The organism is Massilia sp. CMS3.1, assembly GCF_051262535.1.
Classification (GTDB): Bacteria; Pseudomonadota; Gammaproteobacteria; order Burkholderiales; family Burkholderiaceae_D; genus Telluria.
Genome location: NZ_JBIMES010000005.1, coordinates 1 through 113,664, shown reverse-complemented (window position 1 = coordinate 113,664; position 113,664 = coordinate 1). Strand labels below are relative to the sequence as shown.

At 63.8% G+C, this 113,664-nt stretch carries 97 protein-coding genes and 2 pseudogenes (1 of these 99 only partly in view); 51 read left to right on the top strand and 48 right to left on the bottom strand.

Features of this window, described 5'->3' with window-relative positions; all coding sequences use genetic code 11:
• The 3 genes in view from ACHAC9_RS10040 to ACHAC9_RS10030 are tightly spaced (at most 4 nt apart) and all read left to right on the top strand, a layout consistent with a single transcriptional unit that may run on beyond the window.
• On the top strand, positions 1-953 hold the 3' portion of the coding sequence (locus tag ACHAC9_RS10040) for a peptidoglycan DD-metalloendopeptidase family protein (protein WP_435759672.1). It extends 514 nt beyond the left edge of the window; 953 of the gene's 1,467 nt are visible here — the last part of the coding sequence; the start codon falls outside the window, past its left edge; it ends in the stop codon at positions 951-953.
• Positions 950-1,609 (top strand): acyltransferase family protein, encoded by a 660-nt coding sequence (locus ACHAC9_RS10035; RefSeq protein ID WP_435759670.1) that lies wholly within the window; start codon positions 950-952, stop codon positions 1,607-1,609. The genes ACHAC9_RS10040 and ACHAC9_RS10035 overlap by 4 nt, the downstream gene beginning before the upstream one ends.
• A gap of 4 nt (positions 1,610-1,613) precedes the next feature.
• A complete protein-coding gene (locus ACHAC9_RS10030) occupies positions 1,614-3,755 on the top strand; it encodes a TonB-dependent receptor plug domain-containing protein (RefSeq protein ID WP_435759668.1) in 2,142 nt (713 codons plus the stop codon).
• A 71-nt stretch (positions 3,756-3,826) separates the two neighbouring features.
• On the opposite strand, the gene ACHAC9_RS10025 is transcribed toward ACHAC9_RS10030, so the two are convergent.
• From ACHAC9_RS10025 to ACHAC9_RS10005, 5 genes are read right to left on the bottom strand one after another with little or no spacing between them, the layout of a single operon-like run.
• On the bottom strand, positions 3,827-4,717 hold the full coding sequence (locus ACHAC9_RS10025) for a hypothetical protein (RefSeq protein ID WP_435759666.1): 891 nt from the start codon (positions 4,715-4,717) through the stop codon (positions 3,827-3,829).
• Between the two features lie 18 nt (positions 4,718-4,735).
• Positions 4,736-5,638 carry an alpha/beta fold hydrolase gene (locus tag ACHAC9_RS10020; protein ID WP_435759664.1) on the bottom strand — a complete coding sequence of 301 codons (903 nt, stop codon included), beginning with the start codon at positions 5,636-5,638 and terminating at the stop codon, positions 4,736-4,738.
• 47 nt (positions 5,639-5,685) lie between these two features.
• Positions 5,686-6,909, bottom strand: a complete 1,224-nt coding sequence (locus tag ACHAC9_RS10015; protein WP_435759662.1) for an ABC transporter permease — start codon at positions 6,907-6,909, stop codon at positions 5,686-5,688.
• Complete coding sequence (locus ACHAC9_RS10010; RefSeq protein WP_435759660.1) at positions 6,906-7,655, bottom strand: ABC transporter ATP-binding protein; 750 nt, start codon at positions 7,653-7,655, stop codon at positions 6,906-6,908. Before ACHAC9_RS10010 ends, ACHAC9_RS10015 begins: the two co-directional genes overlap by 4 nt.
• A complete protein-coding gene (locus tag ACHAC9_RS10005) occupies positions 7,655-8,866 on the bottom strand; it encodes an efflux RND transporter periplasmic adaptor subunit (RefSeq protein WP_435759657.1) in 1,212 nt (403 codons plus the stop codon). Before ACHAC9_RS10005 ends, ACHAC9_RS10010 begins: the two co-directional genes overlap by 1 nt.
• 193 nt (positions 8,867-9,059) lie before the next feature.
• On the opposite strand from ACHAC9_RS10005, the gene rpiA reads away from it, so the two are divergent.
• Together rpiA and ACHAC9_RS09995 are read left to right on the top strand one after the other, a co-directional pair.
• Positions 9,060-9,737 carry a ribose-5-phosphate isomerase RpiA gene (gene rpiA, locus ACHAC9_RS10000; protein WP_435759655.1) on the top strand — a complete coding sequence of 226 codons (678 nt, stop codon included), beginning with the start codon at positions 9,060-9,062 and terminating at the stop codon, positions 9,735-9,737.
• A gap of 13 nt (positions 9,738-9,750) precedes the next feature.
• Positions 9,751-10,080, top strand: coding sequence for a hypothetical protein (locus ACHAC9_RS09995; RefSeq protein ID WP_435759653.1), 330 nt, complete (start codon positions 9,751-9,753; stop codon positions 10,078-10,080).
• Positions 10,081-10,089: 9 nt separating this feature from the next.
• Here the strand turns inward: ACHAC9_RS09995 and arfB are convergent, their stop codons facing one another.
• Entirely contained in the window at positions 10,090-10,485 is a 396-nt protein-coding gene (arfB, locus tag ACHAC9_RS09990; protein WP_435760056.1) for an alternative ribosome rescue aminoacyl-tRNA hydrolase ArfB, read from the bottom strand.
• Positions 10,486-10,659: 174 nt separating this feature from the next.
• Between arfB and ACHAC9_RS09985 the strand changes: the two genes are divergently transcribed.
• Positions 10,660-11,067 carry a hypothetical protein gene (locus tag ACHAC9_RS09985; RefSeq protein ID WP_435759651.1) on the top strand — a complete coding sequence of 136 codons (408 nt, stop codon included), beginning with the start codon at positions 10,660-10,662 and terminating at the stop codon, positions 11,065-11,067.
• A gap of 110 nt (positions 11,068-11,177) precedes the next feature.
• Here the strand turns inward: ACHAC9_RS09985 and ACHAC9_RS09980 are convergent, their stop codons facing one another.
• From ACHAC9_RS09980 to argA, 3 genes are all read right to left on the bottom strand, one after another.
• Positions 11,178-11,993: a DUF817 domain-containing protein gene (locus ACHAC9_RS09980; protein ID WP_435760054.1), complete on the bottom strand. Its 816-nt coding sequence runs from the start codon at positions 11,991-11,993 to the stop codon at positions 11,178-11,180.
• Positions 11,994-12,245: 252 nt separating this feature from the next.
• Positions 12,246-12,518: an oxidative damage protection protein gene (locus ACHAC9_RS09975; RefSeq protein WP_435759649.1), complete on the bottom strand. Its 273-nt coding sequence runs from the start codon at positions 12,516-12,518 to the stop codon at positions 12,246-12,248.
• A gap of 30 nt (positions 12,519-12,548) precedes the next feature.
• On the bottom strand, positions 12,549-13,862 hold the full coding sequence (gene argA, locus ACHAC9_RS09970; RefSeq protein ID WP_435759647.1) for an amino-acid N-acetyltransferase: 1,314 nt from the start codon (positions 13,860-13,862) through the stop codon (positions 12,549-12,551).
• 55 nt (positions 13,863-13,917) lie between these two features.
• On the opposite strand from argA, the gene hrpA reads away from it, so the two are divergent.
• Complete coding sequence (gene hrpA / locus ACHAC9_RS09965) at positions 13,918-18,075, top strand: ATP-dependent RNA helicase HrpA (RefSeq protein WP_435759645.1); 4,158 nt, start codon at positions 13,918-13,920, stop codon at positions 18,073-18,075.
• A gap of 71 nt (positions 18,076-18,146) precedes the next feature.
• On the opposite strand, the gene ACHAC9_RS09960 is transcribed toward hrpA, so the two are convergent.
• Positions 18,147-18,710: a PRC-barrel domain-containing protein gene (locus tag ACHAC9_RS09960; RefSeq protein WP_435759643.1), complete on the bottom strand. Its 564-nt coding sequence runs from the start codon at positions 18,708-18,710 to the stop codon at positions 18,147-18,149.
• 532 nt (positions 18,711-19,242) lie between these two features.
• Here ACHAC9_RS09960 and ACHAC9_RS09955 point away from each other — a divergent pair.
• Positions 19,243-21,381, top strand: coding sequence for an NHL repeat-containing protein (locus ACHAC9_RS09955; RefSeq protein WP_435759641.1), 2,139 nt, complete (start codon positions 19,243-19,245; stop codon positions 21,379-21,381).
• A 210-nt stretch (positions 21,382-21,591) separates the two neighbouring features.
• On the opposite strand, the gene ACHAC9_RS09950 is transcribed toward ACHAC9_RS09955, so the two are convergent.
• From ACHAC9_RS09950 to ACHAC9_RS09935, 4 genes are all read right to left on the bottom strand, one after another.
• A complete protein-coding gene (locus tag ACHAC9_RS09950) occupies positions 21,592-24,426 on the bottom strand; it encodes an Hsp70 family protein (protein WP_435759639.1) in 2,835 nt (944 codons plus the stop codon).
• Positions 24,423-26,261, bottom strand: coding sequence for an Hsp70 family protein (locus ACHAC9_RS09945; RefSeq protein WP_435759637.1), 1,839 nt, complete (start codon positions 26,259-26,261; stop codon positions 24,423-24,425). Before ACHAC9_RS09945 ends, ACHAC9_RS09950 begins: the two co-directional genes overlap by 4 nt.
• Positions 26,258-26,851, bottom strand: coding sequence for a DUF2760 domain-containing protein (locus tag ACHAC9_RS09940; RefSeq protein ID WP_435759635.1), 594 nt, complete (start codon positions 26,849-26,851; stop codon positions 26,258-26,260). Before ACHAC9_RS09940 ends, ACHAC9_RS09945 begins: the two co-directional genes overlap by 4 nt.
• A gap of 142 nt (positions 26,852-26,993) precedes the next feature.
• A complete protein-coding gene (locus ACHAC9_RS09935; RefSeq protein WP_435759633.1) occupies positions 26,994-27,398 on the bottom strand; it encodes a RidA family protein in 405 nt (134 codons plus the stop codon).
• A 131-nt stretch (positions 27,399-27,529) separates the two neighbouring features.
• Between ACHAC9_RS09935 and ACHAC9_RS09930 the strand changes: the two genes are divergently transcribed.
• The gene (locus tag ACHAC9_RS09930) at positions 27,530-28,462 is read left to right on the top strand and encodes a LysR substrate-binding domain-containing protein (protein ID WP_435759631.1); all 933 of its coding nucleotides are present in this window, start codon (positions 27,530-27,532) and stop codon (positions 28,460-28,462) included.
• An 87-nt stretch (positions 28,463-28,549) separates the two neighbouring features.
• On the opposite strand, the gene ACHAC9_RS09925 is transcribed toward ACHAC9_RS09930, so the two are convergent.
• The 7 genes and pseudogenes from ACHAC9_RS09925 to ACHAC9_RS09895 form a co-directional block, all read right to left on the bottom strand.
• Positions 28,550-29,029 (bottom strand): VOC family protein, encoded by a 480-nt coding sequence (locus ACHAC9_RS09925; RefSeq protein ID WP_435759629.1) that lies wholly within the window; start codon positions 29,027-29,029, stop codon positions 28,550-28,552.
• A 26-nt stretch (positions 29,030-29,055) separates the two neighbouring features.
• Positions 29,056-29,387: pseudogene (locus tag ACHAC9_RS09920) on the bottom strand (SRPBCC domain-containing protein).
• Positions 29,388-29,466: 79 nt separating this feature from the next.
• Positions 29,467-30,216 (bottom strand): phosphatase PAP2 family protein, encoded by a 750-nt coding sequence (locus tag ACHAC9_RS09915; protein WP_435759627.1) that lies wholly within the window; start codon positions 30,214-30,216, stop codon positions 29,467-29,469.
• Between the two features lie 31 nt (positions 30,217-30,247).
• Entirely contained in the window at positions 30,248-31,903 is a 1,656-nt protein-coding gene (locus tag ACHAC9_RS09910) for a phosphoethanolamine transferase (protein WP_435759625.1), read from the bottom strand.
• A gap of 74 nt (positions 31,904-31,977) precedes the next feature.
• The gene (locus ACHAC9_RS09905; RefSeq protein ID WP_435759623.1) at positions 31,978-33,216 is read right to left on the bottom strand and encodes a sensor histidine kinase; all 1,239 of its coding nucleotides are present in this window, start codon (positions 33,214-33,216) and stop codon (positions 31,978-31,980) included.
• Between the two features lie 15 nt (positions 33,217-33,231).
• Positions 33,232-33,942 (bottom strand): response regulator transcription factor, encoded by a 711-nt coding sequence (locus tag ACHAC9_RS09900; protein WP_435759621.1) that lies wholly within the window; start codon positions 33,940-33,942, stop codon positions 33,232-33,234.
• A 23-nt stretch (positions 33,943-33,965) separates the two neighbouring features.
• Positions 33,966-35,894: an LTA synthase family protein gene (locus ACHAC9_RS09895; protein ID WP_435759619.1), complete on the bottom strand. Its 1,929-nt coding sequence runs from the start codon at positions 35,892-35,894 to the stop codon at positions 33,966-33,968.
• A 334-nt stretch (positions 35,895-36,228) separates the two neighbouring features.
• On the opposite strand from ACHAC9_RS09895, the gene pepA reads away from it, so the two are divergent.
• On the top strand, positions 36,229-37,086 hold the full coding sequence (gene pepA / locus ACHAC9_RS09890) for a flocculation-associated PEP-CTERM protein PepA (protein ID WP_435759617.1): 858 nt from the start codon (positions 36,229-36,231) through the stop codon (positions 37,084-37,086).
• A gap of 73 nt (positions 37,087-37,159) precedes the next feature.
• Here the strand turns inward: pepA and ACHAC9_RS09885 are convergent, their stop codons facing one another.
• A complete protein-coding gene (locus ACHAC9_RS09885) occupies positions 37,160-37,480 on the bottom strand; it encodes a Dabb family protein (protein WP_435759615.1) in 321 nt (106 codons plus the stop codon).
• 132 nt (positions 37,481-37,612) lie between these two features.
• Between ACHAC9_RS09885 and ACHAC9_RS09880 the strand changes: the two genes are divergently transcribed.
• Complete coding sequence (locus ACHAC9_RS09880) at positions 37,613-38,497, top strand: RMD1 family protein (protein ID WP_435759613.1); 885 nt, start codon at positions 37,613-37,615, stop codon at positions 38,495-38,497.
• A gap of 81 nt (positions 38,498-38,578) precedes the next feature.
• Here the strand turns inward: ACHAC9_RS09880 and ACHAC9_RS09875 are convergent, their stop codons facing one another.
• Together ACHAC9_RS09875 and ACHAC9_RS09870 are read right to left on the bottom strand one after the other, a co-directional pair.
• Positions 38,579-39,091, bottom strand: coding sequence for a GNAT family N-acetyltransferase (locus tag ACHAC9_RS09875; protein WP_435759611.1), 513 nt, complete (start codon positions 39,089-39,091; stop codon positions 38,579-38,581).
• Between the two features lie 95 nt (positions 39,092-39,186).
• On the bottom strand, positions 39,187-40,218 hold the full coding sequence (locus ACHAC9_RS09870; protein ID WP_435759609.1) for a GGDEF domain-containing protein: 1,032 nt from the start codon (positions 40,216-40,218) through the stop codon (positions 39,187-39,189).
• A 39-nt stretch (positions 40,219-40,257) separates the two neighbouring features.
• Between ACHAC9_RS09870 and ACHAC9_RS09865 the strand changes: the two genes are divergently transcribed.
• Positions 40,258-40,500 (top strand): hypothetical protein, encoded by a 243-nt coding sequence (locus ACHAC9_RS09865; RefSeq protein WP_435759607.1) that lies wholly within the window; start codon positions 40,258-40,260, stop codon positions 40,498-40,500.
• 1 nt (position 40,501) lies between these two features.
• Here ACHAC9_RS09865 and ACHAC9_RS09860 read toward each other — a convergent pair whose 3' ends face one another.
• Positions 40,502-43,192, bottom strand: coding sequence for a PAS domain S-box protein (locus tag ACHAC9_RS09860; protein WP_435759605.1), 2,691 nt, complete (start codon positions 43,190-43,192; stop codon positions 40,502-40,504).
• 370 nt (positions 43,193-43,562) lie between these two features.
• On the opposite strand from ACHAC9_RS09860, the gene ACHAC9_RS09855 reads away from it, so the two are divergent.
• Together ACHAC9_RS09855 and ACHAC9_RS09850 are read left to right on the top strand one after the other, a co-directional pair.
• Complete coding sequence (locus tag ACHAC9_RS09855; RefSeq protein ID WP_435759603.1) at positions 43,563-43,754, top strand: hypothetical protein; 192 nt, start codon at positions 43,563-43,565, stop codon at positions 43,752-43,754.
• Between the two features lie 358 nt (positions 43,755-44,112).
• Positions 44,113-44,784 carry a glutathione S-transferase family protein gene (locus tag ACHAC9_RS09850; RefSeq protein WP_435759601.1) on the top strand — a complete coding sequence of 224 codons (672 nt, stop codon included), beginning with the start codon at positions 44,113-44,115 and terminating at the stop codon, positions 44,782-44,784.
• A gap of 70 nt (positions 44,785-44,854) precedes the next feature.
• Here the strand turns inward: ACHAC9_RS09850 and bchE are convergent, their stop codons facing one another.
• Genes bchE through ACHAC9_RS09835 form a run of 3 tightly spaced genes read right to left on the bottom strand, consistent with a single transcriptional unit; the run spans position 44,855 to position 48,152 of the window.
• Positions 44,855-46,450 carry a magnesium-protoporphyrin IX monomethyl ester anaerobic oxidative cyclase gene (gene bchE, locus ACHAC9_RS09845; protein WP_435759598.1) on the bottom strand — a complete coding sequence of 532 codons (1,596 nt, stop codon included), beginning with the start codon at positions 46,448-46,450 and terminating at the stop codon, positions 44,855-44,857.
• Positions 46,451-46,479: 29 nt separating this feature from the next.
• Positions 46,480-46,902 (bottom strand): type VII toxin-antitoxin system HepT family RNase toxin, encoded by a 423-nt coding sequence (gene hepT, locus ACHAC9_RS09840; protein WP_435759596.1) that lies wholly within the window; start codon positions 46,900-46,902, stop codon positions 46,480-46,482.
• A gap of 11 nt (positions 46,903-46,913) precedes the next feature.
• The gene (locus ACHAC9_RS09835) at positions 46,914-48,152 is read right to left on the bottom strand and encodes a putative Na+/H+ antiporter (RefSeq protein WP_435759594.1); all 1,239 of its coding nucleotides are present in this window, start codon (positions 48,150-48,152) and stop codon (positions 46,914-46,916) included.
• 238 nt (positions 48,153-48,390) lie between these two features.
• On the opposite strand from ACHAC9_RS09835, the gene imuA reads away from it, so the two are divergent.
• The 3 genes from imuA to ACHAC9_RS09820 all read left to right on the top strand — a co-directional run bounded on the left by imuA (position 48,391) and on the right by ACHAC9_RS09820 (position 51,340).
• Positions 48,391-49,098, top strand: a complete 708-nt coding sequence (gene imuA, locus ACHAC9_RS09830; protein ID WP_435759592.1) for a translesion DNA synthesis-associated protein ImuA — start codon at positions 48,391-48,393, stop codon at positions 49,096-49,098.
• A complete protein-coding gene (locus tag ACHAC9_RS09825; RefSeq protein ID WP_435759590.1) occupies positions 49,028-50,509 on the top strand; it encodes a Y-family DNA polymerase in 1,482 nt (493 codons plus the stop codon). Before imuA ends, ACHAC9_RS09825 begins: the two co-directional genes overlap by 71 nt.
• A 66-nt stretch (positions 50,510-50,575) precedes the next feature.
• Positions 50,576-51,340 carry an alpha/beta hydrolase family protein gene (locus tag ACHAC9_RS09820; protein WP_435759588.1) on the top strand — a complete coding sequence of 255 codons (765 nt, stop codon included), beginning with the start codon at positions 50,576-50,578 and terminating at the stop codon, positions 51,338-51,340.
• A gap of 59 nt (positions 51,341-51,399) precedes the next feature.
• Here ACHAC9_RS09820 and ACHAC9_RS09815 read toward each other — a convergent pair whose 3' ends face one another.
• Positions 51,400-51,750, bottom strand: a complete 351-nt coding sequence (locus ACHAC9_RS09815) for a hypothetical protein (RefSeq protein WP_435759586.1) — start codon at positions 51,748-51,750, stop codon at positions 51,400-51,402.
• 64 nt (positions 51,751-51,814) lie between these two features.
• On the bottom strand, positions 51,815-53,728 hold the full coding sequence (locus ACHAC9_RS09810) for a M61 family metallopeptidase (protein ID WP_435759584.1): 1,914 nt from the start codon (positions 53,726-53,728) through the stop codon (positions 51,815-51,817).
• A 216-nt stretch (positions 53,729-53,944) separates the two neighbouring features.
• On the opposite strand from ACHAC9_RS09810, the gene ACHAC9_RS09805 reads away from it, so the two are divergent.
• The 4 genes from ACHAC9_RS09805 to ACHAC9_RS09790 all read left to right on the top strand — a co-directional run bounded on the left by ACHAC9_RS09805 (position 53,945) and on the right by ACHAC9_RS09790 (position 58,186).
• Complete coding sequence (locus ACHAC9_RS09805; RefSeq protein WP_435759582.1) at positions 53,945-54,424, top strand: Hsp20 family protein; 480 nt, start codon at positions 53,945-53,947, stop codon at positions 54,422-54,424.
• A gap of 205 nt (positions 54,425-54,629) precedes the next feature.
• Positions 54,630-56,150 carry a Do family serine endopeptidase gene (locus tag ACHAC9_RS09800; protein WP_435759580.1) on the top strand — a complete coding sequence of 507 codons (1,521 nt, stop codon included), beginning with the start codon at positions 54,630-54,632 and terminating at the stop codon, positions 56,148-56,150.
• A 45-nt stretch (positions 56,151-56,195) separates the two neighbouring features.
• On the top strand, positions 56,196-56,858 hold the full coding sequence (locus ACHAC9_RS09795; RefSeq protein ID WP_435759578.1) for a response regulator: 663 nt from the start codon (positions 56,196-56,198) through the stop codon (positions 56,856-56,858).
• Positions 56,855-58,186 (top strand): ATP-binding protein, encoded by a 1,332-nt coding sequence (locus ACHAC9_RS09790; RefSeq protein WP_435759576.1) that lies wholly within the window; start codon positions 56,855-56,857, stop codon positions 58,184-58,186. The genes ACHAC9_RS09795 and ACHAC9_RS09790 overlap by 4 nt, the downstream gene beginning before the upstream one ends.
• Positions 58,187-58,249: 63 nt before the next feature.
• On the opposite strand, the gene ACHAC9_RS09785 is transcribed toward ACHAC9_RS09790, so the two are convergent.
• Positions 58,250-59,221, bottom strand: a complete 972-nt coding sequence (locus tag ACHAC9_RS09785) for a Bug family tripartite tricarboxylate transporter substrate binding protein (RefSeq protein WP_435759574.1) — start codon at positions 59,219-59,221, stop codon at positions 58,250-58,252.
• A 243-nt stretch (positions 59,222-59,464) separates the two neighbouring features.
• On the opposite strand from ACHAC9_RS09785, the gene ACHAC9_RS09780 reads away from it, so the two are divergent.
• Positions 59,465-60,943 carry an alanine/glycine:cation symporter family protein gene (locus ACHAC9_RS09780; RefSeq protein WP_435759572.1) on the top strand — a complete coding sequence of 493 codons (1,479 nt, stop codon included), beginning with the start codon at positions 59,465-59,467 and terminating at the stop codon, positions 60,941-60,943.
• Positions 60,944-61,100: 157 nt separating this feature from the next.
• Entirely contained in the window at positions 61,101-62,783 is a 1,683-nt protein-coding gene (locus tag ACHAC9_RS09775) for an alkaline phosphatase D family protein (RefSeq protein WP_435759570.1), read from the top strand.
• A gap of 794 nt (positions 62,784-63,577) precedes the next feature.
• Here ACHAC9_RS09775 and ACHAC9_RS09770 read toward each other — a convergent pair.
• The 3 genes from ACHAC9_RS09770 to metE all read right to left on the bottom strand — a co-directional run bounded on the left by ACHAC9_RS09770 (position 63,578) and on the right by metE (position 68,852).
• Positions 63,578-63,895, bottom strand: a complete 318-nt coding sequence (locus ACHAC9_RS09770) for an H-NS histone family protein (RefSeq protein WP_435759568.1) — start codon at positions 63,893-63,895, stop codon at positions 63,578-63,580.
• Positions 63,896-64,041: 146 nt separating this feature from the next.
• The gene (locus ACHAC9_RS09765) at positions 64,042-66,435 is read right to left on the bottom strand and encodes a TonB-dependent receptor plug domain-containing protein (RefSeq protein ID WP_435759566.1); all 2,394 of its coding nucleotides are present in this window, start codon (positions 66,433-66,435) and stop codon (positions 64,042-64,044) included.
• 107 nt (positions 66,436-66,542) lie between these two features.
• Positions 66,543-68,852 carry a 5-methyltetrahydropteroyltriglutamate--homocysteine S-methyltransferase gene (gene metE / locus ACHAC9_RS09760; RefSeq protein WP_435759564.1) on the bottom strand — a complete coding sequence of 770 codons (2,310 nt, stop codon included), beginning with the start codon at positions 68,850-68,852 and terminating at the stop codon, positions 66,543-66,545.
• A gap of 95 nt (positions 68,853-68,947) precedes the next feature.
• Here metE and ACHAC9_RS09755 point away from each other — a divergent pair, with 95 nt between their 5' ends.
• Positions 68,948-69,874, top strand: coding sequence for a LysR family transcriptional regulator (locus tag ACHAC9_RS09755; RefSeq protein ID WP_435759562.1), 927 nt, complete (start codon positions 68,948-68,950; stop codon positions 69,872-69,874).
• A 6-nt stretch (positions 69,875-69,880) separates the two neighbouring features.
• Here ACHAC9_RS09755 and ACHAC9_RS09750 read toward each other — a convergent pair whose 3' ends face one another.
• Positions 69,881-70,849 (bottom strand): Bug family tripartite tricarboxylate transporter substrate binding protein, encoded by a 969-nt coding sequence (locus ACHAC9_RS09750; RefSeq protein WP_435759560.1) that lies wholly within the window; start codon positions 70,847-70,849, stop codon positions 69,881-69,883.
• Between the two features lie 135 nt (positions 70,850-70,984).
• Between ACHAC9_RS09750 and ACHAC9_RS09745 the strand changes: the two genes are divergently transcribed.
• From ACHAC9_RS09745 to ACHAC9_RS09730, 4 genes are all read left to right on the top strand, one after another.
• Positions 70,985-71,323: a hypothetical protein gene (locus ACHAC9_RS09745; protein WP_435759558.1), complete on the top strand. Its 339-nt coding sequence runs from the start codon at positions 70,985-70,987 to the stop codon at positions 71,321-71,323.
• A gap of 162 nt (positions 71,324-71,485) precedes the next feature.
• The gene (locus tag ACHAC9_RS09740; RefSeq protein ID WP_435759556.1) at positions 71,486-73,078 is read left to right on the top strand and encodes a TerC family protein; all 1,593 of its coding nucleotides are present in this window, start codon (positions 71,486-71,488) and stop codon (positions 73,076-73,078) included.
• Complete coding sequence (locus ACHAC9_RS09735) at positions 73,078-73,695, top strand: exopolysaccharide biosynthesis protein (protein ID WP_435759554.1); 618 nt, start codon at positions 73,078-73,080, stop codon at positions 73,693-73,695. Before ACHAC9_RS09740 ends, ACHAC9_RS09735 begins: the two co-directional genes overlap by 1 nt.
• A 120-nt stretch (positions 73,696-73,815) precedes the next feature.
• A complete protein-coding gene (locus ACHAC9_RS09730) occupies positions 73,816-77,016 on the top strand; it encodes an error-prone DNA polymerase (RefSeq protein WP_435759552.1) in 3,201 nt (1,066 codons plus the stop codon).
• Positions 77,017-77,044: 28 nt separating this feature from the next.
• On the opposite strand, the gene ACHAC9_RS09725 is transcribed toward ACHAC9_RS09730, so the two are convergent.
• Positions 77,045-79,360 carry a putative bifunctional diguanylate cyclase/phosphodiesterase gene (locus ACHAC9_RS09725; RefSeq protein WP_435759550.1) on the bottom strand — a complete coding sequence of 772 codons (2,316 nt, stop codon included), beginning with the start codon at positions 79,358-79,360 and terminating at the stop codon, positions 77,045-77,047.
• 383 nt (positions 79,361-79,743) lie between these two features.
• Here ACHAC9_RS09725 and ACHAC9_RS09720 point away from each other — a divergent pair, with 383 nt between their 5' ends.
• Positions 79,744-82,401, top strand: a complete 2,658-nt coding sequence (locus tag ACHAC9_RS09720) for a bifunctional diguanylate cyclase/phosphodiesterase (RefSeq protein ID WP_435759547.1) — start codon at positions 79,744-79,746, stop codon at positions 82,399-82,401.
• On the opposite strand, the gene ACHAC9_RS09715 is transcribed toward ACHAC9_RS09720, so the two are convergent.
• Positions 82,402-83,910 carry a CHAD domain-containing protein gene (locus ACHAC9_RS09715; protein ID WP_435759545.1) on the bottom strand — a complete coding sequence of 503 codons (1,509 nt, stop codon included), beginning with the start codon at positions 83,908-83,910 and terminating at the stop codon, positions 82,402-82,404.
• A gap of 217 nt (positions 83,911-84,127) precedes the next feature.
• Here ACHAC9_RS09715 and ACHAC9_RS09710 point away from each other — a divergent pair, with 217 nt between their 5' ends.
• Complete coding sequence (locus ACHAC9_RS09710; protein ID WP_435759543.1) at positions 84,128-85,513, top strand: Ppx/GppA phosphatase family protein; 1,386 nt, start codon at positions 84,128-84,130, stop codon at positions 85,511-85,513.
• Positions 85,514-85,516: 3 nt separating this feature from the next.
• Here ACHAC9_RS09710 and ACHAC9_RS09705 read toward each other — a convergent pair whose 3' ends face one another.
• Positions 85,517-85,978, bottom strand: coding sequence for a SixA phosphatase family protein (locus tag ACHAC9_RS09705; protein ID WP_435759541.1), 462 nt, complete (start codon positions 85,976-85,978; stop codon positions 85,517-85,519).
• Positions 85,969-88,182 carry a polyphosphate kinase 1 gene (ppk1, locus tag ACHAC9_RS09700; protein ID WP_435760053.1) on the bottom strand — a complete coding sequence of 738 codons (2,214 nt, stop codon included), beginning with the start codon at positions 88,180-88,182 and terminating at the stop codon, positions 85,969-85,971. The genes ACHAC9_RS09705 and ppk1 overlap by 10 nt, the downstream gene beginning before the upstream one ends.
• Positions 88,183-88,504: 322 nt before the next feature.
• On the opposite strand from ppk1, the gene ACHAC9_RS09695 reads away from it, so the two are divergent.
• The 3 genes from ACHAC9_RS09695 to ACHAC9_RS09685 all read left to right on the top strand — a co-directional run bounded on the left by ACHAC9_RS09695 (position 88,505) and on the right by ACHAC9_RS09685 (position 90,395).
• Entirely contained in the window at positions 88,505-88,711 is a 207-nt protein-coding gene (locus tag ACHAC9_RS09695) for a hypothetical protein (RefSeq protein WP_435759539.1), read from the top strand.
• Between the two features lie 64 nt (positions 88,712-88,775).
• Positions 88,776-89,924 carry a DUF3616 domain-containing protein gene (locus ACHAC9_RS09690; protein WP_435759537.1) on the top strand — a complete coding sequence of 383 codons (1,149 nt, stop codon included), beginning with the start codon at positions 88,776-88,778 and terminating at the stop codon, positions 89,922-89,924.
• Positions 89,925-90,017: 93 nt separating this feature from the next.
• The gene (locus ACHAC9_RS09685; protein ID WP_435759535.1) at positions 90,018-90,395 is read left to right on the top strand and encodes a COG4315 family predicted lipoprotein; all 378 of its coding nucleotides are present in this window, start codon (positions 90,018-90,020) and stop codon (positions 90,393-90,395) included.
• A gap of 60 nt (positions 90,396-90,455) precedes the next feature.
• Here ACHAC9_RS09685 and ACHAC9_RS09680 read toward each other — a convergent pair.
• A pseudogene (locus tag ACHAC9_RS09680) lies at positions 90,456-90,593 on the bottom strand (hypothetical protein); the annotation flags it as partial.
• Positions 90,594-90,890: 297 nt separating this feature from the next.
• Here ACHAC9_RS09680 and ACHAC9_RS09675 point away from each other — a divergent pair.
• Positions 90,891-91,256 (top strand): PilZ domain-containing protein, encoded by a 366-nt coding sequence (locus tag ACHAC9_RS09675; RefSeq protein ID WP_435759533.1) that lies wholly within the window; start codon positions 90,891-90,893, stop codon positions 91,254-91,256.
• 7 nt (positions 91,257-91,263) lie between these two features.
• Here ACHAC9_RS09675 and ACHAC9_RS09670 read toward each other — a convergent pair whose 3' ends face one another.
• Positions 91,264-91,431 carry a hypothetical protein gene (locus ACHAC9_RS09670; protein WP_435759531.1) on the bottom strand — a complete coding sequence of 56 codons (168 nt, stop codon included), beginning with the start codon at positions 91,429-91,431 and terminating at the stop codon, positions 91,264-91,266.
• Positions 91,432-91,504: 73 nt separating this feature from the next.
• Here ACHAC9_RS09670 and ACHAC9_RS09665 point away from each other — a divergent pair, with 73 nt between their 5' ends.
• Positions 91,505-92,836 (top strand): amidohydrolase, encoded by a 1,332-nt coding sequence (locus ACHAC9_RS09665; protein WP_435759529.1) that lies wholly within the window; start codon positions 91,505-91,507, stop codon positions 92,834-92,836.
• 169 nt (positions 92,837-93,005) lie between these two features.
• Here the strand turns inward: ACHAC9_RS09665 and ACHAC9_RS09660 are convergent, their stop codons facing one another.
• Positions 93,006-94,736: a methyl-accepting chemotaxis protein gene (locus ACHAC9_RS09660; RefSeq protein WP_435759527.1), complete on the bottom strand. Its 1,731-nt coding sequence runs from the start codon at positions 94,734-94,736 to the stop codon at positions 93,006-93,008.
• Between the two features lie 265 nt (positions 94,737-95,001).
• On the opposite strand from ACHAC9_RS09660, the gene ACHAC9_RS09655 reads away from it, so the two are divergent.
• From ACHAC9_RS09655 to ACHAC9_RS09630, 6 genes are all read left to right on the top strand, one after another.
• On the top strand, positions 95,002-96,705 hold the full coding sequence (locus ACHAC9_RS09655; protein WP_435759525.1) for a CTP synthase: 1,704 nt from the start codon (positions 95,002-95,004) through the stop codon (positions 96,703-96,705).
• Entirely contained in the window at positions 96,702-97,559 is an 858-nt protein-coding gene (gene kdsA, locus ACHAC9_RS09650; protein WP_435759523.1) for a 3-deoxy-8-phosphooctulonate synthase, read from the top strand. The genes ACHAC9_RS09655 and kdsA overlap by 4 nt, the downstream gene beginning before the upstream one ends.
• Before the next feature lie 90 nt (positions 97,560-97,649).
• On the top strand, positions 97,650-98,933 hold the full coding sequence (gene eno / locus ACHAC9_RS09645; RefSeq protein ID WP_435759521.1) for a phosphopyruvate hydratase: 1,284 nt from the start codon (positions 97,650-97,652) through the stop codon (positions 98,931-98,933).
• A gap of 57 nt (positions 98,934-98,990) precedes the next feature.
• Positions 98,991-99,359, top strand: coding sequence for a cell division protein FtsB (gene ftsB, locus ACHAC9_RS09640; RefSeq protein WP_435759519.1), 369 nt, complete (start codon positions 98,991-98,993; stop codon positions 99,357-99,359).
• 4 nt (positions 99,360-99,363) lie between these two features.
• Positions 99,364-99,642, top strand: a complete 279-nt coding sequence (locus ACHAC9_RS09635) for a DNA-binding protein (RefSeq protein ID WP_435759517.1) — start codon at positions 99,364-99,366, stop codon at positions 99,640-99,642.
• A gap of 189 nt (positions 99,643-99,831) precedes the next feature.
• A complete protein-coding gene (locus ACHAC9_RS09630) occupies positions 99,832-100,236 on the top strand; it encodes a DUF3224 domain-containing protein (protein WP_435759515.1) in 405 nt (134 codons plus the stop codon).
• A 42-nt stretch (positions 100,237-100,278) separates the two neighbouring features.
• Here the strand turns inward: ACHAC9_RS09630 and ACHAC9_RS09625 are convergent, their stop codons facing one another.
• Positions 100,279-101,178 (bottom strand): MBL fold metallo-hydrolase, encoded by a 900-nt coding sequence (locus ACHAC9_RS09625; RefSeq protein WP_435759513.1) that lies wholly within the window; start codon positions 101,176-101,178, stop codon positions 100,279-100,281.
• Positions 101,179-101,291: 113 nt separating this feature from the next.
• On the opposite strand from ACHAC9_RS09625, the gene ACHAC9_RS09620 reads away from it, so the two are divergent.
• Together ACHAC9_RS09620 and ACHAC9_RS09615 are read left to right on the top strand one after the other, a co-directional pair.
• Complete coding sequence (locus tag ACHAC9_RS09620) at positions 101,292-102,284, top strand: GlxA family transcriptional regulator (RefSeq protein WP_435759511.1); 993 nt, start codon at positions 101,292-101,294, stop codon at positions 102,282-102,284.
• 46 nt (positions 102,285-102,330) lie between these two features.
• The gene (locus ACHAC9_RS09615) at positions 102,331-103,521 is read left to right on the top strand and encodes an ATP-binding protein (protein ID WP_435759509.1); all 1,191 of its coding nucleotides are present in this window, start codon (positions 102,331-102,333) and stop codon (positions 103,519-103,521) included.
• Positions 103,522-103,530: 9 nt separating this feature from the next.
• Here ACHAC9_RS09615 and ACHAC9_RS09610 read toward each other — a convergent pair whose 3' ends face one another.
• From ACHAC9_RS09610 to ACHAC9_RS09595, 4 genes are all read right to left on the bottom strand, one after another.
• Positions 103,531-103,953, bottom strand: coding sequence for an acyl-CoA thioesterase (locus tag ACHAC9_RS09610; protein ID WP_435759507.1), 423 nt, complete (start codon positions 103,951-103,953; stop codon positions 103,531-103,533).
• 28 nt (positions 103,954-103,981) lie between these two features.
• Positions 103,982-104,488 (bottom strand): Dps family protein, encoded by a 507-nt coding sequence (locus tag ACHAC9_RS09605; RefSeq protein WP_435759505.1) that lies wholly within the window; start codon positions 104,486-104,488, stop codon positions 103,982-103,984.
• A gap of 137 nt (positions 104,489-104,625) precedes the next feature.
• Positions 104,626-105,582, bottom strand: coding sequence for an Hsp33 family molecular chaperone HslO (hslO, locus tag ACHAC9_RS09600; protein ID WP_435759503.1), 957 nt, complete (start codon positions 105,580-105,582; stop codon positions 104,626-104,628).
• A 3-nt stretch (positions 105,583-105,585) separates the two neighbouring features.
• The gene (locus ACHAC9_RS09595) at positions 105,586-106,110 is read right to left on the bottom strand and encodes a gamma carbonic anhydrase family protein (RefSeq protein ID WP_435759501.1); all 525 of its coding nucleotides are present in this window, start codon (positions 106,108-106,110) and stop codon (positions 105,586-105,588) included.
• A gap of 149 nt (positions 106,111-106,259) precedes the next feature.
• Here ACHAC9_RS09595 and ACHAC9_RS09590 point away from each other — a divergent pair, with 149 nt between their 5' ends.
• The gene (locus ACHAC9_RS09590) at positions 106,260-107,138 is read left to right on the top strand and encodes an alpha/beta fold hydrolase (RefSeq protein ID WP_435759499.1); all 879 of its coding nucleotides are present in this window, start codon (positions 106,260-106,262) and stop codon (positions 107,136-107,138) included.
• A 70-nt stretch (positions 107,139-107,208) separates the two neighbouring features.
• Here the strand turns inward: ACHAC9_RS09590 and ACHAC9_RS09585 are convergent, their stop codons facing one another.
• Positions 107,209-107,604: a GFA family protein gene (locus tag ACHAC9_RS09585; RefSeq protein WP_435759497.1), complete on the bottom strand. Its 396-nt coding sequence runs from the start codon at positions 107,602-107,604 to the stop codon at positions 107,209-107,211.
• Positions 107,605-107,722: 118 nt separating this feature from the next.
• Between ACHAC9_RS09585 and ACHAC9_RS09580 the strand changes: the two genes are divergently transcribed.
• The 7 genes from ACHAC9_RS09580 to bamC all read left to right on the top strand — a co-directional run bounded on the left by ACHAC9_RS09580 (position 107,723) and on the right by bamC (position 113,632).
• The gene (locus ACHAC9_RS09580) at positions 107,723-108,556 is read left to right on the top strand and encodes a 3',5'-nucleoside bisphosphate phosphatase (RefSeq protein WP_435760052.1); all 834 of its coding nucleotides are present in this window, start codon (positions 107,723-107,725) and stop codon (positions 108,554-108,556) included.
• Positions 108,557-108,664: 108 nt separating this feature from the next.
• On the top strand, positions 108,665-109,552 hold the full coding sequence (htpX, locus tag ACHAC9_RS09575; protein ID WP_435759495.1) for a protease HtpX: 888 nt from the start codon (positions 108,665-108,667) through the stop codon (positions 109,550-109,552).
• Positions 109,549-110,172: an L-threonylcarbamoyladenylate synthase gene (locus tag ACHAC9_RS09570; RefSeq protein ID WP_435759493.1), complete on the top strand. Its 624-nt coding sequence runs from the start codon at positions 109,549-109,551 to the stop codon at positions 110,170-110,172. The genes htpX and ACHAC9_RS09570 overlap by 4 nt, the downstream gene beginning before the upstream one ends.
• A gap of 67 nt (positions 110,173-110,239) precedes the next feature.
• A complete protein-coding gene (locus ACHAC9_RS09565; protein ID WP_435759491.1) occupies positions 110,240-110,893 on the top strand; it encodes a site-2 protease family protein in 654 nt (217 codons plus the stop codon).
• On the top strand, positions 110,893-111,462 hold the full coding sequence (locus ACHAC9_RS09560; RefSeq protein WP_435759489.1) for a class I SAM-dependent methyltransferase: 570 nt from the start codon (positions 110,893-110,895) through the stop codon (positions 111,460-111,462). The genes ACHAC9_RS09565 and ACHAC9_RS09560 overlap by 1 nt, the downstream gene beginning before the upstream one ends.
• 60 nt (positions 111,463-111,522) lie before the next feature.
• A complete protein-coding gene (dapA, locus tag ACHAC9_RS09555; RefSeq protein WP_435759487.1) occupies positions 111,523-112,407 on the top strand; it encodes a 4-hydroxy-tetrahydrodipicolinate synthase in 885 nt (294 codons plus the stop codon).
• Between the two features lie 43 nt (positions 112,408-112,450).
• Entirely contained in the window at positions 112,451-113,632 is a 1,182-nt protein-coding gene (bamC, locus tag ACHAC9_RS09550; protein WP_435759485.1) for an outer membrane protein assembly factor BamC, read from the top strand.
• Positions 113,633-113,664: the final 32 nt, after the last annotated feature.

Here is a 113,664-nt window from a genome sequence, read left to right as displayed (position 1 = left end):
CGCCGGTCTCGCCGATGCTGGCCGGCTTGCTGCATCCTGTCCTGCTCCTGCCGCGCCATGTGCGCGATTTACCGCCGATGCAGCAGCAACTCATCGTGGCGCACGAGCTGATGCATCTGCGCCGCCGGGACCATCTGTGGCAGCATGCCGGCACCGTGTTGCAGGTGGTTCTGTGGTTTGTCCCGGCCATGCACAGCTTCCACGGGCGCCTGCAATGGGCCCTGGAGCTCGGCTGCGACCGTGCTGTGCTGGCGGGCCGCCCGCAGGGCGAACGCCGCAGCTATGCCGCCGCCTTGCTTGCGCAACTGGCCATGCAGGTGCGGGCGGGCAGTCCCGCCACGCCGGAGTTGGCGCCGGCCTCGCTGGCATTCGGTGTTCGCGGCGTACAGGCAGTAGCCGAGCGGATCCGCCTGATCCGTGACGCCCAGTCCATCGCGCATGTTCCGCTGGCGAGCAGCGCCGCCTTGCTGCTGTTGCCGGCCCTGTGCGGCGCCAGCGTGCTGCTGCAGCCGCAGTTCGCGTGGCAGGATGCCGGCCAGGGCGGGCTGGCCGCACCGGCATGGCAAGCCCCCCTGGAAAAGCTGCGCGTGACCAGCAGCTTCGGTTCCATCAACCGTCCCGGCGGCAAGCCGCACCAGGGCATGGATTTCGGCGCGCCGCGCGGAACGGCCGTGCTGGCGCCTGCCGATGGCAAGGTCGCCATCTCGACCGATCGCTACGACGGCGGCCTGCGTTACGGCAAGGTGGTCGTTATCGAGCATGCCAGCGGCACGCGTACCCTGTATGCCCACCTCGATCAACGCATGGTCGTGGCCGGCGAACGCGTGCGGGCCGGACAGCGAATCGCCTTGTCCGGCGCCACGGGCAAGGTCACGGGGCCCCATCTCCACTTCGAAGTGTCGCGCCAGGGCGCGCATATCGATCCGCAAGCCCTGCTGGGTGGCGCCCGATGACAGTGGCGCATCAGACGTCCCGCAATTTCGGTATCGACTGCATGCGCGGCCTGGCCATCCTGCTCGTGATCGTCCACCATCTCGCGCTGCCGTTTCGCTTGCCGCTGGGGCCCAGCCTGGCAGGCGACTGGCTGCCCGCACGCCTGCTCGACGCCATCAGCTTCAACGGCTACGAGGCCGTGTTCATCTTTTTCGTGATCTCGGGCTTTCTCATCACGACGCGCATCGCCGGGCAAGATGGCGACCTCAAGCGCGTCGACCTGCGCCGCTTCTATGCTGCCCGCGCGGCGCGCATCCTGCCGCTGCTTGGCCTGGTACTGGCGCTGTTGACGGCGCTCGCCCTGATGGGCGTGCCGGGATTCGCGCCTGAACCCGGACAGCAGAGCGTCGGCGGATTGCTCGGCGCCGCGCTGACGTTCACGTTCAACTGGTACGAGGGCCGCACCGGCTGGGCGCCCGCGGGCTGGGACGTGCTCTGGTCGCTCTCCATCGAAGAAGTCTTTTACCTCGGCTTCCCCTTGCTCTGCCTGGCGCTGCCGCGCCGGCTCCTGGTCGGCTCGCTGCTGGTGCTGGGCTGGCGCGCCGGGCACACGCGCATCGATGCCGAACAATCCGCCTTGCGCGCCGCGCAAGAGAACGCAACCACCAACCAATAACACCATGCGAACCATCCGAACCGGCAGCGCCAGTGCGCTGCTGCTGGCGGCGCACGCCTGCGCCTGCGCCCAGCCGACCGAGCCACCCATGCAGCAAGTCCTTGTCACGACCGGCGCCAACAACGGGCGCGCGCAATCGACGACAACCGCCATCGTCGTCGGACGCGACGAGATCCTGCGCCAGGGCGACGCCAGCCTGGCCGAGGTCCTGAAACGCCAGCCGGGCATCACGCTCGACGCCAGCCCGGGCAGGGCGCCCACGATCCGCATGCGCGGCATGGGCGGTGGCTACGTGGCGATTCTGCTCAACGGCCTGCCGGCCCCCAGCGGCTTCTCGCTCGAATCGATCAGTCCCGACCTGATCGAACGCATCGAGATCGGGCGCGCGCCCACCGCCGAGACCAGCAGCCAGGCCGTGGCCGGCACCATCAACGTGATCCTGCGCCGCGCCGGCCCGGGAAAGGGCGGTGACGCGAACGAGATCAAGGCAGGCAGCGCCTTCGTTCACGGTCATGTGGCGCCGCAGTTGGTGGCCCAGCACAGCGGCCGCAAGGGCGCGCTGGGGTACACGCTCACCGCAACGCTCAGGCGCCACGAAAAACCGGTCGCCGCCGTCACCACCGAGGAAGGCGCACAGCCGGCCCTGCTGCGCCGCACCGCATGGACCGACCAACAGGTCGAAGACGTGCTGGAACTGGCTCCGCGCCTGTCCTGGCAACCGACTGCGGACGACAGCATTACTTCGCAGAGCTATCTGCGCAAGCGCCACATCGACAACGCCAAGCGCGAAGACGAAACCACCGACATTGGGCGCCCGACCGCGTTTCCGCACGCCGACCAGCGCTTCGAAACGCGTCCCCTGCACGCCTATGCCGACCTGGCCTGGACGCGCAAGTTCGAGACCGGCGCGCGGCTGGCCGTCAAGCTGTCCGGCTTCACCATGAAACACGAGGCCGCTTTTGAATACCGCGGCCTGGACCTGCGCGACAAGCTGCTCGAATCGCACCTGGTCGCCTCCGGTCCCGTCGAGCGCGAATGGACGTTCAACGGCAGCTGGCGCCGCCCGCTGTGGGAAAGCCATACCCTGGCCGCCGGCTGGGAACTCGGCCGCAAGGGGCGCAGCGAATATCGCCGCGAGCAGCAGCGCAATGCCGCCGGCGCACTGCTGCTCGCCAGCGACGAGCATTACCGCGCCACGGTGGCGCGCCGCGCCTTCTTCATTCAGGACGAGTGGGATATCGGCCCTGCCTGGTCGGCCTATGTCGGCCTGCGCCGCGAAGACCTGCACACGACCGGGGAAGGGAACGCCGATGCGGCGATCGATGTCGACGCCGGCGCCTGGAGCCCGATCTTCCAGGCGCTGTTCAAGCCGCAACGGCCTGGCGCCGAAACTGGGCCGCGCGACCAGCTCCGCCTGGCCGTCAGCCGTACCTACAAGGCGCCGAACATCGTCCAGCTGATGCCGCGCCGCTACACGGTCGACAACAACAACAGCGCCACCAACCCCGACCAGCAAGGCAATCCGCTGCTGCGTCCCGAACTTGCCCTCGGCATCGACCTGGCCTGGGAACGCTACATCGGCAAGACAGACCTGGTCAGCGTCAGTGCTTTCCACAAGCGCATCCGCGACATCACGCTCTCGCGTATCAGTGAAAACAAGGGGGTGTGGACCGCCATGCCGGTCAACGGGGGCGACGCGACCGTGCAAGGCATCGAGGTCGAAGGCAAGGCGTCGCGCGGGCCGCTGTCGGCGCGCATCAACCTGGCGCGCAACTGGTCACGCGTCGACGGCGTGCGGGGTCCGGACAACCGCATCGAAGGCCAGGCGGCGTACAGCGGTAACCTCGGACTCGATGTCGTGGCGCCATCTGGCCGCGCCGACATGGGCGGTACGTTCACCTGGCGCGCGCCGCTAGCGAACCGGTCAAGCGCGCTGCTCTCGAGCGAAGGCAGCGCCAGGCGCCAGCTCGACCTGTATGCGGTGTGGAAGCGCGACGCGACATCGCGGCTGCGCCTGTCGGTAGCCGACCTCCTGCACCGGGATGTCCGCGAACGGCTCCTCTACGAAGGCCCCAGCCCGCACGCGCGCACGACCGTCTACCGTGTGCACCCGGTATGGCGGCTGATGTGGGAGCAATCGCTATAGGAACGCTGGCGTGCCTGAAAACGCACGCGCATGGCTTGTCAAGAGCCCGATCGACACCACGAGCCGCCTGTTCATTCGGGCTTTCCGAAGTCCGGCTTGTCATGCGGCGAGATCAACAAGCGGCGCGTGGGAAGGTCGAGCAGTACCCGGTAGCGCTGGAAAAATGGCGCACCGAGGATGCCGTCGAATGGCGCCCCGTTCAGGTCCATCCGTTCAGCGGCGAGGCTTCCCAACGGCCGGCCGTCACCTGCTTGCACCTGTCCCAGCTCGCGGGGATCACAAGCCTGACAGCGGGAGGCCGCACTGTCAGGCGCCAGGCTTGCCGCATTGACGATATTGACCTGTGCCCCGGTATCGAGAACAAACTTGAGCGCCTTGCCGTTCACGCTCAAGCTGATGTTCGGGCCTTCCTTGCCGTACGCCAGAGGCAGCGCTCGCCAATCCTGTTGGCCGGCTTGCGGACCTTCGCCGGGTTTGAATATCGACAGCGTGCCGCGACGGTAATCGAACATCAGCGGCCGCTTCCCGAAGGCCGCAAGTCCGATTGCCCCAGCCTCCCGTGCCCTCGTCAGTTCGGCTTGCGGCCCTTCCGGTGCGCCTCCCCACTGGACATGGACGCGTCCTTCGACCGGACCAAGTTCGGTCGTGCCGACCTTGACTTGTTGTGCGACGAGATTGCGAACCTCATACGCTTGACCATGCAGATCACTGAATTTGGTCGTTTGGTCGAGCAGCGTGACTGCGCCGGACGTGTGGACTGTTGTTTCCGGAATCGAGATGCCGAGCGCACCGCCTGAGTCGATCATCAGACGGGAAGAGACGGCGCCGACCGTGACCGTCACGAAGGGGAGCCCGTTGATGAAGGTGAGCGGGACGACATCGGCCGCCAGGGCGGCGCCATGCAGAACCGTCCCGGCGAGAAAGATCAGGACGCGGCTGTTGAGAGGGGGCTTTTTACTCATCCGTTAGCTTGCGTGCGCTTATTTGGTAGACAGAAAAGCTGCGGCCTCAGCCTGGAAGCGCTGCGGCTGGTCCCACATGATGAAGTGGGCGCTGTCCGGAATGCGTTTCAAGCTCAGCTGCTTGATCGGCGCATATGCGGCCTTGTAGACGCCATCGAACTGTTCCGGCGCCAGCGGCACGCTTTTCGGCTGGACGTACAGCACCGTGACCGGCACCGTGATCTTCGGCAGCTCGGGAATCAGGTTCGTCACGATCAGTTCGCGGAAGGCGCGAATGCCGACGTCGGGGTCGCTGGACATCGAATCATTGATGGCGACCGGACGCATCGCTTCGGTGTCGACCATGCCGGCAATGGTGTCGTTGGCGCGCTTGCCGCGCTGCTCGGGTGGGGTGGCACGCATGCCGGCGGCGATCTGGTCGCCGACTGCCTCGACCCGCGCCGGGGTGGCGCCGGGACCGGCGAAGAAGGTGCCCAGGAAGGGGAACATGTCGACCACCATCAGGCGCGACAGCGTGCCGGGATGGCGGCTCGCCAGCATCATGCCGATGGTGCCGCCCATCGAGTGGCCGATGACCGCCGGCCCCTTGAGGTTCGACTCCTTGATGTAGCGGGCGATTTCCTCGGCGACGGGCGCCGCCACTGCGCCGTCCTTGTTGCCGGCGGCCGGCTGGCCGGCAAAGCCGGAGATGTGCACCAGATGGTAACGGTAGCCAGGCAGTGCGTCGACCGTCGAGGCCCAGGTGCGCGGTGACGAATTCAAACCCGGGATCAATACGACGTCGGGGCCGGTGCCCTCGGTGCGCACGGTAATGCGCTCCGAGGAGAAGGGCGCGGCCAGCGCGCCTGTCAAGGGAAGGACTGCGAACAGTGCCATGGCGCCGGCCGTAAAGGCGCGGCGCGATAAGGTCTTCATATTCATTTTTGCTCCTGATTGGGATAACAAATGACTAGCCGAGCTGGCGTATATTACTCATGCCTTAAACAATCCACCGGCAGCAAGCGGGACGCGCGGCGCGCCGGATAAAAACCGAAGAACACCCCGACGGCCGTCGCAAATGCACACGCGACGATCACCGCGCTCAGGCCCACCTTCACATCGAATTCGGCAGCCGCCGTGATCGCCGCCGCGCCCGCCGCGGCAACCGCGATACCAACCGCCGCACCCGCCAGGCAGATCATCACCGCCTCGGTCAAAAACTGCAGCAGGATGTCGCGCGGCTTGGCGCCGATGGCCATGCGGATGCCGATTTCGCGCGTGCGCTCGGTGACCGAGACCAGCATGATGTTCATGATGCCGATGCCGCCGACCACCAGCGAGATCCCGCCGATCACGCCCAGCAGGGCGGCAATCCCCGCGCTGATCTTGCTGGCCGTGGCGGCGAAGGTCGCCATGTTCTGCATCTTGAAGTCGTCCGGGTCGTCGAGCTTGATGCGATGGCGGTCGCGCAAGGTTTCCTTCATGTCTTCCACGGCGTCCTCCAGTACGCCATCGCTTTTGCCCTGAGCCGCGATGTAATGCACGTTGTCGGGGAAGGGGCCGCGCACCATGTAGGCGCGCGCAGCGGTGATCGGCACCAGCACCATCTCGGACAAATCGTCGCCGTCGAGCTGGCGGCCTTCACCCTGCAGCACGCCGATCACCTGGAACGCGACGTTCTCGATGCGCAGGTAGCGCCCGAGCGGGTCCTGGCGGTAAAAGAACTGGTCCGCCACTTTCTGGCCGATCACCACCATGCGCGATGCGGCGCGCACGTCGTCGTCGGTGAACATGCTGCCCTGGTCGATCTTCCAGTTACGGATCTTGAACATGGCCGGCGTCACGCCGTGCACCATGCTGCCCGCGGTCTCGTTGCCGGCGGCGAGCTTGAAACTGCCCTGCAGCGCGGGCGCCGCACCGGCCAGGCTCGGCAAGCGGTTCAGGGCGTCGGCATCGGCCAGCGTCAGCGAAGGCACCGCGCCGCTGCGCATGCGCTGGGCCTGGGTACGGTCGCCGCCCGGGAACACGTAGACCATGTTCGTGCCGAGCATCTGCATCTCTTTCTTGATGAAGCGTTGCATGGTGTCGCCCAGCGCCAGCATCAGCACCACCGAGGCAATGCCGATCACGATGCCGAGCATGGTCAATGCGGTGCGCAGCTGGTTCGCGGCCATCGAGCGCAGCGCTTCCACTACCACTTGCAAGAGCTTCATGCCTGGCTCCCGGCGATGGCCAGCTCGTGGCTGGCCGCGAGCTGGCGCAGCCCCTCGGTCGCGGGGCCGTCGTAGAGCACGCGCCCATCCTTCAGGCGCACCAGGCGCCGGCTCCAGGCGGCGATGTCGGGTTCGTGCGTGACCAGCACGATGGTGATGCCACGCTCGCTATTCAATTTCTGCAGGCCGCGCATGATGTCGTCGCTGGTGTGCGTATCGAGATTCCCGGTCGGCTCGTCAGCCAGGATCAGCGGCGGGTCGCCGACCAGTGCGCGGGCGATCGCCACGCGCTGCTGCTGGCCGCCGGAGAGCTGGTTCGGCGTGCGTTTCCCCAGTTCCCCCAGACCGACGCGCTCGAGTTCCACCATGGCTTTGTCCAGCGCGCGTGCGCGCGATACGCCGGCATAGATCAAGGGCAGGGCCACGTTCTCCGCCACGCTCATGCGCTTGATGAGGTTAAAACTCTGGAACACGAAGCCGATCGTGCGGTTCCGGATCTCGGCCAGCTGTGCGCGCGAAAGGGAACGCGTGTCGGTGCCGCCCAGCAGGTAATCGCCGCCGCTGGCCTGGTCCAGGCAGCCGAGAATGTTCATCAGCGTCGATTTGCCCGAGCCCGACTGGCCCATCACCGCGATGAAGTCGCCCCGCTCGACCCGCAAGTCGATCCCGAACAGGACCGGCGTCTCGACGCTGCCCGAGACATAGCTCTTGGTGACGCTGCGGATGTCGATCAGTGCCGCCGTCATCACATGTCCTGGGCAGGCGCGAGGGAACGGGTCACCACGCGCTCGCCCGCTTTCAGGTCGCCGCTCACCACTTCCGTATAGCGGAAGTTCGACAGGCCGATGCGGATATCGACCGGCTTCGGTTCGTTCTTTGCGTCGAGTTTATATATCTTGAACATGCGCGCGGTTTCGCCAGTGTTCTGGAAAGCCAGGTCGTCCTCCAGCGGCGGCAGGGATGCCGTATTCGCGGGGTCCTTCGCTTTTTTGGCAGCGAGTGCCTTGCGCTCCTTTTCCTGCTCGTCTTCCGACAAACGGAAGCGCAGGGCCGCGGTCGGAATGCGCAAGGCTTTGGGCCGGTTGTCGACCACCAGCCGCACTTGCGCCGTCATGCCGGGTTTCAGCAGCTCGTCCTTGTTATCGACGTCGAGCACGACGTTATAGGTCACGACGTTCTGCACCACGTTCGGCGCCAGCCGGAACTGGCGCATGGTGGCATTGAATTCGCGGCTCGGGTAGGCGTCGACCACGAAGCGCGCCGGCAGGCCGTCTTTCATGGCGCCGACGTCGGCTTCCGAGACGCTGGTGTCGATCTGCATCTTGGTCAGGTCCTGCGCGATCTGGAACAGGTTCGGCGTGTTGAAGGACGCGGCCACGGTCTGGCCCAGGTCGATCGTGCGCTTGATGATGACGCCGTCGATCGGGCTGCGGATCACGCTGTTGTTCACATCCGCCAGCGCACGCTCGAGCTGGGCATTCGCCAGCTGCTGGTTCGCACGCGCCACGTCCAGCTCGCGGCGCGACTGGTCGAGCGCCAGGCTCGAGACGAAGTTCTGGGCCACTAACTGCTTGTTGCGCTCGAAGCTGGCCTGGGCCAGGCGGCTTGACGCCTGCGCCGAGGCCACGCTGGCGCGCGCCTGGCCGACCTGGGCATTGAATATGGTCGGGTCTAGCTTGAGCAGCACCTGGCCTTTTTTCACGCGGTCGTTGAAATCCGCCTTCAATTCGACCACGGTGCCCGACACCTGCGAGCCGACGTTCACCAGCGCCACCGGGTTGATGGTGCCGGTTGCGGTGACGGTATGCGTGATGGAGCCGGTGTCGACCGCACTGGCACGGTATTTCAGCGGCGGGGTCTTCGGCTCGCTGCCAAGTTTCGCGTACGCGACGGCGGCCGCGCCGGCGATCAGGAGGGCGCTGGCCGCCACCACGCGCTTTTTCGTGAAGATCTTCATGGTGTCACCCGTCAGTAATGATGCAAAATAGCAATTAACCAAGTGTCTGCGATTTTTGTGCATTCGGCAATGCAAAACGGATACATATGAGACGGAATTGGATATGCATGCGGCGATTCCGGCGCGACGGCGGCGGGGTAGGTGCGGCGATCCGTTAAAATGGCGGCATTCCTTCTTTACCATTGCAGACATCATGACTCAGGACGAACTCAAGCAAGCCGTGGCACGCGCCGCCATCGATTACGTGGTAGACGGCGAAATCATCGGCGTGGGCACCGGCTCGACAGCCAATTTCTTCATCGACGAACTGGCGGCCATCAAGGACCGCATCAAGGGCACCGTCGCGTCCTCGGAAGCCACCGCAGCGCGCTTGCGCAGCCACGGCATTCCCGTGTTCGACCTGAACGAGGTCGAGTCGATCGCCGTCTACATCGACGGTGCCGATGAGATCACCGAACAGGGTGCGATGATCAAGGGCGGCGGCGCGGCGCTCACGCGCGAAAAAATCGTCGCTTCGGTGGCGAAACAGTTTGTCTGCATCGCCGACGGCTCGAAGCTGGTGGCTTCGCTCGGCAAATTCCCGTTGCCGGTCGAGGTCATCCCGATGGCGCGCGCGGCCGTGATGCGCACACTCGCAGCGCTCGGCGGCCAGCCGCGCCTGCGCACGAAGGCGGGCAGCACCGATGCCTTCATTACCGACAACGGCGGGGAGATCATCGACGTGGCCGGCATGCAGATCGCGGACCCGGTGGCGCTGGAAGCCGAGATCAACGGCATCGTCGGCGTAATCGCGGTTGGGCTGTTCGCGCAGCGCGGCGCCAATATCTGCCTGCTGGGCACGGCCGACGGCGTCAAGAAACTGAGCTTCTGATCGGAGAGCGGCGATGAAAGCACTCCTGGCGCTGGTGGCCGCAAGCCTTCTTGGCGGTTGCGCGATGTTCAAGTCGACGCTGCCGGCCGCTCCAATGGCCGCGGCGCCTGCGCAGGCTGCGCCGCAGCTGGTCGACGCCAACGGCGTGCCGATCGAACGCGTACCTTACCGCGTCGGCGTGTCGACGGTGACGGTCGAGCAGCTGGCGCGGCAGCACGCCTGCACGGGGCAGGGCGCCGGCCTCATCACCGAGCCCGGTCCGGTCGAGGTATACCGCCTGCAGTGCAGCGACGGCAAGGTATTTATGGCGCGCTGCGAGTTGCGCCAGTGCCGGAAGATGTAAGCCCAGCTTTTATTCGCTGATCCTGCCGCGTAGCGCCTTGATCTGGCCGCTGCGCGTTTTTTCGTCCAGGCGGCGCCGTTGCGAGCCACGCGTCGGTTTCGTTGCCCGGCGCACCAGCTGCACCTCGGCCGCCTGCGCGACCAGCGCCTGCAGGCGCTGCAGGGCGTCTTCCTTGTTTTGCTCGAGGCTGCGCGACTGCTGGGCTTTCAGTACCAGCACGCCTTCGCGCGTGATGCGGGTGTCGCGCATGTCGAGCAGGCGTTCCTTGACGTAAGGCGGCAGCGATGAGGCGCCGATATCGAAGCGCGCGTGCACGGCGCACGAGACCTTGTTGACGTTCTGGCCGCCGGGGCCCTGGGCGCGGATGGCGATGAACTCGACTTCTGAGGGGCGTATGGTAGGTATCACTTTATTTCCATGCAATGTAGTCGCATCATGCCATGGACAGGGCGCCCGGCGCGCGGGTGACACCGCGCCGACCTCGTTGAAAAGACCAATGTACTTGTAACAACTGTAACGTGCGGCCTGTATTGATGGAAACGTGTAATCTAATGGCAACATTATACGAAGGAGCACACCATGAACAAGACCACCATTTCCGCCCTGATGCTTGCGGTTGCCGTTCTCGCCACCGGTTGCAAGAAAGCCGACAACGATCCATCGACCGGTCCTGCTCAGGAAGTGGGCGCGGCCATCGACAATACCGCCGCCAACGCCGCCCAGGAAACCCGTGAAGCCGGCGCTGCTGTTGGCGCGGCAACCGAGCGCGCCGCCGAGAACGTCGAAGCAGGCGCCGAGCGTGCCGCTGCGAACGTCGATGCAGCAACCGACCGCGCTGCCGCGAACATGAAGGAAGCCGGCGCCGAAGTGCGCCAGGAATCGCGTGAAGCCGCAGCCGAAGTCAAGCAAGGTGCAGCCAATGTCACCGACAAGGCTGGCAAGGGTCTTGAGCGCGCCGGCGAAAAGATGCAGGAAGCCTCGAAGTAATCAAGCGGACCATAATTCCGGCCAAGCCTGGTTTTCCAGGCTGCTGCCGGCTGTCCCGACAGCCCGCATACCGCAAGGTGTGTGGGCTTTGTTGCGTGGCGATTTCATGATCATGTCTCGGCGATGTGAATCTTGCTCTTGATGTGCTTGAGGCTGGCAACGATCGTGAAGGTCATGATCACCAGCAGCGACCATGAACTCCATTTGCTGATGTGAACGATCGACCAGGCGCCCAGCTGGTTCGGATAGCGCCACACGCCCCAAAAGGTGCCCATGTTCTCGGCCAGCCAGATGAAAAAGCCGATCAGTACTAAACCCAGCATCAGCGGCATCTGGCGGTCTCGGTCGAGCGGCCGGTAGATGACGACCGTGCGCGAATACAGTCCCAGCGCGCAGGCGGCCAGGTACCAGCGGTAGTCGCCAATATAATGGTGGGTGAAGAAGTTGGCGTAGATGAGGGTCGCGATCAGTGCTGCCATCCAATAGGGCGGATGATGGCGGATGCGCAGGTCGAACATGCGCCAGGCCTGCACGATGTAGCTGCCCACCGAGGCGTACATGAAGCCGGCAAACAGCGGCACCCCAAGGATTTTGGTGTACGCGAAGTCCGGATAGCTCCAGGACTCAATACTGCCCGACACCTTGAACGCCTCCAGCGCAAAGCCGACCACGTGGAACAGGCAGACGGCTTTCAGTTCGTCCCAGGTTTCAAGTTTTGCATAGACCATCGAGCACTGGATACCGAGGGCGACCAGCAGCAGCAGGTCGTAGCGCGGAATGCCGAACAGGCCCACGCGCGGCATCACCAGCACGGTGGCCATGAAAGTGAAGACGAACAGGCAGGAGCGCGCGTTCTTGAAACCGAAATACAGGAATTCGATCAGTCCGCGCCGCAGGCAGCCAAGCTCGCGCGGGCGCTTGTCCATCAGCAGGTTGTCGAACGCGGCAAGCTTGTTCATGTTGTTGGCGCCCCAAGTAGACGAGCGACGCGGCCGCAATGCCGGCGTCGGACTCTTCATTCTACGTTGGCAGCTCGGCGCCGGAATAGCCCCTGTTGGCGCGACAATACAAAGTCAGCCACCATGGGTAGGAGGAGGGATGAGCGGATGATGTATCCGCCCGAAGTCGAGGGCGAAGCGGATTGAAGGACGGGCAGGACGCCCGTCCGGGTGAACACATTACTGCGCCGGCGGCACGTAGCCCATCGCCTGGTCGGCGCCTTCGCCGAAGAAATGCTTTTCCAACTGCGTTGCCAGGTATTTGCGCGCGCGGTCGTCCGCCAGGTTCAGGCGGTTTTCATTGATCAGCATGGTCTGGTGCTTGAGCCATGCCTGCCAGGCTTCTTTCGATACCGACAGGTACAGCTTTTTTCCCATCTCGCCAGGGACAGGCGGGAAGTCCAGGCCTTCGGCTTCCTTGTTCAGTTTGATGCAGTGGACGGTACGGGCCATATGTGCTCCAGATTCGCGGTAAAAGAGTGATTATAAAGTCTTGATGAAAACCTGTGACTTGCGCTGCCAGTTATACATGTGCTGGCGGTCCTTCGGCAGGTCGTCGACAGTGGCCGGCAGGAAGCCGCGCTTCTTGAACCAGTGCGCCGTGCGCGTGGTCAGCACGAACAGTTTGGTCAGACCCGCGGCGCGCGCGCGGTTTTCCATGTGTTTCAAAATGCGCTCGCCGTCGCCCTGGGCCTGCACGTCCGGGTTCACGGTCAGGCAGGCCATCTCGCCCATCTTCGCGTCCGGGAACGGATACAGCGCGGCGCAGCCGAAGATCACGCCATCGTGCTCGATGACCGAGAACAGCTCGATCTCGCGCTCGATCAGTTCGCGCCCGCGGTACACCAGCGTGCCGTCCGCCTCCAGGGGCTCGATCAGCTTGATAATTCCGCCAACGTCCTCAATTGTGGCGGTACGCAGGCTTTCCAGGTTCTCGTGGCTGATCATCGTGCCCACGCCGTCGTGGGTGAACAGCTCGAGCAGGGCCGAGCCATCCATCTCGAAGGGCACGATGTGGGCGCGGTCGACGCCGCTGTTGCAAGCCTTGATCGCATGCTCCAGATAAAAGGCGGCGTCCGGCGGCAGGAAGTTCGCCTGCAGGACGGCTTCGGCCTGGTGCGAGGACAGTTCGCGGATTTCCTCGCCCGCCAGATCGAGCATCATCGGGGTTTCGGTGATGTAGATGAGCTTATCGGCGTGCAGGGCGATGGCGGCGGCGGCGGCCACGTCTTCCATCGTCAGGTTGAACACTTCGCCGGTGGGCGAAAAACCCAGCGGAGAGAGCAACACCAGGTTGTCCTCGAACTGCAGGATCGGGGCGATCTTCTCGGCCGAGATCTTGCGCGTGACGCCGGTGAGTTCGAAGTCGACGCCGTCGATCACGCCGAGCGGGCGGGCGACGACGAAGTTGCCGGAGACGATGCTGATCTGCGCGTGCGACATCGGCGTGTTGGGCAGGCCCTGGCTGAACGCGGCTTCGATATCGAGGCGCAGTTCGCCGGCCGCTTCCTTGGCGCATTCCATCGCAGCGGGGTCGGTGATGCGTACGCCGTTGTGGAAGCGGCCCTCGACGTTACGCAGGCCAAGCTGCTCGGCCACCTGGGGCCGCGAACCGTGCACCAGCACGATGCGGATGCCGAGTGCGACGAGCAGGGACAGGTCTTGTGCGAGTACCGGCAGGGCGCCGGCGGAGACCAGTTCACCGGGAAATGCAACGACAAATGTCTTGCCGCCAAAGGCATGAATATACGGCGCGACAGAGCGCAGCCACTGGACGAATTGGGTAGGGTTTTCCATTTGCCGCATTATAATTCGCTGCGCGACTTGCGCACCAAATACCTCGTAAAAATCAATGTCTGAACAGAGTAACAAGCCTACGCCGGTCACGGCGCGCGCAGTAGTCCCTGAAAGCAATACCGAGCAGCCGCGCGCGCGGGGCGCTGGCACGCCGCGTGCGGCACCGGGCGAGCGTGCACCGCGCGCACCGCGGCCGCAAGGCGAGGGCAATGGTGCACGCCAGCTGCAAGGCGAGCGCGCACCGCGCGAACCCAAGCCGCAGGGCGAATCGAAAGCGCCGCGTACAGCGCGCGCGCCACGCGTGCAAACCCCGCTGCCGCCGATCACCTATCCGGAAGATTTACCGGTCTCCGGCCGGCGCGAGGAAATCGCCAAGGCGCTGGTCGAGAACCAGGTCGTTATCGTCTCGGGCGAGACGGGTTCCGGCAAGACGACCCAGCTCCCGAAAATCTGCCTGCAGCTCGGGCGCGGCGAGAAGGGCATGATCGGCCATACGCAGCCGCGCCGCATCGCCGCGTCCTCGACCGCGAAACGCATCGCGCAGGAGATCGGCACGCCGCTGGGCGAACACGTCGGCTACAAGGTGCGCTTCAACGACACGCTGCAGCCGGGCGCCTCGATCAAGCTGATGACCGACGGTATCCTGCTGGCCGAAACCCAGACCGATCCGCTGCTGAAGGCCTATGACACGATCATCATCGACGAGGCCCATGAACGCAGCCTGAACATCGACTTCCTGCTCGGCTACCTGAAGCAGCTGCTGCCGCGTCGTCCCGACCTGAAGCTGATCATCACCTCGGCCACGATCGACGCCGAACGCTTCGCACGCCACTTCGCTCATAACGGCAAGCCGGCGCCGGTGATCGAGGTCTCGGGCCGCCTGTACAAGGTCGAGGTGCGCTATCGCCCAGTCGACCGCGACCCCGTCGTAGCTGGCGGCGGCGTCGACGGCAAGCCTGCCCCGAAGGCCCAGCAAGCACGCGAAAAACGCGACCTGATGGACGCCGTGGTCGAAGGCGTCGATGAACTGTGCCGCCTCGGCCAGGGCGACGTGCTGGTGTTCCTGCCGGGCGAGCGCGAAATTCGCGACTGCGCCGAAGCGCTGCGCAAGCACCATCCGCCGCATGTCGAAATCCTGCCGCTGTTTGCCCGCCTCTCGGTCGAGGAGCAGGACAAGGTGTTCCGCACCACGAATGCGCGCCGCATCGTGCTGGCGACGAACGTGGCCGAGACGTCGCTGACCGTGCCGGGCATCCGCTACGTGGTCGATGCGGGCCTGGCGCGCATCAAGCGCTACAGCTTCCGCAACAAGGTCGAGCAGCTGCAGGTCGAGCCGATCGCACAGTCGGCGGCGAACCAGCGCGCCGGCCGTTGCGGGCGCGTGGCCGACGGTGTCTGCATCCGCCTGTACGAAGAAGAAGATTTCCTGCAGCGCCCGAAATTCACGGAGCCGGAAATTCTGCGCTCGTCGCTGGCGGCCGTCATCCTGCGCATGAAGTCGCTGCACCTGGCGGACGTCGAGACCTTCCCCTTCATCGAGCCGCCGCAGGGCCGCGCGATCGCCGACGGCTATCAGTTGCTGCAGGAAGTAGGCGCCGTCGACGAGACCAATGAACTGACGCCGCTGGGCCGTAAACTCGCGCGCTTGCCGCTCGACCCGCGCGTGGGACGCATGATCCTGGCGTCGCTGGATAACGCCTGCCTGTCCGAGATGCTGGTCATCGCTGCCGCCTTGTCGGTGCAGGACCCGCGCGACCGGCCGATGGAATACCAGCAGCAGGCCGACGAGAAGCATAAAAAATTCGCCGACGAGAAGTCCGAATTCCTCAGCTACCTGAAGATCTGGAACTGGTTCGAGGACGCGATCGCGCACAAGAAGACCAACCGCCTGCTGCAGGAAAACTGCCGCGCCAACTTCCTGTCGCAGGTGCGCCTGCGCGAGTGGCGCGACGTGCACTCGCAGCTGCTCACCATCGTGCGCGAGCAGGGCTGGCGCCTGAACGAGGCGCCCGCCACTTACGACCAGCTGCACCTGGCGCTGTTGACAGGTCTTCTCGGGAACATCGGCTTCAAGGCCGAGGACGAACCGGGTGCGGGTTATCTGGGCGCGCGCGGCATCAAGTTCCATATCTGGCCGGGGTCCTCGCTGACCAAGAAGCCGGGCAAGTGGATCATGGCGGCCGAACTGGTCGAGACCACGCGCTTGTATGCGCGTTGCGTGGCGCAGATCCAGCCCGAGTGGGTGGAGAAGGTCGGCGCGCACTTGTTGAAGAAGTCGTGGGGCGAGCCGCGCTGGGAAAAGAAACCGGCGCAGGTGTCCTCGCTCGAACGCGCAACGCTGTACGGCATCGTCGTCTACAGCGGCCGCCGCATCAACCATGCGCTCTACAACCCGTTCGAGGCGCGCGAGATTTTCATTCGCGACGCGCTGGTGGCCGGCGACTACGAAACGCGCTCGCCGTTTTACGCGCACAACCACAAGCTGGTCAAGGAAATCGAGAACCTCGAGCACAAGTCGCGCCGCCAGGACGTGCTGGTCGACGACCAGCTGATCGCGGCGTTCTACGATGCCGAGATTCCGAAAGACGTGGTCAACGGCGCCGGCTTCGAGAAGTGGTACAAGGACGCCTCGCGCGAGAACCCGAAGCTGCTCTTCCTGAACCGCGAAGAGCTGATGCGCCACGAGGCGGCCGGCGTGACGACGGAGCTGTTCCCGAAGACGATGAACGTCACCGGCATCGAGATGGGGCTGTCCTACCACTTCGAGCCGGGCAGCCTGCGCGACGGCGTGACCTTGTCCGTGCCGCTGTTCGCGTTGAACCAGATTCCGCAGGAGCGCGCGGCCTGGCTGGTGCCGGGCATGCTCAAGGAACGCGTCCACCTGATGCTCAAGTCCTTGCCGCAAAAGCTGCGCCGCCACTGCGTGCCGCTGCCGGACTACGCGGCGCGCTTTGTCGAGCGCATCTACGCGGCGAATGCGTTCGGCCGCGGTGACCTGGTCGATGTTCTGATCCTCGATGTGCGTGCGGAGACGGGCGTAAACGTGCTGACGGGCGACTTCAAGCTCGAGACGCTGCCGACCCACTTGTTCATGAACTTTAAAATCGTCGACGAACACGGGCGCCAGCTCGAGATGGGACGCAACCTGGCGAGCTTGCAGGCCGAGCTGGGCAGCCAGGCGCGCGAGAGCTTCCAGAAGATGGCCGAAGCGACGCCGGCCGCGGTGGGGTCAGTGCGCGCAGGCGTGGCCACGCCTGTGTCCTGGGGCGGTGGCAAGGGTGCGCCAATCACGCCGGCGCCGCAGGGCAAGGGGAAGGGCGGTGCAGCGCCGGCGAATGCGCCCGCGCAGGCCGCGCCGGCCGTCAGCCAGCACACCAATCTGACCAGCTGGACCTTCGGCGAGTTGCCGGAACTGTTGGAAATCAACCAGGGCAAGCTGACCCTGATCGGCTTCCCGGCGCTGGTCGACAAGATCACGCATTGCGACCTGGAGGTGTTCGACGACCCGAACGTGGCGGCGCGCACCCACCGCATTGGACTGCGCCGCCTGTTCGCATTGCAGTTGAAGGACCAGCTAAAGTTCGCCGAGAAGAATATCCCCGGCTTGCAGGGCATGGGCATGCAGTTCATGACGGTCGGCTCGCAGGAAGAGCTGCGCGACCAGATCGTGCAAAAGGCGATCGACATCGCTTGCCTGCAGGACCCGCTGCCGAGCGACGCGGCCTCGTTCAACAAGCGCAAGGACGAAGGCAAGGGGCGTATTGGCCTCTTGATCAACGAGATCGCGCGCCTGGTGGGGGCGATCCTGGCCGAATTCCATGGCATGCCGAAGCGCCTGAACGGCCTGGCGCCGGCGGTGGCCGCCGACATGGGGTCGCAACTGGCGGGCCTGGTGCACAAGCGTTTTGTTGCCGACAACGAGTACAGCCAGCTGGCGCACTTCCCGCGTTATTTGAAAGCAATGAACGTGCGCCTGGAAAAGCTGCGCGGCAATCCGGCGCGTGACGCGCAGCTGATGCTGGAATGGCAGAACGCCGCCAGCCAGTACCAGCGCATCTCTAAGCAGCCCGGCAAGGTCAACGACCCGCGCATGACGGAGTACCGCTGGATGCTGGAAGAGCTGCGGGTCTCGCTGTTCGCCCAGGAACTGCGCACGCCGATGCCGGTGTCGGCCAAGCGCTTGCAGAAGGTGTGGGAGTCGATGATCCGTTAAGGAGCGCGTGCGGTCCGGGAATGGAGTTGAATTACTCCATTTCCGGACCGTGAGCAGTGTGCTCCGTTTGCCTAACCGATGTTGCTTCCGCGAATACGGCTGATGTCCTTGTCGTCGCCCAGGTTGCCGGGGCGGGGGTCGATGCTTGAGCCTGCCCCGTGCACTGCGGCCTCGGTGTTACCCATGCCGCCTCGCGCCGCGCCCGGTCCTGCGCCGATCGTCGGGGCGCCGCCCTGGTTCGGATCGGTGCCGTAGAAGCTGTGGATCTCGTTGGCCCAGTCGATGTCGGCCATATCGGGCCAGGATTCCTTGTTGAAGCCGGGCGCCGCTTTCAGGCGCGCCTTTTCGACGTTCAGCACGAAGCGGTGGTTGACGGTATCGAGGTGCAGTGCCTGCCAGGGCACGGCAAAGAGTTTCTCGTGCATGCCGAGGAAGCCGCCAAAGGCCAGCACGGCGTAGGCCACCTGGCCGGTCGTCATGTCGAGCATGATTTCCTTGATGTCGCCCAGGTCTTCTTCGGCGCCATTCACGACGCCGTCGCCGATCAGCGTGTCGGCGCCCATCAGCGACGGCCCCGGACCAGCGTGGCCCCGGCCCTTGTACATCCCGTATTTGTCACGATCTGCGTAGCCCATGTCGTTCTCCCGGTTTGTCTTTGGGTGCAAAGCCCCTTCCAACGATAGGCCGAGGCCTCCCGATACCCATGATATGTCTCAAACGGACAGGGGTGCGCGCGCTTGTCACGCGCCCGTCATCGCGGCATGAAACGATTAGCTCAGCTATGCGAAATAGCGCACAGAGCGAGCCCAGCTTTGTGATTAATCTGGCAATCAATGTTTCGGAGACCATAACATGACCATCACCTCGCGCTGCAACCATCCTGGCCCGCTGGCCAAGCTGATCCCGACCGTGTCGATCACCTCGCTGTTCGCGCGCCTGCTGCGCAAGCGGTAAGGCCCGGTTTGCCGTTCCCGTAGCGCCCCGCTGCGGCCGCGCCTGTACCTCTGTGCAGTGTGCACCAGTTGCCGATCCGTCCTTATCGGATGAGGTCGCGCCCATTGCATTTCCGGCCGTGGTTGGGCCTGCTTTCCCATTCCTTCCTTCCTCCCGCGTGCGCGGCTGACCGATCGGTTAGACTTGCGGTTTGCTCCATCACGGATACCGGCAGTGAACCGAACAACAAAGATCGCGTCCCTGGCAGGCGCCGGCGTAGTGGCGGCCGCCCTGGCTGGTTATTTCATCGCGCAGCAGCGCGAACCGGCCGCGCCCGGCCAGGCAGCGGTTTTACTGGCGGCGCCGGCGCCCACCAACCCGTTCTGGGCTGCGCGCGTGGCGCCGCTGGCGGGCGACGGCCAGGATGGCGTACTTGATGGTGCCCCCGCGCAGAGCCGCTTCAGCGACCCCTTCGGCGTGGCCGTCGATGCGCAGGGCGTGACCTATGTCGCCGACGGCGGCGACAGCAACCGCATCCGCCGGATCGACAATGGCGGCCTGGTCTCGACCTTCGCCGGCGGACGCGAAGGCTTTGCCGACGGCGTGGCCGCCGCTGCCGCCTTCCACACGCCATCGGCGCTGGCGATCGACCGTTTAGGCAACCTGTACGTGGCCGATACCGGCAACCACGCGATCCGCAAAATCACCCCAAGCGGCAGCGTCACCACGCTGGCCGGCGACGGCCAGCCGGGCGATGCCGACGGCGCCGGGCGCGCGGCGCGCTTTCACGCGCCCGTCGGGGTGGCGGTGGACGCGGGCGGCAACGTCTATGTCGCCGATACCTATAACGACCGCATCCGCCGCATCGCACCCGATGGCGTGGTCACCACCCTGGCCGGTGCCGCCCAGCCGGGCAAGGCCGATGGCCCCGCCGCCACGGCCGCCTTCGACACGCCGAGCGCGATCGCGGTCGGCAAGGACGGCGCGCTGTTCGTGGCCGACACCGGCAACAACGCGATCCGCCGCCTTGGCCCTGACGGCATGGTGAGCACGCTCGTCGCGCCCCTCGAGGGCGAGCGCCGCCCGCTGTTGCGGCGTCCAACCGGCCTGGCGATCACGCACGACGGCTACCTGTACATCGCGGGCGGCGGCGGGCGCGTCCTGCAGCTGGCGCCGGGGGGCGAGCTCCGCGCCCTGGATGACGCCGACCGTCCGCCGCAGTCGACCTTTGGCGCCGACGGCAAGGTGCACCTGTACGCGCCGCACGGCATTGCCGTCGAGCGCAGCGGCAGCCTGGTCGTGGCCGACGCACTGGCGCTGCGCGTGCTGCGCCTGGCGCCTCCAACTGCGGGCGAGGCGGCACCGACGATCGCGCCGCCACGGCAGGCGCCGCGCACGGCTCCCATGCCCTGGCCGGTAGGACCGCAGGACATGTCGCACGAAGTCGTGGGCCTGATGGGCGAAGTGCGCGGCAGCTACGATGGCGAGAGCCGCGACCACTTCCACGCCGGCCTGGATGTACGCGCCGACATCGGCTCGCGCGTGCTGGCCATCATGTCGACCAAGGTGAGCGATCCGTTCGCGAACTGGGGTTTTGGGTCGCTGAGCGAAGGCATCGCCATCGGGCCGCTGTCGTACATCCACATGCGGGTCGGACGCGATCAATCCGACAAGCCGTTCGACGCGCGCTTTCAGATCCTGAAGGACCCACGCGGCAAGCCGGCGCGCGTGCGCGTGCCGCGCGGAACGCGCTTTGCGGTGGGCGATGCGCTCGGCAGCATCAACAGCATGTCGCACGTGCACCTCGACTACTATCCGGGTGGCTCGCTCGTCAATCCCTTGACGCTGCCCTTCCCCGGCGTGCGCGATACCATCGCGCCGCGGCTGCAGGGCGTGGCGCTGTACGACAGCACCGGCCGGCGCCTGGGCGCGAAGAAGGGCCAACCGGTGCGCGTCGAACGCCTGCTGGGCGAGGTGTCGATCGTGGCCGACGGCTACGACCAGATGGATGGCAACCTGGCGCGCCGCCGGCTCGGCCTGTACAAGCTCGGTTACCAGCTGCTGCGTCCCGATGGCAGCGCGCTGCCGGGCTTCGAGCAGCCCCTGATCACGCAAGTCTACGACCGCCTGCCGCGCGAGCGCGAAGCCGTCAAGCTGCTGTACGCGGAGAACAGCGGCATCACGGTCTATGGCAGCAAGGCGACGCGCTTTGCCTACGCGGTCAACAACACGCTGCAGGGCGGACGGGTCGCGCCGGGGACCTGGAAGGTGGGGGCATTGGCGCCCGGGGATTACATCCTGCGCATCTATGCGGCCGATTATGCGGGACATGTGGCGCTCGAAGGGCGTGACCTGGCGATCAAGGTCGAGTGATACGGCTTTTTGGCTCCAACAGGCGTATGACCGACGCGAACTGTACCTAGGCTTGCTGGGCATGGGCGGACGAGGCGAACAGGACGGCGGTGAGGGCGAGGGACTTGGACATGGTGCTTTCCTTGGGTTGTTGGAGTCCAGATTCTAGGAAAGCAGGGGGATTGGCGCATGTGCCATCGGTCATGCATACGCTTGGCGGCGCGAGCCCGCCTAACGCAGCAGCTTCAACCCCGGCGGCAAGGCCTCCCCCAGCATCCGCGTCTCGCTCGCCTGGTCCAGCTCCACCACTTCGCGCACCATCGCCGTCCAGGCAGTCGGTGCGCCAATCGAGGCCAGGCGCCGCAGCACCTCGGCGCGTACCGGCGCGCCGATGTCGCGCGAGCGGTCGCCCGTCATGCGCGCGATGTGAGTCGCGGCAAAGCCCGCCGGCTCGATCTTCTTCCAGTCCAGCAGCAGGAGCTTGCCCAGCCACTCCTGCGCCACTTCGCTTGGCGCCACTTCATGCGCGCTGGCGTGGAAGGACTGGCGCGCGCCGACGCGCCCCAGCGCCCACAGGTAGCGCGCGTAGGCCGCCGCCGTTTTCGCGTCCAGCTTGACGCTACCCGACGGAATGGCGATGATTCTCTCCATCATCCAGTTCCCGATCTCCGCCTTGTAGGCCGATGGAATGCGTTCCAGCGAAGCGCCCAGGCGCAGCATGTCCTCCTCGCTGGCGTCGACCAGGGTGATGGGCCGCCTGCCGCGCTCGGAGGCGTCCGCCTGCAAATTGAAGGCGAAGTCGTCGAGCAGGCGCAGCTGCGCTTCGGTGTCGAGGCCTCCGGCCACGCGCCGCCACAGCGTCCACCATTCGGCGCGCACCTGCGTGTCCTTGTGGTACTGCACCCCAAGCTCGAACATGCCCCACAGCTGTTCGATGCGCCAGCCGTCGAGCGGGTGGCCGAAGCCGGGGCGCAGGCAAAAGCCCGCCAGATTCAGCCAGGCGCGTTCGTGCTCGCTTGACCTGCGGCGGCCTTTCGAGCGCTCCATCAGGGCATCGAACAGGCGCCGCAAGAGCGGCGTGGCCCATCCTTCGCGCCTTCCCAACAGGTGCTCGAGGCTGGCGCGCAGCTGGCGCACTTCCTTTGTGTCGACCGCTTTGGAACGGGTGCCGAAGACGCGTTCGATCTTCTCGAACGCGGCGTCGATCTGCGGCGGCAGGATGTCGGTCTCGACTGCTTCGTTTTCACTGTCCGCTTCGCGCAGCTGGAAGGCCAGCTGCCAGCGCCCGCTGCCGTCTTCGGCCACGCAATGCACTTCCAGCGAACCGACTTCGCTCAGCGAGGCTACCAGCTGCACCGCGATCTCGCTGCGCGGCGCGGCGCCCGGTGCGGCGCGCAGCACGGTGGCAATCGGCGGCAGGCGTACGACGTCGAGCGGTTCCAAGTCGGCGAGCGCGCCCGGCTGCGGTACCTGGCCGGCGTCGGCCACGGTCGAAACGAGGTGGAAGCGCACCGGACGCCCGAGGCGCAGCGCGAAGCTGCGGTCGAGCAGGCGCACTTCCGTGGCGGCCGGCGTGCCGCGCGGGAGCAGGCAGACGGCGCGCAGGCCGGCAGTCGCGCGTTCGCCTTCGAGCAGCAGGTAGTAGCTGCGCGCGGCACCGCTTTCGATGGCCGGCGCCTGGCCCTGGCGCGCCAGCAAATAGGCCACGCCGCCGCGCGCCACGGCGACATCCGGGTCAAGGTTGTGCAGGATGCGCAGCGGCTGCCCGCGCCAGCGCGCCAGCGTGTCGGCCAGGCGCTGCGCCAGCGCGGCGCCGCGGAACACGCCGCCGTTGAGCAGCAGGGTATCCGGCACCGGCAGGGTCTGGTCGTCGTCCGCAAGACCGAGCGCTTCGCGCGCCGCCGCCGCGTGCTGGCGCAGGAAGCTGGCCAGGTGGCGTGTGACGGCAGGATCACTCGCATACGGCAGGCCGAATTCGACGATGCCGGCGCGGGCACGGCGCGCCGGTTCCTGGGCATCGTTGAGCGGGAAGAAGCCGTCCAGCACCACGCGTTCGATGTCCTCGCGGCGCAGGTCGGCCTTGCGGCTGGCGCCGATCAGGCGCGAGCCGGCGCCCAGCAGCGTGACCGCCACCCCGCCTGGCGCGTCCGTCGCCAGCAGCTGTTCCTTGGCCGCGCGGCAGCGCTGCGTCAGCTGGGCCAGGCGCGCTGCCGACAGGCGCGCGCGCGGTGCTTCAAGACCATCCTGTTCGGCCATGCGCGCCTCGACCAGGTGAGCGAGCGCCAGGTCCATGTTGTCGCCGCCGAGGATCAGGTGGTTGCCGACGCCGATACGGGTCAGCTGCGGCTCGCCATCGACGAGTTCGACTTTTACCAGACTGAAATCGGTGGTGCCGCCGCCGACGTCGGCCACCAGCACGAGGCGCGTGTCAGTGAGATCCTCGGCCAGCGTGGCGCGGTGGCGGTACAGCCAGTCGTAGAGGGCAGCTTGCGGTTCTTCCAGCAGGCGCAGGTGGGGCAGGCCCGCCATCCTTGCCGCCTCCAGGGTCAGCGCACGCGCGCCTTCGTCGAACGAGGCCGGCACGGTGAGCACGACCTGCTGCTGTTCGAGCGGATGCGCCGGATAGCGGATGTTCCAGTTGGCGCGCAGGTGGGACAGGTAGCTGGCGCTGGCGGCCACTGGCGACACCTTCGGCACGTCAGGCTCGGCGCCCCAGGGCAGGATAGCGGCCATGCGGTCGACGCCCGGGTGCGAGAGCCAGCTCTTGGCGCTGGCCACCAGCCGGCCCGGCGTCGCCCCGCCAAGGCTGCGCGCCAGGCGCCCGACGGCGACACGTTCGACGCCGGCGACGTCAGGCAACTGCCACGGCAGCTGCAACTGGCCCGGCTTGAACTCTTCCTCAGCCGGGTGGTAACGGTTCGAGGGCAGCAGCGGTGCCCCGGCCACTTCGCCGGGCGCCACCAGCTGGTCGATCGAAAACAGTTCTACATCCGCGGCGCCCGGGGCCGCGTAGGCCAGCACCGTGTTCGTGGTGCCGAGGTCGATGCTGACCAGCCAGGAGGTCACGGCGTGGTACGAACGTCGAATTCGACTTTCCAGCGCTGGCCGTCACGTGCGACCGCCGCCAGTTCGAGGGTACCCGCTTCGGTCGCCAGCGCGTGCAATGTGACTTGCACCACATCGCCCGGGGTGCGGCCATCGGCCGGCAGCGTTGCCTGGATTTCGTTCTGCTCCTGCAGCTCGTCCGGCCCCCAGAAGTCGAGCACCTCGCCGATGGCATCCTGACGGCGCGTGGTCGAACCGAAGAAGCGGAAGTGAACAGGTTCGCCCACGACAAGGCCAAACTCCTGGCCCGGCAGTTCGAGTTCGTTGCCTTCTTCCATGCCGAAGGGCGCCACGCACAGGGCCTGGATCGGCGGCTCCATGCCGGGAATGGCCGGCATCGACGACTCGACGCCGACGTAATACGAACGGGCCGTGCCGCCGCGGATGCGCACGCCGCCGCCTCGGCGCGCATAGCTGTAATAGGCCGCGCCGCGGGCGACCGCCAGGTCGAGGTCCGCCCCTTCGAGCATGCGCGCGCCTTGCGCGCCTTCCATGTAGAGCCAGTCGTTGATGGTGTCCATCACGCGCTGGGCCAGGATCCCGGATTTGAAGACGCCCCCGTTGAACAGCACCGCGCTCGGATGCAGGAACGCGTGCTCGGCGCTCACGCGGCCGTCGAAACCTTCCAGTTCCGCCGTCGCGCCGGCCTGGCGTGCCAGGAAAGCGGCCAGGTGGCGGGTGACGGCCGCGTCCTGCGCATACGGCAGGCCGAGTTGCGTCAGGCCGGCGCGGGCGCGCGTGGCGGGACGGGCGGCGGCTTCCACACGCGGGAAGAAGCCATCAAGGATGAAGGTTGTCACTTCCTCGCGCGTGAGTTCGGTGCGAATCGAGCCGCCGATCAGTTTCGAGCCACGGCTCGGGACGACGATCGGCCAGGTGGTGGCCTTGGCGTCGGCCAGCAGGTGTTCCTTGGCGCCGCGGCAGCCGTAGGTGAGGGCGCGCATCTGCCAGGCATCCAACTGGGTGCCGTTGCTTGCCAGCTTGCGTGCGACCAGATGGGCCAGGGCGAGATCCATGTTGTCGCCCCCTAACAGGATGTGGTCGCCCACGGCCACGCGGTGCGGCTCGAGCTTGCCGTCGCGTTCGAGGATGGCGATCAAGGAAAAGTCGCTGGTGCCCCCGCCGACATCCACCACCAGCACGATGTCGCCGGCCTTGACTTGCTTGCGCCAGGCGCCGCCGCTGCCCTGGATCCAGCTGTACAGGGCCGCTTGCGGCTCTTCCAGCAGGGTGGCGGAGGTGTAGCCCGCGTTGCGTGCCGCTTCCGCGGTCAGTTCGCGCGCGCCCGGGTCGAACGAGGCGGGAATCGTGACGGTGACTTGCTGCTGGTCGAAGGGCGCATCCGGATGCGCGCTGTCCCAGGCGCGGCGCAGGTGCGCCAGGTAGCGCGTCGACGCGTCCAGCGGCGAGATGCGCGTAACTTCTTCCGGCGCGTCCGATGGGAGGATGGCGGCGCGGCGGTCCACGCCCGGATGGCACAGCCAGCTCTTGGCGGAAGAGACGAGGCGGATCGGCGTGGTGGCGCCGCGCGAGCGCGCCATCTCGCCGGCGACGGCTGTTTCGCCATCGGTATTCCACGGCAGCGTGAGCTCGCCCGGCGCCAGTTCGTCGGGATGCGGCAGGTAGAGGAAAGAGGGCAGCAGCGGCAGCGCCTCGACGGTGCCGGGCGCGGTCAGTTGCGGCACGTCGAGTACGCCGTGCGCGGTCTTCTCGCCTTCGCTCGCTTCCAGGTCGACATACGACAGCGCGCTGTGCGTGGTGCCGAGATCGATGCCGATGGCGTAGCGCGCGCTCACAGTTCCACCTCGGCCGGAGCGAGCACGGTGGCGTCATGTTCTTTCGCCAGCTGCGGCAGGCGCACGTCGAGGGCGCGCCAGCCGCGGTGCGACAGCGTGCCCGTGAATGGGGCCTTGCCGACCACATTGCCGGTCAGGCGTACGCTCGATGCATCGAAACCTTCTTCGAGCGTGACGCGCGATCCTTCGGCTTCACCCCGCACCGGAGCGATCGTGAAGTGGTCCTTCAGCACACGTGCGCAGCCCTCGTGCACGACGCGCGCAGCCGCGCCGATGTCGGCATCGGCATAGGCGGCCAGGTTCTCGTGGGCGAAGTCGATCAGGCGCGCTTCGCGCTGGAGCAGGGTCAGCAGTTGCAGCGCGGCTTCCGGGGTCGTTTCGCGCAGCTGGACCGGGACCGGGGCCGGTGCCGCGGCAGGAGCTGGAGCGGGAGCAGGCGTCGGCACGGGGGCGGGCGGCGCCGCTACCGGGCCGACCTGGTCGTCGCGCACGCGCGCGGCGAATTCGGCATCGCCGACGGTCTTGAAAAAGGTGCCGAAGGCCAGGGAGAGCCGGCTCCAGAAAGAGGGCAGTTGGGTCGGTGTGCTCATTCTTGTGTTCTGTAGGGTAAGGGGCGCTGTCAGGCCAGGTCGGGGCTGGACAAACGCGAATGATACCAGTTCGACCACAAGTGGCGCACGCGGGCATCAGTAGCAAAGATGCTGCCGATGTCCGCCAATTGCAAGGGGCCGGCTACCCCATGCCCGATTCCGGAATCCGGGCAATGACCTTGATCTCGAACTGGAAACCGTACAACCAGGTGACACCGACGGCGGTGACGGTCGGATGCGGCGCCTCGCCCCAGTATTCCTGCACGACGCTCCAGATGCGTTCGAAATGCGATTCCGGATCCACCATGAAGACCGTCACATCGACCACATCGTCGAAACTGCAGTGCGCCGCTGACAGGATGGCGTTCAGATTGTCGAATGCGCGCCGGACCTGTGCGCCCAATTCCGGTTCGGGCGAGCCATCCTCGCGGCTGCCCACCTGACCCGATACGAACAGGAAGCCGTCCGAACGCACCGCAGGCGAATAGCGGTTCTTTTCATACAGCGCCTGGCGCCCCGGTGGAAAAACTACGTCGCGAACAGTCATGGATATCTCCTCAAGTAAGCCCGCATGTGCAGGCGGTCGAATGCACTTTAGCGATTCAGGTCATGAAGATAAACAGGCAAGGTCGATCAGGACTGTTTGTATAATCCAAACAATCGTACCGAGGAGGATGCATGGACAGATTGGACGCGATGAAGGCCTTCGTTCGTGTGGTCGAGGCAGGCAGTTTCACGAAGGCGGCCCGGACACTGCACATGAGCCGCACCACCGTCACCCATCTGGTGCAGCAACTCGAGGCGCACTTGCGCATCAAGCTGCTCAACCGCACCACGCGCAAGGTCAATGTCACTGCCGACGGCGCGCTCTACTACGAGCGCATCCTGCGGGTACTGGCCGAGCTCGAGGATGTCGAAGCCAGCCTGCCGGGCGCATCGGCGGCGCCGCGCGGGCTGCTGCGCGTCGATGTGCCAAGCCCCTTCGCCACGCTGATCCTGATGCCCGCATTGCCGCAGTTTCACGCCAGGTATCCCGATATCGCCTTCGACATGGGCGCCAGCGACCGGAGGGTGGACCTGGTGGGGGAGAATGTCGATTGCGTGGTGCGCGGCGGAGAGATCCTCGATCAGTCGCTGGTGGCGCGTCGCGTGGGCGAGCTGCGGCTTGGCGTATATGCCGCGCCGTCCTATCTGGCGCGCCTCGGCGTGCCGGAACATCCCCGGGCGCTGGTAGATTCGGATCACCGCATGGTCCGGTTCCTCTGGTCGCGTGGCGGCAACGGCTTTCCGTATGCCATGCACCGTGGCGAGGAGAGCGTGAAGCTGCACGGCAAACATATTCTCTCCATCGATGACGGCAACGCCTATCTTGCGGCCGGCATCGCTGGCCTGGGCGTGTTGTGGCTGCCCGATTACATGGCCAGGATGCACCTTGAAAAAGGCGCGCTGGTGCAGCTGTTCGACGACTGGCGCATCGACCCGATGCCGATGTATATCGCCTATCCGCCGAACCGGCATGTGAGCAAGAAGCTGCGCGTCTTCATCGACTGGATTGTCGAGCTGATGGCGCAGCATGCGCCGCTCCCGGCCCGCGTGCCTGGTCAAGGCTAGCCGAGACGACGTCCCAGAAACTCCAGCATTGCCGCGGCAATGTCCGGCCCATGGGTTTCAATGGCAAGTGGCCGGTGTCACTGCACCTCAGCCGCGCCGCGCCTGCTCGATCGCGGCAATGTCGATCTTCCTCATCGTCATCATCGCTTCGAAAACCCGCTTGGCGACCACGGGGTCGGGACCGCTGACGGCTTCGGTGAGAACGCGCGGCGAGATCTGCCAGGACAGGCCCCATTTATCCTTGCACCAGCCGCAGGCGCTTTCCTGGCCGCCGTTGCCGACGATGGCATTCCACAAACGGTCGGTTTCCTCCTGGTCCTCGGTCGCCACCTGGAAGGAGAACGCCTCGGTGTGCGTGAATGCCGGGCCGCCGTTCAGGCCGAGGCAGGGGAGGCCGAGCACCGTGAACTCGACCGTCAGGACGTCACCCTCCTTGCCAGCAGGATAATCGCCTGGTGCGCGATGGACCGCTTTCACTGCACTGTCCGGAAACGTTTCGGCGTAGAACTGCGCGGCGTCGAGTGCGGTGCCGTTGAACCAGAGGCAAATCGTGTTTTTGCTGACCATGTTGTTTCTCCTGTTATTGAAATGGTTCAGTCCTTGATTTCGGCCTCGACCAATTGTGCCAGCAATACGAGCGACTCCTGCCAGCCGAGATAACAGGCCTCGGCCGGAATCATCGCAGGAATGCCTTCCTGCTTCACCTCGATTTCCACGCCGCAGAACACCTCGCGCAAGCTTACCGTGGTGTGCATTCGTCCCGGCAGGTTCGGGTCGTCGAACTCGGCGGTATAGCGTGCACGGTGCCGAAGAAGCCGTGCGGCGGCAGCCATTTTGCAAAAGCGCCTGGCGTCGTAAAGGCGCGGTACACGCGCTCCGAGGTGGACTTGAGCACGCGGTGCAGCTCGACGGTATTCGTGGACATGATCGGTTTCCTTGTATCAAGGCAGAGGACGTCCCTCTGGTAGTACGAGTACGACGAATACAGTGTCGGGTATTCGACATCATGGTGCAGATTTTTTTTCGCTCACCACGTTCGTCATGCGAACCGTCGCCACAGCGCGCTTGTGCGAAGGCTGCAGCAGCATCACCAGCGTCAGGACGATACCGCATGCAATGCAGACCGACCACAAAGTGTGCGTCAGGAAGTGAGCGCCGCGCATCTGCTGCATCCAGCCAACCGCCAGGCCGAGCGCCAGCGCGGCGGCGGCGGCGCGGCTCGCCTTGCGCTCCTGTCCGGGCAGCCACAAGACCGCCAATGAGATCAGCCAGAGCGCGCTCGATGCATGGCCGGCCGGCAGACAATGGCCGGGCAGAACATCAGGTGGCAGCGTGTCGAACAGCCTGACATAGGGCTGGGAGCCGCCGTAGCGCGCCAGGTCCCACGGACAGTGGGCGTCGCTGTTCTGTTTGAGCAGACTGATCACGAGCGGGACCAGCGCCGCGGACCATGCGATCACGCGCAAGCGCAGCCTGGAAAGTAAACGGCCCCCCAATACTTGTGGCCAGATGGCGTCGCCAATGGCGGTGGCGATGCACGCTGCCGCGAGTACGGTCAGCGCCGCTTTCAGGATGCGGTGGCTGAATGTATCGGTCAACCATGCGTCGCGCCAGGGAAAGGCGCCGGCGGCGCGGTCGTACAAGGCGTCGGCCAGGTACAGGTCGATGTCGGTCAAGCGGGCCACGGCAAAGATCGACAAGGCCGCAAGACACAGCAGGGCGGCGCCCAGGAGCGCTGTCCTGGTTGTCAGCATGACCGGGGCGCAAACAGGCGATTCACGGATATCAGCCATTGCGCACGCAAGCATGGAACAGATCGAGTTTCGGGTTCAGGACGGCGGTGTCGATATCGAGCATTCCGAGCACCGAGTGAAACACGTTGTCATGCGACAGCACCTGATCGCGACGCGCCTGCAGGCATGCGGGGTCGATGCGGAAACGATCGGCGAATCCGTCCGACATCCACAGCATCATCGGTACATGGGTCTGCTCGTCGGGCGCAAAGAAATACGGCGCGCCGTGCAGGTACATGTTGCCCTCGCCGAGCGACTCGCCGTGGTCCGAGAAGTACAGCATCGTGGTGTCGATGCCGTCGTCGCGCGCCATCTCGCGCAGCATGTCGATCGTCTGTGCAAGGAAATAATCGGTGTAAAGGATCGTGTTGTCGTAGGCCGCCACGATCGCCTCGCGCGAGCAATGCTCCAGGTTTCCGGTGTCGCAGACGGGGCCGAAGCGCCCGAAGCCGGCCGGGTAGCGCTTCGCGTAAGCCGGCCCATGGCTGCCTTTCTGGTGCAGCACAATCACCAGGTCCTTGCTGGAACGCCGGATCAGTTCCGGCAGGCCGTCGAGCAGGCCTTCGTCGTAGCATTCTTCGTCCCTGCAATGGGTGTTGCCGCTCGCTGGGGCCGACAGATCCGTAAATGTCACCCTGTCGCACACACCTTTGCAACCTGAATTATTGTCGCGCCAGACGACCTCGAAGCCGGCATGCGAGAGCACGTCGAGCAGGCCTTCCTGTGTTCTGGCCTTGGCGTCGTCGTAACGGGTGCGGCCGAGTACCGAGAAAACACAGGGCACCGACACCGCCGTGGCGGTGCCGCACGACTGCACTTTGGTGAAATTGATGAGGCCCGCTTCGCGCGCCAGCCGCGGGTTCGTCTCCCGCGCATAGCCATTCATCGAAAAGTTCGCGGCGCGGGCCGTCTCGCCGACCACGATCACGCTCACCGTGCGGCGCCTCTGGCCGGTCCAGCGGCTGCCCCTGACGGCGTCGCGCCCCAGCGCCGCGATCGCCACAGGCGTGCTCCAGCTGGTGCGCGCATAGCTGCTCGTGGCCTGTATCACGTTGGTCGGCGTCAGCAGGTAACGCAGCTCGCGGTGTTCGCGCACCGTTGGCGCCAGGCTCTTGAACAGCATAAGCAGCAGCAGGGCGGCGAGCGTGAGCGAGGCGGCAACGATGCCGGCGCGGTGCGCGAGACCGCGCGCCCCCGCCGGGAAGCGGATCTCCATCCGGGCGATCAGCAGGGAGGGCAGGCCGCCGCTGAGCGCGACGAACAGGACCAGGCGCCAGTTCAGCAGCTCGGCCGCTTCGTGGATATCGGTTTCAAAAACGCTCTGGATGAGTGTCCGGTCAATGACGATGCCATATTCGGTAATGAACCAGGATGCGGCGGACGCCGTCAGCACGGCCGCGATCAGCGCCGGCTTGACCGTCCGGCGAAAGCTCGCGAGCGTGAGGAGCGCGTGAAAGAACAGCGCCACGATCGCGAAGCTGCCCGCCAACAGCGGCAAGCGTGCGACCGACAGGCCGCCGGCGGCCTGCACGAACACGGACCAGAAACGCAGGTTGCCGGCGCTGGCCAGCGCCAGCGCCACAAGAAATACAAGGGTGTTGACGCCGATGCGCCGGGACAGGATGGTGTGCACTTCGTTCCACTTCAACGCGGGCAGCCAGGGGTGGCTGCACCATGCGGGAACGATAGCGGCCGGGGTGTGAGCACCCCGTCAGCGCGACGTTAAGGCGGGGTGAACGCGTGGTTGAAGGTAATCGTGAAGCGGCTGCCCCCGCTCGCGCGCGCTTCGTACGCGAAACCGGCATCGAGGAAATCGCAGATGCGGCGTGCGAGCGCGAGGCCAAGCCCGGTCCCGGAGGATCCGCTGGAGGGGCCGCCGGTGCTGCTCCCGAGCGTGGCAATGACGGCGGCCGGCAGGCCGGGACCGGTATCCTCGACCACGACCCGGCCGTGCAGGAGCGAGACCCGCACTTCACCCTGCTCGGTGTACTGGCAGGCATTGCGCACCAGGTTGCCGATCGCCGCGGCGCACAGTTCGCGCGGCGCACGCACCGCCAGGGCGGGGCCATCAAGGAATGCGATGGCGACCGGTTTGCCGTCGAGCAGCGGGCGGTATTTGTCGACTTCCTCGCGCGCGATCGCGCCGACCGCGACAGGCGGCAAGTTGCCGAGTTCAGGCGAGCGGGCAAGCAGCAGCAGCACGGTGATGCATTCGGCTGCTTCCTGGGCGGCGCGATAGATCCTCTCGGCGGGTGCGCGCAGGCTTGGGGAGGCAGCTTCGTGCATCAGGATTTCGGCCGCGCCCATGATGACGCTGAGCGGGGTGCGCAGCTCGTGGCTGACGTCGCCCGTAAAGTAGCGCTCGCGGTCGAGGAAGGCGCGCAGCTCGCCCGTGTGCTCCTCGAGCGCGCGCGCCAGCACGCCCAGCTCGTCCTTGCGGGCGGTGAGTTCAGGGGGCGCCGTGGCGTTACCGACGGCCTGGGCCAGCGCGCGGATCGGCGTGACCACGCGGGTGCCCAGGAAGCGCCCGAGCAAGGCGGCCAGCAGCAGGAAGCCGGCGAAGACGATGGCGAACATCGAGTAGACGACCAGTTCGATCTTGTCGTAGTCGCTCTCGTGGTCGACCATGACCCACCGCCCGCGCGCATCGTGCCCGGCGAGCACATGCAGGCGGGTGTCGCCCACATCGACCTTGTGCACGCCTTCGGCCATTCCCTGCAAGGGAGCGGGAATGGTCTCGTTGCGGTGGAAGCGCAAGCCGGCAGGCATGTTCACGTCGAGGCCCGCCGCCTGGCGCGGCGCGGCCCAGGCAACGGCAGCCTCCAGGCGCTTGTCGACCAGTTCCACCTCGATGCCTTCGACCGCGATTGCAGCGACGGCAGCAAAGAAGACCGACGCCCCAATGCCAAAGAGCAGGAACGCGACCAGAATGCGCCGTTTCAGGGAATCAGCGCTGCGCATCAGGGCGCGCCATCGCTACACGACATCGCGTGGCAGGTCGCGCTGCGCGTCAGGCTGAACCAGCTTGAAGCCGACGCCGGCGACCGTCTGCAGCATCGGTACCGGAAAAGGCTTGTCGATCGCCTGGCGCAGGGCGTGGATATGGGTGCGCAGTGCGTCGCTGTCCGGGCGGTCGTCGCCCCAGACTGCCTGCTCGAGCGTCTCGCGCGAGACGATGCGCGGCGCGGCCGCCAGCAGGCAGCGCAGCAGCGTGTAGCCCGTCCTGGTGAGCGAGACAGGCACCCCGCCACGCGATGCTTCCTGCGTATCGGGATCAAAAGCGAGCTCGCCGAAGCGCATCGTGGCGTTGACTGCGTGCCCGGCGCCCGAGCGCCGTACCAGCGCCTTGAGGCGCGCTTCCAGCTCGACCAGCGAGAAAGGCTTGACCAGGTAGTCGTCGGCGCCACTGTCGAAACCGGACACCTTGTCGGGCAAGCTGTCACGCGCGGTCAGCATCAGCACCGGCGTGGTCTTGCCGAGTTCCGTGCGCAATTTCCGGCACAGCTCCAGGCCATTCAGGCCGGGCAGCATGATGTCGAGGACAATCACATCGTAATCATGTTCGGACGCCAGCGCGAGTCCGCCATAGCCGTTACGGGCAGAATCGAGCTGGTGGCCCTTCGGTTCCAGGAAACCGTAGAGGTTGGCCAGGATGTCCGGGTGGTCTTCGACGATGAGGATGCGCATGTGCATATTCTAAACCTATGCGCTTAACGCGGCAGCCGGTAGCGTTGCTCGCGGTAGAGCAGGGAAGGGAGCATCACATGGGCCATCGCCCTGGCAACCTGCTCCTGGTTCGGAATGCCCGCATTCGTATCGAGTTCGCCGCTGGCGGCAGCGTAGCGTGCCGCCAGAGGTGGCTTCCCGGGGCGCAGGATCGTGGCCGATGAACCCTCGAGCCACGCATAATAATTTTCGAACTGCATCAGGGCGCGGCCCGGCGTCGTACTGTCGCGCGCAAAATCGCGGCCAATCATCGGATGCTCGCTCGAGACCCCCAGCAGCGACAGCAGGGTCGGGGCGAGATCGATCTGGCTGGCGATGGCGGTGACGCGCTTGGGCTGGATATCCGCGCCCAGGATCAGTCCCGGGATATGGAATTTCTTGATCGGCACCAGGCTGTTGCCATACACCCGGTTGTCGTGGTCGGCCACGATCAGGAACACCGTGTCTTTCCAGTAGGCCTGCTTCTTCGCTTCGCGGATGAATTTTCCGAGCGCGAAATCGGCGTATTTGACGGCGTTATTGACCGTCTGCTTGGCCGGGTCATGGAGTTTGATTTTCCCGTCCGGGAATTCGAAAGGTTCGTGGTTGGACGAGGTAAAAATCAGGCTGAAGAACGGCTTGTTCCGGGCATGCAGGTGCGCCAGGCGTTCCAAGGACTTGTCGAACAGGTCTTCATCGGACGCACCCCAGCTTCCGGTAAAGGCCGGCCGCATGTCCGTATGGTCGACGATCTTCTGGAACCCGTTTCCGGTGAAGAAGCTGCGCATGTTGTCGAAATGGGCTTCCCCGCCATACACGAACTCGGTGTGATAGCCCTGCCGCCCAAGACCTGCCGCCAGCGTGTAGAAATTCTGCTGGGCCAGCGACAGCTTGACGACGCTGCGTGCCGGCGTGGGCGCATATCCCGCGACCACCGCCTCGATGCCCCGCACCGAGCGCGTACCGGTGGCATACAGCTGCTCGAACCACCATCCTTCGTGCTTGAGCTTCTCGAGCTCGGGCGTGACCGGCAAGCCGCCGAGCGATTCCACGAAGGTCGCTCCCAGGCTTTCCTGCAGGACGATGACCAGGTTGAGGGGGCGTGCGCGCGTGATCGCGGCTTCCTGCCGGTGCAGCGTGGGGAGCTCCGGGGTGTCGAAGCGTGCGCCCTGCAGCCAGGGTGCCGCTCTCACTTGCGCCAGCACCTGGGCGCGCGGGAGTGTGCCGTAGATCTCGGATGAGACCGCCTCATTGCGCATCGAGCCCAGCGCGGTCAGGACCGACCATCCTGAGTTGATGATCAAGGAATTGACCATGGCGTCACCCGTGAGGGCGAACATGGCTGGATTGGCCGGGCGATGTCCCGTGGTCGAGCGGATCTGCACGAACACGGCCAGGCACACCAGGGGCCAGACCAGCAGCAGCTTGCGCGCGGGCCACATGACCGTATCGGCCGCAGCGCGCCGCAGCAGCTGGAAGATCGCCGCACCGAGGAGGCAGGTGAAACCGATACCGGCAATGACGGCTGCACGAAAGCCGTTCCACAAGGTGGCGAACACCTCGCGCGGGTAAGCCAGATACTCGATGAACAGCCGGTTCGGACGAATGTCGTACTGCATGATGAACTGCGGCGACGCCAGTTCCATGAACAGGATGAAGACCAGGGCAAACGTCCCCCAGTACACGATGGCGGTTTTCCAGAATCGGCTGGAGATCCGGTGCGCGATGAAGGGCGCCAGCAGTAGGGGAATGGCCGCGAAATAGCCCAGCAGAATCAGGTCGGCACGGATGCCCTGAAAGAAAATCGAAGCGGACAGGCCGGTCGCCTGCACCCTGTCCCACTGCCAGGCGACCAGGGCAATACGCGACATGGACAGGAGCACGAGCCCGATGAGCAGCATCTGCAGGATGCCGGCATAGGGCCCGGCCCACATGGTGACGCGTGCGAAGCGGGCCGCACATGATTGCGGTTTGATGCTGAAAGCTGGGCTGCTGGCGACCATATGTACCGTTTGAGAGACTTGAATTGCGGGACCCGATGCTAAACGGAGACGCATTCCCGTGACGTTAGTTGCCTGTTAAGAAAGCGTTAAATCGCGTACTCCAGTGCGCCCGCCTGTCGGAATTCTTTACATTTTTTTAACTGTAGAGTTAGTAATATTTTGCAAGTGATTGATTATTAAGGATGTCAATACGCTGGTACGTTGGTTGCTTGTAGTGGCGTGTCGTCCCTTCGCTGATCAACCACGTAACGAGAGGATTTGGGTCATGAAACTTTTGAAAAAACTCGCCTGTGCTGCCGCCATTGCCATGTCGATGGGTACTGTCCACGCTCAGTCGGTTATCAACGACTGGCAATTCAGTCCAAACGGCACCGGCTTCGCGGGCTCTCAGCAAATCAATGAATACCTGGACGTGAACGGGAATGCCTTCATCCAGCTCACCCCAACCGGACCCAACAGCTTCTCGTTCACCGAGCACGCGGTGTTCAACATCGTCCAGGCTGACAGCAGAGGCCAGCTGTTCCCAGTGAACTACCCAGGCGGTAACATCACCGCCACCTTCGAAGCGACGGGCACCGGTACCTTCAACGGCAGCTTCACCTTCAGCAGCGGCACCATCCGCATGTACCAGAATCCGGCCAACGGCCAGTACGCCAGCGCCGCGGGCTTCTATGGCGCCAACCTGGGCAACCAGATCTCCGTGTTCGATGTGATACCAGGCGGCGGCGGCCTGGTCGATGCGAGCGGTTCGCCAACCGGCAACGGCCAGGTTACCGTGTTTGCACGCGCCGAAGCAGGCGCGCTGGACGCTGGTTACTTCTTCCGCGAGAACGGTCAAGACCTGTCGCTCGAATCGATCCTGGGCTTCGCCTTTACCAACGCGAACCCGCTCCTGGATCCAACCGCCCTGCAGGTGCAGGAAATCGCTTGCCAGTACGCTGGGTTCACCGGCCCCGGCTGCCCTACCGGCACCTACGCAAACGCGCCAGGTCAGTACTTCTTCATCGGCGGCAACGGCCAGTTCAAGCTTGGCGAAGTTCCAGAGCCAGGTTCGCTGGCATTGTTCGGCATCGCCATGCTGGGCGCGGGCATTGTCAGCCGCAAGCGCGCCATGAAGGCTTGATCGTTTCAGGCCCGGTTGCCTGGCAAAGAAAAGAGCGGCTTGCCCGCTCTTTTTCTTTGGCCCCGGCTTCCTGCTATTTGGCCCAGTAGTCCACCACCAGCGAACGCGCCAGGCAGTCTTTCAATGTGCCGACGAAGGCCGTGTGCGCCGAATGGTCCAGGTAGACGTCGCGGTCTTCGTTGCGCGCGAAGCTGAGCGTAAAGCAGTGGGTGAAACCGTCGTTCAGGCCTTCCGGGCTGACGTTGGTGCCGCATTCATAGGACAGGATGCCTGGCACGACGCGCGCGAGGGCGGCGAAATCGCGCACGACGGTATCGATCTGTTCGGAAGTGGCGTCGTCCTTGAATGCAAACAGGACGACGTGGCGCAGGGAAGCGGGCGAATTGGCAGTCATGGCGGGCTGACGAAAAGGGGATAAGCGATCTTACACGGCCCTCGTCCCGGCCCGCGCACACGCTCTTTTCGTGCCCTCGATAGCGCCGCATTCCGCTATCATGTCGCCCACAATCGAGCACAAGAAAATCTTATGGACAGCCACGTCGACAGAAAACAGATTCGCTGGAATCCGCGTCCGCGCACGCGTGCGGGCCTGCATTTAAAAACCGAAAAACTGCCCTACCAACGCCCGGTCATCTCCCAGCCCCAGTTTACCGCGAGCGCCATCATGGTGGCCGAGCGCATGGACCTGCGTTCCTTGTCCGGCTTCGAGATCATCGCGAAGTCGCCCTACATGGTGAAACTGGGCGGGGGCGGTATCGCCGCGCTGTTCCGCTACGGCGCAGTGGTCCTGTTCAACGCATCGAGCGACGAAAAGACGCGCCTGCTCAATACGCTCGCCGCCCATTCGTCCGGCCCGGGCGATATCGGCGCCGAAGAAGTGGCCATGATCCACGTTGGCCCGGACGACGAGGAAGGCCCCTCGGGCCAGTACATCAAGATCAAGAACGCCGACCGCCTGCGCCTGCAACTGATTGCCGAGGTCATGGCGAAGGCGACCATGCTGTCGTTCCAGGAACGGCGCGCCTCGCGCGACTTCGACCGCAGCGAGCCGCTGGCGCGCGACCTGGCCGAGGATGGACGCTTCTCGGCAAAGCCGGCTGAACTCCTGAAGGCGGTCGGCAACATGCTGCTGGCGGAAAACCGGCTGAACGGCCGCGCCGGCGTGCTCGATCGTCCCGACCTGCTCTGGGACAACCCGGGCTTGTCGGGCCTGTACGCCAGGCTGGAGGGCGACTATGAATTGCACGACCGTGCCGCCGCCCTCGACCGCAAGCTCACCACCTTGTCGCATACCTCGGAAACGCTGGTCGAAACCATGCGCTACCACAGCTCGCACCGGCTGGAGACGGCGATTTTCCTGCTGATTTTTGTCGAGCTGTGCCTGGGCTTGTACGGGCACTTCGGGCATTGAGGACGGGTATCGCCAGAGACGCTCCGGGCCTTGGTGCCCGGCTGCCTCACGTCGATGTCGTCATCACTACAAAGCCGTGCATCAGGCTGACGTAGGCTTGCTCATCGCTAATGACCGAATTTCATAACCCAGCTCTTCGTACAGGCGGATAGCTGATGCATTGAATTTCCAGACTTCAAGCCGAATGTCTTTTGCGCCGCATGCGATTGCCCATTGCTCCGCATGCTCCATCAGTGTTCGGCCGATGCCTTGTCCACGCATTCGGTTTACCACGCATAGAGTGCCAACCCGTGCGAAGCATAATGGCTCAAGCAAACAATGATTCTCCTCGAGGATCTGCACCGTGACAAAACCAACGATGGCTTCATGGTCGTCGTAAGCCAGAAACGTCGCTGCAGCGTCGCCTTGGAGGCTTTTCAACCAATGTGCCTCCTCTTCAGCCTGGCCGGGCATCGATGCAAAGACTTGGGGCCATGCCTCATGGTGCAATCGGTTAACGACTTGCCCAAGGTCGCAGATCGACGAAAGGTCTTCAACGGTCGCACGGCGGTAAGACGGAATTTTCTGGAGCATAAAAATATTCATGGAGGACATGTTGCGATGCAGCCTTGCGGAGCGTGTCGATTGAGATCGTCCAATAACAGCTTCCGGCCCTGATTGCAGACGCTCACGGCCAGCTCGTTCCTGGATCAGGCACACGAGCGCAGCTGCCCGGTTGCCGTCACAATCGCGCCGCGCACCCCATTGCGCCCGTCGCGCTTGACTGCATAGAGTTGTTCATCGGCGGCGCTGATCAGCGCTTCGAACGTTGCCGGTGGATGGGGATGCTGTGCAGGCACGGAAGCGACGCCAAAGCTGGCGGTTGCGGAGACGAAGCTGCCGCCGCCTGCCGAGGTGGACGCGTTGGCAAAGGCCTCGCGGATCCTGTCGGCCAGTGCATGCGCCCCAGCCAGTTCCGTCTGGGGCAGCACAATCAGGAATTCCTCGCCGCCATAGCGGATGACGCTGTCGACCGCCGCGCGCGCCATCGACCGGAGCAAGCCGGCGAATTCGACCAGTACCTGGTCGCCAACCGCGTGGCCGTGGGTGTCGTTGATGCGTTTGAAGTGGTCGATATCGCACAGGATCACCGACAGGGCGCTGCCGTAGCGGTGCGCGCGCGCCAGCTCGGCGTCGAGCAGCCCTCCTTGCAATACCCGGCGATTGTGGCAGCCGGTCAAGGGATCCCGGTCGGCCACCTCTTGCAGCAGGATGGTGGAGCGAAATTGCTCGCGCTGGGCAAGGTGGAAACGGCGCGCCGCGATCGTGCCGAGGGCATTGCCGAGAATAAGCATCAAGACGAGCGCGACGAGATCGTCCGTGCGCAGGGAACCTTGGATCAACAGCATGATCCCGAATCCCATGCTGGCGCCGACGCCGATTGCCGCCGCATAGATGAAACGGTTCGGGAAGATGACATACACCGCCATCAGGATCAGCGCAAAGGACATCAGGTTCCACGCCATGGCGTCGGGCTGGTACCAGCACAGCACCGGGAAGGCGCCGAGTCCGACCACCAGTACGCAGCAGGTGGCCCGAATGGACACCGGCACCGAATCCGGATAACGGGAAATGGCGGCGCAGGCGCCCAGTGCAACCAGCGCGACGGCTACGCGCAGGGCAACCAGGGCCCAGGCGGTGACGGTGGAACCGAGCGTCGCGATATCGGTGAGGCCGAACACGACGTAAAAAACGGCTGAAAACAGCAGGCTTGTTTTTAGTTGAGCATTACGTTCCGGCAAAAAATGACGGATGAAGCGGTCTTCGGATTCCCGATCCGCAAACTCGGCGCGTTGGCGGTCGATGCTCAGGCAGTGCGTGGACAGGTAGTGGATGGACACGACAACTCCTGGCAGTTGAACTCGATCAAGCGGCCGCGCCGCGCGTCAGTTGCCATTTTAACTCAAGAGCTTATTGGAATTGCCATTTTGAAATTAATGACCTGCCGGTCGATTCAGGAGTAAATCAATGGGCAGGCTCGAGATTCTCTCCTAAACCTTGCTCTTCGGCGAAATGCAAGGCGACGTCGAGTGCATCCATGAATTCGACAATCTGGATCGGCTTGGTCAGGTAGCGGAAGAAACCCGCCTCGATTCCGCGTTCGATGTCGCGCGGCACCGCATTGGCGGACAGCGCGATGATGGGGATGTGGGCGGTGGCGGGGTCTTTCTGCAATATCTTCAATGCGCCATGTCCGCTCAATCCCGGCAAGTTAATGTCCATCAAAATGAGGTCGGGCTGGCAGGCGCGTGCCAGAACAATGCCGAGGTGTGCATCAATGGCGCTCAGCAGCTTGAGGTCTCCACGGCGCGCAATCAGTTCCTCGACCAGGGCGAGGTTGGCCGGGTTGTCTTCCACATACAAGACAGTGCGCTGCACGTGCGCGGACCCGGGGCCAGGCTTCACCCGGCTGACGGCAGGCATGTCGTCGATACCAGCGAGTTGCGGGCGTTGCGAGGCGGGGAACTCCACCCAGAATTCGGTGCCCACGCCAAGCGCACTCTCCACGCCTATCTGGCCAGCCATCAGTTCGACCAGCTGTTTGGTGACCACCAGCCCGATACCGGTGCCTTCCTCGGTGCTTTGTTCCTGTCCCAGGCGGTTGAATGGCTGGAAAAGCTGAGCGATCTGTTCTTCAGACAGGCCGATGCCCGTATCCTTGACGTACAGGCGCACGCGCTGGTCGCCGTGGCGCTCGCAGCGCACCGTCACCGACCCTCCCGGGCGGTTGTACTTGATCGCATTCGACAACAGGTTGATCATCACCTGCTTCACCCGCGTGAGATCGGCATGGATATAACATGGCTGGTCGAAATCGGGCAGCCTGAGTTCGACCGAACGGCTTGCGGCTTGCGGGCCGATCAGCACGCCACAGTCGAGCAGCACCTCGGCCATGCACATCGGCTCGGCCGACACCGTGACCTTGCCCGACTCGATCATCGCCAGGTCGAGGATCTCGTTGATCAGTCGCAGCAGGTACCAGCCGCCCTTGAGGATCTGCTGGATCGAACGTTGCTGGGAAGGCGAGGGCGGAGGCGTTGCCGATTCCATCAACTGGGCAAAGCCGAGCACGCCGTTCAGTGGCGTGCGCAATTCGTGGCTCATGCTCGACAAAAAGTCGGACTTGGCCAGGTTGGCTTTTTCCGCCGCGCCCTTGGCGCTTTCCAGTTCGATGTTATTTTCCTGAAGCTTATGCTCGAATTGCTTGCGGTCGGTGACGTCGCGCGCCGCCGCGAACACGCCCTTCAGGTTGCGGCCCCGATCATAAAAAGTCGTGGCGTTATACGACACGACGGTTTCCTTGCCATCGCGTGCCAGCACGGTCAGTTCGTAGTTGGTGACCTTACCTTCGCGCAGCACGCGTTTGATGCCTGCTTCGGCGCGTTTCGGGTCGGTAAAGTAGTTTTTGAACGGTGCGCCGATCAGTTCATCGCGGGTGCAGCCGGTCAGCGATTCCATTTGATGATTGACATCGCTGATGATGCCGCGCGGGTCCGTCGTCATCAGGGCATCGATATTCGATTCGATCAGCGAGCGGGTGTAGAACTGCTGATCGCGCAGGCTCTGGTCGAGCAGCTCCTGCTCTTCCTCGACCTGCTTGCGGGCGGTATTATCGGTGCCGATCAACAGATAGCCGATAATCCCATCCTGCACGTCGCGCAGCGCGGTGACAGAAACGATCGCCGGAAAACGACTGCCATCCTTGCGGATGTAGGTCAGTTCGTAGATATCCTCGATCTCGCGTGACGCCTTGAACACCAGGGCCTCGAAACCGGGCGAGATCGCGGCATCGAATTCCAGGCTGAGCGACCCGGCCCGCTCGATCACTTCGTCAGGATCGGAGATATCGGCGGGGGTGATCTTGTTGACGACGTCGGCGGCGGCGTAGCCAAGCATGCGCTCCGCGCCGACATTGAAGATCTGGATCACACCCTGGGCATCGGTGGCGATGCTTGAAAAATTTGCGCTGTTGAAGATCGCCATTTGAAGGGCGCCGGCGCGCACCAATGCGTCCTCGGCTTGCTTGCGCGCCGTGTTGTCGGTCCCGATCAGCAAGTAGCCGATGATGGTTCCCGCCGCATCGCGCAGGGCCGTGACCGATACGACTGCCGGGAAGCGGCTGCCATCCTTGCGGATATAGGTCAGTTCATAGATGTCCTCGATGCCGCGCGATGCCTTGAACACCAGCGCCTCGAAGCCCGGCGAAATCGGCGTATCGAGTTCTGCCGTCAGCGTCCGCGCGCGCGCGATGACTTCCTGGGGATCGGAGATATCGGCCGGCGTGATCCGGTCGACCACGTCCGCGGCCGAATAGCCGAGCATGCGTTCGGCGCCGACATTGAAAATCTGGATGACACCCTGGGCGTCAGTAGCGATGCTCGAAAAATTGGCGCTGTTGAAGATCGCATTCTGCAAGGCGCCCGCCTTCAGCAAGGGCAACGCGCTGTCGAGAGCACGTGAACTGTCGGCGTGCCGCTTCAACTTGAAGGCAAACAGCGCTGCCACGATGGCGAACATCACGGCGCCCCCTGCCAGGATCCGCGCTCCGGGCGAACCGAGTGCGGCAATCAGGCCGAAGGGAACAAGGGCAGCAGTTGACACCGTCAAACCGGCGAGCGACAGCCAGTCGATCGACCTGGTGGTACGTTTTTGCATGAGGGAACTTGAGGCAGTTAAAGACTGAGCGCCAGCCTCGGCTCAAAGAAGGGACGGCGGAGCCGCGCAGTACAAGAACAGGATGCATGGCGCATCCCTGGCATGCAGGTTAGCACATCCCTCCGGCGACAACTTTTCCATACGGAAAAATCAGCCCGGATTGCACGTTCCTCCGTTCCGGAACGCCCTTAGCTCATCCGTGCCGCAACACGCAAACGCCTTGCATCCGCGCTTTGCACGTTTCATCACGCCTTTCGTGCAGTTCGTCGCAGTCCGTTGGATTGCGTTGAAGGCCATTGCTAAAGTCCTCCCATCGAAAGCCCGAACGCAGGAGCGCCAGGGCAAACCAAACCACCAAAGGGAGCCTGAAATGAACGTCCTCAAACACATGGAATCGCTGTTCCTGATCGCCGCCCTCGCCGTCGGCGTGAGCACCTACGCCAGCGCCGAGAGCTACAAAGCCCAGGTCCGCGCCGACGCCATGGTTTCGGTCGGCAGCGAAAAAATGGCGGTCGTGAAGGTCATTGGCAAGCGTCTGGCGCCTGCCGCCAGGTTCGGCTGAACCCTCTCGTCCGAGAGCTGGGGTCAGGTCTGACATTCAGACACGATCTCGACAAGAATCAAGAACTAAAGCAGAGCTTGTGTCCGGATGTCAGACCTGACCCCGGCCGTGACCCCGGCCGGTAAAACTTCATGAAAGCGCAGTGTACGAGGCCCATTGCCACATGGCAAGCCAGGTTTTGTCACGCATACTCAGCCTGCCAGATCGTTTCGCCGATGAGGGGAACGTCGTGGGCGCCGTGAACATAGCTCAGGTTCTGGTGCATATGGGCTCCGTGTCCTTGTTATGATCAGGTGCTATTTATAGCGCAAGTGCCGGATATTGCCTGCGCACCTGACCCGAAAGGAAGAATGCCCTGATGATCACCCTCTACCATTGCATGAGCGCGCGCTCGTTCCGCCCTGTATGGATGTTGGAAGAACTGGGCACGCCCTACGAATTGAAGATGCTGCCATTCCCGCCGCGCGCGTTCGATAAACAGTATTTGGCGATCAATCTGCTCGGCACGGTTCCGGCACTGTTCGACGGTGACATCCAGATGACCGAGTCGGCGGCGATCTGCCAGTATCTCGCCGCGCGCGCCGGATCACCCATGGACGTGGGAGTGCACGAACAGGACTATCCGGCCTACTTGAATTTCCTTCACTTTGGCGAAGCGACGCTGACGTTTCCGCAGACGCTGGTCCTGCGCTACACCCACTTCGAATCCGGGGAGCGCCGTTCGCCGCAGGTGGCGGAGGATTATGCCAAGTGGTTCCTGGCGCGGCTGCGCACCCTGGAGCCTCGCCTCGGGCAGCATGCATTCCTGGCAGCAGACCGTTTCACCGCCGCCGACGTCTCGGTCGGCTACGCGCTGTTGTTGGCGCAGCACCTGGGCTTGCACGAAAGGTTCACGCCGGAAGTGGCGCGCTATTGGGAGCGTTTGCGGCTGCGCGACGGTTACCAGCGTGCGCTGGCCTCCGAGCAGCGTGCGGCACTGGCGCAAGGGATATCGACAGTGCCGGCGCCGGCCATGCGGCCTGTCGGCTAGACGTATTCCAGTGCGCGCAAGGCGGCAATCGGCACCGGTCGGCCCAGCAGATAGCCATGCGCGATTGCAATTACGGCACTGGCGAGCATGGGGCTGTTGGAGAGGCAGGATCGGACGGCTGGCAGTCCTTGACGGCCTTGATCGGCACGACTGGCCGCTTGCGTTTCACCATCGATTCTTCATGTTCTGCGAGCGAAGCGCCCCAGAAACTGCGCAGGGTGAGCGCGCTGTCTGTCGTGCGTTTGCTGAAGATAAATTCGACGATTTCGTGCAGCCAGACCCGGCGCCCCATCCGGGTATACCAGCGCATGCCATGCCGCACGTGCCGGTCCTTGCCGAAGACGACCCGCATGATCGCCCTGGGCCGCATCTGCATGATGACTTCGATCGATTTTACCCACAGCAGAATACGCCACGGCGGCACGCGCGCCGTAGCCAGCACCTGGTGTTTATAGTCCCATTTCGCCGAATTTGGTTCGATGACTTTACGCTCGTGTACCGTTTCAAAATACGGGGTCCAGCGGTGCGGTGTTACATACAGCATCTGGATCTGGTCCGGGTCGTAGCGCAGCAAATGCTTGAGCGAGCGCCAGTAATCGGCGTCGGTCTCTTCTTCGAAACCAACCACATAGGTCGCCATCGAAATGATGCCGTGCTGGCGCATCAATTGGATGGCCTGTTGATCCTCGCCCGTGCTGCCGCCTTTCTTGATCGTCCTGAGCAGGGCCTCGTCATAGCTCTCGATTCCCAGTAAAAAGCGCACGACGCCGGCCTGTTTATACAGATGCAAAATATCGGCATCGCGCACGATATCGCCGGTGCGGGTCGAACCGACCAGGGTGAGGTTCACGTCTTCGGCAATCAGCGCTTCCAGGAAGGCTTTCCATGCCTTGCGCGATCCCGTGGGCAGCTCGTCGGCAAAATTGATCAGCTCCACGCCATGTTCGCGGTGCAGGCGCGCCAGTTCTTTTGCAAATTTCACCGGGTCGCGATGGCGCCATTGGGTCCAGAAACCGCGTTGGCCGCAATAACTGCACAGGTACGGGCAGCCACGCGAAAACTGCACGACGACCGCGCGCATGCCGCCCCAATACGAATAGCGGCTGTGGTCGATCAATTCCCAGCCGACGCGATAGTCGTCGAGGTGCCGAATCATTTCAGCCGGTGCTGTGCCAAGCGCGATGCCATTCACGCGCAGCGCGATGCCGTCCACGGCCGTGAGGTCGCCTCCACGCGACCATGCCTCCACCAGCCGAGTCGCCGTGCGTTCGCCTTCGCCGCGCACGATGTAATCGACCTGAGGATGGTCGCGCAGCACGTCTTCCCAGTGGTAGGTCGGATACACGCCGCCATACACGATCGGCAGGTCGGTCCTGGCGGCTTTCAAGGCTGCGGCAATGCGCATGATGGTGTCGTGGGCCGAGGTGGACCCGGAATGGCCCAGCATGACTAGGTCCGGCCTTGTCGCCAGGGCCTGCTGGATGATGGCGTCGAACGGCATGGGGCCGAATTCGGCATCGAGCAGTTCGACGCTGAAACCGGCATCGATCAAAGGACCGCCAATGCTGAGCAAACCCAGGGGCGGCAGCTGTTCGCGTGGAATGCGGCTGCCGATTGCGGTATGTGGAGGATTGACGAGCAGGATCTTCTTGCCGGGACTTTGCATGTGGGTTTAATCAGCCTTTTCTGGAGCGGTCAGTCCGGCAGCGTCGCCGCCCTGGACAGCAGGGCCTGGCTGTAGGCCCCGAAATCGTCGAGTCCGCGCTTGATGATCGTCACCAGGGCCGGCAGCGGCGCGGCCTGGTGGTCCCATTCGGCGCGGCAGAATTCGCCGGTGCGCTTCAGGTCTTCGGCCAGGGTGGCGTCGATCCAGCCGTTGTCGGCCAGGATGCTGATGACTTCGCGCTCATTGAACGGTTCGCCCAGGTCGGCCATGGCGATCACGTAGTCGCCCATTTCGACCGCCGCTTCCCAGGCACGGATCACGTTCAATGTGGCTGCATCCTGGCGCGTGAGGTCGCCGACAAAGGTTGTCGGATCCTTTTCATACTCTTCGCGGGCGCGGCGGCAGCAGCGCTCGATGATGCCGGTCTTGCCGATCAATACGGTGTCGTCCATATTCGCTTCCTTCACATTAAAAACAAGATTGCGGCAACGATCGTCGGCCCCAGGGCACCTGCCAGCAGGCCCAGGGCGCCGATCGATTCGTCGTTGAAGCCGCGCCGCAGCAAGGCGGCGCCGGCCGGGTTCGGGGCGTTGGCGATCACGGTCAGGCCGCCACCGGCGACCGCGCCGGCCACCAGCATGTATTTGGCGTGCTCGGACAGCCCGGAGATCAAGGAACCGAGATAGGTCAGTGCCGCATTGTCGGTGATTGCGGTCAGGCCAAGCGCACCGAAGAACAGGGCGGTCGGGCTCAAGCTGGAGATAATTGGCTGCAGCCACCATTGCTGCATCCCGCCCAGCACGACGAGTCCGGCCAGGAAAAATCCGACCAACAAGCCTTCCTTCAGGATCAAGGGATCCTGGTGACGCTGGTAAGCCTGGGTAAAGCCCAGGAACAGCAGGAACAGGCCGAGGAACAGCACCGGGTGGTGCGCCAGCAGCACGACCGCGGCCAGGAAGGCCAGGTGGATCGCGGAGACTTTGAGCGGTACCGGCAGGGCAGCCTCGGCGGTGGCCGGCGCCAGGTGCTTGCGCAGCAGAAAAATGACGACGCTGGCGTTGATGAGCACGGCCACGGCGGCGCGCCAGCCGAAGTGGGTCAGCATGTAGGCGCTGTCCCAGCCCCAGGTACCCGCCACCATCAGCACCGGCGGCGCGGCATAGGAGCTCAAGGTGCCGCCGATCGAGACGTTCACGAACAGCACGCCGAGCGCGCCGTATTTCAGCGGTTCCGGAATCCCGGGCCGGAACACCTGGGGCGCGAGCATCATGGCAGCGAGCGTCATCGCGGCCGGCTCCGTGATCAGCGAGCCGGTCAAGGGCACCAGGCCCAGGCCCAGCCAGGCGAGCGCGACTTCGGTGCGGATCGGCACCAGCCGTGCAACCGTGCCCAGCAGTGCACGCACCGCGTCGAGCACCGGGCGCGATGCGGCGATGACCATGACCACGAACACGAACAGGGGTTCGGTGTACTGGCGCGATTCGGCGTAGTCGACGGCGGCGCCCGGTCCGACAATGAGCGCCATTGCCACGAGCAGGACGAAGGCCCAGAAGCCGAACACGACCTCGACTTCACCGAGCAGGTGGAACAATCCTTCATGGCGCGGATGGCGCTCCGCCAGGACCTCGAAGCCCTTGGCGGCGAACGTGTGGACGAGGGCGCAGGCGAAGAGGATGGCGCCGACCAGCTGGATCGTGGTCATGGGCGGCGTCCGGAGAAGAGGGAAGCGGTCATTGTCATGCGGATAATGAATGGACGCCCATTATTTCATCTTTTGATGCAGGCCGGATGCTGGGTCGGACGCACTTACTCTTCAAGACAGTTTTTGCGCGTACACAAGGATAAAGTTAAATCGCGCGTTTTCAAACTATACACATCTTGCCAAAAGCTGAACGACCGAGTACTGTACATCCATCCAGTACTTTTGCATTTCCCCAATTATGTCTTGTTCACCGCACATTGCCACGCCAGAAGAATTGCACCCTTCGCTGTGGCGCGCCTCGCAGTTGGCCCACGCGCATGCACGCTGCGTCGACACTGGCCATCCTGCCTTGTCGAAGCAATTGCCGGGCGGTGGCTGGCCGACGGGCACGCTCATCGATTTGCTGCTGCAGCAGCCCGGCATCGGTGAAATGCGCTTGCTGCGTCCGGCACTGGCGGCAGCTGCATCGCGCCGCATCGTGCTGCTGCAGCCGCCCCATCCGCCGCAGGCGCTGGCGCTGGCCGCGCTCGGCGTGCCGCCTTCCCAGCTGATCTGGCTGCGCGCCACCCGCGGGGCCGATGCGCTGTGGGCGGCCGAGCAGGTACTGCGCAGCGGCAGTTGCGGGGCGCTGCTGTTCTGGACCAACCATGCGCGCGGTGAAAGCCTGCGCCGCCTGCACCTGGCGGCGCAATGCGGCGAGACCCTGTTCTTCATGATGCGCCCGCTGGCCAGCGCCCAGGATTCATCTCCGGCGCCGCTGCGCCTGTCCTTGCGGCCTGCCGCAGGCGGGCTCGACATCGGCTTCATCAAACGCCGGGGACCGCAGCGCGATGCGCCGCTGTTCCTGCCCCTCACTCCTTCTTTGCTCCAACGCCATGCGACTGTGGATCGGCCTGTATTTACCCCAGTTACCGCTCGAGGTGTTCAGCCCGAACTGGTCAACTGACCGTGGGGTCGTCGTGCTCGAGGGGGAACGGGTGCTGGCAGCCTCGCCCCTCGCGCACGCCGCCGGCGTCCAGATCGGCATGCGCCGCGGCGGCGTGCTGATGCTCATGCCCGAGGCGCGCATCGTCGAGCGTTCGCCCGAGCGCGAGGCCGAGGCCCTGCACGCGGTGGCAATGGCGCTGTTGCAGTACACGCCGCAGGTGGCGCAGGCCGAAGAGTCGACCTTGTTGATCGACATCGGCGCCAGCCTGCGCCTGTTCGGCGGCATCCGCGCCCTGTGTGCTCGCGTGCGCGCCAGCCTGCGCGCGCTCGGTTTCTCGGGCTGTCTCAGCTGCGCCCCGACCGCGCGCGGCACCTGGATGCTGGCGCGCCGGCGCGCCGGCCGCGTCCTCACGGTCGCTTCGCTCACGCGCCGGCTCGACCGCCTGCCGAGCACCTTGCCGCCGCCGGCCAGGCCGTTCGCCGCCTGGTTCGAGGGCATCGGCTGCTTCGACATCGGCGCCATGCGGCGCCTGCCGCGTCCCGGCCTGCAGCGCCGCTGCGGCCGCGCGCTGCTCGATATGCTCGATGCCGCCTACGGCATGGCGCCCGAGCTGTTCGAATGGATCGAGGCGCCCACCGTCTTTCACGCAAGGATCGAACTGTTCGACCGTATCGAGAACGCCGAACAATGCCTGCAAGGCGCCCAGCGCCTGGTGCAGCAACTCACAGGCTGGCTGTGCGCGCACCAGCTCGCGACCCTGCGCATCACGCTGCTGCTCGAACACGAGCGGGGCAAGGTAGCGCGCCCGCCCACCGCGGTCGAGATCGCGCTGGGCGAACCGACCTGGCGCGACGAGCACCTGGTGCGCTTGCTGAAGGAACGCCTGGCGCAGGTGGTGCTGGAAGCCCCCGTCATCGGCCTCGCGCTCGACGCCCCGCAACTGCAGCCGATGGCGCCTTTGACCGAGTCGCTGTTTCCCGAACCCGGCGGCAGCGAAGAAGACCGGGTGCGCATGCTCGAGCTGCTGATCGCGCGCCTGGGACCGGACAATGTTTTACAGGCGCTGCCCCAGGCCGATTACCGGCCCGAGGTGGCGAATGCCTGGGTGCCCTTGCACCAAAAGGTGCGCGAGTCGGTACGCTCTTCGCAGATGCCATCGGACGTGCAAAGCCTGCCGCGCCCCACCTGGATTTTGGCCAAACCGATCGCGCTCCTGATGCGCAACCACCGGCCGTTTTATGGCTCGCCTTTAAAAATGGCGTCGACCCCGGAGCGCATCGAGGCGGGCTGGTGGAACGAGCCGCAGACGCGCGATTATTTTATCGCCGAGGGGCAGGATCACACGCTGTACTGGGTGTATCGCGAGCGGATCGTGGGGGCGTCGGAGGATGCGCATCCACGGTGGTTCCTGCATGGCTTGTTTGGATGAACGTCCCTTCCTTGCACGCCCGCCCAATCCGGTGCAGAGTAGCGTCTTCTTCAAACAGGGAACGTCATGCCGACCGAACGCGTTGAGTTTCAGGGCCCGCACGGCAAGCTGGCGGCCAAGCTGGATTTGCCCGACGGAATACCGCGCGCCTATGGCGTCTTCGCCCACTGCTTTACTTGCAGCAAGGACGTACTGGCGGCGAACCGCATTGCGCAAGGCCTGGCCGCGCACGGCGTCGGCATGCTGCGCTTCGATTTCGCCGGTCTCGGTGCCAGCGCAGGCAATTTTGGCGACACCAATTTTTCATCGACCGTGGAAGACATCGTGGCCGCCGCCGGTTTTCTGCGCGAAAAGTTCACGGCGCCGCGTTTGCTGGTTGGCCACAGCATGGGCGGCACCGCCGTGCTGGCCGCGGCCCATCTCATTCCCGAGTCCACCGCCGTGGTGACGATCGCCTCGCCCAGCGATCCGCACTATGTGGTGAACGCCTTGTTGTCCGAGCACCTCGACACGCTTGCCCAGTTGGGCGAGGCGCGCGTCAAGCTCGCCGGGCGCGATTTTCACATCCGCCAGCAGTTTGTCGAGGACGCGACCCGGCATCGATTGGCCGACAGGATCGCGCACCTGGGCCGTGCACTGCTGGTCATGCATGCACCAAGCGACGATACGGTGGAGATTGCGAACGCAGTGAAGATTTTCGAGATGGCGCAGTATCCGAAGAGCTTCGTGTCGCTCGACGGGATCGATCATCTGGTGACGGGCAGGGAGGATGCGGCGCAGGTGGCCGCGATGATTGCGGCGTGGAGCACGCGGTATATCGACGGCGCTTGAAACGGCCGGTCATGTCGGAAAATCGTCGGATGGGCGGCGCCCAACCGACGAACAAGGCGCTATTCCTCGTCGAACTCTTCGGCGAGGTTCTTCCACCCACGGCTCTTGGCAAACGGCGCAAATTCCTCAGGCGCTTCGAGCACGATCAGCTGGCGGTCCTGCAGGCCAGGGTCGCTATGCTCAAAGTCGGGGCCGTTGTAGCCGAGCGCGCGCAGGCGGTCGATGATCTGCTTGACGAGGACGGTGTCCTTGTACAAGCCGCCGTCGACGGGGTTCGCGAAATCCACGTACACATCAATAATCCCGTAGCCCTCGTCGAAAATGCGGATCGCCTTGACGTCGTGGGAACGGCCGGTGCTGTCAACGGCCTTGAACGGGCCGGACAGTTCAATGTCGGTATCGGTAGTCATGGTATGAGCATACCACCGACCCGACATACGCGAAGTCCCGGAACACGCGTCAAGCGATCACGCCTTACTTGAGCGCCTTGTAAATCGCCTCCAGCCGGTCCGGCGTGCCGGGAATGCGTTCGAGGCGCGGATAGCGCAAGCCGCCATGGTAGTCGAGCGAAATCGTGCGCAGGTTATTGCCCTTTTTCACCAGCAGCTCGATCGGCGCCTTGCCGGTCTTCGACGCCTTGACGGCCGCCTTCAGTACCTCCGGCTTGAACACCTTGTTGTTCACGGCGACGATCGTCGTATTACCGGCCAGGCCGGCGCGGAAACCGGCGCCATCCCACTGCACGTTGCTCACGCCGCCATCGGCGCGCACGGCGAAGCCGAGCGAATAACTGAAGTCGGTCGACTTGCTGCGTTCCTCGCCGCCCTTGATGTAATCGGTGGGGGTGTCGGTGTAGACCAGCTTCCAGCCGGCGCGCGTCAAGCCGTCGAGCGGGGCGCCGGGGCCGTTGCCATCGAGGCGCGAACGCAGGAAGGGCACCCAGTCGAATTTCTGCACGCGGGTCAGCGTCGCGACGACATCGTCGAAGGTGTAGAAGGCGGGCAGGTAACTGCCGTTGTTGATGCCGTAGAAGGCGCGCGCGAAATCGTCGAGCGAACGCTTGTCGCCGGACAGCTCGCGGATCTTGGTGTCGACGTCGAGCCAGATCAGGGCGCCTTCCGAATAATAATCTTCGCTGCGCTGGTAGTTGCTCCAGGCGAGACCGCGGCGGCCGGCCACGATCGGGTCGTTCACCGTGTCCTGCACCGGGCGCCAGCTGCGTCCACCCGTGTTGTCATAGCGGGCGGCCGTGCTTGCCAGCGCATCGCGTGCGCCGGCTTGCGAGACCATGCCCGAGCGCGCGCCGAGTACGCTGCCCCAGTACTGGGTCTGGCCCTCGTACACCCACAGCAGGTTGTTTTGCAGCGGCGTGTTGAAGTTCGGGACGTCCTGTCCGCTTGGCCTGCGGAACTTGCCGTTCCACGAATGGGTGTACTCGTGCGGCAGCAGGTCGCGTCCCGCTTCGGTACGTGCCCAGTCCGTGAAGTAGCCCGGCTTGACGCCGTTCTCGCTCGACTGGTGGTGTTCGCGTCCGACGCCGCCGAATTCATCCGACAGCGCCAGCAGGAAATCGTAGTGGTCGTAGTGGTGCGAGCCGAAGAGTTTCAAGGATTGCTGCACCATCGCGCGGTGCGCCGCGATCTGCTCGGGTTTCGCTTCCAGGCTCTCGGCATTGTCGGCCACGACGTTCAGCGAGACACGCACCTTGGCGCCCGGATCGAGGTCGAACTTTTTAAAATGGCGGCCCGCGAACAGCGGCGAATCGATCAGCGTCTCGAGGTCGTGCGCCTTGAACTGGACTTCGTCGCCCGTGCGCTGCGCCGTCTCGAGTGCGGTGCCGTACTGCCAGCCCGCCGGCAGGGTGAGCGACGGCTGCACCGTGATGCGGCGCGCCACGTAACCGGCCGGGTACAAGGTCACCGATGGCCACTGCAGGCCGAGGATGTCGTCGGTCATGACGATGCGGCCCTGGGCCGGGTCGAGCGGCGACAGGAACTGGTATTCCGCTTCCAGGGTCGTCGCGCCTTCCGGCACGGTCACGTGGAAGGCGAACACCTCGACCGGGTCGCGCGTCCACGCGACCGGCTTGCCGTTGGCCGTGAATTTGAGTCCCGCAAGTTGCGTCAGCGGGCCGCTCGGGCCGTGGTTCGCCGGCAGCCATTGCGGATACAGGAAGGTCATCGGGCCAGGCTTTACGGGCACCGTCATGCGCATGCGGAAAATCTGCTGCGACAAATTGGTCGCATCGACTTTCAGGACGATGGTGCCGGGGTAGGGCTGGTCGACCGGAGCAGGGACGGCGGCTTGCGCCGGAAAGCTGAGGGCCAGGGCGAGGGCGAGGCTGGAAGCCGTCCTGGTGGCGAAGAGGAAGGGAGCGTGTGCGGTCATCTCGTAGGCAGTGTGGGGTCCAAAACCGGACGAGTGTAGCACGCAGAAAATCACTTAATACTCTGAAACACCGTTGCAAATAAAATTTGCAAAAAGTATAAAAAATCCGTATTTTGTATGCCTTGAAAAACGGTTGGGGTGGCATTAGATTGGTTCCAACGGATGCTCACGATGAGGTCCGTCAACTTATCGCTTAACTTTTAAAGGATATTTATCATGCGTACTTTTGACCTCGCTCCCCTGTACCGTTCCGCCATCGGCTTCGACCGCCTGGCCAGCCTGCTCGAGCAGCGCGCCGAAACGCAGCCGAGCTACCCACCGTACAACGTCGAGCTGCTCGCCGAAGACAAATACCGCATCGTGATGGCCCTCGCAGGCTTCTCGCGCGATGAAGTGGAAATCGTCGCCGAGCGCGACACCCTGCACGTGACTGGCCGCAAGCAGAAGGACGATACCCAGCGCACCTTCCTGCACCGCGGTATCGCCGCCCGCGACTTCGAACAGCGCTTCCAGCTGGCGAACCACGTAAAGGTCACCACCGCCTCGTTCGACAACGGCATGCTGACCATCGACCTGGTGCGCGAAGTGCCTGAGGCACTCAAGCCGCGCAAGATCCAGATCGCAGACGCGCACGTTGGCGATGCCAACGGGTCCATCGACAATGTTCAGCAGATCGAACAGCGTCAGGCCGCTTAAAGCGGAACGCGTGGCATAAGCGGTACAGGCAGTAAGGAAGAGGGTGCCCGCGGTCAGGGCGCCCTTTTTTACGCCTTGGGGCAGGCGGACAGTTTTGTCCAAACGCCCCAAGGCTGAGCTTTAAGCACCGTCTAAGCTAGACCAGCCACACTAACCAACATCGACACACGTGATCGACCAACCCTTTTGATCCAGGAGCACGTCCATGCAAAACGAAGGTGCAGTCAACGCCATCACCGCAAAACGTCTCACGCTGGCGCTATGCGCGGCGGGCGTAATCGGCGGCGCGGTCGGAGCGATTACCGTCAACCATAACAACGCCACCGCCCAGAGCGCCCCGGTTGCCGTGGCGCCTGCGCCTGTGCCGGTCACCCCTCCTGCGCTTGCTGCGGGCGCACCTGCCGCCACCGTGACGCTGCCCGATTTCACCCGCATCGCCGCCCAGAACGGCAAGGCGGTCGTGAACATCCGCGTCGTCGGCAGCACCAAGACCAGCGCGCGTGGTGGCCCGCAAATGGATCCGAACGATCCGCTCTATGAATTCTTCCGTCGCTTCGGGGGCCCGCAGCAGCGCGGCCCGCAAAACGACGCTCCCGTTTTCGGCGCCGGATCGGGCTTCATCGTAAGCCCGGACGGCGTCATCCTGACAAATGCCCACGTGGTGCAGGGCGCCAGCGAAGTCACGGTCAAGTTGCACGACCGGCGCGAATACCGTGCCAAGGTGCTCGGCTCCGATCCGGCGACCGACGTGGCGGTACTCAAAATCGACGCCAAGAACCTGCCGGTCGTCCCGATGGGTAATTCGCGCTCGCTGCTGGTCGGCGAGTGGGTGCTGGCGATCGGTTCGCCGTATGGCCTCGAGTCGACCGTGACGGCCGGCGTTGTCAGCGCCACCGGCCGTAACCTGCAAAACGACAGCAACGTGCCGTTCATCCAGACCGACGTGGCCGTGAACCCCGGTAACTCGGGCGGGCCGCTGTTCAATACGCGTGGTGAAGTCGTCGGCATCAACTCGCAGATCTACAGCCAGACCGGCGGCTACCAGGGCCTGTCGTTCGCGATTCCGATCAACCTCGCGGTGCGCGTCAAGGACCAGATCGTCGCCACCGGCAAGGCGCAACATGTCAAGCTCGGCGTCTCGATCCAGGACGTGAACCAGGGCTTTGCCGATTCCTTCAACCTGGCCTCGCCGGAAGGCGCGCTGGTTGCCAATGTCGAACGCGGCAGTGCAGCCGAACGGGCCGGCCTGAAGTCGGGCGACGTGGTGCGCACGGTGAACGGCCAGCCGATCATCGGCTCGGGCGATTTGCCGGGCATGCTGGCGATGTCGAAACCGGGCGACAAGGTCGCGCTCGACGTCTGGCGCGACGGCAAAACCGTGCGCCTGAACGCGACGCTGGCCGACGCCAGCGAGAAGCCGGCACGCGCTCCTCGCGAAGAAATGGCGGCGCTCCAGCAGGGCGCCAAGCTGGGCCTGTCGCTGCGTCCCCTCGAACCCATCGAACGGCGCGAGACCGGCATCTCGTCCGGTCTCGTGATCGAGGACGCGGGCGGGCCGGCGATTGCCGCCGGGGTGATGCCGGGCGACGTGCTGTTGTCGGTGAACGGCAAGCCGGTGTCCACGGTCGAGCAGGTGCGCGAGATGGTCAGCAAATCCACGAAATCGGTGGCCTTGCTGATCCAGCGTGGGAGTGACAGAATCTTCATTCCGGTGCGGATTGGCTAAAGACGTTTTCGCCAGCGCAGCCGGACCATACGAATCGAGGTAATTATGCGGCTGCTGCTGGTGGAAGACGATACGATGATCGGCGAAGTGGTGCTCGACCTGCTGCGGGCCGAGCACTACGCCGTCGATTGGGTGAAGGACGGCGAAATGGCCGACACGGCGCTCGTGCAGAACCAGAACTACGACCTGGTGCTGCTCGACCTGGGCCTGCCGAGGAAAGACGGCCTCGAGGTGCTGCGCGCCATGCGCAACCGCAAGGACCGCACCCCGGTGCTGGTCGCCACCGCGCGCGACTCGGTCGCCCAGCGCATCGCCGGGCTGGATGCCGGCGCCGACGACTACGTACTCAAACCCTATGATCTCGACGAGCTGCTGGCACGCATCCGCGCGCTGCTGCGGCGCGCCGCCGGGCGTGCCGAACCCATCTTCGAATACAAGAACATTTCCATCAACCCCGCCACCCGCGAAACCCTGATCGACGGCGAGCCGGTCTCGCTGTCGGCGCGCGAATGGGCCGTGCTGGAGGCGCTGGTCGCGCGACCGGGCGCCGTGCTGTCGCGCTCCCAGCTCGAGGAAAAGCTCTACAGCTGGCGCGATGAAGTCTCCAGCAACGCGGTCGAAGTGTATATCCACGGCCTGCGCAAGAAGCTGGGGAGCGACCTCATTCAAAACGTGCGCGGCGTCGGCTATATGGTCCCGAAAATATGAAGGTGACGCACTCGCTGCGCGGGCGCCTGCTCTGGTTCCTGCTGGCGGCCATTACCCTGGCGGCGCTGGCCCAGGCCTCGATCGCCTACCGCACCGCCCTCGATGACGCCGACCAGATCTTCGACTACCACATGCAGCAGATGGCGCTGTCGCTGCGTTCCAGCACGCCGCTGTCGAACACCGAGGCGACTGAACGCCTCGAGGCGGCGCCCGGCAACGACGACCTGGTGGTGCAGATGTGGTCCCCGGACGGCGTGCAGGTTTTCCATAGCGTCTCGCGTGCGCGCCTGCCGCAGCGCGCGGTGCTCGGCTTTTCCAACCTGAAGGCGAACGGCACGACCTACCGCGTGTTCTCGATCCAGACCAACAACCAGACCGTGCAGGTCGCGCAGGACCTGGCCGTACGGCGCAACATGGCCGGCAACCTGGCACTGCGTACGCTGGGACCGATCGCGGTCATGATGCCGATCCTGATGCTGGTCGTGTGGTGGGTGGTCAGCGGTTCGCTCGAGCCGGTGGCGCGCGTGCGCTCGCAGGTCGCCTCGCGCCAGGCCGACGATCTGTCGCCGGTGTCCGAAGCCGGCCTGCCGGACGAAGTGCGTCCGCTGGTGCACGAACTCAATTTGCTGTTCGGGCGCGTGCGCACGGCCTTCGACGCCCAGCAGAATTTCGTCGCCGACGCCGCCCACGAGTTGCGCACCCCGCTCGCCGCGCTGCGCCTGCAGGCGCAAAGCCTGGACCGCGCTCCCGATCCGGAAGCGCGCAAGGTCGCCGTCGGCCGCCTGACCGCCGGCATCGACCGCGCCACGCGCCTGGTAGAGCAACTGCTGGTGCTGGCGCGCCAGGAAGCGTCGGCCGCGAACGGCGTCGCCACCCGTCCGGTCGACCTGGCCGAACTGGCGCGCCGTACGGTGGGCGACCTGGTCGGTCTTGCGCAGGCGAAGGAAGTGGACCTCGGCCTGCAGCACGCGGATGCCGCCATGATCGACGGCCAGCCCGATGCCCTACACATCCTGCTGCGCAACCTGGTCGAGAACGCGATCAAGTACACCCCAGGCGGCGGCACGGTCGACATCGCCGTGCGCGCCGACAAAGCGGCGGTCGACGTCATGGTCGAAGACAGCGGCCCGGGCATCCCGCCTGAAGAACGCGAGCGCGTGTTCGACCGCTTCTACCGCGTCGCCGGCAGCGACGCCGCCGGCAGCGGCCTGGGCCTGGCGATCATCAAGGCGATCGCCGAGCGGCATGGGGCCACGCTCACGCTCGACAAGTCCGAGCGCCTCGGTGGCCTGGCGGCCACGGTGCGCTTTCCGCTGGCGAAGACCTAGGGTATCAATAAAAAAAGGGACTGAAGTGATCCAGTCCCTTTTTTACGTCCAGCATGCGAAAGTTTAATCCACCGTCGCGCCGCTATCCTTCGCCACCTTCGACCATTTGGCCGATTCGGCCTGGACGAACTTGGTGAAGTTTTCAGGCGTGTCGACCAGCAGGTCCGAACCGGTTTCGGCGCGGATCTTTTCGAATTCAGGCGACTTCATGAACTTGATCGTCTCGGCATTGATCTTGTTGATCACGGCCTTTGGCGTCTTGGCCGGTGCGAACAGGCCGTACCAGGCGTACGACTCGATTTGCGGAATGCCGGCTTCGGCGAAGGTCGGTACGTCCGGCAGCAGCGGCGAGCGCTTCGAGCCCGAGATGGCGATCGGGCGCACCTTGCCGCTCTTAATGTGCGGCATGATCGCGATGGTGCTGTCGAACATGATCGGGATATGGCCGCCCAGCAGGTCGGAAATCGCCGGCGCCGAACCCTTGTACGGTACGTGCACCATCTCGAGTTTCTGGACGCTGTTGAACAGTTCGCCGGTCAGGTGCTGTGGCGTGCCGTTGCCCGAGGACGCGAACGAGAACGAACCTTTCTTCGACTGGATGTGGGCGATCAGTTCCTTCAGGTTCTTTGCCGGGACCGACGGATTGGCCACCAGCACCAGCGGCACGCGCAGCAGGTTGCTGACCGGGGCCAGGTCCTTCAGCGGGTCGAAGGTCATGCCCTTGTAGACGCTCGGATTGATGACGATCGGCGCGCTCGAGGTGATCAGGAGCGTGTTGCCGTCCGCTGGGGAACGCACGACCGCCGCGGTACCGATATTGCCGCCGCCGCCGGCGCGGTTATCGATGACGAAGGTCTTGCCCAGCGTCTGGGTCAGGTGCTTGGCCCATGGGCGCGCCGCGATGTCGGACGGACCGCCCGGTGGCCATGGCACGACGACGTTCACATTCTTCTCGGGCCAGTTTTGAGCAACGGCGCTCAGCGATACGACTGACGCGGCGAAAGCGAGCGCGAACGATTTGGAGAGTAGCTTCATATCCGACATCCTTTGGTTGATTGTCCATCTGACGACGGGGATTTTACACGAAGGCACATGCGCGCAGTTCCCCGGCTGGGCGTCAATACGGGCCGTTCAGGAAACGCTGCTCAACAATACGTTGGCCGTCCGGCCCGGCTTCGGGTATCTTTCTCTTTTTGCCTGTCAGACAATGTTATCCGGCGACAGTTGAACAACCAGACCGACAGCCATGCCGCTTCGGCTTACCCACGGAAGATGTAGATGAACGATTTGGTCAGCACCATCAACGGCATTATCTGGAGTCCCGCCCTGATCGCCCTGTGCCTGGGCGTGGGCTTGTATTTCTCGATCCGCTCGCGTTTCCTGCAAGTGCGCCACGTACGTGAAATGATCCGCCTGATGTTCGAGGGTAAAAGCTCGGAGCAGGGCGTGTCCTCGTTCCAGGCCCTCTCCATGACGCTCGCCGGGCGTGTCGGCACCGGCAACATCGCCGGCGTCGCCACCGCGATCACCTTCGGCGGTCCGGGCGCGGTGTTCTGGATGTGGGCCGTCGCTTTTCTGGGCGCCAGCTCGGCCTTCGTCGAGTCCACGCTGGGCCAGGTCTACAAGGAGCAGATCAATAACCAGTACCGCGGCGGTCCGGCCTTCTACATCGAGAAGGGCCTGGGCATGAAATGGTATGCGCTGACCTTCGCCTTTGCCACCGTCTTCGCCACCGGCCTGCTGCTGCCGGGCGTGCAGGCCAATTCCATCGCCGAAGGCCTGCAGACGGCCATCGGCCTGGACCGCAACGTCACCGCCGCCTGCCTCGCGGTCATGCTGGCCTTTATCATCTTCGGTGGCGTGAAGCGCATCGCCACCTTCGCCGAAGTCGTGGTGCCGTTCATGGCGCTCGGTTACATCCTGGTTGCCCTGGTCATCATCCTGATGAACCTCGAGCGCCTGCCCGAGGTCATGGCACTGATCTTCCGTTCGGCCTTCGGCATGGATGCCGGCTTCGGCGCGATCCTGGGTCTGGCGATCCAGTGGGGCGTCAAGCGCGGCGTGTATTCGAACGAAGCGGGGCAGGGCACCGGCCCGCACGCGTCGAGCGCGGCCGAGGTCAGCCATCCCGCCAAGCAGGGCCTCGTGCAAGGCTTCTCGGTCTACATCGACACCCTGTTCGTCTGCTCCGCGACCGCCTTCATGCTGCTCATCACCGGGCAGTACAACGTCGAGGGACCCGATGGCAAGGCCATGTTCACAGGCGTGCAGGGCGTGGCCAGCGGTCCCGGCTACGTGCAGACGGCGCTGGAAAACGTGATGCCGGGCTTCGGCGCGATCTTCGTGGCGATTGCCTTGCTGTTCTTCGCCTTCACCACCATCGTGGCCTACTACTACATCGCCGAGACCAACATCTCCTACATCGACCGCCATGCGAAGTATCCATGGCTGAAGTTCCTGCTCAAGGCGGCGATCATCGCCGCCACCGTGTACGGCACCATCAAGACGGCGGATCTGGCCTGGGCGCTGGGCGACATCGGCGTGGGCCTGATGGCCTGGCTGAACCTGATCGCCATCCTCTTGCTGCGCAACGTGGCCTTCAAATGCCTGCGCGACTATGAGGCGCAAAAAGCGCAGGGCAAGGATCCGCAGTTCGATCCGCTGGCGCTGGGGATCAAGAATGCCGATTACTGGGAGCGGCGTGTGATCGAGGAGGGCCGCAGGAAGGCAGGCAAGGTCGAGAAAGTGGTGGGCTAACACGACAAACAGCAGCTTCGGCTGCTGTTTTCGTATCCGGCACAGGCGTCGATGCGAACTTCGCCTGACTGTTTGGCTGGACCTTGCGTCGAGGTCATCAAAAGGTAACTTGCCTTGCTTACGATAGGCCGTCGCCCACTCTCGCCAACGGCCTGCCATGACCCAATCCCATTCGCGTCGCAAGTTCATCCGCAATTTCTCCCTCGGCACCGTGGCCGTCTCTACCATGCCGCTGACCGCTTGCGGCGGCGACCCGGACCAGCGTGCGGTCAGCTTCGCGCACGGGGTGGCCAGCGGCGATCCGCTCGCCGATCGCGTCATCCTGTGGACGCGCATCACGGCCGCCGGCACGGGTGACCTGGACGTGGCGTGGGAGATCGCGCAGGACAGCCAATTCACGATCACCGCCGCTTCCGGCAGCACCCGCACGGGCGCCGCCAGCGACTTCACGGTGAAAGTGGATGCCACCGGCCTGGCGGCCAACCAAACCTATTACTACCGCTTTGCCTGCCAGGGGATGACCTCGCCGGTCGGCCGCACCAGGACGCTGCCAACCGGCGCCGTCTCGCGCGTGCGCTTTGCCGTGTTCAGCTGTTCGAATTATCCCGCCGGCTACTTCAATGTCTACGGCGATGCGGCGAAATTCGACGACATCGACGTCGGCCTGCACCTGGGCGACTACATTTACGAGTATGCGGCCGGCGGTTATGCATCCCAAAACGCCGCCAGCATGAACCGGGTGTCGCAGCCGGCCACCGAAATCATCACGCTGACCGATTACCGCCTGCGCTATCAGCAATACCGTACCGATCCGGACCTGCAGGCCGTGCATGCGCGCATTCCTTTCATCGCCGTCTGGGACGACCACGAACTGACCAACGACACCTGGAGCGGAGGTGCGGAAAACCACAATCCCGCAACCGAGGGCCTGTGGGCGGGGCGGCGCCAAATGGCGATCCAGGCGTACCACGAATGGATGCCCATCCGCCTGCCGGACGCGGCGCGGCCGGAACGCATCTACCGCTCGTTCGACTTCGGCAACCTGCTGTCGCTGCACATGCTCGACACCCGCGTCATCGGCCGCGACAAACAGCTGGCCTATGCCGCTTATGTGGGAGCCGACCGCAGCTTCGATGGCGCCGCCTTCACGGCCGACGTGTCGAACCCCGCGCGTCAGCTGATGGGTGCGCAGCAGACTGCGTGGCTGCAGGGCCAGATGAGCAAATCGACCGCTACCTGGCAAATCCTGGGGCAGCAGGTATTGATGGCGAGGATGCTGCTGCCGGCGCCGATGGTGCTCGGCACCACAGGCTACATGGCCTACTTCGCCATCGCCGCCAAGGTTCAGGCCGGGGTCCCCTTGAGCGCCGCGGAACAGCAGCAACTGGCCGCAACGCCGGTGCCGTACAACCTCGACGCCTGGGATGGGTACCAGGCCGCGCGTGAAACCGTGCTCGACATGGCGCGCACGCTCGACAAGAACCTGGTGGTCCTGGCAGGCGACACGCACAACGCCTGGGCAAGCGACCTGGCCGACACGAACGGCAAATCGATCGGCGTCGAATTTGGCGTGCCGTCCGTCACCTCGCCGGGATTCGAAGGCTACTTTCCGACCGCCGCGCCGGCCACTGTTGGCGCCGGTATGGAACAGCTGATCGGGCCGCTGCAGTATGCCGAGACAGCATCGCGCGGCTTCGTGGTGTTGACCGTCACGCCAACCGAGACGCGCGCCGAGTACCGCTACGTCAGCACGGTCACGTCGAAAACCTATACTGCCGCCGTCGGCAAGACGCTGCGCACCTTGCCGGGGGCGATGAACAGGAAGATCGTGGCGGCTTAAATGAGCAGGACAACAGGCGAGCGGCGATCCGCATGGCGTATCGGTTGTGATGGACTCAAGTACGATGCTCACACCGTCGAGTGTGCGCTTAAAGTCCAGCAAAGCACGAATACCTCGAGCGCGGTCGAGTACCTGAAACTAAGGGGCGTCGAAGGCAATGTCATATGCCGGGTCCTGTCGAGCAATGGACGACGAATGGAGTGCTGACGCGACCTCTTCATCCAATTAATCTGGCTGCTGCGGCGACTGTGGAAAGTGAGGAATCGCCTGATCAAGGCACACCCATTGCTGCGCGCTGGCGGTATAGATGTCATGCGTTTTTATATGTGCGCTAACGCTCCGCTCTTCGCCGATAGTTGCCTGTCGAGATGGGCCGCTCCCGACCCATAGCAGTCGAGCAGGGACAAGCTTACCGGGACCAGTACCGACAGATCGCCAGCTATGCCTGTGCCTGGACGAAACTGGTTCGCGATAGTCATGCCAATACCCCAGCTGTTTTTTTCCAGGTGCCGAAACATGGTCTTTGCCTGAACCACCCAGCGCGCTCGTCAACGACCATTGGACTGGTCGCTTGTGCGGAACCACAAGCTAACAAGGCAACCACTGGCCAAAAATTTGTCGGAAGATAAACAAAAATAGCGCTTTGCAAGGTTTGAACATGAAGCTTGCGGTAGGCGACCTCTGAGGCTGGCCAGGAATGCTGACGTCTGCTTCCGGCCGGCCGAAAGCGCTCGCTTCTGGCCGATTACAGACCTGCCTCGACTGTATCAACCCAGCCCGCACCAGCATGTCAATTACGGTTTCGCATCCTCAAGCGACTTTCCAGACGCAAGCAAGGCCTTGATCCATGCCGGCTGGCGTCCCCGGCCACTCCATTGCTGTTTGGGATCCGCAGGGTTGCGGTACTTGACCTCGACCTTGCCCGGCTTCGGCGTTTTAGGGACCTTGATGGCGAGAAGCTGTTTGTCAGACAAACCCGCGCTGCGAGCGATGTGAAGGATTTGCTCGCGCGCCTGGCTGATGCTGAGGAAGTGTTGAGTTTTTAACGCGTCGATGACTTGGACTTCCAGAGCGCGAAGCTGCGTGATCGAATATTTGGATAGGTCTTGCATGTTGATCTGGTGTTTTCCGTGAACGAAGTCACCACCCTATCATGACAGCAGGTCCGGTGTAGAAACGTGCAACGAAAAAAGGGGCACTTGCGTGCCCCTCTTTTCATTCATCCATGTTCACAAGGCGCCTCGCGGCGCCCGCTGCATCAGAACTTGTGCCACAGGCGCGCGAAGTAGGCCGCGCCGTTCAGGCCGAACTGCACGCTCTCGTACTTGAAACCGTTGTCGGTTTCGTTCGCATCCTGCGCGGTCGGTTTGACGTTGAAGATGTTGGTGCCGCCCACGGTCAGCCTGGTGCGCTCGCTGAACGACCAGCTGAAGGACAGGTCGGCCGAAGTCTTCGGTTCGTAGTACGCGTTCGGCACCGGTGGGCCGGAGAAGGTGCCGAGCGTCTGCGGGCCGAAGTGGATGATGCGGAAGTCCGAGCCGAATTTGCCTTGCGTGTATTCGAAGCCGAGCGTGGCCTTGCGGCGCGGGCCGCCCTGTTCGATGAACAGGCGCTCGCGCTCGGACAGGAGCACGTCCTCGAAACCTTGCAGCGCGCTTGGGGCATGCACGCCGGTCACTTCGGTCTTGCTGAAGTTCAGCGCGAGGAAGGTGTTCAGGCGCCCGGCAGCCAAGGGCATGCGGTGCGAAGCCGTGATGTCCAGGCCTTCGGTCTGGGTGTCGACCGAGTTCACGAAGAACTGGGCCTGGCCCACGCCCAGGTTCTGCAGCGTCGCGCCGAGCGCCGGGTAGTTCTCGGCGTCGAAGCGGCCCGACAGGACGATGCGGTCGTCGATGTCGATGCGGTACAGGTCGGCGGTCAGCGAGGTCGATGGGGTCGGCGACCAGGTCGCGCCGAAGGTGATGCTCTTCGACTTCTCTTCCTTCAGTGCCGGGATGCCGGCGGCATTTGCCACCGCGCCGCCGTTTGGCGCCAGCACGACGTCGAGCGGCTGGCCGTTGACGAAGTCGGTGAAGGTCGAGGAGAAGTACACTTGCTGCAGCGACGGCGCGCGGAAGCCCGTGCTGGCCGAACCGCGTACGAGAACGCCGCCACCGAGTTTATACGCGGCGGCGATCTTGCCGTCGGTGGTCGCGCCGAAGTCCGAGAAGCGCTCGTGACGCAGCGCGCCCTGCACCTTCAGGCGGTCCGTGAGGTCCGCCTCGAGGTCGATGTAGGCGGCCGTGCTGTGACGATCCCGGTCGGTGGCATCGCCCGGCTGGAAGCCCGGGAAGCCCTGGCTGCCGGCGTTGCCGCCGATGCCCACGCCGTCGGCGTCGATGTACGAACCCGACTCGCCAGGGAAGATCTTGTAGTTCTCGCGGCGGTGCTCGAAGCCGAAGGCCGCGTTCAAGCCCTGGAAGATGCCGCCGTAGAAGCGGCTGAAGTCGGCATTCGACGTCGCCTGGCGGAAAGCGAAGCCGCCCGCGCCGAAGGAAGCCGCGCTGATGCCGCGGCCGCCGCGTTCGAGGTCGAGATTGGCGATCGAGGCGTTCAGGGTGTTGGCGATCGTGTAGTCGAGGCGGTTGTAGCCGTAGGTCTGCGAGAAGTCCGCATTCCACTCGCCGAACTTCTGGCGGTAGCCGAGCGTGGCGTAGCGGTCGTCGACGTCGGCGCCGATGAAGGGCACGAAACCGTTCGGGTACATGGCGGCCGAATTGCGCGACGGGATGTCGTCGGAACCGACGCCGCCGCGCGCGAACGCAGCCGAGGAGGCGTCGCGGCGCTGCACGCCAAGCGTCGTGTACAGGCGGCCCTCGCCGAGCGGGATCTCGCCGTTGATATACACGGTCTGGTTTTCCGAGCGGCTGTCGCCGATGATGCGCGGGTTGCCTTCTTCGGCGCGGTTCGAGCGGTCGCGGAACAGATATTCGCCGGTCACGCCGAAGGTGCCGCCTGCAAGGGCGATGCCGCAATACGCCGAGGCCAGGTAGTTCTCGCCATCGCCTTCGGTGTATTCGCCGAAGCCGGTGACGGCTTCGCAGCCCAGGCTTTTCTTGAGTTCGATGTTCATCACACCGGCGATCGCGTCCGAGCCGTACTGGGCGGCCGCGCCATCGCGCAGCACCTGCACGTTGCGGATCGCCAGCAGCGGGATCGCATTCATGTCGGTGCCGGTGTTGCCGCGGTTGCGCGCGCCGAACAGGTTGACCAGGGCCGTCGTGTGGCGGCGCTTGCCGTTCACCAGCACCAGGGTCTGGTCCGAACCGAGACCGCGCAGCGCGGCCGAATCAACCAGGTCGGCGCCGTCCGCACCGGTCTGGCGGGTCGAATTGAACGAGGGCGAGATATTCGTCAGCGTCTGCGCCAGGTCGAACTGGCTACCCTGTTCGGCCAGGCGCGTCATCGGAATGATGTCGACCGGGACCGGGGTGTCGGTCGAGGAGGCGGCGCCGGTGCGGCGGGTGCCGACCACGTGCACGCTCTGCACGGCGCCGGCCTGGGCTGCGTCGGGGGTTGCGGTCTGGGCCACAGCCCACGGGGCGAGGGCAAGGGCGGCGCTGCCGTACAAGGCCAGCAGCACGGCGCGGCGCAATTGATTCTGTTTGAACACGCAACATCTCCAAAGGTGAAAATTGCATGCTAAACAATATTGACGGACTCAACCAGTCGATGTGTCTGAAACACAACGGTTGCACCGAAATGGAGCTGGTTGCGGCCTTAACCCGGCTGGCGCAGCAGCCGCGCCGCCTCCACCATGTTCGCCAGCGCCGCCCGGGTTTCGGGCCAGGCCCGCGTTTTGAGGCCGCAATCGGGGTTGACCCATAGCTGCCCGGCCGGGATCACGTCGGCCGCCTTGCGCATCAGGCGCAGGATGTCGCCGGCCGATGGCACACGCGGCGAGTGGATGTCGTAGACGCCCGGCCCGATCGCGTTCGGATAGGCGAAGGTGCCGAAGCCGCGCAGCAGTTCCATGTCCGAACGGCTGGTCTCGATGGTGATGACATCGGCGTCGAGCGCGGCGATCTGCGGCAGGATGTCGTTGAACTCGGCGTAGCACATGTGGGTGTGGACCTGGGTGGCATCGCCGACGCCGCAGGCGGCGACCCGGAATGCGTGGGTGGCCCAGTCCAGGTAGCCGGCCCAGGCCGCGCGCCGCAGGGGCAGGCCTTCGCGCAGCGCCGGTTCGTCGATCTGGATGATGCCGATGCCGGCCGCTTCCAGGTCGGCTGCCTCGTCGCGGATCGCCAGGGCGATTTGCAGCGCGGTGAGGGAGCGTGGCTGGTCGTCGCGCACGAACGACCATTGGAGAATCGTCACCGGTCCGGTCAGCATGCCTTTCATCGGGCGCGCGGTCAGGCTTTGGGCATGCGTGCTCCATGCCACGGTCATCGGTGCCGGGCGCGCCACGTCGCCGAACAGCACGGGCGGCTTGACGCAGCGCGAGCCATACGATTGCACCCAGCCGTTGGCGCTGAAGGCGAAGCCGTCGAGCTGTTCGCCGAAATACTCGACCATGTCGTTGCGCTCGGCCTCGCCATGCACCAGGACGTCGAGTCCCAGCGCTTCCTGTTCGCGTACCGCCCCTTCGATCTCGCACCGCATCGCCGCCTCGTAGTCGGGCCGCGCCAGTTCGCCGCGTTTGAAGGCGGCGCGCGCGGCCCGGATCGCCGCCGTCTGCGGGAACGAGCCGATGGTCGTGGTCGGGTAGGGCGGGAGATGGAAGCGTTCTTGCTGCGCCGCCTGGCGTACGGAATAGGGACTTGCGCGGCGGTCGGCACCGACCGCCAGCGCCGCCACGCGCGCGGCCACGGCCGGCCGGCGTACGCGCTCGCTCGTGCGGCGCGCCTCGAGTGCGGCACGGGCCTCGCGCAGTTCGAGATAGACGCTGCCTTCGCCCTCGATCAGCGCGCGGCGCAGCACCTGCAGTTCGCCCAGTTTCTCGCGTGCGCCGGCCAGCCAGGCGCGCAGTTCGGGGTCGATGGCGGGGTCCTCGCGCAGGTTCAAGGGCACATGCAGCAGCGAGCAGGAAGGCGCCAGCCAGAGTTCTCCACGGCGGCGCATGGCCAGCGGCAGCAGGCGCGCCAGCGCCGTGTCGAGGTCGGCGCGCCAGATGTTGCGGCCGTCGACAATGCCGACCGACAGCACCTTGGTCTCCGGCAGCCAGTCGGCGATCGATTGCAGCTCGTGGGGGGCGCGCACCGCGTCGACGTGCAGGCCGGCGACCGGCAGCTTGCAGGCCATGCTCAGGTTTTCTTCGAGCGGCGAAAAATAGGTGGACAGCAGCAAGGGCAGCTGCGCCGTGGCGAGCGTGCGGTAGGCGCGCTCGAAAGCGAGGATCCAGGCGCCCGGCAAATCCAGGCCAAGAATCGGTTCGTCGAGCTGCACCCACTCGGCGCCGGCATCGTTCAATTGCGCCAGCAGCGCGCAGTAGGGCGCCAGCAGGTCGTCGAGCAGGTCGAGTTTGTCGATATCGGCTTCCCGCGTCTTGCCCAGCCAGAGGAAGCTCAAGGGCCCGATCAGCGCCACTTTCACCCGGTGGCCGAGTGCGCGCGCCTGCGCCACTTCGGCCAACAGGCGCCCGGGTGCCAGATTGAAGCGGGTGGCGGCATCGAATTCGGGGACCAGGTAATGGTAGTTGGTGTCGAACCACTTGGTCATTTCGAGTGCCGCCGTGCCACCTGCGGCCGCGCCGCAACACAGGCCCTGCGCATGCTCGTGCGCCACGCCGCGCGCCAGGGTGAAATAGCGCGCCAGCGCCGTTTCGCTGCCGTCGAAACCGAAGCGGGCCGGCTCGCAGCCGAACAGCCCGATATGGTTCGCCACATGGTCGTAGAGGGCGAAGTCGCCGACGGTGACGAAGTCGAGCCCGGCATCCCTTTGCTCAGCCCAGTGGCGTGCACGCAGTTCGGCGCCGACCGCTTCCAGCGCGCCTTCATCGGTCTCGCCGCGCCAATGGCGTTCGAGGGCGAACTTCAGTTCACGTTGCAGGCCGATGCGGGGATAGCCCAGCGTATGAATTTTGATCATGATTTTCGATAGGTGTATGAAGAATGCTATCGATTATCGGCAGAGCTGATGCATAATTCAAACGACAAATTTTTCTGATCATGTGAAAAAAACTAATGGGAACATCGATCCTCGAGCTGCGTCACCTGCGCACCTTGCTCGCCTTGAGGGAGGCCGGCACCATCTCGCGCGCGGCGCAGCTGCTCAACGTGACGCAATCGGCCCTGTCGCACCAAGTGCTGGCGCTGGAACGCCAGTACGACGCTGTTTTATTCGAGCGCAAGTCGGCGCCGGTGGCTTTTACGGCGGCGGGCCAGCGCCTGCTCGACCTGGCGGTCCATGTGCTGCCGCTGGTCGGCTCGGCCGAACGTGACCTGGCGCGCATGGCCAGCACTGCTGCCGGCAAGCTGCGCATCGCGGTCGAGTGCCACACCTGCTTCGACTGGCTGATGCCGTCGATGGACGCACTACGCGAGCGCTGGCCGGAAGTCGAGCAGGATATCGTGTCCGGCTTCCAGGCCGACCCTGTGGGCCTCTTGCACCAGGACCGCGCGGAGCTGGCGATCGTCTCCGAACTGGACGAGACCGAAACCGACATGGTGTTTCATCCGCTGTTCGAATTCGAGATGGTCGCGATTCTGCCGCTGGGCCATCCTTACCTGGCCAAACCGCACCTGGTGGCCGGGGATTTCGCGGGCCAGGCCCTGATCACCTATCCGGTGCCGGACGACATGCTCGACCTGGTGCGTCAGGTGCTGCGCCCGGCCGGCGTGGAGCCGCCGCGCAGGACGACCGAACTGACGGTGGGCATGCTGCAACTGGTGGCCAGCGGGCGCGGTTTCGCGGCCTTGCCGCTATGGGCGGTGAACGGGTATCTGGAGCGCGGCTACGTGGCGCGCCAGCGCATCGGCCCCGATGGTTTGACCGCGCGCCTGTACGCGGTGGTGCCGAAGCGGCTGGCGGGCAATGCTTACCTGGCGGACTTCGTGCAGGTGATGCGCGAGACCTCGTTGCTGGCGCTGCCCGGGATCCGCTTGCTGTAGCGCCGGTCAGTCCAGCCTGATCGCCTTCGCCTTGATGACCTTCCCCCATTTTTCGCGCTCGGTTTTGGCATAAGCAGTCATGTCGTTCGGACTGCCCGGAGTAGCTTCCAGCCCAAGCGCCTCGAAACGCGTTTTGACGGCTTGCGTATCGATCGCCTTGAGCAGGGTGCGGTTCAATGTCTCGACAGTCGCCGCCGGCGTCTTTGCCGGCGCCACCATGCCCTGCCATGCATAGGCTTCAAAGCCGGCCAGTCCCTGCTCGCTCAGTGTCGGGATGGTCTCGAAATGGGCGACCCGCTTCAGGCTGGCGACGCCGATGGCGCGCAGTTTGCCGGCGCGGATGTGCGATCCACCCGCAGCGGTGTCTATGAACATGAACGGAATCTGCCCGCCGATGACGTCCTGTACCGCGGGCGCCGCGCCTTTGTAGGGCGCGTGCAGCAGCTTCAATCCGGACACATCGGAAAACAGCTCGATGGCGAGATGATGCGGGCTGCCGGCGCCCGGGCTGCCGTAAGCCACCGGCTTGTTTTGCGCCTTCGCCCAGGCCATGAATTCCTGCAGGTTTTTTGCCGGTACGTCGGCGTGGACGACCAGGATCATCGGGAAGCGGGCGATGAGGCCGACCGGCACGAAATCCTGCTCGGCGTTGTAACCCGGCTTCGTATACAGGAACTGGTTGGTCGCCAGGGTGGCGGTATCTGCCGTCAGCACGACATGTCCGTCCGCTTTCGCCTTGGCGGCATACGCGGCGCCGATATTGGTGCCCGCGCCCGGCTTGTTGTTGGTGACAATCGGCTGGCCAAGTGTCCTCGTCATTTCCGACGCAATCACTCGCGCCACGACGTCGGAACCGCCGCCTGCCGCGTAGGGGACGACCCATTCGACAGGGCCGGTCGGGAATGCCAGCACCGAGGCCGGTGCGGCGAATGCGATGGCGGCCATGCAGCGCCGGGTGATGGTCGAGAAGATCATGAGGTCTCGATTGGTCTTGGTTGGCAATAATTTAACATGCGCTCATCGACCTGCGCACCGACCGGTACCACACGCCGGAAAACTGGCTGGCAGAATAACTGATATACTCGATTCGTCCCGTCCAACGACCTCCTTATGCGACGAGCATTCGTCATTTTCCTGATCCTGCTGTTTCCCTTGAATGTATTTGCGCTGTCGACGTCTGTATCGTCGGTGCAGCAAGCGGCTATGACGCAATACGGTGGGGTGTCGGCAGGCGATCTCATTGCCGATACCGAAGTCGCGCCCGAGATGCAGTCGATGGGTGATCCCGATGCGGACGAACCGCCTTCCGGTATGGATTTTCATGACACGGTCAATGAGGAAGGTCACTGGCAATCGACCATTCTGCCTGGCCGTTCGCTTGCTTCGCAGCTGCCATCCCGGCGCGGTCTGGCGCCATTCCCACCGGTAAAACCTCCACCCCTGCGTTGATGCGCAGTCCCTGCCGTCGTTGGCATGGACTGTGCCGTGCGCACGCCGCTCACACAGCGCATCTGCTGGCGGCATCCCCTTGATCCCTGATTCCGAGCATGCCGCTCGTCGAGCCGGCGCCGTATGGGGCATCACATTGTAAAAAAATTGAAGAGGTAATACATGGAATGGCTATTCGACCCGACAATATGGGCGGGTCTGCTTACACTTGTCGTCCTGGAAATCGTCCTGGGTATCGACAACCTGATTTTCATCGCGATCCTGGCGGACAAACTGCCGCCCCACCAGCGCGACAAGGCGCGGCTCATTGGTTTGTCGCTGGCAATGGTGATGCGACTGGGCTTAATGACGATCGTGTCTTGGCTGGTGACGCTGACGGAACCCTTGTTTTCGGTTGGAACGCAGAGTTTTTCCGGCCGCGACCTGATCCTGCTTGGCGGCGGCCTGTTCCTGCTGTTCAAGGCAACCACCGAACTGCATGAACGCCTGGAAGGCATTACCCATGCGCACACTGGCCCGAAGGTATATGCGGGTTTTGGCGTCGTCGTGGCGCAGATCGTCGTGCTCGACGCCGTGTTCTCGCTCGACGCCGTCATCACCGCGGTCGGCATGGTCGACGAACTGGGCGTGATGATGGCGGCCGTGATCATTTCCATCGGCGTCATGATCCTGGCCTCGAAGGCGCTCACGCGCTTCGTGAATGCGCATCCGACAGTCGTCGTCCTGTGCCTGAGCTTCCTGCTGATGATCGGCCTGTCCCTGGTGGCCGAGGGTTTGGGCTTCCATATCCCGAAAGGATACCTGTACGCGGCCATCGGTTTCTCGATCCTGATCGAAGCCTTGAACCAGTTCGCGCGCCGCAATTTCCTTAAGAACGAAGCACGCGTACCGCTGCGCGAGCGTACGGCCGACAGGGTGCTGAGTCTGATGGGCAGCCGCAACCGCATGGATCCGGTGAACGAAGCACCCAATGCGCAGGTGGTGGAAGAAGAAACATTCGCCGCTGAGGAACGCAATATGGTCAGTGGAGTCCTGATGCTGGCGGACCGCTCGATCCGCTCGATCATGACGCCGCGCTCGGAAATGTCCTGGGTCAATCTCGAGGACAGTGTCGAAGAGATCGTGCGCCAGTTGCAAGATTCGCCGCACAGCCTGATGCCGGTGTGCCGGGGGCAGCTCGACGAGGTCGTTGGCATCGGCCGCACCAAGGACCTGATGGCTGACCTGCTGCTGCGCGGACGGATCGACGAATGCGGCGAGGGCAGTCCAATGCGCCAGGCGATCATCCTGCCAGATACCGTTGGCGTTCTGAAGGCCATGGATACGCTCAAGCGTTCGCATGGGCAGCTGCTGCTGGTGACGGACGAATACGGCATTGTCCAGGGCCTCTTGAGCCCGGTCGATATCCTCGAGGCGATCGCCGGTGAGTTTCCAGACGAAGACGAACAGCTGGCCATCCAGACGCGCGCTCCGGGCGAATGGGAAGTGGACGGTGCAGCCGACCTGCGCCTGCTTGAACAGGTGCTGGAAACGGATGGCCTGGTCAGTGACGACGCCGACTATACGTCGCTGGCGGGCTTCCTGCTGGCGCGCTTCGGGCGTTTCCCGGAGGTCGGGCAAAGTGTCGAACTGGATGGCTTGCGTTATGAGATCCTGGCCGTCGAAGAGCGGCGCATTCTCAAGGTATCGATCCGCCGGATCGCCATGGTGTCGCCTCACGAGGCACAATCCCACGAGAATGTGAAGGAGAATTGATGAAAGAACTGGCCGGTGGTCCGGCCTTGTCAGAGGTCTTGCAGCAGCTGGCCGACGACGAGGGGCGCGAACGCGTCTCGGTCGGCGACCTGCTGACGGCGCTGTCCGACCGGGCGCTCGGCGCCTTGCTGTTCGTGTTCGCCTGCCCGAACGCGCTGCCGGCCTTGCCCGGCACCTCGGTCATCCTCGGCGCGCCGCTGGTGCTGTTGGCCGCGCAGCTGGCGTTCAACCGGCAGCCCTGGCTCCCCGGCTTCATCGCCAGGCGTTCGATGTCGCGCGCTGACTTCCAAAGGCTGATCGGGCGCATCTGCCCCTGGCTGCAGCGTGCCGAAAGGATGCTGCGTCCGCGCGCGAGCGTCTGGGCACTGCCGCCCATGGAGTACCTGGTGGGCGTGGTCTGCCTGCTGCTGGCGATTGTGGTACTGCTCCCTATCCCGCTGGGAAATATGCTGCCGGCGCTGGCGATCAGCATGCTGGCGCTCGGGATTCTGGAGCGCGACGGCTACTGGATCGTTGGAGGACTCGTCACGGCGGTAGTCGCGGCTGTGGTGGTGTCCGGGGTGCTGTTTGCCGCGCTGCAGGCGACCCTGTTCGTCGTCATGAAATTTTTCGCATGACTGTGTGAATTCGCTGCGGTGACTTTTCGTATCCGCACGGAAATTATTGTCAGTTGACCTCGTTGGGTATACTGTGTTTTTATACAGTATTTTGTGAACTCACAATATCCCAGCGTGCCGATGCCATCACACCCCCCGCCGCCGACCCAGGGCCTGCCCGCTCAGCTGCCAGCTCATCTTCCAGATTATGCCGAGCTGTTCTGCCTGTCGAACTTCTCCTTCCTGCAAGGCGCCTCGCATGCGGAGGAGCTGGTGGAGCGTGCGGTGCGCCTCGGCTATTCGGCGCTGGCGCTGACCGACGAGTGTTCGCTGGCCGGCGTGGTGCGGGCGCACGCCGAAGCGAAGGAAGCGGCGCTGCCCTTCATTGTCGGCGCCCATTTTCACTTGCGGCAAGCGGGCGGCGATCCGGCGCTGTCGCTGATCCTGCTGGCGCAGAACCGCAATGGTTACGGCAACCTGTCCGAATTCATCACGCTGGGACGCACGCGTAGCGAGAAGGGGACCTACTTTCTCACGCCCGACGATATCGCCGATCCGCCCACGCAGCTCGCCCATTTAAAGGGCATGCCCGACTGCCTGGCGATCCTGCTGCCACACTATCCCGGTCACGAAGCACAGGATGTCGACCGCCTGCACGCGCAGGCGACGTGGGTGGCGGCGCAATTTCCAGGGCGCGCCTGGCTTGGCCTGGTGCTGCTGCACCGCGCCTTCGACGAGGCGCACCGGGTCACGGTCGAGGAAGTCGGCTGGCAGCACCGGCTGCCCATTGTCGCCCTCGGCCACGTCGTGATGCATGTCCGCTCGCGCAAACCCCTGCAGGACACGCTCACGGCGACGCGCATGAACAAACCGGTGGCCGAATGCGGCTACGGCCTGGCGCAAAACGCCGAGCAGCACCTGCGCGCGCGCCTGCGCCTGGCGAACATCTACTCGAACGAGGCATTAAACGAGACACTCCGTGTCGCTTCGCTGTGCACCTTCTCGCTCGACGAACTGTGTTACGAATACCCGAACGAAGTGGTGCCAAAGGGACAGACGGCGAGCAGCTTCCTGCGGGCCGAAACCTATATCGGCGCGCACCGGCGTTTTCGGGAAGGGATCCCGGCGAAAGTGCAAGCCCAGATCGAGCATGAACTGAGCCTGATCACCGAGATGAAGTACGAACACTACTTCCTCACCGTCTACGACATCGTGCACTTCGCGCGCTCGAACAACATCCTGTGCCAGGGGCGCGGGTCGGCCGCCAATTCGGCGGTGTGCTACTGCCTCGGCATCACCGAGGTCGATCCGGCGCGCGCGAATTTGCTGTTCGAGCGTTTTATTTCGAAGGAGCGCAACGAGCCGCCCGACATCGACGTCGACTTCGAGCACCAGCGTCGCGAAGAAGTCATCCAGTACATCTACAACAAGTACGGCCGCACCCGCGCCGCGCTGGCGGCGGTCGTCATCAGCTACCGGCCCAAGAGCGCGCTGCGCGACAGCGGCCGCGCGCTCGGCGTCGATCTCGGCATCATCGAAAAGGTCTGCAAGACCCACCGCTGGTTCGACAGCAAGGCCGACCTGCTGAACCGCCTCGCCGAGAGCGGCCTCGATCCGGAAGCACCGCTGTCGCGCCAGTGGGCGACCCTGGCGCAGCAGCTGCTGAACTTCCCGCGCCACCTGTCGCAGCACCCGGGGGGCTTCGTCATCGCCCAGGGCAAGCTGTCGCGCCTGGTGCCGATTGAGAACGCGGCGATGGCCGATCGCAGCGTCATCCAGTGGGACAAGAACGACCTAGAGGAACTCGGCCTGATGAAGGTCGACGTGCTGGCGCTGGGCATGCTGTCGATGCTGCGCCGCGCGCTGGAACTGGTCAGCCTGCGCCACGGCAGCCTGTTCGAGATGCAGGACATCCCGCCCGACGACAAGGCGACTTACGACATGATCTGCGCGGCCGACACCGTGGGGGTGTTCCAGATCGAGTCGCGCGCCCAAATGAGCATGCTGCCGCGAATGAAGCCGCGCGTCTTTTACGACCTCGTGATCGAAGTGGCGGTGGTGCGTCCGGGCCCGATCCAGGGCGGCATGGTCCATCCCTACCTGCGCAGGCGCCAGGGCCTGGAACCGGTGCGCTATCCGAGCGAGGAAATGCGCGCCGCGCTCGGGCGCACGCTGGGCGTGCCGATCTTCCAGGAGCAGGTGATGCAGGTCGCGATCCTCGGCGCCGGTTTTACGCCCGGCGAGGCCGACCAGCTGCGCCGCGCGATGGCGGCCTGGAAGAGAAAGGGGGGACTCGAACACTATTACGACCGCATCGTGCGCGGCATGTTAGAGCGCGGCTACGAGCTCGAATTTGCGGAAGCCATCTTCAGCCAGATCCAGGGCTTCGGCGAATACGGCTTTCCCGAGTCGCATGCGGCCAGCTTTGCACTGCTGGCCTATGCCAGCTCCTGGATGAAGTGCCACGAACCGGCGGCCTTCCTGTGCGCGCTGCTCAACAGCCAGCCCATGGGGTTCTATTCGCCCTCGCAACTGGTGCAGGACGCCCAGCGCCACGGCATCGAAGTGCGGCCGGTCGATATCGCGATCAGCGGCTGGGAATCGACACTGGAAGAATTGGATGATTCCTCGCGCCAGCCGGCGGTGCGCCTCGGTCTCTCGCTCCAGCGCGGCATGAGCCGTGAGGCGGCGGTGCGCATCGAGGACGCGCGTGCGATCCGGCCGTTCGAGAACGTGGCCGACCTGGCGCGGCGGGCAGGGCTCGACCGTGGCGACTTGCAGGTACTGGCCGGCGCCAACGCCTTGCGTTCGCTGGCCGGCCACCGGCGCGAAGCCTTGTGGCAGGCCGTCGGCGGTGTGCCCGACAAGGACCTGCTGCGCCCGACGACGATTGACGAAGAAATGCCGCTTCTCGCGGCGCCCTCGGAAGGCGACGAGATCGTCAGCGACTACCGCGCGCAAGGCCTCACATTGGGACGCCACCCGGTGGCGCTGCTGAGGAAGCAATTGCTGGCGCAGCGCTTCATGCCGGCATCGGTACTGGGCGAATACGCCGACGGCCAGCTCGCGCGCGGCTGCGGCCTGGTCACCGTGCGCCAGCGTCCCGGCACCGCGAATGGCGTACTGTTCCTGACGCTGGAAGACGAGACGGGCAACGTCAACGTGATCGTCTGGCCGGACCTGGTGGAGTACCAGCGGCGCGAAGTGCTGGGCGCGAACCTGCTCGGCGTCTACGGCATCTGGCAGAGCCAGGGGCAGGTGAAACACCTGGTCGCCAAGCGGCTGGTGGACATGTCGCATTTGCTGGGCAGGCTGGCGACGGGGAGCCGGGATTTTTGCTGAGCTTCCAGACAATTACAAGACCCTGGCTTTAGGGGGCCTGAACAACTTCTTTTATCGATTCGGCAGCTGTCAACCGCTTGATGAGTTCAACCAAAGGCATTGGCCGGCAGAACAGAAACCCTTGCATGAATGGTGCCCCATTCTCTTTCAAGAATTGCGCCTGCTCCCCGTTCTCGATGCCTTCAGCGACAACGCGCAGATCCAGATGGCCGGCCATCGACAGGATCGATTGCACGATCGCCATGCCGTTGATGTCATGTGGCATATCCCGCATGAAGCTTTTGTCGATTTTTAATTCGAACAAGGGCATCTTTCTCAAATAAGCCAGATTCGAGTAACCAGTGCCAAAATCGTCAATCGAAAAGCGGATGCCGAATTGCGCCAGCTCAGACATGCGCGCTACAATTTCATCCGAATCATCCATCATCAAACCTTCGGTCACTTCAAAGATCAGCTGCTGCGGCGGTACGCCCGTGTCGAGAACCACCCTGCGGACAACTGCGACGAAATCTGGCTGCCGAAATTGTCGCGGACTCACGTTGATCGACAGGGGCAATGTCACCCCGGCTTGCTCAAGTTCGAGCCACGCCAGGCAGGACTGACGAAGCACCCATGTACCGAGCGACACAATCAGGCCCGTTGCTTCGGCGACCGGGATGAACACGTCGGGGGGCACGAGCGTGCCGTCAGCACGGCGCCAGCGCAGCAGTACTTCCGCGCCGATGGCCTTGCCGTCATGGTCGACCTGCAGTTGAAAATGCAGGGCCAGTTCACCGTTATTCAACGCATTGAGCAAGTCACGCTCGAGCGACAACGTATTCTCTGCGTCCGCAAGCATGATGGTTTCGAAGAGTGCCACGCCGTTGCGACCGCTTCCCTTGGCCTGGTACATGGCTGTGTCAGCCTCCCGCAGGAGATCGTGCACGGTATGATCCGGCCTTGTAGGGATGGCAATGCCGATGCTGCCCGATGAGTGGTACATCTGGCCGTCGATATCGGCCCCCTGCGTGAGCGCGCCGCGGACCCGCTCGGCCGCAGACTGCGCCGCTGCGATCGCAATGCTGCTGTCCCGCCCCAGATTCTCCAGCAAGACGACGAATTCGTCTCCGCCCAATCTTGCTACGGTATCGTGTTCATGCACTGCACGGACCAGGCACGCAGCGATATGCTTGAGCAGCGCATCGCCAGTGGCGTGTCCGCGCGCGTCGTTAACGTGCTTAAAATTATCAAGGTCGATGTATAACACTGCGCCCAGTTCTTTTCCGGCATTGACTCCAGCTACCATGATCTCCAGGCGCTCCATCAGAAGGCGCCGGTTGGGAAGGCCGGTCAGCACATCGAAGAATGCCAGCTGGTGAATGGCGTCGGCCGAGCGGCGGCGCTCGGTAATATCGCGCCCCACCGTCACCCAGTGCGTGATGTTCTTGCCCTTACTGGCGAATGGCACGATATCCATTTCGATCCAGCACGGTTCACCGGACTTGGTATAAAGAACTAGTTCTCCCGACACAGACTCACGTCGTGCCATGGCTTGCGCTATCCTGGCAATGACCACCGGATCCGTATTCGACCCATGTAACATACGCATACTGCGACCGATGACCTCATCGGCGCGGTATCCACTGCAGCGTTCAAAAGTGGAATTCGCAAAAATGATTGGCTGAATGGCGCTTTCCCGTTCGGCTACCTTGGTGATGAGGACCATCTCATTGAGCCCGGCGAGCGCTGCCGAGGTAAGGCGCAATTCGTCGTTGAGCGTATGCAGCGATTCCTGCCTCTCCTCCAACGACGTGGCGAACGTGCGCACGTTTTTCAACGAGCTCGACAAACCTTTGATCAGTGTGTCGCAGGTGAGCGTGATGAACGTGCCGACGCAAGCAAACGTCAGCGCGAAGAGGGCTGCTGCCCAGAACGAGCCGCTTTCAAGATTGTCAACAGGAAGCTGACAATACCCTCCCATGCCGAGGCCGAGCATGCAGCTCGCGCCAAGTGCAAGCAGGATCAAGGCTGGCTGCAGACCCAGCAGTATGACGCCCATGACCGGTACTGCCATCAGATAGCATAGGCCTAATGGACCGATCAGGATCATCGCACCGATGGCAACCACGAACACCATGGCAAGAAAATTCAATACCTGCACGTCATAAGTAGCATTGCTTAGTCGACCGATCACCAGGATCCAGACCAGGGCGACCGTCGCCAGCAACGCCAGTTCAGGGATGCCATGGACAATACCAAAGGCTGCACTCGGTATGGCTACCACCAGCGCCACTACGCGTACGATCGACATCAAGGTCGTAAAACTGCGATTTCGCCACTCGGCGATATCATTCAGGCAATTCATAAGCACTTTCTGGCCACCACCCAAATTTCTTCTGGGAACTTACAAATAGTATGGTGCAATATTTCGTTACATTGCATGACTAGGGCGTATTTATCGCTGATCGTTGTATTCCGGCCTTGCCGACTTATTACGAGCAACAACGGCTGGGGTCAGGTCTGACATCTGGACACGGCCTCTGCCTTCACTCCTCAGCCAGCGTTGAGGTCGTGTCCGATTGTCAGACCGGACCCTAGGACTTGTAATAAAGAAATATTTCTATGGGTCACTATACTGTCATATATCGATGCTATGCTTCCGTCCTGACAGGAGCCTGTCCTCGATAAGTGCCGCCGATGGACATGCCCGCCCGTTGCGCCTTGATGCCGGGGACGTATCAGCGCACGATGAAACCAGCCAGTTCTTCACTCTCTCGCACCAATTATTATCTGGCCATCCTGTGGCCCTTGCTGGCGATCTTTTGTTGTTTGGCCTACTGGGCAGTGACGGTGTCGCGCGCGAATACCGAAGCCGAGCAGGCCGATGCCGACTTGTTGAAGGAAGCGGACTCGTATGCGCAGGCGTATGAGCAATACGTGACTCGCTCCATCGCGCAGATGGACCAGATTACGATGCAACTCAAGTATGGATGGGAGCGTGCGCCGAGCCTGACCGTGATCGAAGACATGCGCGCCGACGGCATGTTCACCGATCAGGCTTTTGTGTTCGTCGGTATCGTCGGCGCGGACGGTCGCGTGCGCTCCTCGTCCAAAGGCGGTGGCTTGCCGCATTCCGTGGCACAGATGCCGTTTTTCCTTCAGCACAAGAACAATAACTCGACCGCATTGCGGGTCGACCTGGCCCCGCGCGGACTCGAAGGTGGCGGTGAGCGGGTACTGTTCACCCGCAGACTCGATAGTGCCGACGAAGAGTTCGACGGTATTGTCGTGATGGCGGTCGATGGCGACTATTTCACGTCCTTTGTCGGCGCCTCGACCCTCGGCCACGATGGCCTGCTCACGCTGGTCGATACCGAAGGCAAGTCGTGGATCGAACAGGGCGCCCGTACGTTTACTGCAGACGGCCGGATTCTGCGCCTGCGGGCCACCGGCGGCCCCACCGGCGGATCGCGGCCAATCGGCGCCGATGGATTCCGGGATGGTGTTGCACGTGCACTTGGATGGCGCGATTCGCCAGTCTATCCGGTGGTCGCCATGGTTGCGCTGTCGCGGCACGAAGGTCAGGCCGCGGCGCTGATGTCCTGGAAAGCGGGCCGCGACCGTGTTTTCGCTGTCAGCGCCTGCCTCCTGCTGCTGTCAGGCCTGGCGAGCGTGCTGTCGCTGCGCGCGGCTGCCCGCGAACGCGACCAGGAGGCAGTGCGCCTGGCCTACCGGACCGCGACCGAAAGCGCGGACGAGGGGTTCTACATGGCTGCCCCGCTGCGCGACCGCAAGGGCCAGATCGTCGACTTCATGGTCGTCGACTGCAACGAACGTGGCGCCTCTTTCTACGGCATGCGCCGTGCCGAGCTGGTCGGACGCGCCGTGTCGACGATCGATCACGGCATCGGGGGCGCCGAGGTCATCGCGACCTATCAGCTGGCGATGTCGAACGGTTTTTATGAAGAAGACCGGCGCATGCCGGCCAACGACAAGGTCACCATCACCTGGGGCCGGCGGCGGGTGGTGCGCGTCGGCGACGGCCTTGCCGTGACCTTGCAGGATATCAGCGAGCGAAAGCGGCACGAGACCGAGCTCGAGCGCCTGGCGAATGAGGACCCGCTCACCGGGCTTCGCAACCGCAGCTGGCTGCTGAACTTCATCCCGGCGTTGCTGGACGGGACAGCGAGGGACGGCGCGGGCCTGGCCTTGCTGTTCATCGACCTGGACGAATTCAAGCACGTGAACGATTCGCACGGCCATGCCGTTGGCGACCAGTTGCTGACGGTGGCAGCGCGCCGCCTCGGTACGCTGCTGCGGCCTGGCGACCAGGTCGTGCGCTTTGGCGGCGACGAGTTCGTGGTGCTGCTGCATCCCGGGCAGGATGAACGCGCGATCGCCGCCGTGGCCGAGCGCATCGTGGCGGCATTCAAGACGCCGTTCGTCCTGGACGAAGGAATCCAGGCGGTCATCGGGGCTTCCGTCGGCATCAGCCTGTTCCCGCGCGACGGCGCCGACGCCAGAACCCTGATCCGTCATGCGGACATCGCCATGTATGCCGCCAAGGATGAAGGCAAAGGGCAATACCGTTTCTTCGACCCACGCCTGGCAGGGGAAGTCAGCCGACGCGTCCTGCTCAAGGAACAATTGACGGGCGCAATCGAGCGCGACCAGTTCTTCCTGCATTACCAGCCGCGGGTCGATCCGGCCTCCGGCACACTGCTGAGCATGGAAGCGCTGGTGCGCTGGCGCCACCCCGATGCAGGCATGGTGTCTCCGGGCGACTTCATTCCACTGGCCGAGTCGAGCGGATTGATCCTGCAGATCGGTGCGCTCGTGATCGAGAAAGCCTGCGCCCAACTGGCGGCCTGGCGCGAAGGCGGCATGCTCCTGGTGCCGGTGTCGATCAACGTATCGCCCATGCAGTTTGGTGGCCGGGGCGTCGTGCGCCAGCTCGAATCGGCGCTGCGGCGCCACGGCTTGCCGGCGGCGCTGGTGGAAGTGGAAATCACGGAGTCCGCCATGATGGGCGACCATGCCGAGATCGCGGCCGAACTGGCGCAGCTGCGCGCCCTCGGGATCAAGCTGCATCTGGATGATTTCGGCACCGGTTACTCGTCCTTGTCCCAGTTGCGGGCGCTTAAGATGGACGTGCTGAAGGTGGACCGGACCTTTACGGCAGAGCTGGAGCAGGCTGATGGCAAGGTATTTTTCGAGGCGATCGTCTCGATGGCGCACGCGCTCGGCATGACGGTGGTGGCCGAAGGCGTGGAAACGGCGGCGCAGCTGCGCATCCTGCGCGAACTCGGCTGCGACGAGGTCCAGGGCTTCTACATTGCGCGGCCGCTGCCCGCGCATGAGATCGAAGCCCGTTTTCTCGCCGCGCCGATCGACGCCTGCGCCTGACTAGCGTGGCAGGCGCAGCTTGGCCACCGCCTTCAGGGACGCGGCCAGCTCACGGGTGTCGGCCTCCGACGCGGCGACCAGATAGCCGCGTGCGTAGGCCGCATGGCGCGCAAGTTCGCCGTTGCCTTTCTGTAGCTCGGGTAACAGTTGATCGGCGACAGCGAAATCGTTCAGCATTCCCAGGTGATCCTGCAGTTCGGACAGCTGCGCAACATACTGCTTGACCTGCTTTGCCGGCAGCAGGTCACGGAAGAATTCAGCGCCATAGCGGGCTTTCTTGGCGGCGATCCGGATCCGGTGGCGGTGCTGCGGCTCCTTGCCGTCGAAATCGGCGATCCGCTTGCTCAGGCGCTTCTCGGCCTTGCGCAGCAGTGGCAGGCACGCCTTCGATGCGCGCTCGGCGAGCGGCGAGCGCTTTGGCAGGATTCCGTCAAGGCGCCACTGGCGGGCGTGCAACCAGCCGTTGACACTGAGCAGAACGTGCGTGAATCGGGCTGAATGCAAGGTCTGCAGCAATTGACTGTGCAACTTGCCGGCCCTGGCCCGCGCTGCGAGGCGCAAGGCGCCCGGATCGATGCCTTTCACCTGCTCCAGCGTCGAGTCGGCCAAAACGTCCCAGTCGCGCGTGGCGCCGAGCGCCCCGGCCAGCCAGTCGAGCCCTTCTCCGATGTCGGCCGGCGCCGGGGCCAGCTCCCCGAACATGTCGACCAGGGCGCGCAGGCGCCGCAGTCCGACACGCATCTGGTGCAGGCTTTCGACATCCTGTTGCAGCACGCCCGGCACGTTCGACTCCATCTGCTGAACGCAGTTCAGGCCAATGCGCTGGAAGGTATCTTCCAGCGTCGCGTGCCGTCCGAGCTTGACCCGCGTTGCCTTGACCGCTTGTGTGGGCACGGCCTCGAGCATGGCGAAGCCGCGCGCCGCCTTGCTGTCGTTCGACATGCGCAGCGGAATGTCTGCGTGCAGTGCGAGTGCCAGTTCGAACAAGTGGGTGGAAGAGCCGCGCTTGATTTCCAGTTCGAGTTCCGCGATTTCGGTGTTGTTGCCGCCCGATTCGATGCGCCCGGCGTCGAGTGCGCATTCCACTTCGTCGCCGTCCGGCCAGCGCAGGGACCAGGTCGTCCGGCGCGTGACGTTGCGGAAGATGGGCACGAGTTGTTTAGCCTCGGCAGCGGCAAGCAACTGCGCCAGCGCCGACGGCTTGATCTGGCGCGCCAGCAGGTCCGGTTGTGGCGTAGCATCGGGCAGCGCGCATTCCCATTCACCACGTTCGTGCAATCCAGGCGAGGTGGCGGCGGCCGTCTTGACGGTCTGGACCCACGTGCCGCCGGCTTCCCTGACGCGCAGTGTCAGGCCCTGTTTCCACAGGTCGTGCGCCGCGGTATCGTAATAGGTGTCGATCAACTGGTGTTCGTGCGCGCCGTCGGCGGCGAATTCTGCCAGCATGGGGTGTTGTCGCATCCGGTCGAGCTGTGCAGGCGGTACTTGCAACTTCAGTTCGGTTTCCATGTTGTTCCTTTCGAGGTGTTCAGACGGCGTGAACAGTGTGCGCCGGTTCGATACAATCCTGCCATCGTTTCTTCATCCTACCCCATCCGCGTATCGGACGGGAGCAGTGGTTGTATACTGCGTCAATCATCTCTTGAAAGTTGTGCGTATGTTCGCAGCAGTCGACCTCGGGTCAAACAGTTTTCGTCTTCACATCGGGGAACCCGCCGGCGGCGAGATGCGCATCGTTCGCAGTGCGCGTAATCCCGTGCGCCTGGCGGCCGGGCTAGGTCCTGACTGCAACCTGACTGCCGAGGCGATCGACACCGCGCTGCGCTGCCTGTCCGGGTTCGCCCAGATCCTGGCCGAATACCGCCTCGACGCGGTCCGTGTGGTCGGCACCAATACCTTGCGCGTGGCGAGAAACGCGCCCGAATTCCTGCCGCTGGCCGAGAAGGCGCTCGGCTATCCCATCGAAGTCATTTCTGGCGAAGAAGAAGGCAGGCTGGTCTACATGGGCGTAGCGCGCGCGGTGACGGATGCCGGCGAACGGCGGCTGGTGATCGATATCGGCGGCGGCTCGACCGAGGTGATCGCCGGTTGCGGCGACGCGATCGCGCTGGTCGAGTCGTTCAGCATCGGCACCCAGCCCCAGGCCTCGCGCTTCTTTCCCGATGGGCGGATCGAGCATGCCAGCTTCGACGAGGCCATCACGATGGCGCGGGCAATGTTCGAAGACGTGGCCGGCGCCTATCGTACGCATGGCTGGAGCGCCGCCTACGGCTCTTCCGGCACGATGCGCGCGATGGCTGAGGCGATCGCACGCGGGGGACTGGGCGACGGCACGCTCTCGCTTGACGGCCTGAACGCGCTACGCGCCGCGCTGGTCGAGTGCGGCCACATCGACCGCGTCGAATTGCCGGGACTCAAGCCCGAACGCGTGGTCGCCGTGCTGGGCGGCGTTGGCATCCTGATTGGCGCGATGCAGGAACTGGGAATCGAGCGGGTCAGCGCGATCAATGCCGGCCTGCGCCTGGGCGCCTTGTCCGACCTGGAAATGCGCGCGCAACAGTTTGATCGGCGCGAGCTGGCGATCGTCGCCTGCATGGCGCGCTTCGGCGTGGACGCAGTGCGTGCGCAGCGTACCGCGACGATCGCCCTGCACTTGTATGGCCAGCTCGGCGCGGGCGACGAGAGCTGCCTGCATTACCTGAGCTGGGCCTGCATGCTGCACGAGATCGGCCTGGCCGTATCGCACACGGGGGCGCACAAGCACGGCGCCTATCTGGTCGAACATGTCGATTTGCCGGGTTTTACGGAACGCGAAAAGCGCCTGATGGCCACACTCGTGCTTGGCCACAAGGGCAACCTGCGCAAGATCCGGGATGCGTTGGCCGAACCGGCGCTGGCGCGCATGGTGCTCGCGTTGCGCCTGGCGGTAGCGTGCATGCACGCGCGTGTCGACGATGAGCTCGGTGGCTTTCGGCTGCGCATGAAGCCCCGGATCGAGGCCGAACTGGCGCCAGGCTGGCTCAAGACGCATCCTACAATGCGTTTCTGGCTCGAGCGCGAACGGACGGCCTGGGAAGAGGCCGGCGTCGGTTTCCAGTTCAGGGAAGCGTAAGGGTCAGCGCAGCGTGCCGATCAGCTCAGGCCCGACCGCCAGCCGGATGAACGGCAGATTGTCGTCGGCGTCCGATCCCTTGATCCAGAACACGCCCGCCTTGCGGATTTTCCAGGGCTGCTTCGCCCCGGCCAGGATCAGTGCCGCGAGTTCTCCGAGCAGGGGCTGATGCCCGATCAGGAGTGCCGGAAAGCGGTTGCCCGGCCACCCGCAGGCCTCCAGCATCCGTTCGGCGGTCGATTCGGTATCCAGGGCGTCGTGTACCGTGTAACGGCGCCCCAGGCCCGCCGCAGTTTGCAGGCAGCGTACCGCCGGGCTGACCAGGATGCGGCACTGTTCCGGCAACTGCTGGTCGAGCCAGGCACCGACGCGCGCCGCGTGGCGCTTGCCTTTCGATGTCAGGGCGCGTTTGGCGTCGGGTTCGCCGTCTTGTGCTTCAGCATGGCGCCACAGGATCAGGTCCACGTCTGGTCTCCTTTTACAGGTTCGCCCTGCGCGCTGGCGCCGAGCGTGTCCATCAGCATTTGTTGTGCGTTGCAGATCTTTTGGCCGGAGCGCAGCTTGCGACGCCGGTACTGGCCGTCGCTGCCCAGTTCCCAGGCGTTGACATTGTCGCTCAGGTAAGGTTGCAAGCATTCGCGCAGCAGTCGCTTCTTCAAGGCGGGGGAGCGGATCGGAAACGCCACTTCGATGCGGCGCATCAGGTTTCGGTTCATCCAGTCGGCACTACTGAGGTAAATGTCGTGCTTCAGGTTGTTGCGGAAGTAGAAGATGCGGGTGTGTTCGAGGAAGCGCCCGACAATCGAGCGCACCTTGATGTTTTCGGACATGCCGGGCAGGCCCGGGCGCAGGGAGCATGCGCCGCGCACGATCAGGTCGATGCGCACGCCGTCAGAGGATGCGTCGTACAGGGCCCGGATCACGGTTTCGTCGGTCAGCGAATTCATCTTGGCGATGATGCGCCCCGGTTTGCCTTCGCGCGCGATTGCCCCTTCCTGGCGGATCATGCGCACCAGTTCCTTTTGCATCGAAAACGGCGCCAGCCACATGCAGCTGAGCTGCTTGGGCCTGGTCATGCTGGTCAGGTGGATGAAGACCTCGTTGACGTCGGCGGTCAGGCTGGCATCGGAGGTCAACAGGCCGATATCGGAGTAATTGCGCGCCGTGGTCGGATTGTAGTTGCCGGTGCCAAGATGGGCGTAGCGCCGCAATCCGGACGCTTCCCGGCGCAGCACCAGCGCCATCTTCGCATGGGTCTTGAGACCGACGACACCGTAGACGACCTGGGCACCGGCTTCTTCCAGGCGTTCGGCCCAGTTGATATTCGCCTCTTCGTCGAAGCGCGCCATCAGTTCGACAATGACCGTCACTTCCTTGCCGTTCTGGGCCGCGCTGATCAGGGCTTCCATCAGTTCGGAATTCATGCCGGCACGGTAGATGGTTTGTTTGATTGCCACCACGGCCGGGTCGCTGGCGGCAGTCTGGATGAAGTCGATCACCGGCTGGAACGACTGGAATGGGTGGTGCAGCAATACATCCTGGCGCGCCAGGATGCCGAACATGTCGTTGCGGTTGAATTTGGGCGGAAAACCGGGCGCGAAGGGCGGGAACTTCAATTCCGGGCGGGCATGGCTGTTGACGATTTCGAGCAGGCGGCTCATGTTCACGGGACCGTCGACGGCGAATACACGGCTGTCGTCGATGCCGAACTGGTCGCGCAGGAAGCTCGAGAGATGCGGCGGGCAGCCGTGGCCGACTTCGAGACGGACCGCAAAGCCGTACTGCCGGCTATGCAACTCGCTCTGTAGCGCCTGGCGCAAATTTTTGACTTCTTCTTCGTCCACCCAGAGATCGCTGTTGCGTGTCACGCGGAACTGCGAGCAAGAGACCACTTCGCGACCGGTGAACAGATCCGGCAGGTGCGCCTGGATGACCGAAGAGAGCAGGCAATAGCAGGCGCCCGGCCTGTCCGACAGCTCGTCGGGCAGGCGGATGACCCGCGGCAGCACCCGTGGCGCCTTCATGATTGCAATGGCCGTACCGCGCCCGAATGCATCCTTGCCGGAGAGCTCGACAATGAAGTTCAGGCTCTTGTTCATTACGCGCGGGAAGGGGTGGGCAGGATCGAGGCCGATCGGCGTCAGCAGGAGGCGTACTTCCTTGTCAAAATATTCCTTCACCCACGCGCGCTGGGCCGCGTTACGGTCGCTGCGGTGCAGAATGTGGATGCCGTTTTGCGACAGGCGCGGCAGGATTTCCTCGTTCAGGAGCCCATATTGGCGCGCGATCAGGCGGCGGCACTCTTCGCTGGCGCGGGCGAGCGTGGCGGCCAGGGTTTCCGGCATGCCGTCCATGCTGCGTTCGAGGGTGTGCTGCGCAAGCAGGCTGGCGACCCGCACCTCGAAAAATTCGTCGAGATTACTGCTGACGATGCACAGGAAGCGCAGGCGCTCGAGGAGCGGCAGGCGGTCGTCCTCGGCCTGGGCCAGGACACGGCGGTTAAATTCAAGCAGGGACAGCTCGCGATTGAGGAACTGGGCGGCGCCATCGGGCGGCGACCCGTCCTGCGCATCCTGGTGTTTCCCCTTCTTTTCTACTGTCAATGGCTGGTCGGCACTATCTGGCGTGGACGCAGAAGGCGCCTCATCGTGTTTCACCTTCTTTTCCATTTTTGGGCGCGGAGTCATGCAAGAACGTCAGTATGGTGGCCCGATATGACAGGCGTGTTACAGCATGTAGCCGTGCGGCTAGGCTGGCGGAGCGACACCTCGGGGTAGTGGGGTTGTGGATTAGTCATTGATGTCAAGATTAGCGCATTCTGACGAGGACGGCTATTCATGCATATACTGATCTATGGCCCGTCCAAATCGTTCCGCATCGTTTGTTGAGAGAGTCGATCTCCTGCTCAGTCATGATGTTGTCATAATCCCGGGTCAGGCTGGCACATGGCAATGACTGTCATGTTCTTTCAACCAATTGAGGCAATCCGAAATGAATGCGACACTGAACGAACGGCGATCCCCTTCGCATATTGGGCGCGCAGGCGTCAGTTACGATGCCTGCACGATTGCGCAGGCTCTCACCGTCCAAAAAACATCGAACCTCCTGAGTGCGGTCGAGTACCTGCAAGCCCGGGGTGTCGACGGCACCGTCATCCGCCGGGTCCTGTCGGGCGACGCCGTGCGGGATCTGCCCTGAAGAAGGCGCGCCCCGCCAGGTCAACAATAGCGGTATGCTGCTGTTGCCAACCATCGGAGAACGCATGCATCCTGCACATATCGTCCTGCTCGAATTTCATCCTGAACACGACAACCTGACGCACGAAAAGGAATTGCGTGACGGCCTTTCTGTCGCCCTGCGCATGGGCCGCACGCTCTGGCTCGCGAACGACGAGTCGGTCAGCCTTGAGCGCCTGACCATGTCGGAAACCGACAGCACCGGACGGAGCAGCTTCGCGCGCGAGCACAAGCAGTTCGCGCTCCACGACTTCCTGCCGCTCCCGCTGCCCGCGCACGGCGACACGCCCGACGATATCAACGAAGCCGACATCGAAGGTCTGGCCTACGACAACAAGTACCTGTGGCTGACCGGCTCGCATAGCCTGCGGCGCAAGCAGCCGCGGCCGGATGACGGCGCGAAAAAGGCACACAAGCGCCTGTCGTCCGTGAGCGCGGACGGCAACCGTTATCTGCTGGCGCGTATTCCCGTGGTCGAACAGGATGGCGAGTACACGCTGCTCAAGGACACCGGACAGAAGGGCAAGCAACGTACTGCCGCCATGCTGCGCAGCGGTGAACACGGCAACGAGCTGACCGCGCTGCTGAAACAGGACGAGCATTTCGGTCCTTTCCTGGCGCTGCCTGGCAAGGACAATGGTTTCGACATCGAGGGCATCGCCGTTGCGGGCAAACACCTGCTGCTGGGATTGCGTGGTCCGGTCCTGCGCGGTTGGGCGGCCATCATCGAGGTCGCGCTGGTCGACGACGAGGAAGCGGGATGGATGCGCCTGGCGCCCGTTGACGCCGACGGCACCATGCTGCGCAAGCATTTCCTCGACCTGGGCGGGTTGGGCATCCGCGATCTGTGCGTCCAGGACAAGGATCTCCTGATCCTTGCCGGCCCGACCATGGATCTGGACGGCCCGGTCTACGTGCTTCGCTGGGCCGGCGGGATACTGGCCGGCCGCGACACGGTCGTGGCGGCAGACCGGCTGGAACGCGTGCTGACCCTTCCGTATGGGCAGGGCGTCGACCATCCCGAAGGCATGACCCTGTTTCCTGGCAAGAAAGACAGCGAGGACGCACTGATGGTGGTGTACGACTCAGCCTCGCCGAGCCGGCAAATTGGCGACAGCACGGTCATTGCCGACGTATTTCCCCTGGCGCGGCGCGCGAAGCGAAAGAGCGATTGAGGCCGTGGCTTGCAAGCCACGCAGCACACGCGTCGTAACCATCCGTCCATGCACAGCCTATACTGAAGCTTCACTGTCATTCAGGAGTTTGCCATGAAAGCGATCCACCCTGTACTCGCAGCATTGACTACTGCATTGGTGTTTTCAAGCGGCGCCGCGCTGGCGCAGTCGGGCTTCAAGAAAGCCGGTGGCGTGCTGGCCGACGCTGCCGGGATGACGGTCTACACCTTCGACAAGGACACGGCCGGCTCGGGCAAGAGCGCCTGCAGCGCAGGCTGCGCGAAGATGTGGCCGCCGGTGCCTGCGACAGACGAGCGCGTCGCCTCGCCTTATTCGACCGTCACGCGCGACGACGGCACCAAACAGCTGGCCTACAAGGGCAAGCCGCTGTACCTGTTCGCCAACGATACCAAGCCGGGGGAGCGCAAGGGCGACAAACTCAAGGACGTGTGGCACGTGGTGGCTGACTGAGGACTTGCGCAGGGCCGCGCTTTGCTCGTGCATCTGAAAAACGCCGGTCAGCGCCCGCATCCGGTCCTGGACGCGCGCATATGCCGTCAATGCGCCGGCCGGGACCTGGGCGCGGCCTGTGGCTCGCTCGCGTTTGCGCAGTTCGGCGATAAATTCGTATCCATCCATGCCTGGCATGCCGATATCGCTGACGACCAGGTCGGGCCGAACACCCTCTGCTCGGCAGCAGGTTCATATAGACGCAACACTGTCGCTCGTCCATGACGAAGAGCGCAACAGTGGCGTTTTCGCATACGTCCTGCAAATGCGGAAGCAAACTCTGGTGTGGTGGAGAGCCACGAAATTGAAGAAAAGTTAATTTCGTCAATAATACCTAGAGCGTATTGCGCTTCGGGTTTGGATTGAATGCGTCACAGAATCACCAAATTCGTCAAATAACACTCGACAATTAGATGCATTGAGGTAATAATAGTTGTTTTAAGGAAATAATAGAAGATGCAAACAGGGCGCTCCTTCCTCGATGACGCACAAGGAAGAACAAGTTTGCCGGAACGCCGACGCGAAGTGCGTCGCGTATGCCGGGTCGGTGCAGTCGTGCGCATGGAGGGTTTGCCGCCAATGAAAGGGCGGACAGTCGACATCAGTCCCGCCGGCGTTGCGCTCCTGCTGCCCCGTCCATTCAGGCCGGGAACCATCTGCCATGTCAGCTTTACGCTGTACGTGAACGGCGCGCTGAGGAAGATCGAAGCCGGCGCCGAGGTAACGAATTGTGTTTTTTTGAGCGCAGATGTCCGCATCGGACTGCGTTTCGTCTCGTTGGACGAGCGGACGCAGAGCATATTGTCGGGATTTTCCCTGTAAGCCAGTCCTAATCCGTCGCCGGATTGAGCAGATACTCCCTGCCACTCGCATGCCCCGACGACATGATGATGCCGTACGAGGGCACCTGGCCGTCACCGCTCATGCTGAGCTTGTCGCGAATTGCCGGCAGCATTGCCATGAAACGTGCGATGTTCGGCAGCCAGCCGCGCGTCACGCTTGCGACCGCTGGGGATCTGCACTAGATTCCATCTGACCCGCGTCCCGGCGACGCTCATCCTGACAAGACTATGAAACCATCGAACCGCATGCTGAAACACCTCCTGCTGGCTGGCCTTTTCGGCGCCGGCGCCGTCCATGCCGCCGCGCTGCCGCCTGAATTCACGGCCCAGATGGACAAGGATTTCCCTGCCATCGAGGCCCTGTACCAGGACCTGCACCGCACGCCGGAACTGGCCTTCAACGAGCACCAGACCGCAAAGAAACTGGCGGAGCGCGTGAAAGCGCTGGGCTATGAAGTGACCACCGGCGTCGGCGGCACCGGCATCGTCGCGATCCTGAAGAACGGTCCCGGCTTGACCGCCATGCTGCGTACCGAACTCGATGCCCTGCCGGTGCAGGAAAAGACCGGCCTGCCGTTCGCCAGCACGGCGACGGCCAAGAACGCGGCCGGCGAGACCGTGCCGGTCATGCACGCCTGCGGCCACGACGTCCACATGGCGGCCTGGTATGCCACTGCAAAGCTGATGGCGGAAAACCGCAAGGCCTGGAGCGGCACGCTGATGCTGGTCGGCCAGCCGGCCGAAGAGCCGCTGACGGGTTCGGCCGCAATGCTCAAGGATGGCCTGTTCAAGCGCTTCCCGAAGCCTGACTACGCGCTCTCGATGCACGATGAAGGCACGCTGCCGGCAGGCCAGGTCGGCTGGCGCGCCGGCCACTTCCGTGCCTCCGCCGATACGATCACCATCACCATCCACGGCCAGGGCGGCCATGGCGCCACGCCACACGAAACGCGTGACCCGATCGTCATGTCGGCGCGCGTCGTGATGGCGCTGCAGACCCTGATCTCGCGCGAGAACAACCCGGCCGATCCGGTCGTCATCACCGTGGGCAGCATCCACGGCGGCACCCAGGCCAACATCGTGCCGGACCAGGTCAAGCTGCTGCTGACGGTGCGCACCTTCAAGCCGGAAGTGCGCCAGCGCGTTCTGGCCAGCATCGTGCGTGAAGTCGAAGGCGAAGCACAGGCCGCGGGCGCACCGAAGAAGCCGCAAATCGACATCGTGCCGGGCGCCGACTCGGTCTACAACGATCCGGAGCTGACCGCACGCGCCGTCACCGCGATCCAGGGCGCGCTCGGCACCCAGAACGTGGTCGAGATGCCGGCCAAGATGACGTCGGAAGACTTTGCGAATTACGGCCAGGCTGGCGTCAAGGCCGTGCTGCTGCACGTCGGCGCGGTCGAGCCGAAGAAGCTGGCGGACGCGCGCAAGGCCGGCAAGTACCCGCCGGGCACCCACTCGCCGCAGTGGGCGCCGGAATTCAAGCCCACGGTGCGCTCGTTCATCATGGCGGAGACGGCGGTGTTGCTGGATCTGCTCAAGCCGGGGCAGAAGAAATAAGGTAGTGAGGTCAGGAGTGAAGACGCCGGCGTGATGCCGGCGTTTTTGTTCGCGGATGCGTTTCGATGTGTTGGCGATGTCTGACGCGATGTGCATCGGCGCCATCGAACGCCACAAAAAAAAAGCCGCCCGGCATGCGGGCGGCTCGGTCGATCGCGCTACACGGCGATCAGAACTCTTCCCACTCGTCGGCGCCTGCCGTCGCGCCTGCACGCGCCGCCGGCTTGGCGGTCGACTTGGCCGCCTTCGTCGCGACCGGCGCCTTCGCCGCACGCGGGGCCGGCTTCGGACGCACGGCGATCGCGCGCGTTGGCGCGGCTTGTCGCGCTGCCGGCGCGGCAATCGACGCACCCGCATCGAGCTTGAACACACCGACTACCTGCGCCAGTTTCGCCGCCTGTTCCTGCATCGCACCGGCTGCTGCTGCCGATTCCTCGACCAGGGCCGCGTTCTGCTGGGTCGCTTCGTCCATCAAGCCGATCGACCGGTTCACCTGCTCGATGCCGCCGGTCTGCTCCTGGGTCGCGTGGGTGATTTCGGCCATGATGTCGGTGACGCGGCGAATCGATTCGACCACTTGCTCCATCGTCGCGCCGGCTTGGTCGACCAGCTTGGCCCCCAGGTCGACCTTGTCGACCGAGTCGCCGATCAGGACCTTGATTTCTTTCGCTGCCGCCGCCGAACGTTGCGCCAGGTTGCGCACCTCCGAGGCCACAACCGCGAAGCCGCGGCCCTGTTCGCCGGCACGTGCCGCTTCCACGGCGGCGTTCAATGCCAGGATGTTGGTCTGGAACGCGATGCCGTCGATGACGCCGATGATGTCGACGATCTTGCGCGAAGATTCGTTAATCGATCCCATGGTCGTGATGACCTGGCCGACGACGGAGCCGCCCTCGATGGCGACGTTCGAAGCCGTGATCGCGAGCTGGTTTGCCTGGCGCGCGTTGTCGGCGTTCTGGCGCACGGTGCCGGTCAGCTGCTCCATCGAGGCGGCCGTTTCTTCAAGCGAGGCGGCTTGTTGCTCGGTGCGGCTCGAGAGATCCATGTTGCCTGCGGCGATTTCGCCGGATGCGCCGGCGATGGTGTCGGTACCGCCCCGTACTTCGGTGACGATCTGCACCAGGCTGTCGTTCATGTGGCGCAGCGCGCGCAGCAGGGCGCCGGTTTCGTCGCGCGATGTGGCGTCGATGCGGCGCGTCAGGTCGCCGCTGGCGACCGTCTCGGCCAGGGCCACCGCTTCGCGGATCGGACGCACGATGCTGCGCGCGAGCAGCCACGCCAGTCCCGCACCCAGCAGCACCGAGATGATGGCCAGCGTCGCCAGCAGGGTTTCGCTGCCGTCGGCGCGCTCGTCGATAGTGCGTGCCGTGGTGGCGATCTGCGCGGCCTGCAGGGCGACCAGCTGCTGCATCGATTCCTGGTAAGCCTTCGCGGTTGGCGTGAATTTTTCGTCCAGAATCCTGGTCGCCAGTTCCTGGTCGCCGTCAGCCTTGGCCTTGACGGCCAGGTCGCGCGCGCTCGAATAGGCCTTGCGCTGTTCGGTGATACGGTCGAACAGGGCTTTTTCTTCGCCGTCGACGATCAGTGGCTCGATCTGCTTCATCAGTTCGGCCGAACGCTTGCCGGTCTGGGCAGCATCTTCCTTGAAGAAGGGACCGAGCGCGGGATCGCTGCTCTTGACGATCGCGGCCGTGCGGCGCACCGCAGCGAAGACCTGCATGTACCACTCGCTGATCATGCGCTCCTTGGCCAGCGGCTCGGCCAGGACCTGGGCGGTGCTGGCGGCGCCGCTGTTGACGCGTGCGATGCCGACCGCGGCGATCAGGACGGCCATGGCCAGGGTCAGCGCAAAGCCGATCGCGAGGCGCTTGCCAATATTGAGGTTGTTGAAAAAGCCCATGGTGCACCTGCCTATACAGATAAGAGAACGTCAACTGTAACCTTGACGCACGGCAATTGCAATTGCACATGGACATCAATGTGCGGTTCCAGACAATTGAGGGCAAAAGCTGTTGTCATTGCGAAACAGTCAAGGCGAGTGAACGGCGTGACCGGGCGTGCAAAGGGCAGCGATAGCCCGGCGGGAGGCTGTTGGTGAAGATGCAGGCGCCGGTTTAAGGTATAATTTCTATTTCCCGCGTGTGCCGTTCGGCACCTTCAGCACAATGACCAAATTTGTATTCGTCACTGGCGGCGTCGTCTCTTCCCTGGGCAAGGGAATCGCGGCCGCTTCTCTCGCTGCGATCCTCGAATCGCGCGGTCTCAAAGTCACGATGCTCAAGCTCGATCCCTACATCAACGTGGATCCCGGCACGATGAGCCCGATGCAGCACGGCGAAGTCTTCGTTACCGACGACGGCGCCGAGACCGATCTCGATCTCGGCCACTACGAGCGCTTCATCAGCACCCGCATGAAAAAGGTGAACAACTTCACCACCGGCCAGATCTACGAATCGGTGATCCGCAAGGAACGCCGTGGCGAGTACCTTGGCAAGACCGTGCAGGTGATCCCGCACATCACCAACGAAATCCAGGACTACATCCGCCGTGGCGCCGAAGGTGTCGATATCGCGCTGGTCGAAATCGGCGGCACCGTCGGCGACATCGAGTCGCTGCCCTTCCTCGAGGCCGCACGCCAGCTGTCGCTGCGCGCCGGCCGCAAGTCGACCGCGTTCGTGCACCTGACCCTGGTGCCCTACATCGCATCGGCCGGCGAACTGAAAACCAAGCCGACCCAGCACAGCGTGCAGAAGCTGCGCGAGATCGGCATTTCGCCCAACGCGCTGCTGTGCCGTGCCGACCGCCCGATTCCCGACGACGAACGCGCCAAGATTTCGCTGTTCGCCAACGTCGAAGAGCAGGCCGTCATTTCGGTCTGGGACGTCGACACCATTTACAAGGTGCCGCAAGTGCTGCACGATCAGGGCCTGGACGACATCATCCTGGAAGCGCTCGGCATCGAGGCACCGCCGGCCGACCTGTCGATGTGGACGAAGCTGATCTACACGCTGGAAAATCCGAAGCACGAAGTTACCATCGGCATGGTCGGCAAGTATGTCGACCTGACCGAGTCGTACAAGTCGCTGACCGAAGCGCTGCGCCACGCCGGCATCCACACCGAGAGCCGCGTCAACATCGAATACCTCGACTCGGAAGAGATCGAAAGTACAGGCTGTGAGCGTTTGGCCAAGTACGACGCGGTTCTGGTCCCGGGCGGCTTCGGCAAGCGCGGCGTGGAAGGCAAGATCATGGCCGCGCGTTATGCGCGCGAAAACAAGATCCCTTACCTGGGTATTTGCCTGGGCATGCAGGTCGCGCTGATCGAATACGCGCGCCACATGGCGGGCCTGCCGAACGCGAATTCCACCGAATTCGATCTCGAGACCGATCAGCCGGTCGTCGCCCTGATCAACGAGTGGCAGAACCACGACGGCAAAGTCGAACAGCGCGACGCGAACTCGGACCTGGGCGGCACCATGCGCCTGGGCGCCCAGACCTGCGCGGTGAACCCGGGCACGCTGGCCGCCGAGATCTACGGCAGCGTCGTCACCGAGCGCCATCGTCACCGCTACGAAGCGAACAACCATTACCTGCCGAAGGTCGAAGCGGCCGGCCTGGTCGTCGCGGCCCGTACCCCCAACGAAGACCTGTGCGAAATCATGGAACTGCCGCGCACCGGCGAGAACGCGCACCCGTGGTACATGGGCGTGCAGTTCCACCCTGAATTCAAGTCGACCCCGCGCAGCGGCCATCCGCTGTTCACGTCGTTCATCCAGGCGGCGCTCGCGCACCAGTCGGCGAACGCACCGGCGGCGGCCAATTCACCGGCCGTCGCCACGGCATCGGCTTTACAAGGAGATGCAGCATGAAACTTTGCGGCTTTGAAGCAGGCCAGGACCAGCCGATCTTCCTGATCGCCGGCACCTGCGTGATCGAATCGCGCCAGATGGCGCTCGACGTCGCCGGTACCTTGAAAGAGATCACCTCGGCGCTCGGCATCCCGTTCATCTATAAATCGTCCTTCGACAAGGCGAACCGCTCGTCGGGCACCTCGTTCCGTGGCCCGGGTCGCGAAAAGGGCCTCGAGATCCTCGCCGACGTGAAACGCACGATCGGCGTACCGGTGCTGACCGACGTCCACACCGAGGAAGAGATTCCGGAAGTGTCGAGTATCGTCGATGTCCTGCAGACCCCGGCCTTCCTGTGCCGCCAGACCGATTTCATCAACGCCTGTGCCCGTTCGGGCCTGCCGGTGAACATCAAGAAGGGCCAGTTCCTGGCACCTGGCGACATGAAGAACGTGATCGATAAAGCGCGTGCGGCCGCGGGCGCTGCTGGCTTAAATCAAGACAACTTCATGGCCTGCGAACGCGGGGTCTCGTTCGGCTACAACAACCTGGTCTCCGACATGCGTTCGCTCGCCATCATGCGCGAATCGAATTGCCCGGTGGTGTTCGATGCGACCCACTCGGTACAGCTGCCGGGCGGGCAGGGCACGTCCTCGGGCGGCCAGCGCGAACACATCCCGGTGCTCTCGCGCGCCGCGGTGGCAGCCGGCATTGCCGGCCTGTTCATGGAAACCCATCCGGACCCGGCGAATGCCATGTCGGACGGCCCGAATGCCGTGCCCTTGAACCGCATGAAGGAACTGCTCTCCACCCTGGTCGACCTCGACCGCGTGGTGAAGCGGGCAGGCTTCCTCGAAAACAGCTTCAAGATCTGACGTAAGCATATAGCCAGCAAGTCGAGGCGCCCATCGGGCGCCTCGACTTGCATCTACGAGATGATTTTTTACCCTTCTGGAGATGCAAACATGAGTGCTATCGTTGATATTATCGGCCGCGAGATCATTGACTCGCGCGGCAATCCGACCGTCGAATGCGACGTCCTGCTCGAATCGGGCGTGATGGGCCGTGCGGCTGTGCCGTCGGGCGCATCGACCGGTTCGCGCGAAGCGATCGAGCTGCGCGACGGCGATCCGAAGCGTTATTTCGGCAAGGGCGTGCTGCAGGCCTGCGAGAACATCAACACCGAAATCAGCGAAGCCATCATGGGCCTGGACGCCAACGAACAGGCCTTCCTCGACCGCACCCTGATCGACCTGGACGGCACCGAGAACAAGAGCCGCCTGGGCGCCAATGCCATGCTGGCCGTCTCGATGGCCGTGGCCAAAGCCGCCGCTGAAGAAGCGGGCCTGCCGCTGTACCGCTACTTCGGCGGTTCGGGCGCGATGCAGATGCCGGTGCCGATGATGAACGTCATCAACGGTGGCGCCCACGCCGATAACAACCTGGACATCCAGGAATTCATGATCATCCCGATCGGCGCTCCGTCGTTCAAGGAAGCGATCCGCTACGGCGCCGAGGTGTTCCATACCCTGAAAAAGATCCTGCACGCGAAGGGTCTCTCCACGGCGGTCGGCGACGAAGGCGGTTTCGCGCCATCGGTCGAGAACCATGAAGAAGCGATCAAGCTGATCATGCAGGCGATCGAGCAGGCAGGCTACGAAGCAGGCAAGGACATCGCCCTCGGCCTCGATTGCGCCGCCAGCGAATTCTACAAGGACGGCAAGTACGTGCTCGAAGGCGAAGGCCTCAGCTTGTCCGCTACCGACTTCACCAACATGCTCTCGACCTGGTGCGACAAGTACCCGATCATCTCGATCGAAGACGCGATGCATGAAGGCGACTGGGAAGGCTGGGCCACGCTGACCGCCGCATTGGGCAAGCGTGTCCAGCTGGTCGGCGACGACCTGTTCGTCACCAACACCAAGATCCTGAAAGAGGGCATCCAGAAGGGCATTGCCAACTCGATCCTCATCAAGATCAACCAGATCGGCACCCTGACCGAGACCTTCGCCGCCATCGAAATGGCCAAGCGCGCCGGCTACACCGCCGTTATCTCGCACCGTTCGGGCGAGACCGAGGACTCGACCATTGCCGACATCGCGGTGGGCCTGAACGCCCTGCAGATCAAGACCGGCTCGATGTCGCGTTCGGACCGTATGGCCAAGTACAACCAGCTGCTGCGCATCGAGGAAGACCTCGGCGATGTCGCCAGCTACCCTGGCCGTGACGCGTTCTATAATTTGAAGTAATTTGTCGTACCTGCGGGCCGGCCATGCCTGGCGCGGCCCGCGTTCCTGATTTCCTCCATGCGCATTATTACGCTCGTTCTCGCCGCCCTGCTGCTCTTGATCCAGTACCCTTTGTGGCTCGGGAAGGGCGGCATGCTGGCTGTCGCCGACCTGAAGGACCAGGTCGCACTGGCGCAGGTCAAATCCGACGGGCTCAAGGCGCGCAACGCCAAGCTCGAATCGGAAGTGCGCGACCTGCGCGAAGGCACCGGCGCCGTCGAGGAGCGCGCGCGCCTGGAACTGGGCATGATCAAGCAGAACGAAATCTTCGTGCAGGTGCTGAGGAAAGACGAGCAGCCGACCGAATCGATGACGGTGCCGCCGCCTCCGCCGCCACCCAAGCCGGGCAAGGACGGCAAACCCGCCGCCGCCAACCCGACGCATTGATCCCATGAATACCGACCACCACGACAACCCGGCAGCTTCGCTGGCAACGCTCGAGGCCTTGTCCGCGTGGCTGGCCGCAGCCTTCGAGAGCGGCGACGCCGCCATCCTCACCGACGCCTTTGCCCACGCCGCGCGCGCCGAAGGCACGACGCAGCTGGCCGCCGCCGCCGGCATCCCCCAGGCCGAGCTGCGCCATGCATTCGCTACCGGCGAGATGAGCATGGCCACGACGCTGGCGATCATGAAGGTGATCGATTTGCATATGCCGGGCGCGGCGCACTGAACCGGCTGGGGTCTGACATTCGGACACGACCTCTACCTTGGCCCGTGACGTCGAGGGCGATTGGTGTGTCGCGGCGAGCTTCGCGCCAGCGCCCGCCGGCGACACCGGTCACTTGCCGGGACGATGAACGCAAGGGCGCCGGATTGTCCTAGAATGTTCGATATCTCTTCAACCACAAGGAAGCCGACCATGAGCCAGCAACATGTCGCAGGACCGTTCGATGTGACCGTCACTCCGCAAGGCCAGCCCGAGGTACGCGACGGCGTGACCACCGGCCGCATGGCGATCGACAAACGCTACCACGGTGAGTTCGAAGGAACGGGCGTCGGCGAGATGCTCTCCGCCCTGACCGCCACCGAAGGCTCGGCCGGCTATGTGGCCATCGAGCGCGTGACCGGCACGCTGCAGGGCAGGCGCGGCAGCTTCGTCGTCCAGCACAGCGGGACGATGGCGCGCGGCGCCCAGGCACTGTCGATCAGCGTGGTGCCGGATTCAGGGACCGGCGAACTGGCCGGGATTGCCGGCACGATGCGTATCCGGATCGAGGAGCGGGCGCACTTCTACGAGTTTGATTACATCCTGCCTGCGTCGTAGGCATCGTTTGCCTACGACGCCCTTGCTGGTGGCGGATCTGTATCAGAACTTCAGCACGTCGCCGTCGGCAGGAATGCGCACACGTTGTTCGATACCATGTTGCCGGACGTGTTCCTTCAATTCCTTGCGGCTCAGCGTCATGTGGTTGATCGCGTCCATATGGGAAGCGATGATCGTCGCGTTGGGTGCGCTGCGCACCGCGTGCAGGACATCGTCCTTTCCCATGATGATGGATCCGGCAAAACCGACCATGCGGGCATCGCCAGTATTCATGATGATCACCTCAGGCTTGAATCTGGCGAGGGTCTGGTCGACGTCCGACTGCCATACCGTGTCACCGACAACATAGACGGTCTTGGCGCCGGACGCCTGGAAGACGATGCCCATCGCCTCGCCGAGTCCCGCCGCCAGTTGCGGCACGGCATACATCTCGGCGGTCCCATGCTTTCCGCCCGTCTTGCTCAACAAAACACCTTGAAACGGGGTGTTCTGGCCCAGGATGCGCACATCGGTAAATCCTTGCGCGCGAATCATTTTGGCATCGGCTTCATCCTGAACGAAAAGCGGAATGCTTCTGGGGATGAACCGGTTGTTGCCGCCGTCCCAGTGGTCGAGGTGGGTATGGCTGACGACGACGGCGTCGACACCTTTCATGATCTCCGGGACAGACATGGGGAGCTCGATCATGGGATTACGCAGTTGGCTGCGGAAAGTACCGGCGAAGCCGGGATAGGCTCCCTTTTTTGCCAGCAGCGGATCGAGCAGGAAGGTTGTACCCGCGTAGCTGATTTTTGCCGTGGCATTGCGGATCTGCTGGACCTGGACCGTCGGCTTGCCCGGCGTGGCTGCGGCGATAGCAGTGGCCGCCGGTTGCGCCGCTACGGCGGCCGTGCCAAGCAGGAGCGCGACTGCGACAGTCAGGAGGGAATTCGTTGCATGCATGTTCTTCTCGAATATCGTGGATGGGAAGCAGCATTGTGCGCGTGTCTCGCGCAGGATAAAATTGACCCAAACGTCATTTATCGATACTTTCGGGCCACGCTCCAAAGGCATTCATGTCTGCACACATACCTGTGGTCGCCCTGTTTGCGTACGCCGACTTCAGTCCGTTTCACTTTGCCGTGCCGTATATGGTGTTCAACCTGGAACTGCCTGGCCGGCGCCTGTTCGAACTGCGGATCGTCGCCTCCGGCATCCCGCCGCAGAGCGCCGAGCGTGCGATGACGGTTCAGCCGGATGGCGGCCTGGAACTGGCGGAAACAGCCGACATTCTCATCATCCCCGGTTGGTCCGATCTGGGGACGGCGCCGCAACCGGAGCTGATGACCGCCTTGACGCGTGCGCATGCACGCGGAGCGCACGTCGTAGGCTTGTGTTACGGCGCCTATGCACTGGCTTACGCCGGACTACTCGACGGCAAGCGCGCGGCGACCCACTGGATGGCCGAACGGGACTTTCAGGACCGCTTTCCGTGCGTAAAGCTGGACATGAACGCCTTGTATGTCGAAGAGGACCGGCTGATCACGTCGGCAGGCACCGGCGCCGGCCTCGACTGCTGCCTGTATCTGGTGCGGGCGTATCACGGTCCTGCAATCGCCAACAAGGTTGCGCGCATGATGGTCATACCGCCGCACAGGGAAGGAGGGCAGGCCCAATTCATCGAGCAACCGATGGCGGTCTCGACCCAGGATGCACACGTCAACAGGCTACTCGACTTCATGCGCGAACATCTCGGCAGCCAACATTCGATCGATGAACTGGCGACAAGAGCAGCCATGAGCCGACGGACTTTCACGCGCCATTTCTACAAAGCGACGGGCATGACGGTGGTGGAATGGCTGGTCAACGAACGCCTGCGGCGCACCCGCGAGTTGCTGGAAACCACATCGATGTCGGTCGAAAAAATTTCTGAACTTACAGGATTTCGGACGGCACTATCCTTGCGGCAGCATTTCAAGAAACGTTTTCAGGTCAGTCCACGAGACTGGCGCAGGACATTTGGACGGAAATCGGCGCCTACGGAAGAGCAGCCTGCGCACGAAGCGTAGCTCGTCGGGCAAGCAAGCGCTCGCGGACAGTCGAGGTCGTGTCCAGTTGTCAGACCTGACCCCAGTCGTATGGGTTATGCTGGTTGCTTCATGCACCGCCGCAGTGACCTTTCGAGCCATGAACCTGTCAACATTTATTACCCGTAACAAAGAGCAGATCCTGGTCGAATGGGAAGCATTTGCCACGACATTCGGGGCTGTGACGGATGACATGTCCGGCGAAGAGCTGCGCGACCATGCGGGGGAAATACTCGAGTTCGTTGCCAAGGACATCGAGCAGGAAGAGAGTACTGCAGAAACGGAAGCAAAATCGAAGGGGCAAAATAATGATCCCGATGACAGTGCTTCCTCGACGCACGGCAAACTGCGTTATGCGAGCGGGTTTACCCTCCTGCAGCTCATTGCCGAGTACCGCGCGCTACGCGCCAGCGTACTCAAGCTCTGGCAGCTGGACGATGCAGCCGTATCGGCCGACAATGCCGATGACGTCATGCGATTCAATGAAGCGATCGATCAGTCGCTGGCGGACGCTGCCGTCGCGTACAACGACAAAGTGAACGAAACCAGGGACCTGTTCCTGGCGATCCTGGGACATGACCTGCGTAGTCCTTTGGCCGCCACGGCGCTCGTCGGCACCTATCTGTCGCAGGCTGGCGAGCCGGACGACAAGATCCGGCAGATTGGCGTACGCCTGAAACGCAGTGCGGCAACGATGGCCGGCATGGTGAACGACCTGTTGGGACTGGCACGCACCCAGCTGGGCGATGGCATCCCCATCGAACGCCAGGAATGCGACCTGCTCCAGATCTGCAACTGGGCGATCGAAGACGCGAATGCCGCGCATCCCCGCGCCCATTTCGAGCTCAACGCCAGCGGGGAATTAATCGGGATGTTCGACGGCGCGCGGCTCCAGCAACTGCTGACCAATCTTGCCAACAATGCCGCGCAATACGGTGTGCCCGGCAAGCCGATCATCGTCGACATCGCAGGCGAGGCGAGCCGCGTGCTGCTGAAGGTGCGTAACCGGGGTGCCGTGATTCCCAAAAACGTGTTGCCGACCTTGTTCACTTCGCTAGTTCAATTGCCCGAGGAAGAGGGCAACGAGCGGCCACGCAGCAGCCTCGGCCTGGGCTTGTTCATTGCCAAGCAAATTGCCCTTGCCCATGGCGGCGATATCGATGTCGTTTCGAATGAAGCGAACGGTACGGTTTTTACGGTAGAAGTGCCCCGGCAATAACCGGCAGCGTCATGCGAGTGTTTGCAGCACCGCGCGTACGCGCTCTGGAATCGGCACCGACTTGCCGGTAGGCCGGTCCACATACACATGCACGAAATGCCCGGCTGCCGATGGCAGGGGATCGTCGTTGCGGTACAAAGCCAGTTCATAGCGCACGCTCGAATTGCCGAGCCTGGCGACGCGCACGCCGACGTGGATCGTGTCGGGGAAAGAAATCGAACTGAAGTAGGAGCACGTGGTTTCGACCACGAAGCCGACGATGTCATCAAGGTGGATGTCGAGCACGCCGCGGTCGATCAGGAAGCGATTGACCGCGGTGTCGAAGAAGCTGTAGTAGTTGACGTTGTTGACATGCCCGTAGCTGTCGTTGTCCATCCAGCGCGTAGGTAGCGCGAGGAAGTGGGGGAAGGCAGAGCGGGGCGTGTCGCGCATCGTCAACGGGTCAAGTCAGTGAATTGGATTAGTCCGACGAAGCCTCGCCCTGCGTCGAACCGGCACCCTGCTCGAGGAAGGAGCGCAGCATCCATGCGTTCTTTTCGTGGACGTCCATGCGAGTGGTCAGCATGTCGGCGGTCGGGAAGTCGTCGAGTTCGTCGGCGACCTTCACGCCCGCGCGCAGAGTGCGGGTCAGGATTTCGTTGCCGTCGACCAGCTGGCGGATCATGTCCTTGGCCGAGAGTACATTCGCCTCTTCGGTGATGCTCGACAGCTCGGCATAGCGCTTGTAGGTGGCTGGTGCGAAATGGCCCAGCGAGCGGATGCGCTCGGCGATGTCGTCCAGCGCGGTCCACTGCTCGGTGTACTGTTCCTCGAACATCACGTGCAAGGCCGAGAACATCGGGCCGGTGACGTTCCAGTGGAAATTGTGCGTCTTCAGATACAGCATGTACGCGTCCGCCAGTACGGTCGAGAGCGACTCGACGATCTTGGCGCGGTCTTCGGTGTTAATTCCGGTATCCATATGCATTGCGATTCTCCTGTTGGTGACCTGGCAGTGTTTATAAAAAATGAAACACTGCAAACAAGGCAATAGCTTAGCACCGGCGGAAAAATCATGCGGCACGATGGCCCGTTTCAAATCCGGGACATCATGGGAGCACAGCTTTAGTTGATGCTGCCGCTTGCCGGAATCAAGGTTTCTACCGGGACATCGCTGGCGAACAGTTGCGTGCAATCGACCTTGTCGAAGGCGTAGTGCTTGCCGCAGAAGTCGCAGTTGACGCCCAGTTCGCCCAGGTCCGCGAGGGCCGATTCGACTTCCGGCTGGCCCAGCATTTTCAGCATGTTGCCGACTTTTTCGCGGGTGCAGCTGCAGTGGAATTGCGGGTGCTGCGGATCGAAGACGCGGATCGTCTCTTCCCAGAACAGGCGGTTGAGCAGGGTTTCGATGCCGGTGCTGAGCAATTCCTCCTGCTTGAGGGTGCTGCCGAGCATGACCGCGCGGTGCCAGGTTTCGAGGTCTTCCTCTGCGCTGGCCTGCTGGATCTGGTCTTCCTTGCCGCTGTGGCGCGGCAGCTTTTGCAGCAGCAGGCCGCGCGAGACCTTGTCGTCGGCCGCCAGCCACAGGCGCGTGTCCATCTGCTCGGAACGCAGCATGTAGTTTTCGATGACGGTCGCCACGCTCTCGCCGTCGAGCGGCACGATGCCCTGGTAAGGCTGCTGCCCCGGCATCTTTTCAAGTGGGTCGAGCGTGATCACGAAACGCCCGCGGCGGTTGACGTTGAGCAGGTCGCTCAAGCCGGCGTCGTCCGCGATGGTCGCGTCGGGCGCCAGTTTTGCCGTGGCGCGGATGCGCAGGTCGGCGTCGCACTCGACCACCAACAGGCGCACGGGACCGTCGCCGTGGATCTGCATCACGATCGAGCCGTTGAATTTCAGGTTGGCCGACAGCAGCGCGCTTGCTGCCACCATCTCGCCGAGCATGGAGCGCACGGCCTTGGGGTAGCCGTGGCGGGCCTGGATCTCACGCCAGGTGTCGGAAATCTCGACCAGCTCGCCGCGCACGGCGGCGTTGTCGAAGATAAATTTTTGGAGGGTGTCCTTGGTATCTGGTGTCGTCATTGTCTATCCGATGTGCTTGAGCTGCGCCTTGAATAACTGGCCACGCGCCACGTAACTGGCGGCGTTGCCTTGCAGGCGCAGCAGGTCTTCTTCCGTGAGGGTCCGCACCACTTTCGCGGGCGAACCGAGTATCAGCGAGTTATCCGGGAATGCTTTGCCTTCGGTGACCAGGGCGCCGGCGCCAACCAGGCAGCCTTTGCCGATCGTGGCGCCGTTCAGGATGACGGCCTGGATGCCGATGAGCGAACCGTCGCCCACTGTGCAGCCATGCAGCATGGCCTGGTGGCCGATCGAGACGCCCTTGCCGATGACGAGCGGATAGCCCATGTCGGTGTGCATCACAGTGCCTTCCTGGACGTTGCTGTTTTCGCCGATCGTGATGCGCTCGTTGTCGCCGCGAATCGTGACCCCGAACCACACCGAGGCGTTCGCCTCCAGGGTCACCTTGCCGATCAGGGTGGCCGAATCGGCCACGAAGGCCGATGCATCGATCTCGGGCGCATGCTCGCCCAGCTGGTAAATCGCCATGGATGTGCTCGCAGAAGATTGAAAGGACCTTATTTTACGCCCTCGCGTCCCCTGTCGTTGCACACCGTCGATGGCGGGCAAATGGGGGTGACCGGCAGGAATTCAACGGCATGCGTATAATCCGAACGATCGTACTTTTTTAGCCAGACATGACACCTTCCCGTTCCGAATTCCTCACCATCCGCGGCCTGCGCACCCATGTGCGCCACTGGGGCCGCGCAGGCGCGCCCATCCTGTTCATGTCGCATGGCTGGATGGACATGTCGGCCTCGTTCCAGTTCGTGGTCGATCACATGGAGGGCGAGTGGCACGTGATCGCCAACGACTGGCGCGGTTTCGGCTTGTCCGAGCGCACGCATTCGGATACCTACTGGTTTCCGGATTACGTGGCCGATCTCGACGCCTTGCTTGCGCATTATTCGCCGCATGAACCTGTGAATTTGCTGGGGCACAGCATGGGCGGGAATGTCGTGAGCATGTATGCCGGCGTGCGGCCCGAGCGCGTCAAGAAGCTGATCAACCTGGAAGGCATTGGCCTGATGGGGGCAAAGCCGGAGCAGGCGCCCAAGCGCATGGCGAAATGGCTCGACGAGCTGCGCACGCCTCCCGTCATGCGCGGCTATGCCAGCCTGGACGAGGTAGCGGGGCGCTTGCAGAAGACCAATCCGCGGTTGCCGGGGGCGCGTGCGGCCTTCCTCGCGGAGCATTGGTCGGCGCGCAGCGATTCAGGTGAATACGCCATCCTGGGCGATCCGGCGCACAAGATGTCGGGGCCGCTGTTGTATCACCTCGACGAGATGATCGCGATGTGGAAGCGCATCAGCGCGCCGGTGCTGTGGATCGAGGCGGCGCAAACCGAGATGTGGCGCTGGATGGGGCCGCAGGAAGAGATGCGGGCGGAGGTGGACCGGCGCCTGGCGCACATGGCGAGCGTCGAACAACATACCGTGGCGGAGGCGGGGCATATGGTGCACCACGATCAGCCAAAGGTGTTGGCAGAGTTGATTGAAGGGTTTTTGGAAAAGTAATGTGCGGGCGCAGGGGTGCAAAGAAAATTTGCATCCTGGCCTTCAATTGCAAAGAATATTTGCCATTCTATCAATGCCGGGTTTCTGGCGGCGGTATTTCCCACGCATCGTTACGCCCATCGACGTAGCGCACCGGCGCGGCCAGTAAATCTTCCACAGGCAGATCATCCAGGCTCGCCACCGTCACGGCGTGAAATGCACCGAGGCGCGGCGAATGTCCGGTCGAGAAAACCTTGATGCCGCAATGCCGGAAAAAATAATGGCCGTCGCGTTTCGACTGGAAGCGGTATTCGCCGAGCGCAGCCTCGCCCGCCAGCAGTTGGAACGCGCTGCTCGGCACTTGCACCGCCCAGAAACGCATCTTCTTGCAGATCGAGCAATCGCATTTGATGGTGCCGGCGGTGATGTCGATGTCGGCCTCGTAGCGCACCGCGCCGCAGTGGCAGCTGCCGTGGTAAGTCTTCATCGTTCATCCTGAAAATGAAACAGACACTCTAGCATTGCCGGCCCGGCAGTCGGACACTGCGTACCGGGCCGTTCAATGCGGCGTACAATGTTTGCTCGTCCAGAAAAGCGGTTTGCATATGCTGAAAGTCGATCTCCACTGCCATTCCAATGTCTCCGACGGCGTGCTCGCACCCGCGCCGCTGGCCGCCTATGCGCGCAAGGGCGGGGTCGAGGTCTGGGCCCTGACCGACCACGACGAAGTGAGCGGCATCAAGCCCGCCCGCGCGGCAGCCGTCGAGCAGGGCATGCGCTTCGTGCCGGGCGTTGAAATCTCGATTACCTGGGCCAACCAGACCGTGCACCTGGTCGGCCTGCAGATCGACGAGGACAACCCGGAGCTGCTCGCGGGCCTGGCCAAGACCCGCCTCGGGCGCGACGCGCGCGGGCGCGAGATCGCCGCCCAGCTGGAAGAAGCCGGCATCCCGCACGCCTATGAAGGCGCGCTGAGCTATGTCGGCAACCCGGACCTGCTCTCGCGTACCCACTTCGCGCGCTACCTGGTCGAATGCGGCAAGTGCGACACCACATCGGAAGTGTTCCGCCGCTTTCTCACCGAAGGCAAGCCTGGGTATGTGCCGCACCGCTGGGCCGCCCTGTCAGAGGCGATGGGCTGGATCCACAGCGCCGGCGGCATTCCCGTGATCGCGCACCCGGGGCGCTACAAGTTCTCGCAAACGGCCGAAGGCGCGCTGTTCGACGAATTTCGCGAGCTCGGCGGAAATGCGATCGAGGTGGTCACGGGCAGCCATACGCCGGACCAGTATGCGATCTATGCCGAGGTGGCGCGGCGTTACGGTTTCCTCGCTTCGCGTGGGACCGATTTCCATGCACCGGGGGAGGCGCGGGTGGAGTTCGATGCCTTGCCGCCCTTGCCGGGCAGTGTGACGCCGGTGTGGCACGACTGGTTTTAAGTTGGCCCACCCTGCTTAAGTCGGCCATAAGCCTCTTACCCTTGAATTTTCCCTCTGGCACCCTTATCTTGGCAGCCTGTTAACGTCATTCTGCCCCGGAGGCACTCCATGAAGCGCATTGTATTATTCCTCGCCACCAACCTTGCGGTTGTGCTGGTGCTGACGGTCGTCCTGAACCTGCTCGGGGTCGGACGTGCGGTGAGCGCACAGGGGATCGATGTCGGCGCGCTGGCCGTGTTCTCGCTGGTGGTGGGCTTTACCGGCTCGATCATCTCGCTCCTGATGAGCAAACCGATGGCCAAGTGGTCGACCGGCGCGCGCGTCATCGAGCAGCCGGCCAACTCGACCGAACTGTGGCTCGTCGACACTGTCCGTCAACTGTCGGAACGCGCAGGCATCGGCATGCCGGAAGTGGCCGTGTACGACGGCGAGCCAAACGCGTTCGCCACCGGCGCGTTTAAAAATTCGGCCCTGGTCGCCGTCTCGACGGGCCTGTTGCAAGGCATGAACCGCGATGAAGTCGAAGCCGTGCTCGGCCATGAAGTCGCGCACATCGCCAACGGCGACATGATCACGCTGACCCTGATCCAGGGCGTGGTAAACACCTTCGTCGTCTTCTTCGCGCGCGTGGTCGGCTACTTTGTCGACAAGATCCTGCTGCGTAACGAGGGCGGCCGCGGCATCGGCTACATGGCGGCCGTGTTCGTCTGCGAAATCCTGTTCGGCCTGCTCGCCTCGATCATCGTCGCCTGGTTCTCGCGCAAACGGGAATTTCGCGCCGATGAAGGCTCCGCGAAACTGCTGGGCAGCACCGTGCCGATGCAGAACGCGCTCGCCCGTCTCGGCGGCTTCCAGCCGGGCGTCTTGCCTTCGTCGATGAGCGCCTCGGGCATTTCCGGCAGTGGCGGCGGCTGGGGTGCGCTGTTCTCGACCCACCCGCCGATGGAAGAACGGATCGTGGCCTTGCAGGCACTGCGCCAGGCGGGTGCCCAATGAGCCAATTCTTCCAGATCCATCCCGAAAATCCCCAGAAGCGCCTGATCGCGCAGGCGGCGCAGATCATCCGCGCCGGCGGCGTGGTCGCGCTGCCGACCGACTCGGCCTATGCGCTGGTGTGCCAGTTGGATGACAAGACGGCCGTCGAAAAACTGCGCCGCGTGCGCGGTATCGACGACAAGCACCATTTGACGCTGCTGTGCCGCGACCTGTCGGAAATCTCGAAGTACGCGCGCGTCGACAACGCCCAGTACCGGTTACTCAAGGCCACCATGCCGGGGCCCTACACGGTCATCCTGGAAGCCACGCGCGACGTGCCGCGCCGCCTCTCTCACCCCTCGCGCAAGACGATCGGCCTGCGCGTGCCGGAAAACCTGATCACGCTGGCGCTGCTCGAGGAACTCGGCGAGCCGCTGATCGGCACCACCCTGCAGTTGCCTGGCGACGCGTACATGCTTTCCGACCCGGACGAGGTGCGCGAGCGCCTGGAGAAGCAGATCGATCTCGTGATCGACGGCGGCGCCGGCATGCTGGAGGCGACCACGATCATCGACCTGACCAGCGCTGAACCGGTGCTGGTGCGGGCAGGACGCGGGGACCCGGCAGCCTTTGGTTTATAAGCCGCCCCAGCCGCTGCTGTCCACCACGCCGGGCCCTTGCGCCCCGCTCTGCTAGAATCGCTCCCCTATGGATGAAATCGTTCGCAACATCGCAGTCTACGCGCTGCCCGTACTTTTCGCGATCACCCTGCACGAAGCCGCCCACGCTTACGCAGCCCGCTATTTCGGCGACAACACGGCCTATGCGCAGGGGCGCATGACCTTGAATCCCATCTCGCACATCGATCTGTTCGGGACCATCATCATTCCGGTCGCGCTGTACCTGACGTCCGGTTTCGTGTTCGGCTATGCCAAGCCGGTGCCGGTCCAGTTCGGCAACCTGCGCAATCCGAAGCGCGACATGGCCTGGGTCGCGCTGGCCGGTCCCCTTGCGAATTTCGTGATGGCCGTTATGTGGCTGATCTTTGCCGTGGTGCTCACCGCCATGGACGTGAGCGAGGACTTCCCGCACAAGGTGGCGCAGGCGGGCATCGTGACGAACTTGCTGATCTTCGCTTTTAATTTGTTCCCGCTGCCGCCGCTCGACGGCGGGCGGGTGGTGACGAGCATGCTGCCGCATGGCCTGGCCTTCAAATTCGCCAAGATCGAGCCGTACGGCTTCTTCATCCTGCTCGCGCTGCTGTACTTCAACCTGCTGGCCTTCTGGGTGCAGCCGGTGATGTGGCTCGGCGCCCAGGCGGTGAAACTGATCGCGACCCCATTCACCTTCTTCCTGACCTGATGCATACGCCGACGCTCGACGCCTCCCCCTGGGTTCGCCGTTTCGCCGCCGGTGTGCCGGCCGGCGAGGTACTCGATCTTGCCTGCGGCAGCGGGCGCCACGCGCGCCTGTTTGCGTCACTGGGCCATGCGGTGATCGCAGTCGACCGCGACCCGCAGGCGCTGGCGCTGGCCGCCGGCCCCGGCATCATGACACGCGACATCGACCTGGAAGAAGAGGGCGCGCGCTGGCCTTTCGAAGCGGGCCGCTTCGCCGGCATCGTGGTCACGAATTACCTGCATCGTCCCTTGTTCAATGACCTGCTGAAGAGCCTGGCACCGAACGGCCTGCTGATCTACGAAACCTTTGCGCTCGGCAACGAAGCCTTCGGCAAGCCCTCGAATCCGGCCTTCTTGCTGCACCCGGGCGAGCTGCTGGACGTTGCCGCACAGGGCGGCTTGCGCGTGCTGGCGTTTGAAGACGGCGTCGTCACGCAGCCGAAGCCGGCCCGCGTGCAGCGCCTGTGCGCTGCGGGGCGGGCGCTGCCGCACACCGAGGGTAAGCTCGACCATTTAGTTGGTAGGGAATGAACCATATTGGCGGACGATCCGCTACAATCAGATTTTCTTTTTCGGCACGTACCACTGATTATGATTAAGGGCAGCATTGTAGCAATCGTCACGCCGATGTTCGAAGACGGCAGTCTCGACATGGACGGCCTGCGCACACTGATTGACTGGCACGTGGAGGAAGGTACCGACGGCATCGTGATCGTCGGCACCACCGGCGAATCGGCCACCGTCACACCCGAAGAGCACGTCGAACTGATCAAGCTGACCGTGGATCACGCCCGCGGCCGCATTCCGATCATCGCCGGCAGCGGCGGCAACTCGACCGCCGAGGCCATCGCGCTCACGCGCGCCGCAAAGGACGTCGGCGCCGACGCCTCGTTGCAGGTGGTCCCGTATTACAACCGTCCGACCCAGGAAGGCATGTACCGCCACTTCAAGGCGATTGCCGAAGCGGTCGACCTGCCGATCATCCTGTACAACGTGCCGGGCCGCACCGTTGCCGACATGAGCAACGAGACCATCGCGCGCCTGGCGCCGATCGACAATATCGTCGGCGTGAAAGACGCGACCGGCAATATCGGCCGCGGCATCGAACTGCTGCGCATGGTCGACAAGTCGTTTGCCGTGTACTCGGGCGACGACCCGACCGCGATGGCGCTGATGTTCTGCGGCGGCGCCGGCAATATTTCGGTGACGGCCAACGTCGCGCCGCGCGCCATGCACGAGCTGTGCATGGCGGCGATGGCGGGCGACCTCGCGCGCGCCATCGACATCAACAACCGCATGCTCGACCTGCATGCCAGGCTGTTCGTCGAACCGAACCCGGTGCCGGTGAAGTGGGCACTCGCCGAGATGGGCAAGATGCCCGCCGGCCTGCGCCTGCCGCTCGTGCCCTTGTCGAGCCCATTCCACGACACCGTCCGCGCCGCCCTGCGCGCCGCCGGCCTCGTCCCGCAATCCTGATTCCCGCAAGGGTCTCCGTTTACAGAGTTGACATCGTAACGATATGATTAAAAGCAACAAGAAGACTTTCCCGCTTGCGAACGTTTCCGCGCCATTGCGCGTGCTGACCATGGGCGCCATGGCGCTCTCGCTGGCGGCATGCACCACCGTTTTCGAATCCGACAAGGTCGACTACAGGTCGTCCAAAAAAGCGGCATCGCTCGACGTGCCGCCGGACCTGACCCAGCTCCAGAAGGACAATCGTTACGCCGTGCCGGAAGGCCGTGGCGTTGCCACCGCCTCCGGCATGCAGGCTGGCGCCGGTTCTGCTGCGCAGCCAGGCATGGTGGCGATGCCTGCCGCCGGCGGCGCCCCCGTGGGCCCGGTCGCGACCGAGGCCGTGAGCGTCGAGCGCGCCGGCGACCAGCGCTGGCTGGTGGTCAAGCAGACGCCTGAACAGCTCTGGCCGCAAGTGCGCCAGTTCTGGGAAGACGCCGGCTTCCCGCTGGTCTCCGAGTCGGCCACGACCGGAATCATGGAAACCGAATGGGCCGAGAACCGCTCGAAGATTCCGCAGGACATCGTGCGCCGCACGATCGGCCGCGTGTTCGACCGCGCTTACTCGACCGGCGAGCGCGACAAGTACCGCACCCGCCTCGAGCGCCTGCCGGACGGCTCGACCGAGATCTACATCAGCCACCGCGGCGCCGAAGAAGTGCTCACCGGCGCCCAGAAGGAAACGACCACCTGGACCGTGCGCCCGAACGATCCGGCCCTGGAGGCCCAGTTCCTGGCACGCATGGTCGCGCGCCTGACCGGCGCCACCGAGCCGGCCGCGGTGAAAGCCGCCGAAACGACCGTGGCGAACGCCGCCGCGGCGCCGCAGCAAGCCACATTGGTCGGCGACCGCGTCGAAATCGGCGAGGGCTTCGACCGCGCCTGGCGCCGTGTCGGCCTGGCGCTCGACCGCGTCGGCTTCACCGTCGAAGACCGCGACCGTGTGCAGGGTGTCTACTTCGTGCGCTATGTCGATCCGGATGGCTCGAACGGGGACGGCTTCGTCAAGCGCCTGTTCAGCTTCGGCGACTCCGACAAGGCCAAGGAAGCCCAGCGCTACCGCGTGGTGGTCAAGGCCGAGCCGAACGCCAGCGTGAGCAACGTGACGGTGCAGGACAATGCCGGCGCGGCCGATGTCTCGCCGACCGGAAAGAAGATTTTGTCGCTGCTGAATGACGAGCTGAAGTAATCGTTGTTGGTATGAAAAAACCGGCTCACATG

What these genes read in the sequence shown, in the direction of transcription:
- bchE (WP_435759598.1), bottom strand. Translation starts at nt 46,450, where the DNA reads ATGCAAAGTCCCGGCAAGAAGATCCTGCTCGTCAATCCTCCACATACC.
- ACHAC9_RS09915 (WP_435759627.1), bottom strand. Translation starts at nt 30,216, where the DNA reads ATGCTGACAACCAGGACAGCGCTCCTGGGCGCCGCCCTGCTGTGTCTT.
- metE (WP_435759564.1), bottom strand. Translation starts at nt 68,852, where the DNA reads ATGATCAAAATTCATACGCTGGGCTATCCCCGCATCGGCCTGCAACGT.
- ACHAC9_RS09930 (WP_435759631.1), top strand. Translation starts at nt 27,530, where the DNA reads ATGGACAGATTGGACGCGATGAAGGCCTTCGTTCGTGTGGTCGAGGCA.
- ACHAC9_RS09795 (WP_435759578.1), top strand. Translation starts at nt 56,196, where the DNA reads ATGCGGCTGCTGCTGGTGGAAGACGATACGATGATCGGCGAAGTGGTG.
- ACHAC9_RS09815 (WP_435759586.1), bottom strand. Translation starts at nt 51,750, where the DNA reads ATGACTACCGATACCGACATTGAACTGTCCGGCCCGTTCAAGGCCGTT.
- ACHAC9_RS09855 (WP_435759603.1), top strand. Translation starts at nt 43,563, where the DNA reads ATGAACGTCCTCAAACACATGGAATCGCTGTTCCTGATCGCCGCCCTC.
- ACHAC9_RS10030 (WP_435759668.1), top strand. Translation starts at nt 1,614, where the DNA reads ATGCGAACCATCCGAACCGGCAGCGCCAGTGCGCTGCTGCTGGCGGCG.
- ACHAC9_RS09780 (WP_435759572.1), top strand. Translation starts at nt 59,465, where the DNA reads ATGAACGATTTGGTCAGCACCATCAACGGCATTATCTGGAGTCCCGCC.
- ACHAC9_RS09565 (WP_435759491.1), top strand. Translation starts at nt 110,240, where the DNA reads ATGGATGAAATCGTTCGCAACATCGCAGTCTACGCGCTGCCCGTACTT.
- ACHAC9_RS10010 (WP_435759660.1), bottom strand. Translation starts at nt 7,655, where the DNA reads ATGACGGCGGCACTGATCGACATCCGCAGCGTCACCAAGAGCTATGTC.
- ACHAC9_RS09585 (WP_435759497.1), bottom strand. Translation starts at nt 107,604, where the DNA reads ATGAAGACTTACCACGGCAGCTGCCACTGCGGCGCGGTGCGCTACGAG.
- ACHAC9_RS09660 (WP_435759527.1), bottom strand. Translation starts at nt 94,736, where the DNA reads ATGGGCTTTTTCAACAACCTCAATATTGGCAAGCGCCTCGCGATCGGC.
- ACHAC9_RS09675 (WP_435759533.1), top strand. Translation starts at nt 90,891, where the DNA reads ATGCAAACAGGGCGCTCCTTCCTCGATGACGCACAAGGAAGAACAAGT.
- ACHAC9_RS09730 (WP_435759552.1), top strand. Translation starts at nt 73,816, where the DNA reads ATGCCATCACACCCCCCGCCGCCGACCCAGGGCCTGCCCGCTCAGCTG.
- ACHAC9_RS09655 (WP_435759525.1), top strand. Translation starts at nt 95,002, where the DNA reads ATGACCAAATTTGTATTCGTCACTGGCGGCGTCGTCTCTTCCCTGGGC.
- ACHAC9_RS09975 (WP_435759649.1), bottom strand. Translation starts at nt 12,518, where the DNA reads ATGGCCCGTACCGTCCACTGCATCAAACTGAACAAGGAAGCCGAAGGC.
- ppk1 (WP_435760053.1), bottom strand. Translation starts at nt 88,182, where the DNA reads ATGGAAAAGAAGGTGAAACACGATGAGGCGCCTTCTGCGTCCACGCCA.
- rpiA (WP_435759655.1), top strand. Translation starts at nt 9,060, where the DNA reads ATGACTCAGGACGAACTCAAGCAAGCCGTGGCACGCGCCGCCATCGAT.
- ACHAC9_RS10005 (WP_435759657.1), bottom strand. Translation starts at nt 8,866, where the DNA reads ATGAAGATCTTCACGAAAAAGCGCGTGGTGGCGGCCAGCGCCCTCCTG.
- ACHAC9_RS09570 (WP_435759493.1), top strand. Translation starts at nt 109,549, where the DNA reads ATGAGCCAATTCTTCCAGATCCATCCCGAAAATCCCCAGAAGCGCCTG.
- hslO (WP_435759503.1), bottom strand. Translation starts at nt 105,582, where the DNA reads ATGACGACACCAGATACCAAGGACACCCTCCAAAAATTTATCTTCGAC.
- htpX (WP_435759495.1), top strand. Translation starts at nt 108,665, where the DNA reads ATGAAGCGCATTGTATTATTCCTCGCCACCAACCTTGCGGTTGTGCTG.
- ACHAC9_RS10035 (WP_435759670.1), top strand. Translation starts at nt 950, where the DNA reads ATGACAGTGGCGCATCAGACGTCCCGCAATTTCGGTATCGACTGCATG.
- ACHAC9_RS09925 (WP_435759629.1), bottom strand. Translation starts at nt 29,029, where the DNA reads ATGGTCAGCAAAAACACGATTTGCCTCTGGTTCAACGGCACCGCACTC.
- ACHAC9_RS09960 (WP_435759643.1), bottom strand. Translation starts at nt 18,710, where the DNA reads ATGGGCTACGCAGATCGTGACAAATACGGGATGTACAAGGGCCGGGGC.
- ACHAC9_RS10015 (WP_435759662.1), bottom strand. Translation starts at nt 6,909, where the DNA reads ATGAAGCTCTTGCAAGTGGTAGTGGAAGCGCTGCGCTCGATGGCCGCG.
- ACHAC9_RS10025 (WP_435759666.1), bottom strand. Translation starts at nt 4,717, where the DNA reads ATGAGTAAAAAGCCCCCTCTCAACAGCCGCGTCCTGATCTTTCTCGCC.
- ACHAC9_RS09665 (WP_435759529.1), top strand. Translation starts at nt 91,505, where the DNA reads ATGAAACCATCGAACCGCATGCTGAAACACCTCCTGCTGGCTGGCCTT.
- ACHAC9_RS09770 (WP_435759568.1), bottom strand. Translation starts at nt 63,895, where the DNA reads ATGCAAGACCTATCCAAATATTCGATCACGCAGCTTCGCGCTCTGGAA.
- ACHAC9_RS09880 (WP_435759613.1), top strand. Translation starts at nt 37,613, where the DNA reads ATGGACAGCCACGTCGACAGAAAACAGATTCGCTGGAATCCGCGTCCG.
- ACHAC9_RS09725 (WP_435759550.1), bottom strand. Translation starts at nt 79,360, where the DNA reads ATGAATTGCCTGAATGATATCGCCGAGTGGCGAAATCGCAGTTTTACG.
- ACHAC9_RS10020 (WP_435759664.1), bottom strand. Translation starts at nt 5,638, where the DNA reads ATGAATATGAAGACCTTATCGCGCCGCGCCTTTACGGCCGGCGCCATG.
- ACHAC9_RS09805 (WP_435759582.1), top strand. Translation starts at nt 53,945, where the DNA reads ATGCGTACTTTTGACCTCGCTCCCCTGTACCGTTCCGCCATCGGCTTC.
- ACHAC9_RS09745 (WP_435759558.1), top strand. Translation starts at nt 70,985, where the DNA reads ATGCGACGAGCATTCGTCATTTTCCTGATCCTGCTGTTTCCCTTGAAT.
- pepA (WP_435759617.1), top strand. Translation starts at nt 36,229, where the DNA reads ATGAAACTTTTGAAAAAACTCGCCTGTGCTGCCGCCATTGCCATGTCG.
- ACHAC9_RS09785 (WP_435759574.1), bottom strand. Translation starts at nt 59,221, where the DNA reads ATGAAGCTACTCTCCAAATCGTTCGCGCTCGCTTTCGCCGCGTCAGTC.
- ACHAC9_RS09860 (WP_435759605.1), bottom strand. Translation starts at nt 43,192, where the DNA reads ATGCAAAAACGTACCACCAGGTCGATCGACTGGCTGTCGCTCGCCGGT.
- ACHAC9_RS09735 (WP_435759554.1), top strand. Translation starts at nt 73,078, where the DNA reads ATGAAAGAACTGGCCGGTGGTCCGGCCTTGTCAGAGGTCTTGCAGCAG.
- ACHAC9_RS09790 (WP_435759576.1), top strand. Translation starts at nt 56,855, where the DNA reads ATGAAGGTGACGCACTCGCTGCGCGGGCGCCTGCTCTGGTTCCTGCTG.
- ACHAC9_RS09835 (WP_435759594.1), bottom strand. Translation starts at nt 48,152, where the DNA reads ATGACCACGATCCAGCTGGTCGGCGCCATCCTCTTCGCCTGCGCCCTC.
- ACHAC9_RS09800 (WP_435759580.1), top strand. Translation starts at nt 54,630, where the DNA reads ATGCAAAACGAAGGTGCAGTCAACGCCATCACCGCAAAACGTCTCACG.
- ACHAC9_RS09620 (WP_435759511.1), top strand. Translation starts at nt 101,292, where the DNA reads ATGTCTGCACACATACCTGTGGTCGCCCTGTTTGCGTACGCCGACTTC.
- ACHAC9_RS09755 (WP_435759562.1), top strand. Translation starts at nt 68,948, where the DNA reads ATGGGAACATCGATCCTCGAGCTGCGTCACCTGCGCACCTTGCTCGCC.
- ACHAC9_RS09605 (WP_435759505.1), bottom strand. Translation starts at nt 104,488, where the DNA reads ATGCATATGGATACCGGAATTAACACCGAAGACCGCGCCAAGATCGTC.
- ftsB (WP_435759519.1), top strand. Translation starts at nt 98,991, where the DNA reads ATGCGCATTATTACGCTCGTTCTCGCCGCCCTGCTGCTCTTGATCCAG.
- ACHAC9_RS09595 (WP_435759501.1), bottom strand. Translation starts at nt 106,110, where the DNA reads ATGGCGATTTACCAGCTGGGCGAGCATGCGCCCGAGATCGATGCATCG.
- ACHAC9_RS09940 (WP_435759635.1), bottom strand. Translation starts at nt 26,851, where the DNA reads ATGAGCACACCGACCCAACTGCCCTCTTTCTGGAGCCGGCTCTCCCTG.
- ACHAC9_RS09850 (WP_435759601.1), top strand. Translation starts at nt 44,113, where the DNA reads ATGATCACCCTCTACCATTGCATGAGCGCGCGCTCGTTCCGCCCTGTA.
- ACHAC9_RS09900 (WP_435759621.1), bottom strand. Translation starts at nt 33,942, where the DNA reads ATGCGCATCCTCATCGTCGAAGACCACCCGGACATCCTGGCCAACCTC.
- ACHAC9_RS09580 (WP_435760052.1), top strand. Translation starts at nt 107,723, where the DNA reads ATGCTGAAAGTCGATCTCCACTGCCATTCCAATGTCTCCGACGGCGTG.
- ACHAC9_RS09740 (WP_435759556.1), top strand. Translation starts at nt 71,486, where the DNA reads ATGGAATGGCTATTCGACCCGACAATATGGGCGGGTCTGCTTACACTT.
- kdsA (WP_435759523.1), top strand. Translation starts at nt 96,702, where the DNA reads ATGAAACTTTGCGGCTTTGAAGCAGGCCAGGACCAGCCGATCTTCCTG.
- hepT (WP_435759596.1), bottom strand. Translation starts at nt 46,902, where the DNA reads ATGGACGACACCGTATTGATCGGCAAGACCGGCATCATCGAGCGCTGC.
- ACHAC9_RS09695 (WP_435759539.1), top strand. Translation starts at nt 88,505, where the DNA reads ATGAATGCGACACTGAACGAACGGCGATCCCCTTCGCATATTGGGCGC.
- ACHAC9_RS09820 (WP_435759588.1), top strand. Translation starts at nt 50,576, where the DNA reads ATGCCGACCGAACGCGTTGAGTTTCAGGGCCCGCACGGCAAGCTGGCG.
- ACHAC9_RS09935 (WP_435759633.1), bottom strand. Translation starts at nt 27,398, where the DNA reads ATGACTGTTCGCGACGTAGTTTTTCCACCGGGGCGCCAGGCGCTGTAT.
- ACHAC9_RS09995 (WP_435759653.1), top strand. Translation starts at nt 9,751, where the DNA reads ATGAAAGCACTCCTGGCGCTGGTGGCCGCAAGCCTTCTTGGCGGTTGC.
- ACHAC9_RS09690 (WP_435759537.1), top strand. Translation starts at nt 88,776, where the DNA reads ATGCATCCTGCACATATCGTCCTGCTCGAATTTCATCCTGAACACGAC.
- ACHAC9_RS09985 (WP_435759651.1), top strand. Translation starts at nt 10,660, where the DNA reads ATGAACAAGACCACCATTTCCGCCCTGATGCTTGCGGTTGCCGTTCTC.
- ACHAC9_RS09825 (WP_435759590.1), top strand. Translation starts at nt 49,028, where the DNA reads ATGCGACTGTGGATCGGCCTGTATTTACCCCAGTTACCGCTCGAGGTG.
- ACHAC9_RS09895 (WP_435759619.1), bottom strand. Translation starts at nt 35,894, where the DNA reads ATGTGGGCCGGGCCCTATGCCGGCATCCTGCAGATGCTGCTCATCGGG.
- ACHAC9_RS09630 (WP_435759515.1), top strand. Translation starts at nt 99,832, where the DNA reads ATGAGCCAGCAACATGTCGCAGGACCGTTCGATGTGACCGTCACTCCG.
- ACHAC9_RS09905 (WP_435759623.1), bottom strand. Translation starts at nt 33,216, where the DNA reads ATGCGCAGCGCTGATTCCCTGAAACGGCGCATTCTGGTCGCGTTCCTG.
- ACHAC9_RS09720 (WP_435759547.1), top strand. Translation starts at nt 79,744, where the DNA reads ATGAAACCAGCCAGTTCTTCACTCTCTCGCACCAATTATTATCTGGCC.
- ACHAC9_RS09775 (WP_435759570.1), top strand. Translation starts at nt 61,101, where the DNA reads ATGACCCAATCCCATTCGCGTCGCAAGTTCATCCGCAATTTCTCCCTC.
- ACHAC9_RS09715 (WP_435759545.1), bottom strand. Translation starts at nt 83,910, where the DNA reads ATGGAAACCGAACTGAAGTTGCAAGTACCGCCTGCACAGCTCGACCGG.
- ACHAC9_RS09980 (WP_435760054.1), bottom strand. Translation starts at nt 11,993, where the DNA reads ATGGACAAGCGCCCGCGCGAGCTTGGCTGCCTGCGGCGCGGACTGATC.
- dapA (WP_435759487.1), top strand. Translation starts at nt 111,523, where the DNA reads ATGATTAAGGGCAGCATTGTAGCAATCGTCACGCCGATGTTCGAAGAC.
- ACHAC9_RS09610 (WP_435759507.1), bottom strand. Translation starts at nt 103,953, where the DNA reads ATGCGCGACACGCCCCGCTCTGCCTTCCCCCACTTCCTCGCGCTACCT.
- ACHAC9_RS09810 (WP_435759584.1), bottom strand. Translation starts at nt 53,728, where the DNA reads ATGACCGCACACGCTCCCTTCCTCTTCGCCACCAGGACGGCTTCCAGC.
- eno (WP_435759521.1), top strand. Translation starts at nt 97,650, where the DNA reads ATGAGTGCTATCGTTGATATTATCGGCCGCGAGATCATTGACTCGCGC.
- ACHAC9_RS09885 (WP_435759615.1), bottom strand. Translation starts at nt 37,480, where the DNA reads ATGACTGCCAATTCGCCCGCTTCCCTGCGCCACGTCGTCCTGTTTGCA.
- imuA (WP_435759592.1), top strand. Translation starts at nt 48,391, where the DNA reads ATGTCTTGTTCACCGCACATTGCCACGCCAGAAGAATTGCACCCTTCG.
- ACHAC9_RS09685 (WP_435759535.1), top strand. Translation starts at nt 90,018, where the DNA reads ATGAAAGCGATCCACCCTGTACTCGCAGCATTGACTACTGCATTGGTG.
- ACHAC9_RS09625 (WP_435759513.1), bottom strand. Translation starts at nt 101,178, where the DNA reads ATGCATGCAACGAATTCCCTCCTGACTGTCGCAGTCGCGCTCCTGCTT.
- ACHAC9_RS09635 (WP_435759517.1), top strand. Translation starts at nt 99,364, where the DNA reads ATGAATACCGACCACCACGACAACCCGGCAGCTTCGCTGGCAACGCTC.
- ACHAC9_RS09590 (WP_435759499.1), top strand. Translation starts at nt 106,260, where the DNA reads ATGACACCTTCCCGTTCCGAATTCCTCACCATCCGCGGCCTGCGCACC.
- ACHAC9_RS09560 (WP_435759489.1), top strand. Translation starts at nt 110,893, where the DNA reads ATGCATACGCCGACGCTCGACGCCTCCCCCTGGGTTCGCCGTTTCGCC.
- ACHAC9_RS09750 (WP_435759560.1), bottom strand. Translation starts at nt 70,849, where the DNA reads ATGATCTTCTCGACCATCACCCGGCGCTGCATGGCCGCCATCGCATTC.
- argA (WP_435759647.1), bottom strand. Translation starts at nt 13,862, where the DNA reads ATGGAAAACCCTACCCAATTCGTCCAGTGGCTGCGCTCTGTCGCGCCG.
- ACHAC9_RS09710 (WP_435759543.1), top strand. Translation starts at nt 84,128, where the DNA reads ATGCGCATCGTTCGCAGTGCGCGTAATCCCGTGCGCCTGGCGGCCGGG.
- ACHAC9_RS09875 (WP_435759611.1), bottom strand. Translation starts at nt 39,091, where the DNA reads ATGTCCTCCATGAATATTTTTATGCTCCAGAAAATTCCGTCTTACCGC.
- bamC (WP_435759485.1), top strand. Translation starts at nt 112,451, where the DNA reads ATGATTAAAAGCAACAAGAAGACTTTCCCGCTTGCGAACGTTTCCGCG.
- hrpA (WP_435759645.1), top strand. Translation starts at nt 13,918, where the DNA reads ATGTCTGAACAGAGTAACAAGCCTACGCCGGTCACGGCGCGCGCAGTA.